At 43.0% G+C, this 115,343-nt stretch carries 110 protein-coding genes (2 of these 110 running past the window's edge); 65 read left to right on the forward strand and 45 right to left on the reverse strand.

What is annotated here, in order from left to right; all coding sequences use genetic code 11:
• A protein-coding gene (locus BGP76_RS16340; protein WP_158584309.1) for a PAS domain S-box protein crosses the window boundary here: on the reverse strand, window positions 1-1,021 show its 5' portion. Its footprint begins 770 nt before the window's first position; the window shows 1,021 of its 1,791 coding nt (coding positions 1-1,021); the start codon lies at window positions 1,019-1,021; its stop codon lies beyond the left edge, outside the window.
• Window positions 1,022-1,654: 633 nt separating this feature from the next.
• Between BGP76_RS16340 and BGP76_RS16350 the strand changes: the two genes are divergently transcribed.
• The 3 genes from BGP76_RS16350 to BGP76_RS20565 all read left to right on the forward strand — a co-directional run bounded on the left by BGP76_RS16350 (window position 1,655) and on the right by BGP76_RS20565 (window position 4,165).
• Window positions 1,655-2,029 (forward strand): BlaI/MecI/CopY family transcriptional regulator, encoded by a 375-nt coding sequence (locus BGP76_RS16350; RefSeq protein ID WP_073120882.1) that lies wholly within the window; start codon window positions 1,655-1,657, stop codon window positions 2,027-2,029.
• On the forward strand, window positions 2,022-3,728 hold the full coding sequence (locus BGP76_RS16355) for a M56 family metallopeptidase (RefSeq protein ID WP_119845460.1): 1,707 nt from the start codon (window positions 2,022-2,024) through the stop codon (window positions 3,726-3,728). The genes BGP76_RS16350 and BGP76_RS16355 overlap by 8 nt, the downstream gene beginning before the upstream one ends.
• Before the next feature lie 68 nt (window positions 3,729-3,796).
• Entirely contained in the window at window positions 3,797-4,165 is a 369-nt protein-coding gene (locus BGP76_RS20565; RefSeq protein ID WP_255416149.1) for a cupin domain-containing protein, read from the forward strand.
• A gap of 4 nt (window positions 4,166-4,169) precedes the next feature.
• On the opposite strand, the gene BGP76_RS16365 is transcribed toward BGP76_RS20565, so the two are convergent.
• The 4 genes from BGP76_RS16365 to BGP76_RS16380 all read right to left on the reverse strand — a co-directional run bounded on the left by BGP76_RS16365 (window position 4,170) and on the right by BGP76_RS16380 (window position 8,748).
• Window positions 4,170-4,676, reverse strand: coding sequence for a T9SS type A sorting domain-containing protein (locus tag BGP76_RS16365; RefSeq protein ID WP_119845461.1), 507 nt, complete (start codon window positions 4,674-4,676; stop codon window positions 4,170-4,172).
• A 129-nt stretch (window positions 4,677-4,805) separates the two neighbouring features.
• Window positions 4,806-6,389, reverse strand: coding sequence for a DUF6851 domain-containing protein (locus BGP76_RS16370; protein WP_119845462.1), 1,584 nt, complete (start codon window positions 6,387-6,389; stop codon window positions 4,806-4,808).
• A 76-nt stretch (window positions 6,390-6,465) separates the two neighbouring features.
• The gene (hslV, locus tag BGP76_RS16375) at window positions 6,466-7,017 is read right to left on the reverse strand and encodes an ATP-dependent protease subunit HslV (RefSeq protein WP_119845463.1); all 552 of its coding nucleotides are present in this window, start codon (window positions 7,015-7,017) and stop codon (window positions 6,466-6,468) included.
• A gap of 99 nt (window positions 7,018-7,116) precedes the next feature.
• On the reverse strand, window positions 7,117-8,748 hold the full coding sequence (locus tag BGP76_RS16380; RefSeq protein ID WP_119845464.1) for a pyruvate dehydrogenase complex dihydrolipoamide acetyltransferase: 1,632 nt from the start codon (window positions 8,746-8,748) through the stop codon (window positions 7,117-7,119).
• 183 nt (window positions 8,749-8,931) lie between these two features.
• Here BGP76_RS16380 and BGP76_RS16385 point away from each other — a divergent pair, with 183 nt between their 5' ends.
• The 4 genes from BGP76_RS16385 (at window position 8,932) to BGP76_RS16400 (ending at window position 13,009) form a co-directional block, all read left to right on the forward strand.
• Window positions 8,932-9,894, forward strand: a complete 963-nt coding sequence (locus BGP76_RS16385; protein WP_119845465.1) for a YheT family hydrolase — start codon at window positions 8,932-8,934, stop codon at window positions 9,892-9,894.
• Window positions 9,895-9,897: 3 nt separating this feature from the next.
• On the forward strand, window positions 9,898-10,590 hold the full coding sequence (locus tag BGP76_RS16390) for an SOS response-associated peptidase (protein ID WP_119845466.1): 693 nt from the start codon (window positions 9,898-9,900) through the stop codon (window positions 10,588-10,590).
• 74 nt (window positions 10,591-10,664) lie between these two features.
• Window positions 10,665-11,675, forward strand: a complete 1,011-nt coding sequence (locus BGP76_RS16395) for a 3-oxoacyl-ACP synthase III family protein (RefSeq protein WP_119845467.1) — start codon at window positions 10,665-10,667, stop codon at window positions 11,673-11,675.
• A gap of 65 nt (window positions 11,676-11,740) precedes the next feature.
• Entirely contained in the window at window positions 11,741-13,009 is a 1,269-nt protein-coding gene (locus BGP76_RS16400) for a toxin-antitoxin system YwqK family antitoxin (protein ID WP_119845468.1), read from the forward strand.
• A 362-nt stretch (window positions 13,010-13,371) separates the two neighbouring features.
• Here the strand turns inward: BGP76_RS16400 and BGP76_RS16405 are convergent, their stop codons facing one another.
• The 3 genes from BGP76_RS16405 to BGP76_RS16415 all read right to left on the reverse strand — a co-directional run bounded on the left by BGP76_RS16405 (window position 13,372) and on the right by BGP76_RS16415 (window position 17,945).
• On the reverse strand, window positions 13,372-14,904 hold the full coding sequence (locus BGP76_RS16405; RefSeq protein WP_119845469.1) for an alpha-N-arabinofuranosidase: 1,533 nt from the start codon (window positions 14,902-14,904) through the stop codon (window positions 13,372-13,374).
• Window positions 14,905-15,001: 97 nt separating this feature from the next.
• Window positions 15,002-16,720, reverse strand: a complete 1,719-nt coding sequence (locus BGP76_RS16410; RefSeq protein ID WP_221409895.1) for a cellulase family glycosylhydrolase — start codon at window positions 16,718-16,720, stop codon at window positions 15,002-15,004.
• Between the two features lie 127 nt (window positions 16,721-16,847).
• On the reverse strand, window positions 16,848-17,945 hold the full coding sequence (locus tag BGP76_RS16415) for an AraC family transcriptional regulator (protein ID WP_119845470.1): 1,098 nt from the start codon (window positions 17,943-17,945) through the stop codon (window positions 16,848-16,850).
• Window positions 17,946-18,059: 114 nt separating this feature from the next.
• Here BGP76_RS16415 and BGP76_RS16420 point away from each other — a divergent pair, with 114 nt between their 5' ends.
• The 3 genes from BGP76_RS16420 to BGP76_RS16430 are packed head-to-tail and all read left to right on the forward strand — an operon-like array spanning window position 18,060 to window position 21,213.
• Window positions 18,060-18,812 carry a YebC/PmpR family DNA-binding transcriptional regulator gene (locus BGP76_RS16420; protein WP_073120857.1) on the forward strand — a complete coding sequence of 251 codons (753 nt, stop codon included), beginning with the start codon at window positions 18,060-18,062 and terminating at the stop codon, window positions 18,810-18,812.
• 35 nt (window positions 18,813-18,847) lie between these two features.
• Window positions 18,848-20,029, forward strand: a complete 1,182-nt coding sequence (locus BGP76_RS16425; RefSeq protein WP_119845471.1) for a BamA/TamA family outer membrane protein — start codon at window positions 18,848-18,850, stop codon at window positions 20,027-20,029.
• Window positions 20,030-20,058: 29 nt separating this feature from the next.
• Complete coding sequence (locus BGP76_RS16430; protein ID WP_119845472.1) at window positions 20,059-21,213, forward strand: BamA/TamA family outer membrane protein; 1,155 nt, start codon at window positions 20,059-20,061, stop codon at window positions 21,211-21,213.
• A gap of 67 nt (window positions 21,214-21,280) precedes the next feature.
• On the opposite strand, the gene gap is transcribed toward BGP76_RS16430, so the two are convergent.
• Entirely contained in the window at window positions 21,281-22,267 is a 987-nt protein-coding gene (gene gap / locus BGP76_RS16435) for a type I glyceraldehyde-3-phosphate dehydrogenase (protein WP_073120852.1), read from the reverse strand.
• 353 nt (window positions 22,268-22,620) lie between these two features.
• On the opposite strand from gap, the gene BGP76_RS16440 reads away from it, so the two are divergent.
• The 13 genes from BGP76_RS16440 (at window position 22,621) to glpX (ending at window position 34,850) form a co-directional block, all read left to right on the forward strand.
• Window positions 22,621-23,055: a DUF2147 domain-containing protein gene (locus tag BGP76_RS16440; protein WP_119845473.1), complete on the forward strand. Its 435-nt coding sequence runs from the start codon at window positions 22,621-22,623 to the stop codon at window positions 23,053-23,055.
• Window positions 23,056-23,751 (forward strand): mutarotase, encoded by a 696-nt coding sequence (locus BGP76_RS16445; RefSeq protein ID WP_119845474.1) that lies wholly within the window; start codon window positions 23,056-23,058, stop codon window positions 23,749-23,751.
• 156 nt (window positions 23,752-23,907) lie between these two features.
• Window positions 23,908-24,447: an RNA polymerase sigma factor gene (locus BGP76_RS16450; RefSeq protein WP_119845475.1), complete on the forward strand. Its 540-nt coding sequence runs from the start codon at window positions 23,908-23,910 to the stop codon at window positions 24,445-24,447.
• Between the two features lies 1 nt (window position 24,448).
• Window positions 24,449-25,348 carry a hypothetical protein gene (locus BGP76_RS16455; RefSeq protein WP_119845476.1) on the forward strand — a complete coding sequence of 300 codons (900 nt, stop codon included), beginning with the start codon at window positions 24,449-24,451 and terminating at the stop codon, window positions 25,346-25,348.
• 79 nt (window positions 25,349-25,427) lie between these two features.
• Entirely contained in the window at window positions 25,428-26,321 is an 894-nt protein-coding gene (locus BGP76_RS16460) for an ABC transporter permease (RefSeq protein WP_073120844.1), read from the forward strand.
• A gap of 1 nt (window position 26,322) precedes the next feature.
• Entirely contained in the window at window positions 26,323-26,535 is a 213-nt protein-coding gene (locus BGP76_RS16465; protein WP_073120842.1) for a DUF3098 domain-containing protein, read from the forward strand.
• The gene (locus tag BGP76_RS16470) at window positions 26,532-27,329 is read left to right on the forward strand and encodes an undecaprenyl-diphosphate phosphatase (protein WP_073120840.1); all 798 of its coding nucleotides are present in this window, start codon (window positions 26,532-26,534) and stop codon (window positions 27,327-27,329) included. The genes BGP76_RS16465 and BGP76_RS16470 overlap by 4 nt, the downstream gene beginning before the upstream one ends.
• Entirely contained in the window at window positions 27,326-28,015 is a 690-nt protein-coding gene (truB, locus tag BGP76_RS16475; protein ID WP_252737288.1) for a tRNA pseudouridine(55) synthase TruB, read from the forward strand. The genes BGP76_RS16470 and truB overlap by 4 nt, the downstream gene beginning before the upstream one ends.
• Before the next feature lie 33 nt (window positions 28,016-28,048).
• Window positions 28,049-28,975: a bifunctional riboflavin kinase/FAD synthetase gene (locus tag BGP76_RS16480; RefSeq protein ID WP_119845477.1), complete on the forward strand. Its 927-nt coding sequence runs from the start codon at window positions 28,049-28,051 to the stop codon at window positions 28,973-28,975.
• A 7-nt stretch (window positions 28,976-28,982) separates the two neighbouring features.
• Complete coding sequence (gene gldC, locus BGP76_RS16485) at window positions 28,983-29,309, forward strand: gliding motility protein GldC (RefSeq protein WP_119845478.1); 327 nt, start codon at window positions 28,983-28,985, stop codon at window positions 29,307-29,309.
• A 145-nt stretch (window positions 29,310-29,454) separates the two neighbouring features.
• The gene (locus BGP76_RS16490) at window positions 29,455-32,268 is read left to right on the forward strand and encodes a TonB-dependent receptor (protein WP_073120835.1); all 2,814 of its coding nucleotides are present in this window, start codon (window positions 29,455-29,457) and stop codon (window positions 32,266-32,268) included.
• A gap of 13 nt (window positions 32,269-32,281) precedes the next feature.
• On the forward strand, window positions 32,282-33,814 hold the full coding sequence (locus BGP76_RS16495; RefSeq protein WP_119845479.1) for a hypothetical protein: 1,533 nt from the start codon (window positions 32,282-32,284) through the stop codon (window positions 33,812-33,814).
• Window positions 33,815-33,902: 88 nt separating this feature from the next.
• Window positions 33,903-34,850: a class II fructose-bisphosphatase gene (glpX, locus tag BGP76_RS16500; RefSeq protein ID WP_119845480.1), complete on the forward strand. Its 948-nt coding sequence runs from the start codon at window positions 33,903-33,905 to the stop codon at window positions 34,848-34,850.
• Window positions 34,851-34,963: 113 nt separating this feature from the next.
• On the opposite strand, the gene BGP76_RS16505 is transcribed toward glpX, so the two are convergent.
• Entirely contained in the window at window positions 34,964-36,046 is a 1,083-nt protein-coding gene (locus BGP76_RS16505) for an AI-2E family transporter (RefSeq protein ID WP_119845481.1), read from the reverse strand.
• Window positions 36,047-36,235: 189 nt separating this feature from the next.
• On the opposite strand from BGP76_RS16505, the gene nadA reads away from it, so the two are divergent.
• The 6 genes from nadA (at window position 36,236) to BGP76_RS20570 (ending at window position 40,275) form a co-directional block, all read left to right on the forward strand.
• Entirely contained in the window at window positions 36,236-37,195 is a 960-nt protein-coding gene (gene nadA, locus BGP76_RS16510) for a quinolinate synthase NadA (RefSeq protein WP_119845482.1), read from the forward strand.
• A gap of 6 nt (window positions 37,196-37,201) precedes the next feature.
• Window positions 37,202-38,758: an L-aspartate oxidase gene (gene nadB, locus BGP76_RS16515; RefSeq protein ID WP_073120827.1), complete on the forward strand. Its 1,557-nt coding sequence runs from the start codon at window positions 37,202-37,204 to the stop codon at window positions 38,756-38,758.
• 152 nt (window positions 38,759-38,910) lie between these two features.
• Window positions 38,911-39,282, forward strand: coding sequence for a hypothetical protein (locus tag BGP76_RS16520; RefSeq protein WP_119845483.1), 372 nt, complete (start codon window positions 38,911-38,913; stop codon window positions 39,280-39,282).
• Window positions 39,283-39,360: 78 nt separating this feature from the next.
• Window positions 39,361-39,711: a hypothetical protein gene (locus tag BGP76_RS16525; protein WP_119845484.1), complete on the forward strand. Its 351-nt coding sequence runs from the start codon at window positions 39,361-39,363 to the stop codon at window positions 39,709-39,711.
• Window positions 39,712-39,752: 41 nt separating this feature from the next.
• Complete coding sequence (locus BGP76_RS20395; protein WP_185146855.1) at window positions 39,753-40,130, forward strand: GNAT family N-acetyltransferase; 378 nt, start codon at window positions 39,753-39,755, stop codon at window positions 40,128-40,130.
• A gap of 13 nt (window positions 40,131-40,143) precedes the next feature.
• Window positions 40,144-40,275 (forward strand): hypothetical protein, encoded by a 132-nt coding sequence (locus tag BGP76_RS20570; protein ID WP_255416150.1) that lies wholly within the window; start codon window positions 40,144-40,146, stop codon window positions 40,273-40,275.
• 100 nt (window positions 40,276-40,375) lie between these two features.
• Here BGP76_RS20570 and BGP76_RS16535 read toward each other — a convergent pair whose 3' ends face one another.
• From BGP76_RS16535 to BGP76_RS16560, 6 genes are all read right to left on the reverse strand, one after another.
• Complete coding sequence (locus BGP76_RS16535; protein ID WP_119845485.1) at window positions 40,376-41,773, reverse strand: alkaline phosphatase PhoX; 1,398 nt, start codon at window positions 41,771-41,773, stop codon at window positions 40,376-40,378.
• 187 nt (window positions 41,774-41,960) lie between these two features.
• Complete coding sequence (locus BGP76_RS16540; protein ID WP_119845486.1) at window positions 41,961-42,866, reverse strand: metallophosphoesterase; 906 nt, start codon at window positions 42,864-42,866, stop codon at window positions 41,961-41,963.
• Window positions 42,867-42,946: 80 nt separating this feature from the next.
• Window positions 42,947-44,470 (reverse strand): RagB/SusD family nutrient uptake outer membrane protein, encoded by a 1,524-nt coding sequence (locus tag BGP76_RS16545; protein WP_119845487.1) that lies wholly within the window; start codon window positions 44,468-44,470, stop codon window positions 42,947-42,949.
• Between the two features lie 41 nt (window positions 44,471-44,511).
• Window positions 44,512-47,925 carry a TonB-dependent receptor gene (locus BGP76_RS16550; protein WP_119845488.1) on the reverse strand — a complete coding sequence of 1,138 codons (3,414 nt, stop codon included), beginning with the start codon at window positions 47,923-47,925 and terminating at the stop codon, window positions 44,512-44,514.
• Window positions 47,926-48,088: 163 nt separating this feature from the next.
• Window positions 48,089-49,048, reverse strand: a complete 960-nt coding sequence (locus tag BGP76_RS16555) for a FecR family protein (protein WP_158584310.1) — start codon at window positions 49,046-49,048, stop codon at window positions 48,089-48,091.
• A 98-nt stretch (window positions 49,049-49,146) separates the two neighbouring features.
• The gene (locus BGP76_RS16560) at window positions 49,147-49,707 is read right to left on the reverse strand and encodes an RNA polymerase sigma-70 factor (protein WP_158584311.1); all 561 of its coding nucleotides are present in this window, start codon (window positions 49,705-49,707) and stop codon (window positions 49,147-49,149) included.
• 315 nt (window positions 49,708-50,022) lie between these two features.
• On the opposite strand from BGP76_RS16560, the gene BGP76_RS16565 reads away from it, so the two are divergent.
• A complete protein-coding gene (locus BGP76_RS16565; protein ID WP_119845491.1) occupies window positions 50,023-50,871 on the forward strand; it encodes a hypothetical protein in 849 nt (282 codons plus the stop codon).
• Between the two features lie 58 nt (window positions 50,872-50,929).
• Here BGP76_RS16565 and BGP76_RS16570 read toward each other — a convergent pair whose 3' ends face one another.
• The 10 genes from BGP76_RS16570 to BGP76_RS16615 all read right to left on the reverse strand — a co-directional run bounded on the left by BGP76_RS16570 (window position 50,930) and on the right by BGP76_RS16615 (window position 60,524).
• The gene (locus BGP76_RS16570) at window positions 50,930-51,841 is read right to left on the reverse strand and encodes an AraC family transcriptional regulator (protein WP_119845492.1); all 912 of its coding nucleotides are present in this window, start codon (window positions 51,839-51,841) and stop codon (window positions 50,930-50,932) included.
• A gap of 16 nt (window positions 51,842-51,857) precedes the next feature.
• A complete protein-coding gene (locus tag BGP76_RS16575) occupies window positions 51,858-52,721 on the reverse strand; it encodes an SDR family oxidoreductase (protein WP_119845493.1) in 864 nt (287 codons plus the stop codon).
• A 381-nt stretch (window positions 52,722-53,102) separates the two neighbouring features.
• A complete protein-coding gene (gene katG / locus BGP76_RS16580) occupies window positions 53,103-55,382 on the reverse strand; it encodes a catalase/peroxidase HPI (protein ID WP_119845581.1) in 2,280 nt (759 codons plus the stop codon).
• Between the two features lie 344 nt (window positions 55,383-55,726).
• Entirely contained in the window at window positions 55,727-56,836 is a 1,110-nt protein-coding gene (locus tag BGP76_RS16585; RefSeq protein WP_119845494.1) for a porin, read from the reverse strand.
• A 167-nt stretch (window positions 56,837-57,003) separates the two neighbouring features.
• Window positions 57,004-57,444 (reverse strand): hypothetical protein, encoded by a 441-nt coding sequence (locus BGP76_RS16590; protein WP_119845495.1) that lies wholly within the window; start codon window positions 57,442-57,444, stop codon window positions 57,004-57,006.
• A 100-nt stretch (window positions 57,445-57,544) separates the two neighbouring features.
• Entirely contained in the window at window positions 57,545-58,168 is a 624-nt protein-coding gene (locus BGP76_RS16595) for a hypothetical protein (protein WP_119845496.1), read from the reverse strand.
• Between the two features lie 18 nt (window positions 58,169-58,186).
• A complete protein-coding gene (locus BGP76_RS16600) occupies window positions 58,187-58,975 on the reverse strand; it encodes a DUF3050 domain-containing protein (RefSeq protein ID WP_119845497.1) in 789 nt (262 codons plus the stop codon).
• Between the two features lie 163 nt (window positions 58,976-59,138).
• Window positions 59,139-59,615, reverse strand: coding sequence for a MarR family winged helix-turn-helix transcriptional regulator (locus BGP76_RS16605; RefSeq protein ID WP_119845498.1), 477 nt, complete (start codon window positions 59,613-59,615; stop codon window positions 59,139-59,141).
• Entirely contained in the window at window positions 59,605-60,096 is a 492-nt protein-coding gene (locus BGP76_RS16610) for a glutathione peroxidase (protein WP_073120807.1), read from the reverse strand. The genes BGP76_RS16605 and BGP76_RS16610 overlap by 11 nt, the downstream gene beginning before the upstream one ends.
• Entirely contained in the window at window positions 60,096-60,524 is a 429-nt protein-coding gene (locus BGP76_RS16615; RefSeq protein ID WP_185146856.1) for a hypothetical protein, read from the reverse strand. Before BGP76_RS16615 ends, BGP76_RS16610 begins: the two co-directional genes overlap by 1 nt.
• Before the next feature lie 212 nt (window positions 60,525-60,736).
• Here BGP76_RS16615 and BGP76_RS16620 point away from each other — a divergent pair, with 212 nt between their 5' ends.
• The 3 genes from BGP76_RS16620 to BGP76_RS16630 all read left to right on the forward strand — a co-directional run bounded on the left by BGP76_RS16620 (window position 60,737) and on the right by BGP76_RS16630 (window position 62,746).
• On the forward strand, window positions 60,737-61,600 hold the full coding sequence (locus tag BGP76_RS16620) for a helix-turn-helix domain-containing protein (protein ID WP_119845499.1): 864 nt from the start codon (window positions 60,737-60,739) through the stop codon (window positions 61,598-61,600).
• Window positions 61,601-61,691: 91 nt separating this feature from the next.
• Window positions 61,692-61,901, forward strand: a complete 210-nt coding sequence (locus tag BGP76_RS16625) for a hypothetical protein (RefSeq protein WP_073120801.1) — start codon at window positions 61,692-61,694, stop codon at window positions 61,899-61,901.
• Window positions 61,898-62,746: an NAD(P)H-binding protein gene (locus BGP76_RS16630; RefSeq protein WP_119845500.1), complete on the forward strand. Its 849-nt coding sequence runs from the start codon at window positions 61,898-61,900 to the stop codon at window positions 62,744-62,746. Before BGP76_RS16625 ends, BGP76_RS16630 begins: the two co-directional genes overlap by 4 nt.
• Window positions 62,747-63,112: 366 nt before the next feature.
• Here BGP76_RS16630 and BGP76_RS16635 read toward each other — a convergent pair whose 3' ends face one another.
• The 5 genes from BGP76_RS16635 to BGP76_RS16655 all read right to left on the reverse strand — a co-directional run bounded on the left by BGP76_RS16635 (window position 63,113) and on the right by BGP76_RS16655 (window position 70,063).
• Window positions 63,113-65,080 (reverse strand): DUF3857 domain-containing protein, encoded by a 1,968-nt coding sequence (locus tag BGP76_RS16635; RefSeq protein WP_119845501.1) that lies wholly within the window; start codon window positions 65,078-65,080, stop codon window positions 63,113-63,115.
• Window positions 65,077-66,912: a DUF3857 domain-containing protein gene (locus BGP76_RS16640; RefSeq protein WP_158584312.1), complete on the reverse strand. Its 1,836-nt coding sequence runs from the start codon at window positions 66,910-66,912 to the stop codon at window positions 65,077-65,079. Before BGP76_RS16640 ends, BGP76_RS16635 begins: the two co-directional genes overlap by 4 nt.
• Before the next feature lie 151 nt (window positions 66,913-67,063).
• Window positions 67,064-67,696, reverse strand: coding sequence for a response regulator transcription factor (locus BGP76_RS16645; RefSeq protein ID WP_119845503.1), 633 nt, complete (start codon window positions 67,694-67,696; stop codon window positions 67,064-67,066).
• Window positions 67,693-69,570, reverse strand: a complete 1,878-nt coding sequence (locus BGP76_RS16650; protein WP_147407494.1) for an ATP-binding protein — start codon at window positions 69,568-69,570, stop codon at window positions 67,693-67,695. The genes BGP76_RS16645 and BGP76_RS16650 overlap by 4 nt, the downstream gene beginning before the upstream one ends.
• Entirely contained in the window at window positions 69,563-70,063 is a 501-nt protein-coding gene (locus tag BGP76_RS16655; RefSeq protein WP_119845505.1) for a hypothetical protein, read from the reverse strand. Before BGP76_RS16655 ends, BGP76_RS16650 begins: the two co-directional genes overlap by 8 nt.
• 1,092 nt (window positions 70,064-71,155) lie before the next feature.
• On the opposite strand from BGP76_RS16655, the gene BGP76_RS16665 reads away from it, so the two are divergent.
• The 10 genes from BGP76_RS16665 to BGP76_RS16710 all read left to right on the forward strand — a co-directional run bounded on the left by BGP76_RS16665 (window position 71,156) and on the right by BGP76_RS16710 (window position 81,975).
• On the forward strand, window positions 71,156-72,004 hold the full coding sequence (locus BGP76_RS16665) for a helix-turn-helix domain-containing protein (protein WP_119845507.1): 849 nt from the start codon (window positions 71,156-71,158) through the stop codon (window positions 72,002-72,004).
• Between the two features lie 201 nt (window positions 72,005-72,205).
• Complete coding sequence (locus tag BGP76_RS16670; protein WP_119845582.1) at window positions 72,206-72,814, forward strand: protein rhiA; 609 nt, start codon at window positions 72,206-72,208, stop codon at window positions 72,812-72,814.
• A gap of 201 nt (window positions 72,815-73,015) precedes the next feature.
• Entirely contained in the window at window positions 73,016-74,002 is a 987-nt protein-coding gene (locus BGP76_RS16675) for a hypothetical protein (protein ID WP_147407495.1), read from the forward strand.
• A 70-nt stretch (window positions 74,003-74,072) separates the two neighbouring features.
• Window positions 74,073-74,918 carry an endonuclease gene (locus BGP76_RS16680; protein ID WP_119845509.1) on the forward strand — a complete coding sequence of 282 codons (846 nt, stop codon included), beginning with the start codon at window positions 74,073-74,075 and terminating at the stop codon, window positions 74,916-74,918.
• Window positions 74,919-75,199: 281 nt separating this feature from the next.
• Window positions 75,200-75,715 carry an inclusion body family protein gene (locus tag BGP76_RS16685; RefSeq protein ID WP_073121764.1) on the forward strand — a complete coding sequence of 172 codons (516 nt, stop codon included), beginning with the start codon at window positions 75,200-75,202 and terminating at the stop codon, window positions 75,713-75,715.
• A gap of 104 nt (window positions 75,716-75,819) precedes the next feature.
• Window positions 75,820-76,476, forward strand: coding sequence for a hypothetical protein (locus BGP76_RS16690; protein ID WP_073120776.1), 657 nt, complete (start codon window positions 75,820-75,822; stop codon window positions 76,474-76,476).
• A 251-nt stretch (window positions 76,477-76,727) separates the two neighbouring features.
• Window positions 76,728-78,134, forward strand: a complete 1,407-nt coding sequence (locus BGP76_RS16695; RefSeq protein WP_147407496.1) for a hypothetical protein — start codon at window positions 76,728-76,730, stop codon at window positions 78,132-78,134.
• A gap of 420 nt (window positions 78,135-78,554) precedes the next feature.
• The gene (locus tag BGP76_RS16700; protein ID WP_073120773.1) at window positions 78,555-79,040 is read left to right on the forward strand and encodes a T9SS type A sorting domain-containing protein; all 486 of its coding nucleotides are present in this window, start codon (window positions 78,555-78,557) and stop codon (window positions 79,038-79,040) included.
• A 52-nt stretch (window positions 79,041-79,092) separates the two neighbouring features.
• Window positions 79,093-81,312: a hypothetical protein gene (locus BGP76_RS16705; protein ID WP_119845511.1), complete on the forward strand. Its 2,220-nt coding sequence runs from the start codon at window positions 79,093-79,095 to the stop codon at window positions 81,310-81,312.
• 21 nt (window positions 81,313-81,333) lie between these two features.
• The gene (locus BGP76_RS16710) at window positions 81,334-81,975 is read left to right on the forward strand and encodes a phage tail protein (RefSeq protein WP_119845512.1); all 642 of its coding nucleotides are present in this window, start codon (window positions 81,334-81,336) and stop codon (window positions 81,973-81,975) included.
• Between the two features lie 400 nt (window positions 81,976-82,375).
• Here BGP76_RS16710 and BGP76_RS16715 read toward each other — a convergent pair whose 3' ends face one another.
• The 4 genes from BGP76_RS16715 to ade all read right to left on the reverse strand — a co-directional run bounded on the left by BGP76_RS16715 (window position 82,376) and on the right by ade (window position 86,884).
• Window positions 82,376-82,978, reverse strand: a complete 603-nt coding sequence (locus tag BGP76_RS16715; protein ID WP_119845513.1) for a trimeric intracellular cation channel family protein — start codon at window positions 82,976-82,978, stop codon at window positions 82,376-82,378.
• A gap of 62 nt (window positions 82,979-83,040) precedes the next feature.
• On the reverse strand, window positions 83,041-84,993 hold the full coding sequence (locus BGP76_RS16720) for a tetratricopeptide repeat protein (protein WP_119845514.1): 1,953 nt from the start codon (window positions 84,991-84,993) through the stop codon (window positions 83,041-83,043).
• A 47-nt stretch (window positions 84,994-85,040) separates the two neighbouring features.
• Entirely contained in the window at window positions 85,041-85,256 is a 216-nt protein-coding gene (locus tag BGP76_RS16725) for a hypothetical protein (RefSeq protein WP_119845515.1), read from the reverse strand.
• 2 nt (window positions 85,257-85,258) lie between these two features.
• Window positions 85,259-86,884 (reverse strand): adenine deaminase, encoded by a 1,626-nt coding sequence (gene ade / locus BGP76_RS16730; protein ID WP_073120766.1) that lies wholly within the window; start codon window positions 86,882-86,884, stop codon window positions 85,259-85,261.
• A gap of 94 nt (window positions 86,885-86,978) precedes the next feature.
• Here ade and nadC point away from each other — a divergent pair, with 94 nt between their 5' ends.
• From nadC to BGP76_RS16760, 6 genes are all read left to right on the forward strand, one after another.
• Window positions 86,979-87,845: a carboxylating nicotinate-nucleotide diphosphorylase gene (gene nadC / locus BGP76_RS16735; RefSeq protein ID WP_119845516.1), complete on the forward strand. Its 867-nt coding sequence runs from the start codon at window positions 86,979-86,981 to the stop codon at window positions 87,843-87,845.
• Entirely contained in the window at window positions 87,845-88,321 is a 477-nt protein-coding gene (locus BGP76_RS16740; protein WP_073120764.1) for a YcxB family protein, read from the forward strand. The genes nadC and BGP76_RS16740 overlap by 1 nt, the downstream gene beginning before the upstream one ends.
• Before the next feature lie 193 nt (window positions 88,322-88,514).
• Entirely contained in the window at window positions 88,515-89,705 is a 1,191-nt protein-coding gene (locus tag BGP76_RS16745; RefSeq protein ID WP_158584313.1) for a DUF418 domain-containing protein, read from the forward strand.
• A gap of 65 nt (window positions 89,706-89,770) precedes the next feature.
• Window positions 89,771-90,406 carry a peptide deformylase gene (gene def, locus BGP76_RS16750; protein WP_119845583.1) on the forward strand — a complete coding sequence of 212 codons (636 nt, stop codon included), beginning with the start codon at window positions 89,771-89,773 and terminating at the stop codon, window positions 90,404-90,406.
• Between the two features lie 42 nt (window positions 90,407-90,448).
• Complete coding sequence (locus tag BGP76_RS16755) at window positions 90,449-91,531, forward strand: serine hydrolase (RefSeq protein WP_119845518.1); 1,083 nt, start codon at window positions 90,449-90,451, stop codon at window positions 91,529-91,531.
• Between the two features lie 210 nt (window positions 91,532-91,741).
• Entirely contained in the window at window positions 91,742-92,491 is a 750-nt protein-coding gene (locus BGP76_RS16760; RefSeq protein WP_119845519.1) for a DUF5995 family protein, read from the forward strand.
• Window positions 92,492-92,493: 2 nt separating this feature from the next.
• On the opposite strand, the gene BGP76_RS16765 is transcribed toward BGP76_RS16760, so the two are convergent.
• Window positions 92,494-92,856, reverse strand: coding sequence for a hypothetical protein (locus tag BGP76_RS16765; protein ID WP_073120756.1), 363 nt, complete (start codon window positions 92,854-92,856; stop codon window positions 92,494-92,496).
• Between the two features lie 164 nt (window positions 92,857-93,020).
• Between BGP76_RS16765 and BGP76_RS16770 the strand changes: the two genes are divergently transcribed.
• The 6 genes from BGP76_RS16770 to BGP76_RS16795 all read left to right on the forward strand — a co-directional run bounded on the left by BGP76_RS16770 (window position 93,021) and on the right by BGP76_RS16795 (window position 96,921).
• Window positions 93,021-93,563, forward strand: a complete 543-nt coding sequence (locus BGP76_RS16770; protein ID WP_119845520.1) for an NADPH-dependent FMN reductase — start codon at window positions 93,021-93,023, stop codon at window positions 93,561-93,563.
• Between the two features lie 106 nt (window positions 93,564-93,669).
• Complete coding sequence (locus tag BGP76_RS16775) at window positions 93,670-94,038, forward strand: hypothetical protein (RefSeq protein ID WP_147407498.1); 369 nt, start codon at window positions 93,670-93,672, stop codon at window positions 94,036-94,038.
• Between the two features lie 72 nt (window positions 94,039-94,110).
• Window positions 94,111-94,587: a regulatory protein RecX gene (locus BGP76_RS16780; protein ID WP_073120750.1), complete on the forward strand. Its 477-nt coding sequence runs from the start codon at window positions 94,111-94,113 to the stop codon at window positions 94,585-94,587.
• Window positions 94,588-94,685: 98 nt separating this feature from the next.
• The gene (locus tag BGP76_RS16785) at window positions 94,686-95,198 is read left to right on the forward strand and encodes a hypothetical protein (RefSeq protein ID WP_073120749.1); all 513 of its coding nucleotides are present in this window, start codon (window positions 94,686-94,688) and stop codon (window positions 95,196-95,198) included.
• 2 nt (window positions 95,199-95,200) lie between these two features.
• Window positions 95,201-96,322: a hypothetical protein gene (locus BGP76_RS16790; protein WP_119845522.1), complete on the forward strand. Its 1,122-nt coding sequence runs from the start codon at window positions 95,201-95,203 to the stop codon at window positions 96,320-96,322.
• Window positions 96,319-96,921: a LysE family translocator gene (locus BGP76_RS16795; protein WP_119845523.1), complete on the forward strand. Its 603-nt coding sequence runs from the start codon at window positions 96,319-96,321 to the stop codon at window positions 96,919-96,921. The genes BGP76_RS16790 and BGP76_RS16795 overlap by 4 nt, the downstream gene beginning before the upstream one ends.
• A 5-nt stretch (window positions 96,922-96,926) precedes the next feature.
• On the opposite strand, the gene ppk2 is transcribed toward BGP76_RS16795, so the two are convergent.
• Window positions 96,927-97,634: a polyphosphate kinase 2 gene (ppk2, locus tag BGP76_RS16800; RefSeq protein ID WP_119845524.1), complete on the reverse strand. Its 708-nt coding sequence runs from the start codon at window positions 97,632-97,634 to the stop codon at window positions 96,927-96,929.
• A gap of 159 nt (window positions 97,635-97,793) precedes the next feature.
• Between ppk2 and BGP76_RS16805 the strand changes: the two genes are divergently transcribed.
• Together BGP76_RS16805 and BGP76_RS16810 are read left to right on the forward strand one after the other, a co-directional pair.
• Entirely contained in the window at window positions 97,794-99,128 is a 1,335-nt protein-coding gene (locus BGP76_RS16805) for a saccharopine dehydrogenase family protein (RefSeq protein WP_370453809.1), read from the forward strand.
• A 34-nt stretch (window positions 99,129-99,162) separates the two neighbouring features.
• Window positions 99,163-101,178 (forward strand): TonB-dependent receptor, encoded by a 2,016-nt coding sequence (locus BGP76_RS16810; protein WP_158584314.1) that lies wholly within the window; start codon window positions 99,163-99,165, stop codon window positions 101,176-101,178.
• 10 nt (window positions 101,179-101,188) lie between these two features.
• On the opposite strand, the gene BGP76_RS16815 is transcribed toward BGP76_RS16810, so the two are convergent.
• Window positions 101,189-101,665, reverse strand: coding sequence for an Lrp/AsnC family transcriptional regulator (locus BGP76_RS16815; RefSeq protein ID WP_119845526.1), 477 nt, complete (start codon window positions 101,663-101,665; stop codon window positions 101,189-101,191).
• Window positions 101,666-101,800: 135 nt separating this feature from the next.
• Between BGP76_RS16815 and BGP76_RS16820 the strand changes: the two genes are divergently transcribed.
• The 4 genes from BGP76_RS16820 (at window position 101,801) to BGP76_RS16835 (ending at window position 105,619) form a co-directional block, all read left to right on the forward strand.
• On the forward strand, window positions 101,801-102,604 hold the full coding sequence (locus BGP76_RS16820; RefSeq protein ID WP_119845527.1) for a DUF1338 domain-containing protein: 804 nt from the start codon (window positions 101,801-101,803) through the stop codon (window positions 102,602-102,604).
• A 220-nt stretch (window positions 102,605-102,824) separates the two neighbouring features.
• Complete coding sequence (locus tag BGP76_RS16825) at window positions 102,825-104,369, forward strand: glycine--tRNA ligase (RefSeq protein WP_119845528.1); 1,545 nt, start codon at window positions 102,825-102,827, stop codon at window positions 104,367-104,369.
• A gap of 120 nt (window positions 104,370-104,489) precedes the next feature.
• Window positions 104,490-105,305 carry a zinc-dependent peptidase gene (locus BGP76_RS16830; protein WP_255416151.1) on the forward strand — a complete coding sequence of 272 codons (816 nt, stop codon included), beginning with the start codon at window positions 104,490-104,492 and terminating at the stop codon, window positions 105,303-105,305.
• Window positions 105,302-105,619 carry a DUF721 domain-containing protein gene (locus tag BGP76_RS16835; RefSeq protein ID WP_119845529.1) on the forward strand — a complete coding sequence of 106 codons (318 nt, stop codon included), beginning with the start codon at window positions 105,302-105,304 and terminating at the stop codon, window positions 105,617-105,619. The genes BGP76_RS16830 and BGP76_RS16835 overlap by 4 nt, the downstream gene beginning before the upstream one ends.
• A 72-nt stretch (window positions 105,620-105,691) precedes the next feature.
• On the opposite strand, the gene BGP76_RS16840 is transcribed toward BGP76_RS16835, so the two are convergent.
• The 3 genes from BGP76_RS16840 to BGP76_RS16850 form a co-directional block, all read right to left on the reverse strand.
• Window positions 105,692-106,399, reverse strand: a complete 708-nt coding sequence (locus tag BGP76_RS16840) for a YebC/PmpR family DNA-binding transcriptional regulator (protein WP_073120731.1) — start codon at window positions 106,397-106,399, stop codon at window positions 105,692-105,694.
• A 119-nt stretch (window positions 106,400-106,518) separates the two neighbouring features.
• A complete protein-coding gene (locus BGP76_RS16845) occupies window positions 106,519-107,439 on the reverse strand; it encodes a TerB family tellurite resistance protein (protein ID WP_084190406.1) in 921 nt (306 codons plus the stop codon).
• Between the two features lie 101 nt (window positions 107,440-107,540).
• Window positions 107,541-108,032, reverse strand: coding sequence for an SRPBCC family protein (locus tag BGP76_RS16850; protein WP_119845530.1), 492 nt, complete (start codon window positions 108,030-108,032; stop codon window positions 107,541-107,543).
• A 163-nt stretch (window positions 108,033-108,195) separates the two neighbouring features.
• On the opposite strand from BGP76_RS16850, the gene BGP76_RS16855 reads away from it, so the two are divergent.
• The 4 genes from BGP76_RS16855 (at window position 108,196) to BGP76_RS16870 (ending at window position 112,698) form a co-directional block, all read left to right on the forward strand.
• A complete protein-coding gene (locus tag BGP76_RS16855; RefSeq protein WP_119845531.1) occupies window positions 108,196-109,545 on the forward strand; it encodes a glutamine synthetase family protein in 1,350 nt (449 codons plus the stop codon).
• A complete protein-coding gene (locus tag BGP76_RS16860) occupies window positions 109,546-110,589 on the forward strand; it encodes a hypothetical protein (RefSeq protein ID WP_119845532.1) in 1,044 nt (347 codons plus the stop codon). It begins immediately after the preceding gene.
• A 3-nt stretch (window positions 110,590-110,592) separates the two neighbouring features.
• Complete coding sequence (locus BGP76_RS16865; RefSeq protein ID WP_073120720.1) at window positions 110,593-111,441, forward strand: HAD-IIA family hydrolase; 849 nt, start codon at window positions 110,593-110,595, stop codon at window positions 111,439-111,441.
• A gap of 123 nt (window positions 111,442-111,564) precedes the next feature.
• Window positions 111,565-112,698 carry a sensor histidine kinase KdpD gene (locus BGP76_RS16870; protein ID WP_119845533.1) on the forward strand — a complete coding sequence of 378 codons (1,134 nt, stop codon included), beginning with the start codon at window positions 111,565-111,567 and terminating at the stop codon, window positions 112,696-112,698.
• Window positions 112,699-112,758: 60 nt separating this feature from the next.
• Here BGP76_RS16870 and BGP76_RS16875 read toward each other — a convergent pair whose 3' ends face one another.
• From BGP76_RS16875 to secDF, 4 genes are all read right to left on the reverse strand, one after another.
• Window positions 112,759-112,959 carry a CsbD family protein gene (locus tag BGP76_RS16875; protein ID WP_073120712.1) on the reverse strand — a complete coding sequence of 67 codons (201 nt, stop codon included), beginning with the start codon at window positions 112,957-112,959 and terminating at the stop codon, window positions 112,759-112,761.
• 501 nt (window positions 112,960-113,460) lie between these two features.
• Window positions 113,461-113,886 (reverse strand): DUF1987 domain-containing protein, encoded by a 426-nt coding sequence (locus tag BGP76_RS16880; protein WP_073120709.1) that lies wholly within the window; start codon window positions 113,884-113,886, stop codon window positions 113,461-113,463.
• 279 nt (window positions 113,887-114,165) lie between these two features.
• Window positions 114,166-114,933 carry a Rossmann-like and DUF2520 domain-containing protein gene (locus tag BGP76_RS16885; protein WP_119845534.1) on the reverse strand — a complete coding sequence of 256 codons (768 nt, stop codon included), beginning with the start codon at window positions 114,931-114,933 and terminating at the stop codon, window positions 114,166-114,168.
• 66 nt (window positions 114,934-114,999) lie between these two features.
• On the reverse strand, window positions 115,000-115,343 hold the end of the coding sequence (gene secDF, locus BGP76_RS16890) for a protein translocase subunit SecDF (protein WP_119845535.1). The gene runs 2,650 nt beyond the window's last position; 344 of the gene's 2,994 nt are visible here — the last part of the coding sequence; its start codon lies off the right edge, out of view; it ends in the stop codon at window positions 115,000-115,002.

Here is a 115,343-nt window from a genome sequence, read left to right on the forward strand (position 1 = left end):
TTTTCCTGTAGTTCTTTAATTCTGCTTCGATACGTTTTTTTTCTGTAATATCTCTTAGTACGGCTTGCACATATTGTATGCCGTTGATGTGAAGTGCGTTGAGACTAACAGATACGTCAAAAAGTTCACCATTAGGTCTTTGATGTTGCCAATCAAAAATTTGAGCTTCACCTTTTTCTGCTTTTTCAATTGCTTTTCTAGCTTCTTCTGTTGAAAGACGTCCATCAGGTTGAGTTTTGGGGCTAAATCTATAGGGTGCTTCCCCTATGAATTGATCTCTGTCACATTTGAAAAACTGACAGGTTATGTTATTACAGTCAATGAATTCTTGACCTTTGATGAGGATGATTGCGTCCATAGAGTTCTCATATAGAACTCGGTATTTTTCTTCATTGTCAGCAATTTTGGAAGATTGGTAAGCATTTTCTTTAAATAATTTTTGATTTTCTGCTAGCTGATTTTTTAGCGAGATTTCAAGTTCCTTTTGCTTACTCAGGTCAATGAGGGTTCCTGTCATTCTGACGGCACGGTTGCTTTGGTCTTGCGCTATGACTTTACCCCTAGACTGAAACCAGAGCCAGTTTCCATTTTTGTGTTGGATGCGGAGGGTAGCTTCGTGTAGCTCGTTGAGCCCTTTGAGATGCTGGACAAAAAGAGGGTGTGCCGCAGCGTAATCTTCTGGATGTACAAGTTTCTTCCACTTGGCTTGATTTAGGGGGCGAAGTTCAGAAGGATGGTATCCTATAATATCAAACCATGCATCGGATATGATGAGTCGACCCGTGGCGAAATTTAAATCCCACAGCCCTGCTCTAGTAGCGTCTATGGCAAGCCTTAACCTTTCTTCATTTTGTTCAATTTTAGCCGCGTTTTGTTTCTGAATAATGGAATAAAATACGAAAGCAAAAAGGACAGGAATCAATGCACCGAGGATGTCTTCGAACTCTTCTATATAAAAGAATAATAGAGCAAAATAAGCAAGCAGTAGAATTAAAAGTGAACCGAAAAGGAGACCGTCCATTTCAGTGATTTTTTTTCTTTCTCTAATGAGGATAACAAATGAAATAGTGATCAAAATTAGAGATATGGAATCTATTACATGCGTCATGATCAAGTTAGGCTTTGGATGATAATTGGGTGGATTTCCAAATCCACAAGAAGATGCAAAGTGACCCTAGCATGTAGAAGATATGTTCTAGGTAATCAAATAGGAGATGGAACAAGAAACCTTCGAGTATGGTGAACAACCAACCAAGCATGAGCAATGCGTAGCTACCCATTAAGTACCTCCAATGGGGTATTCTTGATAGGGTTTTGAAATAGATGATAGCAAATATTAGGACTATGACACTGATTAGAAGCATCAAGACTTCATTTTCGTATAGCATGGTTTCTTGGTTAGTCTAAACTATCTCTTTAAGATACTTATTGCTTTGTTTTTAAATGTGTTTTATGACAAAAATGTTTTGATGACAGGTTTTAAGCTGTCATTTTTTTTCTTTCATGACACGATATTCAGCGTAAGGTTTTTAATTATTTCTGTCCTAATCTCTGTAGTAAACTTACTTTTAAGTTGAAAAACGTAAAAGTAAGTTTGTTAACTTAAAAATAAGTTGTATCATTGTTTAGCTGATTCAAACAAACGCATAAAGCAATGACGACTTTAACTAAGGCAGAAGAGAAAATCATGAAGATTCTCTGGGGTATTGAAAAAGGTTTTATCAAGGATATCATCGATGAATACCCCAACCCAAAACCTCCTTACAACTCTGTTTCGACGATTGTTAGGGTCTTGGTACAAAAGGAAATTGTTGGATTTACAGCTTATGGCAACTCTCACCAGTATCATCCATTGATCAGTAAGGAAGACTATAGCAAAGGCCAGATGTCACGTCTGGTTTCTGATTATTACAACAACTCCCTTTCTAAAGTGCTGAGTTTCTTCTCGGAGAGTAAACAACTGGACGAAAAGGAACTGGATGAAGCGATGCGGATGCTGGAAGAACTAAAGGCCAAGAAAAATGGATAGGTTTTTAATATATCTACTGGAGTCTAGCTTGATTTTGGTCGGGTTTTATCTGCTCTACCATTTGGTGTTGAGGCCTGAGACCTTTTTTTCACTCAATAGATTTTATTTGATTACGATACTTCTGGTTAGCCTCATTTTTCCATTACTCAGTTTTGATTTTGGTACAGATGAATTGCCTGTGGTCAAAGCACCAATATTAGAAGTTAGTCAAGCCAGAAAGGCTTATTATGATGCTTTTGAGTTATGGTCTTTTGATCATCTATCAGGCAATGTCGTGTCAGAAGTGACTTCAGTAAGCATCTGGTCAGGTATCAATTGGTGGCAACTCTCTCAGCAGGTCTTTGTTGTCATCTATTTGATTGGTGTAGTGGTTTGTCTCTCTAGAACTTTCTGGACTTTTCGATGGGTCTTTGGTTTGATCAGGCAGTATCCACTCCAAAAAATGGATGACTTGACACTGGTCAAAGTCGCCTATCCTATCGCACCTTTTTCGTTTTTGAAATTTGTCTTTGTACACGAGGTTATGATCGGCTCGACGGAGTTTGACCAGATCTTGGCACATGAACGTACGCATGTCCATCAAAGACACTCCATAGATTTAATTATTGTTCAACTTTTGGCGGCCTTTCTCTGGTTCAACCCTGTGATCTGGCAGCTGATTAAATCCCTAAAAACAACACATGAATATATAGCAGATAACAAAATAATGAATGCGGGTTATTCCTTGGTTGAGTACCAGTCTTTGCTTTTGAGACAATTGATCAGCAACAACTCATACGGGTTGGTACACAATTTCAATTTAACATTTATCAAAAAAAGAATAACCATGATGAAAAATCAAAAATCAGGCTGGTCGGGCAAAGTAAAAGTAGCCCTAGCCATCGCAAGTACAATTGTTTTTAGCGTACTGATCGTCCAGTGCAATTCCACAATGGATGAAACAAGCATCATAGAGAATGAAAGTTCAGTGGCAAGCATAGAGGCAAAAGGTGTCAACTTGCCTATACTTCCAGATGTTCCTTTTTATTCCTATTTACCCAGTGAGGACGCAGTAGAAATTACGATTGTCGAGGATAAAATCACCCTTGATGATGAGGATGTTCAGGTAGTTGACATGGCTCTTTCGGTTGCCGAAAAAATAACCGAGCAGGGGGTCATCATCTTAAGCGTAGATGCACAGCAATCTATGAAACTGGTGAGAGATGTGCAGACAGAACTCAGGAGGGCTAATAGAAGAAAGGTTCTATATCTTGGGCAGACCACTACGGGAAAAATTATGGAATCCGCCATGCTGTTGCCCCCACTCCCAGGAGCACCTAATGAGCATGGGGTTAAGTTGCCAGAGATAGATGCGGCCTATATCGCTAAGCATGACCTCCATATATTGAGAGTAGAAATGGGAGAGGACAGGGGAGTGACAGTTCAGCAGGAGGTTTATGATTTCGTGACGAGTGAAGTTGCCGAGGAACGAAGTAATTATGTGGTTCAGGCAAAATTTCAGGATGAAGACAGCTACAAATCATATCTTCAGAACTTAGCCTATATACAAGAAGGGTTCAATCAAATCTATCAAGAGAGAACTCAATCCATGTTTGGCAAGAACTTTATGGATTTGAACAAAGAAGTTCCCGAAGAAAAGGAACAATACAATGCTGTTCGAAAAGGGATCCCAAGAGCCATCTCTATTTCTGAGAAATAAATTTTGGTGTCAATAGATTTGAAAAGGAGAATCCATGTAAGGTTCTCCTTTTTGATGTTTATAAAAGGGTGATACTCTACAGTCATGCTATCTTTGAATATGAAAAAAACTCAAGTGATAAATTCATCGTTGATCAAGAGCAAGATTGGGAAGTGATCGATGACAAGATCCGACGGAAAATTACGGGCTATGACGACCGATTGATGATGGTGAAGTTTCAACAAGGCGGGATAGGTGTCATTCATGATCATCCACACACCCAGGTGACTTATGTAGAGAGCGGTTCCTTTGAGCTCACCATGGGAGACGAGATCAAAATCATGCATGGAGGAGATTCTTTTTTCGTCCCACCCAATACGCCACACGGGGTGGAGTGTCTTGAAGAGGGGATTCTCATCGATGCGTTTAGTCCAATACGAGAGGATTTCTTGTCATAATGTTTTATGGAGCGATCACCAATTTAACTTTCTCGGTATAGTCAGAGGTGGCAATGGCTAGGATGTAAACGCCTTCGGTCAGACCATCTGTACGAAGGGTGAGGCTTTGGATATAGTCTTTTTTTTGCGTCATGATGGTGTTCCCATAAGTATCGTAGAGCGAAATAGTTTTTTGAAGATCGTCAGGATGTTCGAAATATACTGTCAGTACTCTGTCACTACTACGGACAGGGTTGGGGCCATACGAGATACGCGAAGAACTGGTTTGCTCTTCAGTAGGAATCTCTCCATTAAAATACCGTTCGGCGAAAGCGAAAGCTTGGTGACCAATGCGGTAACCGATCCGTCTGCCGGCTATGTCATCTACTGGAGGATGGATTCCTCCCCAGATGCGAGACAAGCTGCACTGGTCTGAGGCATCTTGATATCGTGCCCATTGGAGTGTGAGGTCTTCGCTAGGGCCAGTTTCGAATACCAAGAAATTGTCTTTTCGAGCGACAAACTCTCCCATGCCACCGGGGAAGTATTCGCTACCAGTGAGTAAAGAAAGTATCTCCGCTGCGGCTCTTGAAAACGTAGAATGTCCAGAAACATATCCTGCAAACGGAGGTGTTACAAAAGAAGGGCGCTGGTAAGGTTGTCACCTGGTCGCAGGTATCCAATCGACACGTTTGGTTTCGTCAGCTCCTTCGTAGTAGTTCCCAGGGACTTTCCAAGCCTTGATTTTAATCTCATTTTCAAAATTCCCAAATTGATTGATGGGGTCCGTCGCAGCGATGATCTCTACTTGGTTAGGTATCAGCGGTATCCCAGCGGGGTGGTAGTTAGGGAGCGATGCGTCGCTGCTCTGTCCTCGTTCGGCCATGGATCGTATGGCGGAGATAGGACGGATGTAGTCGTAGTAGCCTTTGATTCCCCAAGCGGTGACCGCTACGTCATGCATGGCTCCTCCTAGTGCAAAATAAGATTTCACATTCCACTCTAATGCATCCATGGGCTGGTCTTCTCCTTTGTATTTTCTCTCGAAATCTGGATGGTCATTGACGTGATTGAGCAGAACGAACCAGTGACCAGGTGGTGTCTCTGAGTCTGGGCCGTCTGCCCAGAACTCTGCCAATACACGCGTATAGTCTGCACGTAATACTGTCTGTGTTTCGTAGGGTAGACCTGTGACTGGATTGGTGGTGTAGCCTTGACTTATATCTCCTCCATTTTCAAAATCATAGAAATCGGGATAATCTGCTAAAGTTTTGGGGAGCTGGTCTAGAGGAATATTACCTATGGAATTTGGCGAAATATCCCAGCGGACACTGTCAGTAGGGTCGTGATGTGACGACCACTGTGCAACTAGACCAAACCCCCATTGGTAGTTTTGCAATGCGGTATCGTCCGGAGCTAAATTCAAGTAGGTTGGATTGCCAGGATCTATATAGACGAGGTATTCGTGACCATCACGTCTTTTTATATCTAGGTCTGATTCGTCCAAGGAAAAGGGGATCACCTGTCCCCACTCAGGACCGACGAACTTTGGTGTACTGGCTCCTTCGCTCAGGCCAGATTGACCGACGAACTCGTCGAAACTCAGCGGTTGCCATCGATTGGGATCTGCAATGCGGTTGGTTCCATAGCCATCCGGGAACATGGCTGGGTTAACTGTTTCGTAGAATCTGCAGGCATAGTTATGCGCTTCATTAGAGCCATCATTTAGTCCATGAGCGATGATCTGTTCGGCGATATAGTTGCCTAAGTCGTGCGGATCGGTGGTGTAGCTTTCTGTACTGTAGTCTTCTAGGTTGTTCGGGTTACTTGAGTCTATTTGGCTAAGCAATTGATCGTACCGTCGCTGTAGGGTGGTAGAGGCTGCTGGAGAGTTTTTGAAGCGGTGCGTGATGAGACGATGAGCTGCATAACTTAGAGCAATCTCTTGTGCTTCTTTTTGAGTCATCCCTGATGGAATATTAGTTCCCTCGTAAGAGATGTAAAAACCCCTGTGCTCATGGCCTAAAAAGTAGGTCGAAGCACTGGTTTCGTAAGCAGCCCATGCATCATACATCGCGGCAGAGATGTGAAACAGGTTTCGTGCATGGACAGTAGGACGTGCCTGATCATTTCTGATCGATTCGAGGAGTAGTTCATTCCACTGCCTAGCGACCGATTGGGCCAATGCAGTACCGTGCAGTAAGATTAGCAGGAGGGTTATTATCGATCTGAGCTGGAGTTTCATCCTTACCAAAATTAACGCAAAAAAGAAAGGAAGCCAATTTGACTTCCTTTCTTTTCGCTCTGATTTGAGGATCAGGTTAACCTACTTTTTCTACCACAAGGTTGTGGTTGGTATAGATGCAGATGTCTGCGGCGATGTTGAGGCTTTCTCTGACCATTTCTTCGGCGGTCATTCTGTCGCCGGCGTGTTTTTTCATGGTGAGGGCAGCAGATTGCGCATACATACTACCTGACCCGATGGTTGCAATATCGTGATCGGGTTCTAGGACATCTCCTGTTCCTGATACGATGAGTATTTCTTCCTTGTCAGCGACGATCAGCATGGCTTCTAGTTTGCGGAGGTAGCGATCGGTGCGCCAGTCTTTGGCGAGTTCGATGGCGGCACGCTTCATGTTGCCACCGTAGGAGTTGAGCTTTTCGTCCATCCGCTCTAGGAGTGTAAATGCATCAGCCGTAGAGCCAGCAAACCCTGTGACGATTTTGCCGTCTTGGAGTTTGCGAATTTTTTTGACGTTGCTTTTGGCTACTGTATTACCGAGTGTAGCTTGTCCATCCGCGCCAATGGCTACTTCGCCGTTGTGCTTGATGGCGCATACTGTGGTAGATCTTATTTTGGGATAGTTTGACATGTGTTTTGTGTTTAGATCTAAGTGAACGAAATAAAAAAGCGGCTGTTTCAAATACACGATGGTGATCGAAACAGCCGCTTACAATTTTATACTTATGGTTTACACCAAAATTCTAACGGGGTCTTCGATGAAGCCTTTGAGTGTCTGCAAGAATGCTGATCCTACTGCTCCATCTACCGTTCTGTGATCACATGTCAACGTCACTTTCATGATGTTGCCAGGTACAATCTCACCATTTTTCACGACTGGAGTCGCCTTGATCGCACCTACTGCAAGGATACACGATTCTGGTGCGTTGATGATAGAAGTGAACTCAGAGATACCGAACATACCGAGGTTAGACACGGTGAAGGTGTTGCCTTGCATTTCGTCCATTCCGAGCTTTTTCGCTTTTGCTTTTCCACCAAATTCTTTGACCTCAGCAGATATCTGAGCAAGAGATTTGTTGTCAGCGAATTTCACTACTGGTACAACCAGACCGTCTTCGATTGCCATCGCAACTCCTACACTGACGTGGTGGTTCATGCGAATGCTGTTGGTCTCGCTGATCCATGAGCTGTTGACTGCTGGGTGCTTTCTGAGGGCTGCAGCGACTGCTTTGATCACGATATCATTGAATGAGATTTTCACTGGGGCTATCTCGTTGATGCTTGCTCTGGCTTCCATCGTTTTGTCCATGTCGATTTCCATGGTGAGGTAGAAGTGAGGCGCACCGAATTGGCTTGCATTGAGACTTTTTGTAATCGCCTTTCTCATCTGCGTAGCAGGGATGTCTTCATAGCTTTCTACGCCTACAGCTGCTGCGCTAGTTGCACCAGCGATGGCTGGAGAAGCAGCAGGTTCATAAGCTTCTACGTCTCTCTTGATGATACGTCCTCCGTCACCTGATCCAGGGATTTTGGCGATATCAAATCCTTTTTCCTCGGCCATTTTCTTTGCCAAGGGAGAAGCGATCACTCTGCCATTAGTGTTTGATGGAGCAGGAGCGGGCGCCGCACTAGGAGCTGCTGCTTTTGCTGGAGCAGCGGCTTTTGGAGCTTCTTTTTCTGCTGGAGCAGCTTCAGCTGCAGGTGCTGCCGAGTTAGCTTCTTCAGCTTTCAATAAGGTCTCGTAATCAGCGCCTTTTTCTCCTATGATAGCAATCACGCCATCTACAGGTACGCCTTTGCCTGCTTCTACAGCAGTATATAGTAGGACACCATCGTCATAAGACTCTAGTTCCATAGTTGCTTTGTCAGTCTCGACTTCTGCTAGAATATCACCAGATTTGACGTCATCACCTACATTCTTGATCCATGCTGCGATCACACCTTCTTCCATGGTGTCACTCATTTTTGGCATTTTGACAACTGTAGCGTTGATGCCAGAGGTGTCTATCGCTTCAGCAGCAGGTGCTTCGGCTTTAGTTTCTTCAGTGCTTTCAGATTTTTCTTCTTGGTTCGCAGCACTTTCGCCACTACCAATAGATGCTACCAAGTCGTCTACATTTTCGCCTTTGTCACCGATGATTGCAATCACACCGTCGACAGGGACAGAAGCTTTTTCTTCAACTCCGATATACAATAAAGTACCATCATCGTAAGATTCTAGTTCCATGGTAGCTTTGTCGGTCTCCACTTCTGCTAATATATCTCCTGATTTTACTGTATCTCCTACTTTTTTGAGCCAAGACGCGATCACACCTTCTTCCATGGTGTCACTCATCTTTGGCATTTTTATTACTTCTGCCATGTTTTTGATTAGTTAAAAATCGAGCCGCTAAATTAGCTTTAAAAGCCCCTTATTTCAAATATATCATGGGCTAAAATTGGATTTCGTCTTGTGGGCAATGGTATTTCGTATAGTTTTCGAAATCATAAAGCCTATATTTTAAAAAATTTAAATTTGAGGCTTGCAACTAAGTAGTTTTTTCAAATGCCACTAATTCTATATTCTGATTATAAAAAGCCAAGATGGCTCGTCAACCGACATATGGAGACAATCGTACCGAGCACACTGCGTAGGGTTCGGACGGTAGTAGAGCCTGTTCGTTTGAGGATGGCTACTCAGGACGAAGATTTCTTGGATCTAGACTGGTATCGTAGAGATTCGGGAAAGTTACTCATCGTGTCCCATGGTCTGGAGGGAGATAGTCAGCGCCCTTATATTTTGGGGATGGTCAATAAATTCTATGCTGAGGGCTGGGATGTGATCGCATGGAACTATAGAGGATGTAGTGGCTCTCCCAATCGAAAAGAGCGTTTTTATCACAGTGGAGCTAGCGATGATCTCGATGCAGTAGTGCAGTATGCAATACGTTTGGGGTTTGACGCGATTAGCCTGTCTGGCTTTAGTCTCGGAGGAAATTTGACTTTGAAGTATCTAGGGGAGTATGACACGCCTGAAGAGATTCGGTCAGCTGCGGTGTTTTCAGTGCCATTGGATTTGGCAGGGTGTGCTCAGGAAATAGACAAGTCGCACAACACGGTTTATTCTGCTCGTTTTTTGAAATCACTGAAAGAAAAAGTACGATTGAAATCGAACTTACTCGCCGGTTTGGTAGATCTGGACAAAGTAGCTTTATCTAAGAGTGTCTATGAATTCGACGACTTCTTGACGGCTCCATTGCACGGTTTTGGGACGGCAGACAACTATTATGCAAGTTGCAGTGCGATACATTTTGTGCCAGATATCACAATCCCGACCTTAGTGGTCAATGCACAGAACGATCCTTTTCTCTCCGAGAGTTGCTACAACACAACAAATTTCGAAACATCAGACAATGTTTATTTTGAGATGCCTAAATTTGGTGGTCATGTGGGTTTTAGTACCAAAGGTACACAGGGTGTCTACTGGTCCGAACAGCGCGCATTTGACTTTATTTCTAAGCAAGTTTAATTCATGATCGATAGGTACGCCATATTTTCAGATTTTAAAGATATCAACCAGCGCTATGGTCTGGAGGGAGAGGAGTTTACCGTCCCTAACTACAATGCATCACCAGCGCAGCAGCTACCTGTCATTGCCAATAAGTCCAAGAAAGGAATTTCTTTTTTCTTTTGGGGAACAAACAAGCAGTGGTCTAACAACAAGAGCATTTCTCCAAAACTGCTGTCTGCCGAAAGAGATAAACTTACCAAATCGACGACCTTGAAAACTGCTCTGATGGACAGACGATGTGTCATTCCTGTCAATGGTTTTTATCTATGGAAGCAGTACAGCAAGAAGCGCATGACACCTCATTATTTTTATGCTACCGATGAGGAGCTGATTAGTTTACCAGGCATCTGGGAGGAATACGAAGATATGGATGGGAAGATCAACTATACCTTTAAGTTTATCGAAGTGCCTAACTATTCTGGTGTGACGGAATTCGGTGATAACATGCCTGCCGTGCTGTCCAAGGATATGGAGAAAAAATGGCTCGATGACTATAGCTCTCCTGATGAACTGATGGACATGCTGACGAATATTCCGAAGCTGACCAATCATCCCGTTTCACCACACATCACTTCTTTGACCAATAACTCTGCGGATTTGATCAAGCCTCAGGCACAGGTGGATCAACTCGGTAACTATACGCTCTTCGAATAGGACAGTTGGCTATTGCCCAAATCTGAACTAACTTAAGCATAAGACTAGATTATTAGGCCAATAGATATATCGATATGAAGCAATCAAAGATCATAGGAACGGGACATTATGTGCCTGACCATGTTGTCAAAAATGCCGATTTGGAAAAGCTTATGGATACCAATGATGCGTGGATCCAAGAGCGAACAGGAATCCAAGAGCGCCGACATGTGGTGCCAGGAGGTGAAGACACGACCTCTCGGATGGGGACCAGAGCTGCACAGATGGCGATATCGCAGGCAGGGATCGAAGTGGATGATATAGATTTTATCGTATTCGCTACACTGAGTCCTGATTATTACTTTCCTGGCCCGGGAGTGATGTTGCAGCAGCAGCTGGGGTTCAAAAAAGAAATAGGTGCTCTGGATGTTCGTAACCAGTGTTCGGGTTTTATCTACGGGGTATCGGTCGCAGATCAGTTTATTAAGACAGGCATGTACCGAACTGTACTAGTAGTAGGTAGCGAAGTGCACAGTGGTGGGCTGGACATGACGACCAGAGGTCGAGGGGTGTCGGTGATATTCGGAGATGGTGCTGGAGCGGTCGTGATGCAGTCCACAGATGAAAAACACAAAGGAGTTTTATCTACGCACCTTCATTCCGAAGGGCAGTTTGCAGAAGAGCTTGCTTTGATAGGGCCTGCGACTACTGACTGGATTCCTAATTATATCGAAAGAAATGACCCAGAAGATCTTCGTTACTATCCACACATGAATGGCAATTTCGTCTTTAAGAATGCTGTGGTACGTTTTCAGGAAGTGATTCATGAAGCTTTGACCGCCAATAATCTTGGAGCGAATGAAATAGATCTTTTGATTCCTCATCAGGCCAATCTGCGCATCAGTCAGTTCATCCAAAAGCAAATGAATCTACCCGATGAGAAAGTCTTTAACAACATCCAAAAGTATGGCAATACTACAGCGGCATCTATACCACTAGCGCTTAGTGAAGCCATGCATGCTGGCAAAGTGAAGGATGGGGACTTGATTTGTCTAGCAGCATTCGGTAGTGGGTTTACTTGGGCGTCAGCACTGATCCGGTGGTAATGAAGAACTGTTTAATCCTAGCATACAATTTGCTCGTATAGGGAGTAATAAATCAATTGGCTTATATGCATATCATTCAGCGCGCCGTATTAGTGGCACTTTTATTCGTAGCACAATCTTCATTCGCCCAGGACTTTTATAAGAAGGTGATCAATGACTCTACTTTGATCAAATCAGGAAAAGTGATCAAAGGATTCAAGCAAGGACTTTGGATATTCAAAAGTCCAAAGGGAGCCTATGTAGCCAGTGGGTACTATGTGGATGGCGTCCCTGACAGCACGTGGTATCTCTACAAAAATAATCAGGTGGACGAAGTGATCATGCTCAGAAATGGGCAAAAGAATGGTGCTTTCATCATCTACGAACAAGGTACTGGGCTGGCGCTGTTACAAGCAGGATACAAAAACGACAAACTAGAAGGACAGTACACAGAGTATCACTTTGATGGTAGTCCTTCGCTGCAAGGGTACTATGCCAATGGAAAAAAGGACAGTTTATGGGTGGAGTTTGATGAGTACCGCAGACCAACTTTTAAGCAGCGATACAAAAACGGGCTATCCGCTGGGGAATGGGTTTTTTATCATTCGAATGGACAAGTAGAGATTCGTCAGCACTATACCAATGGCTATCTCGATGGTGCCTATGAAGAAAACTATAAGAGTGGCATGCCCTATATAAGGGCAACGTATCAGTACGGCTCGCTCAACGGTCAGTACAAGGAGTATTTTCCGACTGGGGGAGTGAGTGTCAAAGGAAAATATGAATCGGGGCAAAAGACTGATGTGTGGATGACCATGACCGAAACGGGTAGCGTCTACTCTATCGGAGATTACAAAAATGATTTGAAGCATGGGCATTGGAAGTATTTCTATCCATCGGGTGCACTGGAACTAGAAGGGCAATATCTACATGATCAGAAAAATGATCAGTGGATGGAGTACTATGAGTCAGGCAAACTCAAATCCATCGGTAGCTTCAAGTTGGACTTGAAAAACGGGCTATGGGGACACTTCTACCAAAACGGCCAACTGAAGCAAGACGAACACTGGAAGAACGGCTATTTGCTAGAGGTGAGTGACTATTATACAGGGAAGGGGGCAAAACTGCCCAAAGGCACATTTAGCAATGGCAATGGAGTCAAGTACACCTACTACGCTGATGGAACACTTCAGTCCGAAGAGACCTTCGTCGGAGGAGAAGCGAACGGTCCTGCCAAATACTACAGTGACAATGGCGACCTAGAATCCCAAGGTCAATACGAGGAGAATGAAGCTTCAGGTACTTGGCAGTACTTCAATAAACGCGGCAAAGTCATTCGTGAGAAAACGTTTTAGTGGATATACCCAGAATAAAATATACATAGCAGTATGTATTGACTTGATTACTCCATGGTTATCGGTTTAGAGCACTTTTTCAGATGTATAGTCCCGTGATCCTCATACGGTGCTAATAGGAGTCTGTGAATATTATATTCTCAATCAGTTTTTAGGTTTGTTTTGGTTAGGGTAAGGCATTTTTCTGGTTGTGCTATTTCTACATAATGGTAGAACTAGCCAAGCGAGATCGGCGGATATGAGAACGAAAAATTCAAGCAGTTATCACAGAGTAGGAAAGCTAAACTGATAGAGAAATCCTCCAAAAGCAATCGGTATCAACAGACAAAAATTGAGACGATCGCTTTTGGAGGGACAATACTCTACTTTACTTCTAATACTACCACAGAGGCAGGAGGCAACGTTACTTCAAGCTGTCCACCTTTAACCCTGAATTCTTTGAAATCAAAAGGTTGAATTTTGCTAGGCTTGTCGAAGGAGTTGTGGTCTTGGATTTTAGCAGAAGCCAAAACACTACCTGAGACATCTGCTTTTTTTACTCCCGATAGTGGGATGCTCACTGTCTGAGACTGGCGAGCGTCGATATTGACTAGCGAAATATGCGTGATTCCAGCTTGATCGACGGACGCCGAAGCGGATATTGCGGGTAGTTCGTTTGCCCCATTTTTGTAAGTGGCGTTGTTTTGGATTTTGAGCGGGAGCAGTTTTGCATCATGATGTACCGTGTACATTTTCATGACATGGTAGGTCGGTGTGAGTATCATTTTTTCTTCTTTCGTCAGGATCACGGCTTGTAGCACGTTGACACTTTGAGCGAGGTTGGCCATTTTGACTCGGTCCGCGTGGTTGTTGAATATGTTGAGTGTCATGCCTGCAATCATTGCATCTCTCATGGTGTTTTGCTGATAGAGGAAGCCGGGGTTGGTACTTTCTTCCACATCGTACCATCCGCCCCATTCGTCGACGATCAGGTCGATTTTCTTTTCGGGATCGTACTTGTCCATGATCGCTACGTGTTTGGTGACGAGTTCTTCCATCTCCCAGGCACGCTGCAAAGTGATGAAATACTGCTCCTCGGTGAACTGAGAAGCGGACCCCTTGTCGTTCCAATCAATCACCGAATAGTGGTGTAGAGCGAGACCATCTACGAGATGGGCAGGGATGTTTTTCATGAGTGTTTCGGTCCAGTTGTAATCATTACTGCTGGCACCAGAGGCGATACGTTGGATGTCACTCCCGGTCATGTAAGTGGCAAATTGGCGATAGACATTCGCGTAGTATTCGGGGGTCATGTGACCGCCACAGCCCCAGGCTTCATTGCCTACTCCCCAGTACTTTACATTCCATGGGTTTTCTCTACCGTTTTCTTTGCGCAGCTCTGACATGGGACTCACGCCTCCGTTGTTGGTGTACTGCATCCAGTCGGCAAATTCCTTGACCGTGCCGCTGCCTACATTGCCAGAGAGGTAGGGTTCTGTCTCGAGCAATTCGCACATGTTGAGAAACTCATGTGTACCAAAGCTGTTGTCTTCGGTCACACCGCCCCACCATTGGTTGACGATGGTTGCGCGCTGGTCTTTTGGTCCTATGCCATCCTGCCAGTGGTAGGTGTCTGCAAAACAGCCCCCAGGCCAACGGAGGTTGGGAATTTGTAGTTCTTTGAGTGCTTCGATGATGTCGTTGCGTACGCCATCAGTATGAGGGATCCTGGTTTCGTCTTCTCCGACATAGAAGCCATCGTAGATACAGCGTCCGAGGTGCTCGGCAAAGTGACCGTAGATGTGCTTGCTGATCGTTGGCCCGTTTGTTTTGGTATCGATTTGTACCTGAATGTCTTGTGCTGAACTCAGGGTCCAGCCACATACGAAGGAAAGTAGTAATGTTAGTTGCTTCATGTTCGTGTTATTTTTTGTCTAAATCTATAAGGTATACCTCGTTTTCATCCGTGGCAAATGTCTCTTTGTAGCGCCCTGATTTGCCCACGTATAGTACTCATGGTTTGGAACCCGCTACTATGGCATCCAAAGCTCGTTGGTCGTAGACTGTGTTGGTTGCTCTGTCAAACAGTGCGGAACTCAGGTCACCTTTGTTTCCGGCATCCCAGTAGAAAGGGATCATGCCGTTGGCCTTGGCTTGTCGTGTCACGTATTCGAGGTAGTGAGCTCGAGAGGCGAGGTGCAAGTCCAAGTTGTCCCCGGTCAGGCTCAGTCGCTGTACCACGGCGTATTCGCCCATGATCATTGGAATTCCTTTGTCGAAAAACTGTGTTTTCATCAAAGCCATCAGGCGATCTACATCTGCCTCTTCTCCCCACGTCGCATTGCGATCTACATCTCTAGTAGAGTGGAAGTTAGCTCCCCAGTAGTAGAACATCTTGCCCCAACTGGCATCCTCACCCATGAGGCAATATTGGAAAGGGGTGTAGTAGTGTACCTCGACCATCATTTTGTCAGCGATCTCGTCGGTTGGGAGGATAGACATGAGGTTGTGGGTTTTTTCGACATCTGTGGAAGGTCCCTGTACGATCAGCACACGGTGACTGTTTTTTCCACCAGTGGCGCGCACAGCGTCTACAAATGTTTGGTGGTAGCTGTCTAGGATAGCCATTTGCTCAGCATCCTCTACGTTGGGTTCGTTGGTGCCGGCGAAGATCAAGTGCTCGTCAAAATCGCGGAGGTGGGTAGCGATTTGCTCCCATAGCGCTTTTTGTTTGGCATTGTTGGCTATTTGATATTCGGGCGTGATGTTGTTTTCGAGCCATCCTCCGTCCCAGTGGATGTTGAGGACGGTATACATGTCGTTATCCACGCAGTATTGTACGACCTCCTTCACTCGGTTGAGCCAATCCTCCGAAATTTTGGCAGTGGCCGGGTTTTCGATGTACTGATCCCATGCACAGGGGATTCGGATGGCGTTGAATCCATTTTGTTTGACAAGTTGGATGAGCTCTTCGGTGACTTGGGGGTTGCCCCAAGCGGTCTCGCTACCGATGGCCTCTAGGGTGTTTCCGATGTTCCATCCGATGGTCATCTTGTCGTAGAGTTGCATGGCTGTACTGCCCATGCCGCTGGCGTCTGGCGCGAGTGGGTTGGTGTTGTAGTCAGGGTATCCTTGAGTTTGAGAGACGGTGATTTGGCCCGTCGGAGCTCCCTCGGCACTGAGGAGGAGTGTCGTGCTGCGGGCCTCAGATAGCTCGCTGCTTGCGACTACTGTGACCGTAGTGGTTCCTATGCCGCCACTGCTTGGGGTGATGTTGAGCCAGTCCGCGTCCGATTGGAGTGTCCAAGCTTCGGCTTCCGAGCTAATCTCGATATTCTGTGAGTTAGCGAAATCACCCAAGTCTATGGAAGTAGTATTTGCGCTCAGCGCATGGAGATAGTCCGAGATCAACTGGGAAATAGAGACATGGACAGGGTCAGCATCACCAGCCGTGACAATCAAGTCTTCGGTTTTCGGTTCCAAAGTTTTTCCCTCGACTGTCAGCGTGATTTTGGCTTTATTGCCAATCCCTCCGTCACTAGAGAGTGTGAGCCAGTCCGCATGGTACTCAAGTTGCCATTCTCCGGCATTGGTTTCAATCTGGATATTTCTACTGCCCCCCTCCAGCGGGAATTCTACTTCGGTAGGGGTGACGGATAGGGTGTGTGATTCTTCTTGGTTGCATGCCGTCATCGTCAGCATGACTAGTAGGGATAGTAAATAGTCTTTCATCTTTCTTATATCTGCTTGTTCAAGTCGAACAATGATAGAGGGATAAGGAAGAAGTGCTTTTGCAAAAGCGGTAAAAGGCTTTGCAAAAAATGCGGGAGGGGGATGGTCTGACTCGCTTCGGGGTAACTTATGTACAGTCTCGGTATTCACTAGGACTTTGTCCTACTTCATTTTTGAAGACTCGGTTAAAGTGACTCTGGTTGTTGAACCCGACTTTGTAGGCGACTTCTCCAATGTTGAGCCTTGTGCTGGAGAGCAACCTTTGTGATTCCTTGATTCGAATGCGGTTGATATAGCTTTTGAAATTGCAGTTGAATTGCTCTTTGATGGTTTGGGTGATTTTGCGTGGCGAGATCCCGGTCTCCTTGGCGACTGACTCAATGCTCAGCTGGCTGTCTTGAAAGTGCGTATTGATGTAATCAATGAAGCTTTCAATGGGTTGTTTTTTGTCCAGCTGGAGTGCTTGATATTGGACAGTGATGGAGGTGTTTTTCGCATGGTAGGTTTTGGTCAAAAAGATGACTAGAAAGAGCAGCAGGCAAGAAATAGGATAAATCAAGGCTAGTTTGGTATATATAGGGGCATTGTCACGCGTCAACTGGATACTGTGGATCTTTAGTGTCATTGGCTGGACTATGTGAGGGGTGTAGGCTGTCCCAATATTGAGGTGGAGAGTTTGGTCCAAGGCTGGTCTTGAGTTTTCTTTCATAGGGATGCTGTGGAGTTCTTTCCACCAGTCAGGCAACAAAAAATCATCTATCGGTAGGTGGTAGCTTGTTGTCTTTTCGGATATACTGAGAAAGGTGTGGAAAGGAGCTTCCGGTTCTGACATCAGCGGAGTGAAGATGGAAAGTCCTAATTTATCTATCCCTTCCCCTTGCACACGAAACAGCAGCTCGTTGTAGTACGAAACATCGATTGGCTGCTGAGATTTGGGAGCCAATGTGATGCCGATGTAGGGGCTTTGAAACTGGTCATTGAGTTTGAAATCTACCTGGATCAGGGAGTCATTCACTTGGAAACCGAGGATTGTAGAGTTTCCCTCATTGGCATGATCCGTATAGGTGTGGTATTCAAATTCCCGATTAGGGAAAACGCTTAAGTTTGGCTGGGTCTCATAGTACAAGGTCAATACGAGGAAAGAGCATAGGAGCAGGAGAATGGGAAGCAAGAACCCCGTGCTACGGATAGTTTGGACAAACATGCTTTTTGATGGTACACTCATGGGCAAACCTCTAGGGATTGAGACTCAATGATACGTCATTTTCAAGATTTGTTTTTTCTTTTGTCCTCTTCTTTAGAAATTTGATTTTTGAATCTAAAATTTCACATCTGAAATATGTCAGGACATAGCAAGTGGTCAACGATCAAAAGAAAGAAGGGAGCATTGGATGCCAAACGAGGGAAGATTTTTGGTCGACTTAGCAAGGAGATAACCATAGCAGTCAAGGAAGGGAATAGTGGCGATGCGGAGGCTAATCCACGTTTGCGCTTAGCGATTCTCAATGCTAAAGGCTCCAATATGCCAAAAGATAACATTGAGCGGGCGATCAAGAAAGGTCTTGGCGGAGATGCTGCGTCTTATTTTGAACAGGATTTTGAAGGGTACGCTGCCCATGGGGTGGCAGTATTTGTCGAAACACTGACGGATAATCAGAACCGTACGGTGCAGGAGGTCAGAGCTGCATTTACTAAGAACAACGGGAGTTTGGGAACGAATGGTTCGTTGGAATTTATTTTTGATCGAAAAGGTGTTTTTAGCCTTCCTGTTCCATCGGAAATGGATTTGGACGAGTTCGAACTGGAGCTAATAGAAGCAGGAGCAGAGGAGGTCGAGATAGAGGATGGATTTGTCATCGTACATTCGGCAATGGAGGATTTTGGCTCGCTCAACAAGAAGTTGGATTCCTTGGGTTTGGAACTGGAGAATGCCGAGCTTCAGCGTTTGCCAAAGACCACTGTTAAGGTCGACGATGAGGCGTTTCAGGAGGTGATGAAGCTTATCGATATGCTCGAAGATCATGACGATGTGCAAAAGGTGTGGCACAACCTAGAAATGGGAGAAGGGCAGGAAGAATTACTAGAAAACTGACCTAAAATAAGCTATATTGAATTTTTGATGAAACCATGTATTTAGTACCAACGATGAATTGTAAAAACCTACCTGCCTTCCTATTGATTACCCTGCTTTCATGGCAAGCAATCTGTCAAGATAAAAGCACGCAACAGGCTGCTGACACACTATCGAGCGACAGTCCTGAGATGTCAAAATTCGATGCTTTTAATAAAAGAGCGGAAGTGCTTTTTCAGATCCTTCCATTCCCTATATATTCTTACTCGCAGGAGACCGGTCAGGTGTATGGATTGGTCAAATACAATCTAATCAATATTGTCAAAGGGGATACTGTGAGTGCCGCGTCGAGTTTTAGTGCACTGGCATCTGCTTCGGCATTGGGCCAGATCAAGTTTGTAATGGGTAGCAGAGTTTATCTCAAAGAAGATAGAATTGTATTACAAGGAGAGGCGAGCTATATCAATTTTCCACAGTTTTTTTTGGGGATAGGAAATGATGTGACGCGTGAGGGGTTGGAGGAAATCTCTACGAAGAGTTTAAACTTTGTCAATTCAGCACTCTTTGCGGTCAACGATTCTAAGACGGTATATACTGGGGTGTCGCAGGAGTTCAGAAACTATTACGAAGTAGAGAAAGACAGTAGTAGTTATTTAAATGTTAACCAAGTACCTGGTTTTGAGGGGGGAGCGATCTCTGGAGTAGGGCCAGCGTTCATATATGACACGAGAGACCATCGGTACAATAGCCGTACAGGAGCTTATATTTTTACGAGTTATAAATATTTTGGGAAGTACCTAGGGAGCGATTTTGACTATGGCACTTTTACCTTAGATGTGAGAAAATTTATCAACCCATGGATGAATCATGTGATTGGTTTTCAGGCCTACACCGAACTCAATACAGGGGCAGTTCCTTTTTACTCTCTGGCGCTGCTAGGAGGCTCGGAGAGAATGCGAGGCTACTATGAAGGAGCGATTAGAGATAAAGCCATTGCCGATGTACAGGTAGAATATAGAATGCCAATCTGGAAGATATTTGGCATGGTGGCTTTCGCTAGTGCAGGTCGTGTGGCACCAGACTATAGTGCCATGCAACTCAAAGATGCATGGATGAGCGGGGGGCTTGGCTTGCGTGTCATGGTGGATAGTAAAAACCGTGCAAACCTACGAATGGACTTTGGGTGGGGACAAGAGGGAGCTAAGGCATTTGTGATCGGGTTTACAGAGTCCTTTTAAGGGGCGGTTGGCGCTGAAACATAGAAGTGTTGAAATATAAGGTACTATTGGTGTCAGGGCTATTAGTTTGGCTATCGAGTTTAAATGTGCTAGGCCAGCGAGCCAAGGATGTTGAGGATTCAATCATGAAGGTGCCTCACTCCAAATTTGATTTTTTCAACAAAAAGGCAGAAGTGCTGTTTCAGTATGTGCCATTTCCAGTCTATTCTTATGCACAGGAGACGGGGCAAGTTTTTGGTTTGGTCAAATATAACTTGTTGAATCTTGTCAAGGATGATACTGTGAGTACAGCTTCTAGTTTTACGGCATTGGCATCTGTGTCGTCCATAGGACTGGTGAAGTTCGTGCTGCGTAGTTCGGGTTATTTGAATCAAAATAAAGTCATAATCCGAAGCAAGGCTAGTTATATCAACTTTCCTCAGCAGCTCTACGGGGTAGGTAATGAGGTGACTCCAGAGAACGAGGAACAGATCAAGACAGCTAGTCTCAATTTTGCGAATACCATGATGTTCGCAGTGAATGATTCGAAAACACTGTACGTAGGGTTCAATCAAGATTTTAAAACCTATGATTTGATCGATTTCGACTCTGTGGGTTACATGTATAGCAATCAAATAGAAGGATATCAGGGAGGTGCCGTATCTAAAATAGGACCGAGTTTTGTCTATGATACTCGAGACAATAGATATACCTCTTCGGGTGGAATGTATTTAGAGATGAGTTATTCTTGGGCGGGTGCAGCGATCGGTAGCGAGTTTGATTATAGTTCGTTTGGGATAGACTTTCGGAAATTCATCAAACCGTGGTACAATCACGTTATTGCTTTTCAATTTCACACAGCTGGGACGGTAGGTGAGGTACCTTTTTACTCTCTCAATCAACTGGGTGGGTCTGACCGGATGCGTGGCTACTTTAGTGGCGAGTTGCGTGACAAAACCATCTTAGATACCCAGGTTGAGTATAGAATGCCTGTATGGAATATAATAGGAGTCGTGGCCTTTGCGAGTACTGGGCGCGTTGCTCCGGACTACTCATCGATGACGGTGCAGGGGCTTTGGTATGGCGGAGGACTAGGGCTAAGGGTTCGGGTAGATAGTAAGAATAATGCAAACCTGAGGTTAGATTATGGTCTTGGTCAGGAAGGGGCTAGTGCATTTGTCGTTGCATTTACGGAAGCGTTTTAGGATACAAAAAAACCCTGACAGTCTGCCAGGGTTTCTACATATTGTTTGATCTCCTAGAAGAGAAAACTTATCCAATCTTAGCGATCAAATCAGCAGCTCTGTTAGAGTATCCAGCTTCGTTATCGTACCAAGACGCAACTTTCACCATTTTACCGTTAGCAGAAGTGATGCCTGCATCGAAGATAGAAGAGTGTGGGTCACCTACGATATCAGAAGACACGATAGGGTCTTCAGTGTACTTCAAGATGCCTTTCATTGGGCCTTCAGCAGCAGCTTTCATCGCAGCGTTGACTTCTTCTACAGTGACTTCTCTAGATAGCGTAGCGACTAGGTCAGTGATAGATCCTGTAGGGGTAGGTACTCTCATTGAGTTACCGTCCAATTTACCGTTCAATTCTGGTAGAACCAACCCTACAGCTTTAGCAGCTCCAGTAGAAGTAGGTACCATGTTGATCGCAGCAGCTCTTGATCTTCTCAAATCATTGTGAGGACCATCTTGCAAGTTTTGATCTGCAGTATAAGCGTGGATTGTTGTGATAAACCCTTGCTCTAGACCGAAGTTGTCATGCAATACTTTAGCAATAGGAGCAAGACAGTTAGTCGTACATGATGCATTTGACATGATGGTTTCTTCACCAGTCAAGATGTCGTCATTCACACCCAAAACTACAGTTGGGATGTTACCTTTTGCTGGAGCAGAGATAACTACTTTCTTAGCACCGGCAGTCAAGTGTTGGCTTGCACCCGCTTCGTCCACGAATCTACCAGTTGACTCCAATACTACGTCGATTCCTAGGGCTTTCCATGGTAGGTCAGCAGGAACTCTCTCAGCAGTGATGCCGATTTTCTTTCCGTTGACAATGATCCCATCTGCAGCAGCTTCAACAGTCCCGTCGAATTTACCTTGAGTAGAATCATACTTCAACAAGTGAGCAAGCGTCTTAGTATCTGTAAGGTCGTTGATAGCAACTACCTCTACATTTTCTTTTTTCAATAATGCTCTGAATGCGAGTCTTCCGATTCGCCCAAATCCGTTGATGGCAACTTTAATCATTGATTAATTATTTAGTGTTTGAAAATTTTTGACAAATCTAATATAGTGAACCGCTAAATCAAACATTTCTGTCTAAAGCCTATGTTATAGTTTTGTGATTCTAATCAATAAACAGTATGATCTATTAAATAGTTCAAAACAAAAGGGCTGATTTATTGAATTGGTTCAAAAAAATGAGGCTGATAATCATGTGAGTTGAACTTATGATGATTATTGACCCTTTGTTGGGTTTTTGTTTTGTCACTCGTAGAGAGCAAACGAAAAGAATCTTTGGTGTTAGGTTTCGTTTTGCTTCCGTGACTAAATTAGAGGAGAAAAGTAGATGATGTTAAGGAATTAGAAGAATAGATCCTATGAGAAAATTACTGTTAATGTTGATGTTTGTCGCCAGTGTTAGTTGGCCGGTATTAGCGCAAAGTACGATCGTTGGTTCATGGAAGACGATAGATGATGACACAGGAAAACCTAAATCTGTAGTAGAAATCTACGAACGAGGAGGGAAATATTATGGTAAGGTCACCAAGTTGTTTCGCTCACCCGGCGAGGAGCAAAACCCAATGTGCAAGTCTTGTGATCCAAAAGATAAACGCTACCAGCAACCTGTTATAGGAATGGAGATTATCGAAGGGTTGGAAAAAGATGGAGATGAATATGAGGATGGAACGATCCTCGATCCCGAAAATGGAAAAGTGTATGACTGCAAACTCTGGGTGGAAGACGGAAAACTTCAGGTTCGTGGATATATTTCTTTTCTGTTTAGGACACAAACTTGGCTCCCCTATAAATAGATGATAGATATTTCGTTAGGGCAGTACTATGAGGAGATGTGGCGTCAGGGCTGGCAAGGGCTACAGCACAGTGATTATTTTATAGATTCGCATTTGACCTCATTGGAGGATGATATGCGATTTGGCTTGACACTGAGGATTAGACCTGATGCGGAGGTCTTGAGTCGTCTAGCAGCTTTTCAGGACGAACTAATCGAAGTAGCTCCTGAACAATATCACTATCCGAGCAGTACCATCCATGTGACAGGCTTGTCTGTTATTTCCTGTTCTACAGAGGTTAGGTTGGGTGATTTGGAAGATCTTTCTCCATATATCACTTTGATCCAACAAGCTTTGAAAGGAGTTAAAAATACAAGTATCCTTTTTCAAGGGCTCACATTGTCACCTGTTGGTTTATTGATACAGGGATTCCCAAACGATAGTGTTTTAGAGCAGTTACGCTCACAGCTGAGAGAGGCTTTTCGTGCTAGTGTTATTAAGCACAGCATGGATGCTCGGTACACACTGAAAACTGCCCACACGACCATTATGAGGTATCAGCAGGCTTTGGCTGACCCGAAACAGTATGAAGCATTTGTTTTGGAGCATAAAGAAAGAGTTTTTGGGGCATCCCCTGTGACAGTGCTAGAGCTCGTGATCAACGACTGGTATCATGCACCAGGTCGAACGAAGGTGGTGCATGCTTTTGAACTATAGTGCGTGGAGTGTATGCGAAATGTAGCCAGTTGCACGTTAGGTAATTGTATTGCTAGAGAATTTCAATTAAATTAGAATTTCCACCATATCTCAACCTAGAGGGGTTACATTAATTAAGTTTGTAGTATCTAATCAAAAGCAGAAGCTTTTTATCCGATGAAGGATCACGAAATATTAGAACGGGTGAGTAGAGGGGACGAGGCTGCCTTGGACTATCTCTACAAGAAGTACTATAAGATGATGACGCGCATTGTCTTAAATAATAGTGGTACGGAAGATGAAGCCAAAGACGTGTTTCAAGATGCTTTATTGGTGTTTTGGCAGAAAGCGATTTCTGGCAATCTTGTTTTGACTTCCAAAATCAGCACGTTCATTTATAGTATTTGTCTGAACCTTTGGAGAAAAGAATTGGATAGAAAAAGTAGGCATTCTGGAGAGATGGTCGAGGAAGCTACCTACCAAGATATAGAGCGGCAGGAGAAAATCAAGATTGTCAATGATTGTATCAATCAACTTGGAGATGCCTGTAGGAAAATATTAACATACCACTACTTTGACGGACTATCGATGCAAGATATCGCTGAGAAGCTCAATTTTGCGAATACCGATACGGCCAAAACGAAAAAATATAAGTGCAAGAAAAAGCTTGATTTGATGATTAAAAGAAATTATACGTCAAGTGATTTTTTAGATTAGTATGTCGATTAGAAGCAACTATAACGAACAAATAGAGGCCTATTTCAATGGGGAAATGCAAGGTGCAGACCGACTCGTCTTTGAGGGACGTGTAGAGTCAGACCCTATGCTCAAAGAAGAGTTCGTTAGACAACAGGAAATAGTCGAGAGCCTTCGCGCACACCGTGTGGCAGAGCTCAAGACTCGTTTGAATAATATTTCGGTAGAGACTACATTGATAGGGACGCTGATGCAGAGTGCGGCGTTCAAGCCCGTAGTATATGCTGTGACAGGCTTGGCAGTTTCTGTAGGCGCATACCTTTATCTTGATACGGATGCAGCTATAGAATATCACCTCCAAGGTCTGGAATCAAAAAATCAATATGCATTGGAGACGGGACTCACTGTCCATACTGCACCGAGTCTCAACTACCGCTACACGCATTCGGAAAACATACTACCTGTAGCAGAAGAACGTGAAATAGCCAAAGAGGAATTGTCTAAGGGGGATGTCCCAGTGGCTACACAGGAGATTCGATTCGAAGTGCCGGAGGTGGATGCTGGATATCAACAAGATGAATTCGAGGCAGGGCCAGTGGTGGCATTGGAATCAGCTAAACGTATCGAAGAAGTGCCATCTGTGTCAAAAATCGATAGAGTCAATATACAGACGATCAATTCTAGACGTTATGATTTTCACTACCGTATGGAGGAAAATAGACTTTATCTCTATGGTAAATTCAATGAGTCTCCCTATGAAATTATAGAGATCAATACGCCGGGAGCGAAGAAGCTTTTCTTCTACTATGATGGTGATTTCTTTACACTCAATAAAGAGTCAACTGAAATAACCCCTCTTTCCAAGATTGAAAACCGCAAGCTGATCAATGAGCTTGACGTGATCAAAAGCAGTAACCTATAGTCATTTGCGTCCCCTTTTATCGAAAAGTCTAAGAATTGAAAGTAATTTCATGGTTTGAAACTATTTTTGATTTTTTACTATGGCAAAGGACAAGAAATATCGCAAAAAGAAGCTCGGAAGTTATCCGTTTGCTAGTGTCGTGTTTAGTGTCACCTTGGCATTATTTGTTATGGGCTTGTTTGGACTTCTAATCCTTACGACCAATAATTTGACACGCCTGATTCAAGAGAATGTTGAGATACAAGTTTTCCTTCACAAAGGGCTCAGTCAAAATGAAGTAGTGAAGATCACTAAGATTTTATCGAGTAAAGACTATGTCCTCAAATCTGGAGGACAAGCTCAAATTCAGCACATCACTAAAGAAGAAGCCGCCGAGACCTTTATGGAGGAAACAGGAGAGGATTTTGTCAACTTCCTAGGCGATAACCCACTGCGGGATGTGATCAAAATCAAGGTTTCGCCCGAGTATCAGGCGTCACAAAACCTAGCAGAGATCAAAAAGGAAATTGGTTTTATCTCGGGAGTTTTCGAGGTGACCTACATAGAGAACCTAGTACAAAGTATCAATAAAAATGTTCGAAAGATCAGCTATGTGCTGGTAGGATTTACTGTCATATTATTGATCGTGGTGGTGGTTCTAATCAACAATACAATCAAACTGGCGCTGTTCTCTCAGCGTTTTCTGATCCGTAGTATGCAACTGGTGGGTGCGACCTCATCTTTCATCCGAAAACCATTTTTGTCTAGAGCTTCTTGGTTTGGGTTGCTGTCAGGGATGTTGGCATGTGCACTCATCTGGGGTGTCTTGCAACTTGCAGAACGCGAGATAGAGGGGTTGATTGATTTGGTGAGAATGGATGAGCTTTTGGTGTTGACAGCAGCAATGCTATTGGTTGGGCTACTTGTGGGATTTATCAGTACATTTGCAGCCATTAAAAAATACATGAAAATGTCGCTTGACGAACTTTATTGATATGAGTAATAACAAATTAGCGTTTTCGAAAATCAACTATATAATCATGATTGCGGGGGTCTGTGTGCTGGTACTCGGATTCTTTATCATGACGCTAGATACTGAACCTTACGGGTTTGGGTTCAAAGGACTGACTCTTGGCCCTATCGTAGTAGTGTTAGGTTTTGTTATTGAGTTTGTCGCTATTTTATACAAATCCAAGGAGAATAAATGAGTGTAATCGAAGCGTTGATCCTTGGGATTATTCAAGGGCTGACAGAGTTTTTACCTGTTAGTAGCAGTGGACACTTGGAGTTAGGAAGCTACTTTTTAGGCGTCCAGTCCGAGGATAATCTGCTTTTTTCGATTTTAGTACATGGGGCTACAGCACTGAGTACCATAGTCGTATTCCGAAAAGATATTTTAGAAATTATTCAAGGTTTGTTCAAGTTCCAATGGAACGATGAGACCTCTTTTGCAGCGAAGATTCTACTGTCGATGATTCCAGTAGGGTTAGTAGGAGTATTATTCGAAGATCAAATTGAGGCATTGTTTGGAGGTAAAATATTGTTAGTTGGCGCGATGTTACTGGTGACTGCTGCATTGTTAGCTTTTACCTACTTCAGTCAAAAGCACGAAGGCTCAGTTACATTCAAGAGCGCACTTATCATAGGGTTAGCGCAAGCCATTGCTATTCTGCCAGGTGTCTCTAGATCAGGATCGACTATATCAACAGCACTACTTCTAGGAGTCAACAAGGAGAAAGCAGCGCGCTTTTCTTTCTTGATGGTGTTGCCACCCATTATAGGTGCGATGCTACTCAAAACCAAAGACCTCATCGAAGCTCCTGAGTTGGCGACAGGGCTACCTGTGACCAGCTTGGTCGTAGGGTTTATAGCTGCCTTTGTGGCGGGACTCTTGGCATGTAACTGGATGATTTCGATTGTCAAAAAAGGCAAGCTGATCTATTTCGCAGTTTACTGTGGGGTAGTAGGGTTGGGAGCTGTCATAGGAGGGTTATTGATTTGAAAGAGATAAAGCTGTCGGAATTGGATTTTCAGAAAGGCGAGGTTTTTTTACTTGACAAGCCTTATGAGTGGACCTCTTTTGATGTAGTCAAAAAGGTTCGTAATAGATTAAGAATAAAAAAGGTAGGTCATGCTGGTACTTTAGACCCACTAGCCACAGGTTTGCTGATCGTATGTGCGGGCAAAGCCACTAAGAAAATTAATGAATTTCAGGATTTAGGAAAAAGCTACACCGGAGCTTTGGTGCTCGGTAAAACAACTCCGTCCATTGATCTGGAGACTGAGTTCGATTCTGAATCGGATTACAGCCATATCACTACCTCCGAGATACAGGCTGCTGCGGATGAGCTCACTGGAGATATTATGCAGGTGCCGCCAATTTATAGTGCGATTAAGATAGACGGAGAACGAGCCTACAAAATTGCTAGAAGAAAAGAAGAGGCTAAGCTAGATCCGCGCCCTGTCAGTGTTCCGAAGTTTATAATTGATGCATCTAACCTCCCTGAGGTTAAATTCGAAATAGACTGTTCTAAAGGAACCTACATCAGGAGTTTAGTACGAGATCTAGGCGAGGCATTAGGGTGTGGCGCCTATATGTCCGAACTGCGTCGTACTGCGATCGGTGATCATCGTGTCGAGGACGCATATAATCTGGAGGAATTTATAGCAAGTCTCGAAAGAGATTAAATTTGCGTCGTAAATCTTAGAACCCCAAGCTTGATGATCGTACTGGACGGAATTGATCAGATTCATAATATACCTCATGCCATTGTTACTAGTGGTACTTTCGATGGTGTACACATAGGTCATCAGAAAATCCTCAAAAAGATAGTCAAAGCAGCACAGAAAGCAGGAGGGAAAAGTGTCGTGCTGACCTTTTGGCCTCATCCGCGATTTGTGCTTTTTCCTGATGATACTTCTCTCAAACTACTCACGACCTTTGAAGAAAAGGCTGCTATACTGGAGGAAGTCGGTATCGATTATCTTGTAAAGATTGCATTTACCCCCGCTTTTTCACAGCTGAGTTCTCAGGAGTTTATCCAAGACGTACTAGTTGACCGTATAGGTACTCGAAAGTTGATCATTGGTTATGATCACAAGTTTGGAAAGAACAGAGAAGGTAGTTTTGAGTACCTCAAAGAGCACAGCCAGCTATTTAATTTTGATGTGGAAGAGATCCCACGCCAAGATATAGATGATGTAGGGGTCAGCTCTACCAAAATCAGAAAAGCCCTTCTCGAAGGAAATGTACACCTCGCACACGAATATATGGGTAGGCCCTACGAGATCACTGGTACGGTAGTGTCTGGGAAAAAAATAGGGAGTGAAATCGGTTTTCCTACAGCGAATATTCGATTAGGTGCACATTATAAAGTAATACCCAAAGATGGCGTGTATGCCGTCAAAGTCCGACTAGACGGACAGGAAATGGACGCAATGCTTAATATTGGGTTTAGACCCACTGTAGAAGGTGTACACCGTGTGATCGAAGCACATATTTTTGATTTCCAGCAGGATATATATGATCAAGAGATCACAGTCTCCTTTATTCAGTATATGCGAGGAGAACAAAAATTCGACTCATTGACTAGGCTACAAGAGCAGTTGAAGATAGATAAAAAGGAAAGTTTAGCAGTTTTAAGATAAAAATAGGATGAGAAAATCTAAGATAAGTGTAGACGTAACACTCGACGAAAATAGCGTGCCAGAAGAAATAACTTGGTCAGCTGAGGACAATGCCAATGGTGCACTCCAAAATGCCAAAGCCGTATCTCTCTCTTTTTGGGATCATGATAAAAAGGATACCTTGAATCTGGATCTCTGGACTAAGGATATGAATGTCGATGCGATGAAGATGTTTTATGTCAATATGCTAGGAAGTGCCTCCAACACGCTACTCAATGCTACTGGTGATGAATTCATGTCGACCGAAATTGCCAATCTCTGCGAAAAATTGGTAGAGTACCTGAATCAAAAGTAGTATGCACGCCTACTTTTTTCATTTTATTCCTTTAAATTAAGCAGTAGTGAATCTGTCAAAAGAGATTTTTTCACTATTATTAGAGGCTGGTTGTGTATTTCCAATTGTATAGAGACCAGATTTAGCAACATTTAAGACACATGATATGATAAGACTAATTACTAAGCAATTTGCGCTTGCATTTGCCTGTGCCGTATTGGTTGGCTTTGCCGCAGTGGCACAAACTGACGTTTCGGGTAGCGTCAAGGATGCGGGCTCAGGAGAACCCTTACTCGGCGTGAGTATTCGCGTGAAAGATAAAGTGGTTGGGACCATTTCTGATACGGATGGTGATTTTAGACTGCAGGTCAATTCTGCCCCCCCGATTACTCTAGTATTTTCGATGGTGGGGTACTCCGCCGTGGAACAAGAAATCACAACAGCCAATGTCCAAGGTTTGGAGGTCGCACTTACTGAAACAGCCATCATGGGACAAGAAGTGGTGGTTTCAGCTTCTAGAGTTGAAGAGTCTGTGATGCAATCGCCAGTTTCGATTGAAAAAATGGATGTGCTGGCTATTAAAGAAACAGCTGCTACTAATTTCTACGATGCATTGGTCAATTTCAAAGGAGTAGATATGAGTGCACAAAGTATCACGTTTAAATCAATCAATACGAGGGGCTTTGGAGCGAATGGTAACAACCGATTTGTGCAACTTATTGACGGGATAGATAATGTCGCTCCTGGTCTTAATTTTGCCGTTGGGAACATTGTTGGTATCAACGATCTCGATTTGGAAAGTGCTGAAATGATCCCTGGTGCTGCTTCTGCGCTATACGGTCCCAACGCTCTTAATGGAGTCTTGTTGATGAATAGCAAGAGTCCATTTGAATACCAAGGTTTAAGTGCATATACCAAGCTGGGAGTCAATCACGTGGATGGTGAAGACGATGATCCTTCTCTTTATCAAGATTATGGCATTCGTTATGCTAAAGCATTTAACAATAAGTTTGCTGTCAAAGTAACGGCGTCCTACCTGAAAGCCAATGATTTTCGTGGTGTGGATTACAGAGACCAAAGTACTACAACCAATGGTCAGGGGTCTGGATATGTTGTAGAGAGTGAGGGGCGAAACAGACAGAATAACAGAAACTATGATGGTGTCAACACTTATGGCGATTTTGGGTTTAACCTTGGTTTGATCCCGAGATTGGATCCTGCATATGAAGCGGTAGCAGGTCAGTTGCCTACTGGTCCTGATGGAGCATTCTCACCTACAGGTTTCACAGAGTCTTCTTTCGTAGACAATACCACTGAGAGTTTTAAGATAGGAGGAGCCTTGCATTACAGGATTACTGACAACTTGGAGGTGTCTGGACAATTTAACTATGGGTCTGGTAGTACTGTCTATACAGCGAACGATAGGTTTGTTTTAGACGGATTCTCAATATGGACGGCTAAATTGGAGTTAAGAAATGAGAATTTTTATGTGAGAGCTTATACCACACAAGAAAACTCAGGTGATACCTATGCTGCTAATACTGTAGCTTCTCTGATCAATCAGAACAAGTATGTGCCAGATTACACTTTGGGGTTCTTGGGAGCGAGAGGACAAGGTGCTACTATCGATCAAGCGCATGCCGCAGCTAGAGGTTATGCGGATGGTTTGCAAGCGGCCTATGCTCCAGGGACTGAACAGTGGCAGGTAGGAATGGATTCGTTAAGACAGATTTCTATTTTTGATGGAGGGGCTAAGTTTAAGGATGCCTCTAGTATGAACCACTTCGAAGGAAGCTATAACTTTAGTCACTTAGTGGATGCGGTTGAGATCATAGCAGGAGCTAACTATCGTAGGTATAATTTAAATTCTGACGGTACTTTATTTGCGTTGGATGATGATGGAAATGAGCAGTCTTATGGAGAGTATGGTGCTTATGTACAGTTGTCTAAATCTTTTGTTGATGATAGATTAAAAGTTCAAGCATCAGGTCGGTATGATAAAAATGAAAACTTCGATGGACAGTTTTCTCCAAGAGTCTCTGTGGTAGGAACAATTGCTGAAAACCATAATTTACGTGGATCGTTTCAACGTGGATTTAGAATTCCGACGACTCAAGATCAATTTATTGACTTAGATGTTCAAACAAGAAGGTTGATTGGCAGTAATAGCCTGTTGGTTGATAGATATCGATTCAAAACTAATACAGTTTATACTACACAAAGTTTGGCTGATGCTCGTGCTGGACTGAGAACGGACTTAGAAAGAGCCAGCCAGGTGGACGATGATTTCACTACAGAAAAGATTAGTACTTTCGAAGTAGGTTATCGTGGATTGTTTTTACAAGATAAATTGATGGTTGATGGGTATTATTACCATAGTAGTTATCAGGATTTTATCGCTGAGATTTACTTTGTACAAGCAGTACCTAATGGTCTTCAAAATGATCCTGGTTATGATCCCAATACTCAAGCTGCTCAAGACAATATCATACAAGGAACTGTTCCTACACAAGAGTATGGTTTTGATGTGAATGCAGAAGGGTCTATCAAGACACATGGATGGGGGTTGCAAGCAGATTATTTTATGGGTAAAGGGTATAAACTATCCGGTAATGTGGCGTTTAATGAATTGCTTGATGATCAAGCTTTGAGAGATCAAGGGTTTAGATCACAATACAATACCCCTGAGTACACTTACAATATTGGGTTGAGTAATAGAGAAGTGATCGATAACGTTGGCTTCAATGTAAAGTGGAGATGGCAAGATGCCTTTCTTTGGTCTTCTTCCTTTGGTAATGCTGTAGTACCTGCTTTTGGTACCTTAGATGCACAGGTTAGTTATAAACTTTCTAGTTTGAAATCGGTGGTCAAATTAGGTGGTAGCAATGTACTGAACAAGAGATACACGACAGGGATAGGTAACCCTCGAATGGGGGCGATCTACTACGTTTCTATCACATTTGATCAATTCTTGAATTAAAATCAATAGAAAGATGAAAAGCATAAAATTATACATGTCACTTTTAGCATTCACCTTCATTGCTTTTGGTTGTGATGAGGAAGATAAGTTAATAGAAGAAAGAGTAGAAAACACTCAGGACGGTGCGGAAGTGCCTGAAACAGGAGATCCAGGACTGGTCGATTATAGTACTTATGTCTCCATTGGCGCTTCGATTACAGGGGGCACGATGGATGCTGCACTGTATACGCACTCACAAAACAATTCATTCCCTGTGTTGCTTGCGAAACAACTAGCTCATGAAGATATCGGAGGGGGAGAGTTTAATGTGCCGTCTATTGAATCTGTTAATGGGTATTCGAGTGCAACGAGCGACGGGACGATTTATGGGAAGTATATTTTAGATTTGGATCTAAACAATGACGGAGCACTGGGTGATGCAGGCTTAGTCTTGTCTGAAGGGGAAGTCCCTACGCCATTTACTGGAGATAAAGCCGTTTTAAATAATTTTGGTGTTCCAGGTATACAGACTTCACAAATCTTAACTCCATTAACCGGAGGTCCAGCATCTGGAAACCCTGCTTATAACGCACTTTATGCAAGGTTTGCTTCTGATCCTGGTAGTTCTACTATACTCGGAGACGCGATAGCAAGACAGCCAACATTTTTCACGCTTTGGGCAGGGGGTAATGATGTTTTGGGTTATGCTGCTAGTGGAGGTACGAATGAAGCCATACTGACTGACCCTACCGAAGTAGATGGGCATATCAATGCAATCGTGAGCCAGTTGATGGCAAATACTAGCGCAAAGGGAGTGATTGTCAATGTGCCAAATATACTAGCGTTACCACATTTTCAGGCAGTGCCATTCAATGCCATACCTATGTCTAGTCAAGAAAGTGTAGATCAAGCGAATGGTGCGTTTGCTGGATATAATGGAGGTGTTCAAGCAGCATTAGCCAATGGAATCATTGATTCTGACGAGGCTGCTTTAAGAACCATCTCTTACGCGTTAGGAGGAAATGGAATTGTGATTGTTGACCCAAACCTTACGGATGTTGAGACAAATTCTGGTGGAGCGATACCAATCCCTAAGTATAGACAGTTACAGGATGGTGAAATCGTCCTTTTGGCAGCTAGCAATATCTTAGGGACATTGGCTGATCCTGATAATCCCGCTTCTGTTATTGGTGTAGGGGTGCCATTGGATGATAAATATTCTCTCAGAGTGGATGAGCTGACCAAGATAGCTACGAATCTCACGGCTATTAATACATCTATTGCTACGGTGGCAGCTACCGAGGATAGAATAGTACTGTTCGATGCTTATACGCTTTTGCTGGGGATAGCAGTTGGAGGGGGCTACTCTTCTCCAGAAACGGGAGGTTTTAATCTTTCGCCTGACTTTACTCCCAATGGAATATTTTCTAATGATGGGATTCATCCGAACCCTCGCGGACATGCGATATTGGCAAATGAGTTGATTGATGTACTGGAGGAGGAATTTCAGTCAGAAATCCCAAAACTAAATGTGATGGATTATAATAGCTCGCCGTTTCAGCAGTAGGATACGGTAAACGATTTTTGAAAACCCCGATAGAGTTAATTTCTGTCGGGGTTTTTTGTTACTGAAGGGATACCTAGCTTTGGTGCACATGAAAGAGGCAAAGGAACTTACGGAGATATTGAGAGTAGTAGCTGGGCAGGCTGCTTTAGCTACTAAGGAGTTTATTGGGAGCGGAGAGAAAGAAGCAGGAGATCAGGCGGCAGTGGATGCGATGCGGCGGGCTTTTGATGGTGCTAGACTGGATGCGATTGTTCGTGTCGGGGAGGGAGAGAAGGATGAGGCACCGATGCTCTATGTCGGAGAGACCTTAGGTACAGGTAAGGGAGTAGCTGTAGATATAGCAGTTGATCCTGTCGAAGGGACTCGCTTGATGGCGGAGGGATTGCCCAATGCTATCACTGTGATCGCCGCTACTCAACGGGGACGTTTTTGGGATTCTGGTTCAGCCTATTACATGGACAAACTAGTCGTGGGAGCGGAGGCCAAAGGTGCCATCGATATCAATCGCACACCTATGGAAAATATAAAAGCTATCGCGAAAGCACTCGATAAGCCTGTCACCGAAGTAGGGGTTTACATCCTAGACAAACCACGACACCATACGCTGATAGAGGAGCTGAAAGCTGCAGGAGTCCTTGTTTATATCCATAAAGAAGGAGATGTCATCGGATCAGTATTGGCGCTGATGCCAGATACGGGAATAGATGTTTTGATGGGAATAGGTGGCGCGCCAGAGGCGGTGATTACTGCTGCGGCAGTTCGCGCGCTTGGCGGTGATATGCAGGGCAAGCTAGCACCTCAAAAAGCTGAAGAGGAACTTAGTTTAGAGCGTGAGGGAATAGACCTGAGTCGTGTTTATCAGGTGGATGATTTGGTGTTATGTGATTGGGCGATTTTTGCTGCGGCAGGTGTTACTTCGGGACCTCTGTTAGCAGGCGTTCAAACTAGCGAGGTAGGTGACTTGACTACCGAATGCATCACGATCGGGCCTGATTTAGGACAAGTCACACGTAGTACGTACAATAATCAGGTTTAGAAGCGCCCTAATTTTTCCAAAGTTTTCATTCCATTCACTTCTAGAGGTTAGGGCTTTTGAAGAATTAAAAGATAGAGCTTTGGAAAAGTTAACACTGCAAAACTGCGATTGCACTATTTTTTGACTCGCTTGGGAGCTTCTGACAGTTCTCCTTTTTCTGATAAGGCTACTGCAATAAATCGGAGGCTAGGGATTTCTTCGAAGACTATGATCATCATGACCGTGATTGGCACACTGAGTATCATTCCCATGATACCCCATATTCCACCCCATATCGTCAGTGATAGTACGACGACAAGTGAACTCATGTTGAGGGAAGTGCCCATGAGCTTGGGTTCTACGACATTACCGATGATGATCTGTACTGCTCCTACGGATAGCATGATGTACACAAAAGGGGCTAGTTCAGCCATTTGTAGTACTGCGAATATGGCAGGAAAGACAGTGGCTATCAGTGAACCTACAGTAGGGATGAAGTTGAGTACGAAGATGAGTAAGGCCCAAAATAATGCAGCTTCGACACCAAAGATCAGCAATACAATATAGCTCAGTGCTCCCGTTAGGAAACTTACAATCGTTTTGAGGCGAAGGTATCGGCCTATGTTTTGATCCATCTTGTAGAATAGATCTTGTTTTTTTTCTTGTTCTTCTTCGTTAGGGTAAAAGGCTTTGAGTTTGAGTGGGAAGATAGACTCCTCGATAAGTAAGAAAATAACGTATATGACAATGAGAAAGCCATTTCCGAATAGTGCGGTAGTCGTATTGAGCATGGATGCTGCGAACTCGTCCACATCAAAATCGTGCGTGTATTTGTTGACCTTGGAGGCTATGTCTATGTTGAAAATTTCATTGAGTTGAAGGAGTACTGCTTGAAAATTTTGCTCGTAGAGATCGATATTTTCGTACAAGATTGTGGAGTTAATATATACCAGTTCGCCTACCCCGATGATGACAAGGTTGATGATCACAAAAGCGATCAGACTCTGTAGCCAAATAGGAACATTCTTCCGTACCCAAGGGATCCATTGGAGATTTTCTCTCAGCTCGTGGATGATAAACCAGATAATTAGTGCGATGATAAAAGGGACTACATATTCCTCAGTGTACACCAAGATGACGATGACCGCTATGAGTGACAGGAGTATGTAAGTGAATTTGGTTATGCTTTGCGTAGAAGTATCTGAAATCTGACTCATCGATGTTTAGTAATAGGTATTGGCAATTAGGCGATGAAGATAATCATTGTATCTGGACTGATCCAATTTATTTTGTTATCAAAACACTAAGAATGCACACATACTTAATTGCTTTTTTTGTCCTCAATGGTCCATCGGTTACTTTTGCGCTTGCGTACAAGAGGGTGAAGAACCTTTGAAAATATAGATATGGAGCATGTGATTGATATCCCCAAGACAAGAAAGGAATACATGGAGGAAATTCTTCGATTGAAGAAAGAGAAGAATGCCGTGTTGTTGGCTCATTATTACCAAGAAGCAGACATTCAGGACTTAGCGGACTATGTGGGAGATAGCCTAGGACTATCGAGAAAAGCAGCGGAGACGGATGCTGATATTATCGTATTTGCCGGAGTACATTTCATGGCGGAGACGGCTAAAATTATCAACCCAAACAAAAAGGTGATTTTACCAGATCTCAATGCAGGTTGTTCACTTGCAGATTCTGCACAGCCTGGCCCGTTCAAGGAATTTGTGGATGCTCACCCTGATCATATTGTGGTGACGTACATCAACTGTACTGCGGAGATCAAAGCGATGAGTGACATCATCTGTACCTCGTCCAATGCTGTCGATATTATCAATTCTATCCCTAAGGATCAGAAGATTATTTGTGCTCCAGATAGAAACCTAGGAGAGTATTTGATTCATCAGACGGGTAGAGATCTACTGCTGTGGGATGGGGCGTGTATGGTGCATGAGGCTTTTGCGATGGATAAGATACTCGACTTGCACAAGGAACACCCTAAAGCTAAGTTCATTGCGCATCCAGAATCTACACAGAATATCCTTCGTATTTCAGCCTTTGTAGGCTCTACAGAAAAGCTGCTCAATTTTGTGCAGGAGGACGATTCAGAGGAGTTTATCATCGCTACAGAGGCTGGGATTCTGCACGAAATGCAAAAGCGTGTCCCACATAAAAAACTGATCGCTGCACCTGCCAAAGATGACAACACCTGTGCATGTAGCGAATGTCATTACATGAAAATGAATACCCTAGAGAAGCTTTACGCTTGTCTCAAGAATGAGTTGCCAGAAGTCGATGTGCCAGAGGATATCCGCAAAAAGGCGCTCGTGCCATTAGAGAGAATGCTTGACTTATCTAAATAGATCTTCATGCCACATTACGATTACTTGGTCATAGGATCAGGAATAGCAGGGTTAACCTATGCCTTAAAAATAGCCAAAGAGTGCCCGGATAAGCGCTTGGCTATGATTACCAAATCCTACGAGAGTGAGTCCAATACCAAATATGCCCAAGGTGGTATGGCGGTAGTGATGGACAAGGTGTTAGACTCCTACGATCAGCATATCAAAGATACCTTGATCGCGGGAGATGGCCTGTGCGATGAGGCAGTGGTGGAATTTGTCGTCAGGGAGGCACCTGTTCGGCTCAAAGAGCTTATTGCATGGGGGACGAAGTTTGATAAAGGGAAGCACGGTAAGTATGATTTAGGCAAAGAAGGGGGACACTCTGCGAATCGGATTCTTCATCACAAAGACATTACTGGATATGAAATCCAGAGAGCACTCCTTGAGCAAGTACACCGTTGTAAAAATGTAGAGATACTACCGCATCATTTTGCGATGGATCTGATCACGGAACACCATCTCGACGAAGGGGCAGCAGGTAAGTCACGTACTTGCTTTGGTGCTTATGTTCTCAACGAGAAGACCAAGAGCATTGAGAGTTTTACCTCGAAAATCACTATGCTCGCCAGTGGAGGAATAGGACATGTCTACCAAAACACAACCAATCCCAAGGTAGCAACAGGCGATGGTGTGGCGATGGCCTACCGTGCCAAGGCAAAGGTTAGTCACATGGAATTTGTCCAGTTTCATCCTACGGCACTCTATGAACCTGAGCGAAAAGGACAGACTTTTTTGATCTCAGAGGCAGTTCGTGGATTTGGAGGCATGTTGCGTGATAAGAATGGAGAGTCGTTCATGCAGCACTATGACGAGCGTCAGGAGTTAGCCTCTCGTGATATCGTGTCTCGTGCTATCGATGCAGAACTGAAGCGATCTGGAGATGAATATGTATATCTAGATTGTAGACATCTAGACATAGAAGAGTTTGAGAAGCATTTTCCTAACATTACCAATAAGTGCCGCAGCATAGGCATAGATATAGAACATGATATGATTCCAGTCGTGCCAGCGGCGCATTATCTCTGTGGAGGTATAGAGGTGGATCATTCAGGGTTGTCATGTGTGGGCAACTTGTTTGTGGTGGGAGAGTCAGCGTGTACAGGGCTTCATGGCGCCAACCGACTGGCATCTAACTCACTCCTAGAAGCGATCGTATATGCGCATCGCAGTTACCAAAAGTCTTTGGATATTTTCGATCAAATCACTTATATGCCTACCCCACGTGATTGGAGTGACAAAGGAACGACAGATCCCAAGGAGCTGATTTTGATCACGCATAACCGCAAGGAGGTGCAAGCGATCATGTCCAACTATGTCGGGATTATCCGTTCTACTCAGCGTCTAGATCGGGCCAATAAACGCCTGAAGCTGCTCTATGACGAAACGGAGGAACTTTACAAAAAGTCCAAAATATCCCCTCAGTTGTCTGAGTTGAGAAATTTGATCACGGTGTCTTATCTCATTATTCAGCAGTCGCTGAAAAGGGACGAAAACCGTGGAGGATTTTTTAGAACTAGCTGACATGTAGATTCAAGCTCATAGAGATTTGTATGACTGTACTGTGATGTACTACACCTTGTGATGTTATGTAATAGTGGTTTTTTGCATGAAAAATTTGGAGAAGCACTAAAAGTAGAGGAACTTATGTAGAATCTACCTAAACTATCATAAGCATGAGTGTCGAAATCATCTCCTACAAGGATATTAGTATCATCTATACCAATCTGTCTGGTCTCGCCAAAGAAGAAGGGTTCGAAGTGTTACAAGAAGCTGTCGATGTGATCAGTCAGTATCCTCCCAAATCAGTTTGTTCTCTAATAAATGTCGAAGGGATCAAAATCAACTCCGCTTTTATCGATGAGATAAAGAGAGTTGGGAAATCTAATGCACCCTATGTCAAAGGTACGGCAGCCGTGGGACTAACCTCTATGACTAAACTGATCGCACGAACCATGATCAAATTCACAGGGCGAAAGGCAGAACTCTTTGATACTGTAGAGGATGCCAAAGAGTGGCTTTATCTTGTGCATAAGGGAGAGAAATGAACAAATAAATACAGACGTATTCATTGTTTGTCGATAGGATATATAGTAACATTACTACAGTTAATATGTCCAAATACCATGTATGATATTAAAGCTGATGAGAAAAAGAACTTACTAGTATTGATATTAGAGGGCTTTTTGACAGACCAAGAGCTAATAGAAGGAGCTGATTTGTGCATTTCTGAAGCGAAAAAGTTGAGGCCTGGTTTTGTGGTAATCAATGATATCTCTCGCATGAAACCTGCTTCACCCCAAGGGGCACAAGAAATCAAGCGTGCCCAAGCATTTGTGTTAGGAATAGGTGTCACCAAAGTTATTCGAGTGACTGACAACCCTGTGGTCAAAATGCAGTTTAGCCGCACGGGCTCAGCTGCAGGTTATGAGGCGCTTGAGGTTTCTACTATGGAAGAGGCGCTGGCACTGTTGTAGATGGAAGTCGTCTTGTTTGATTCTATTTCGTATTTACATCTATGATTGAAGAAGTTGTTTTTAGAGACTTGAGAGCGGAGGATTGGACTCAGGTGGCAGGTATCTACCAGCAAGGGCTTGATACAGGAAATGCTACGTTTGAAACCGAAGTACCTAGTTGGGCAGAGTGGGATATCAATCATTTAGACACGTGTAGAATTGTTGCATTGCAGGGTGAAGAACTCATAGGTTGGGCAGCTCTGTCACCTGTTTCATCTCGCTGTGTATATGGAGGGGTGGCGGAGGTTAGTGTGTATGTATTGCTCCGTTTTTCGGGGCAAAATTTGCCGCAATCGGGTTGGCTGTCGACAGTGACGCTGATTCCTTTTACTTCTCCCGTGATTATGAAGATAAGTATACCCTTTGATGTCCCTGTGTAGATTGGCCTAATCTATGATCTCTATGATCGGTGGGTTTATCTTTACGACATGGCTAGCCAGTAGAATCTACCGGGTCAGTATTTTCATGCACGGCACCAAAGTCAATTACAAGCCCCTCGCCAAATGGTTTATGATGAAGAGCTGAGGCCAAGGTGTCAAACTAAGGGAAATCAGAAATACCCCTTTTAAAGACATGAATAAGAGAGAGTATATCCCTCTCTTATTCATGTTATCACTACATACTACTATGATAAATAAGATTGTAAATGTTCCCATGGCCCAGTAATCGCCAAAGTGTCTCCATTTTCTTGTACATTGACGAATAAGGTTTTACCAGAAGGTGAAAATACAGCTCCAGTCAGCTCTGAAGTAGAACTTCGATTACATGCAATAGGATATATTCGTCCTTGCACATCAATACCCCAAATATGGTTAAGATCACCATTGTCTTCGCATAAAACAACATCTCCCCAAGGAGCTAAAGTCAAGTTATCACACATGTTCAAAACAGTTTTACTTTCAGACTCTGCAAAAAGTTCCAATTTGCCTGGTTCTTTCTTTTCTTCACTCGTCCCCTCGTTAGGAGAAAGCCTGTATCTAAAAACCTGACCAAACTTACCTGGTCCTCCATTGGTGCATGCAAAGTATAATTCGTTTTGTCCAAACCACATTCCTTCTCCTCTTGCGAATCTAGCCGCTCCTTGTTTGAAACCTCTCAACCTCAGATCATCATCTGGAGACAGCACATCGTCAATATCCAGCCACTCTACATCCATAGGGTTTCTAAGTTTTATAGTCTTTTCATTCCAGTTACGAGTATCCAAACTTTTGTGATCCTTAATGGCCAATACTTGCAGCCTGCCTCCAGCGTGTAAATCACTCTTATTGGTAGGAATGAAACGATAAATCAAACCGTCTGATGTATCTTCCGTCTGATAAACTATATGTGTAACAGGGTCTACAGCCACTGCTTCATGATTAAATCTCCCCATCGCTGTGATAGGTTTAGGGTTGACTAACCCTGCACCTCTTACAGGTACTTCAAATACAAAACCATGATCCTTTTCAATATCTCCTCCAGCTCTTGTCACATCTTCTTCGCAAGTCAGCCAGCTTCCCCATGGTGTCATGCCCCCCGAGCAGTTTCGGTAGGTTCCAGCTAGACTCAAATATTGTTGTTCGACTTTTCCTGTTAGTTCATCATATACAAGTGTTGTTGTTCCTCCTAGGCCAGGTGTCTTTCCATTACCTGCATCATACATTTTAGTTGAATCAAACTGATCCAAATTCTCATTATTTTTGCCAAAAGGGCTATTCTCTAAAGGCTTGGGACTATTTTCATGGTTTCTTACGATCCCGATTTTCCCTTCTCCTAAATCAAATGCCCCCATCCCATCGGCTCTACCTGGCACCAATAAGCCATCATCCATCCTCTCTCCCGATCGAGAAATCACCCTGTATGAAAACCCTTTTGGTAAATCAAGGTATTTTTTTGGATCGGGTAGAAGTCCCTTATCTTTTCCCACCAATCCCCTAGCTGTTTCTTTTCCTGACTGGCTCAAACTACACCTAGACAATGCCACAAAACCTAATGTGACTATCGCGGATTGTCTGATAAAACTCCTTCTGCTTTTTTCTACCATAATTATCGTATTTCTCAAACCTGTTTGAAAAGAGACTTGCCTTCATAGACTAGATACAAGTTGAGCAAGCCTCCCTAAACAATGAAACTAATTTTTTATCTTATATTTATTTTTCACGTTACAACTACCAATAGATCCTTTCAAACAAAGATCATTTTAGCTCTATTGTTTTTGAAAAGCATCAAAACTATGATTTAAGACTATAGTTCTGACTTGATACCCTCTTAAAGCCAATAATTTCCATCTGACGCTTGCTGATTTCTACGATGGAAAAACTATTATTCTCCAATCCTGAATAATCAACCATACCAAGCTGCGTGAAATAATGAATGCCATTAATCTGCTGATGTCCCTCTCTATGGACATGACCATGGAACACCGCCATCACTTTTCCTGATGTCTCCATTAGTTGTTGCACTTCTTGGTAATTGTTGACATGATACTTGTGATCACCACTGTAGTACTCATATAGGGGGTGATGACAAAAAACAATGATGGGCAGTGTACCTCTGTTTAAGTCTGTTTCGAGCCACCTCAACTGACTTTGAGGAATATTGGTGTCCTGCCAATTGGCTCCTTCTGCATAAAAATGATCCCTCCCATCTGCATGGTAGTTGGCATCCAGTACCACAAAATGCACTCCTCCTAAATCAAATGAGTAATAACTAGACTTTGGATTGATTCCAGTGTTTTCTATCTGGGACAAAAATTGACTTTTAGTAATACTATCTACATCATGATTGCCCACGCAGTGGTATCGTGGGCCTTGGAATTGCGCATACTCTGACTCAATCCGTTTTAGATAATGCAATGTATCTTCCGAATGTTTCTTAGGGTCTTCATCTTTAAAATCTCCCAAATGCACGACAAAATCTACCGCTTCATGATTCATCGTACTGACAAACTCCTTCATTTTTCTCATAGATTCTCTATAGTATCGAGTCCCTGAGACCTCCCTATCTGCGTAATGTGAGTCCGTAACCATACCAAACCTCAGAGCACCCCCTTTCTTATAAAAGGACGAACCGCCCAAAAGTAATCCTCCAGCGAGAGCGGATGCATTCCATACAAATCGTCTTCTTGAAATCTTCATGATCAATCATTAAATAAGCCAGCTACCGAACTTTTTTTCTAGTAGCTGGCTGACAACTATTCAAACTATATATTATTCTATCACCACCCTTCGTTTGGAATCAACACACCATTACTGGCTGCCACCTCATGAGGAGGAATCGGCCATACGTCATGGATTTCTGGATCAAACTGCGGCCTAGCTGGCCATGCTTCAGAGCCATCATGAGCATGTAGTGGCAAAGCATACACCGCATCAGCATCTCCCCATCTGACCAAATCAAAATGCCTATCACTCCACTCTCCAGCTAACTCACATCGCCTTTCTGTTTTGAGTTCATCCATAGTTGCATTGCTCAATGCTGGAAGCCCTGCACGATCTCTCACTATGTTAAGTGGAATATCCCCATTCTTACCATCAGCAATCAGTGCTTCTGCTTTGATCAAAAGCACCTCTGCATATCGCATGAGTGGCACATTCAAGTCAGTCGATGGTTTATCCCCATTCGGGTTCAATCTCGACGGGTCACTGAACGGTTCTGTGTATTTACCAAACATGTAGCCAGTTTCGTTATTAGATGTCTGAGTCCAAGTGAATGCTTCTCCCATATACGTAAACACAGTTCCTTCTTTGAAGATCGTGACGTCACGTCTAGCATCTCCCGTTGCATATGCATCAAAAAGCTCCTTAGTTGGTTGATAATACCCCCAACCGTTGTACTTGCCCCAACCTTTATTTTCGAACATTACTCCTGGTAATATGCTACCTGTTTGTGTATTGGACACCACAGACCAGATGTACTCGTTACTCCAATTATTGACCGAAGAAAATACCGCCTTGTAATCTACTGCTGGATCATCCGTATCAATCAATTCGTGCTTATTCGAATTGATCACCTGATCCGCAGCCTCTACTGCTTTGGCATATTTGGAGGCATCATATTGCGCCCAATAGAGATATGTCTTAGCCATGTATGCGTAGGCCGCGGTCTTGTGTGCTCTCCCTCTATCTTCACTAGTATAGCTGTCAAAATAGGGTAAGAGTTTGGCAGCTCTTTCAAACTCTGCTACGATGTATGCATAATTTTCTATAACACTCTCTTCTCTAGGAATGTTGAACTGTGTCAAGTCTGCACGGTCAACAATCGGAATCCCAATATCTTCATTACCATAGTGATATGCCAAGTCCAGATACATCAGCCCAGATAGAAAATATGCTTCTCCCATAATCCTATCTTTCAAAGTCTGATCAATTTCCATGTCAGCCACATTATTAATCACATCATTGGCTTGTTTGATGACCTTATATTTTTTACTCCAGATATTGCGTGTATACCCCTCGTCACCAGTACAGATGAAATTTTTCATGTTATCAGGATCAGATTTAACCCTTCCTGTGACCATATCGTCACTAGCATTGACATACCAAAAGAACCCTCTCCCTACTAAATCATCATCAGTAAAAGCAGCATACAACCCGTTAGAAGCAGCCACTGCATCTCCCTCTGTCTTCCAAAAAGTAGCATCTGTAGGTGCTCCAATGGGCTCTTGGTCTAGAAAATCCTCCGAACATGAGCTTGACCAAAGTGCACAAAGTATCAGGAAACTATATTTCAATATTTTCATCGTTACGCTTTTTAATATTTTAAATAGATTGATGTATGGGATCAAAACTTAAGGTTGATTCCGAGAATAAAACTTCTAGATAAGGGGTAATACCCTTGATCAATACCATGATCTGCTATTACTTCTGGGTCCATACCTGAGTACTTGGTAAGTGTCAGCAGGTTAGACGCTGTGAAATACACTCTTAACTGGTCAATATTGACTCGATCGATAAGCGTACTTGACAGACTATACCCAATAGTTAAGTTTTTGATTCTCATGTATGATGCATCCTCTAGGTACCAATCAGACACTGTCCCAAAATTGTTGTTTTCATCTTTGACAGAGAGCCTTGGAATATCAGAGTTCATATTGGTGGGAGACCAAGCATCTTGGATATCATCCAGCATATTGTATCCTTGAGTAGGCTTAAGCGTACTAAATTTCAACCCGTTGAACACAGTCACACCTTGAACTCCTTGTATTTGTAGATTGAAGTCAAAATTCTTGTAATTAGCTCCTAAATTGAATCCATAGCTAAAGTCAGGGAAATTATCTCCCTTGAAGATCTTATCCTCCTCGTCCAATTTACCATCACCATTTTGATCAACAAATTTCAAATCGCCAGCTTGTGCCTGTGGTTGAACGACTAAACCATTGTTGACATAATTTTCCGCCTCTTGGTCTGTTTGAAAAATTCCATCTGTTTCATATACATAATACGAGTAGATCGCTTGTCCCACTTCAGTTCTCAAAGGCTGTAAAATACCTCGTACGCTATTGGAATGTGATATATTGGTATAGTTGTCTCCGAGGCTTGTCACCTCATTTCGAATTGCAGTCAGATTGGCAGATGCGTCAAAATGCAATTGGCCAACCTGATTAGTGTACCCGAGCATAAACTCCCAACCTTTATTCTCCACAGATCCGGCATTTTCCCAAGGAGCATTGCTGACACCAGCTGTACCAGATAGTGGTACCTGAAGCAACATGTCATCTGTGTTTTTGACAAAATAATCTGCACTAAAGTAAACATGGTTGTCTAGCATAGAAGCATCAATACCGAAATCCGTCTGAGTGGTCGTTTCCCACTTAATGTCTGGATTGGCAATACCATTGATACTATATCCAAAGTAATTGGTATACGACGCTGGATCACCCAAAAGGGCATTGGTACGAGAAAGCGTAATAGCAGTAGGGTAATTGCCCAAAGCACCTACGTTACCTAATTTACCCCAGCTCCCTCGTAGTTTCAAATCATTTAGCCAGTCAATCCCCTTCATAAATGACTCATTGGATATCCTCCAAGCCAAGGCTGCAGACGGAAAAGTCCCCCATTTGTTTCCTTCCCCCAGCTTGGAAGAACCATCTCGTCTAACTGTCACAGTCAAGGAGTATTTATCCATATAATCATAATTGAGTCTACCAAGTGTAGAAATCAAACTATTCACTCCTTTTCCTCCATCAGGGGCGTTGAAAGGGCCATTGGCATTAGGGAAATACTGCTGATCATCCTCTTCGCTTTGAAACCCCCTTGCACTCATTGAGAAATACTCGTAGCTATTTTCTTGAGCCATATACCCCATCAAAGCTTGAACAGAGTGTTTCCCAGCAAAGACCTTTTTGTACTCTAAGGTGTTTTCTATCACAAATTCGTTGACAATCCTGTTTTCTTGATACAACTCATTGTAGTCAAATATCTTCCCAGGTTCTGTGATTTTGGAAGTGAAATCCTTAATTGTAATGTTGTTTCTATTGATACCCATATTGAGTTTATAGGTCAATCCATCCATGATTGTGAGTTCAGCGAAAGCATTCCCAGACATGGTAGTCGACGGTCTTCTGTTACTGAGGCGATCGAGATAGGCAACTGGATTGATCAAATCACCATATGAACCAATGTACTGACTTCCGCGTGGTGCAACGCCCCCATATAGGCCTGACTCTTTGTCTTCCCAGATTTTCGCACTCGCTGGATAGTACAGTGCGGTAATGATCGCTCCAGTATAGGCATTGGCGGTACTCACTCCATAGTTTCCGTTGTTAAATTGGACAGAAAAATTCTCCCCAATTTTCAGTCTTTTCCCCACATAAAAATCACTATTAAGCCGAGCAGAGAATCGCTCCGCATACGTATTGAGTAAAGTCCCTTCTGTATTGCGGTAACCAAACGAAGCAAAAAAATGACTATCCTCATTCCCTCCTTTCACAGAGAGATCATAGTTCTGAATGACACCTGTTCGGAATATCTCATCCATCCAGTCTGTTCTCGTTACAAAACCATCAGGGTTTTTCTCCATGGTGATGTAATCACGCCCAGCATAATCAGCAGCAAATCCAGCATTATCAAAAGCCTGGTTCATCGTCTCAGCATATTCCTTTGCATCAAGAGAAGTCAATGTCTTCCATGCCTCTTGTACTCCGCTATATACATTCAAATCAACAGTGGGCTTTCCTGTCTCTCCTTTTTTGGTCGTGATGATCACTACTCCCGCCGCTGCTCTAGCACCATATATTGCAGAAGCCGAAGCATCTTTTAGTACGTTGATCGAAGCTATATCTGCTGGGTTAGGCATAATAGCACCCGGAAGCCCATCTACTACATAGAGTGGCTCTTCGTTAGAAAGTGTACCTATTCCACGTACACGTACCACTGGCTGGGCAGTCGGATCTCCTCCGTTGTTGAGTACTGTCACTCCTGCAACGGTTCCTTGCATAATCTCTTGTGCGTTGAATATTGGACGGTCGTTCATCTGTTGTACCGCTTTAACCTCTGATACTGCACCGTTTACATCCTTCTTTTTGGTACTACCGTACCCAACCACTACTAGCTCTTCCAGTGAAGTGACGTCTTGCTTGAGACTGATACTGTAAGAACTGTTTTCTCCAAGAATAATTTCCTTAGATTCATACCCAATGTAGGTGACGATTAGTATTTCTGCATCCTCTGGGATAGAAATAGAAAATCGCCCATCTACATCGGTAATCGCTCCAACCTGCGTACCCTTTAGCACTACACTCGCGCCAATAAGAGGGTCTCCTAACTCGGCCCCTGTGATTCGTCCCGTAACTGTTCGGTCTGCTACAACTTCAATTCTAGAAACTGCACTTGCCTCTTTCTCTACCTTAAATACTAAGATTTGATCGTTTACTCTTTTAAATCTTAAATTCTCCTTTTCAGCGATATGCAACAGTACTTCTTCTAGGCTCAAATTATTTGCGCGAAAAGAATATTTAGACTTTGACCGCAGTACGTGACGATCATACCCAAATTCAAACTGTGTTTGCGATTCCAGTTCAGTGAATACTTGCTCTAATGAAGCAGCCTCTAATACAAAGCTCAATTGTACTTCATTCAATTTTTGGCTTTTTACTTCACTAGCCAATATAAACTGCATGGCAATCAATTGAATGAGAAAAACATGTAGTGCTTTCTTTGATAACAACATCAGTAGGTTTAATAATGATGATTTCATAATTTTGTTTAGTTATTAATGAGTTTTCCGGATGGCCATCCGGATTTGAATTAATTGTTCTGAACCCGATTCTGTTGGCGCAGTTTCGGGTTTACTTTTCTTACCTCGTAAGTCCAGTCATAAGCATTCTAGTTGTTTTGTTACATAGGCTTCTTATTTTGATTTAGTGACAGGCTCTACCCATCACTTTTACCTCTCGCTCTTTCATTTCATACTCTATTCCTGTCACTAGCTTGATCTGATCCAATACTTGCGTCAAGCTCAGTTGTTTAAACTTTATCTTCAAATCACACGCATTACTTTGTGGTTGATCAAAGGACACATCTACATCATACCACATGCTAATCTCTTCCATGGCTTTCTCTATGGTAGTGCCCTCAAAATTCAATACGCCATCTTTCCATGCTAAATAATTCTCTAGGTCGACTTGTCTATGGGTCCATTGATTACTCTCCCCATGGTATGCTACCTGTTCCCCTGGTACCAGGTCGACAGATTCTTGATCACGCGATACATTGACACGACCAGTTGCGACCGTCACTTCCACTTGCTTATCTGATGGGAAAGCATGAATATTAAAAGATGTTCCTAATACCTTGGTGTGGATATCTCCTGTGTGGACCACAAAAGGCTTATCTGGATTTTTCTTGACTGAGAAGAAAGCTTCGCCACTTAGAGAGATCTCTCTAGTATTCTCAAAGACCTCTGGATAGATGATACGACTCCCTGAGTTGAGCTGGACGACCGATCCGTCTGGTAGAGTCACAGTGAGTTTTTGTCCTCTCTCTGTTGTCTTGATTACCTGTGCTACCTGAGGTGGAGGTGTCTTCGAGATAAAATACCCACTCAACCCTAAACCGACCACCAACAAAATAGATGCGGCGATTTGCAAAAACATCCTCTGCGGCACGTGGCGATCTCTAATCTCAGAATTAATTCGTTGATTGAGAGCAGTAAATATCTCTGCTCTTACTTGAATTTCACTCGTACTATATGACATCTCTTCATCCCTCTGAAAAGAATCAAACAGTAAGTGCAATACTTCACGTTCTGCTTGAGTGCATACTCCTTGTTCGTATTTTCTCAAAAGCTCTTGTAGCTTCTTTTTGTCCTTGAGTCCCATATGCATCTATGTACCACTGGGAGGGAGTAACTACTGGTCGATTTTTATTAATTAATGATTCGTTGACTTTGGTAACAATCAGGTAATTTTTGATTAGATCAAAACCAAAAAAACAGTACCATGCCGGTAAGTGAAGTTTTGAGGTGCTTCAGAATCGTATGAAGGTACCATTCTACGGTACGCTGTGACAACTGTAGTTTAGTTGCAATTTCTTTGTTGGACAGATTCTGCACCCTACTCATCTCAAATACGGTACGGTACTTCTGAGGCAGCTCCCCCAGCTGTTGTTCTAATCTATCCCCAAGCTGTTTCAAATATATAGCCTCTTCGGTTGTATTCTCTTGAAGAATATCCTGAAACCGCAACTCATAAATATCAAGTGATGGTAATTTTCGCAGTTGCTTCAGGGATTGATACCTCACCGCCTGATACAAAAAGCCCGACAAACTCATGATATCATGTTGCTCACGGCGTGACCAAAAATCAAAAAATACTTCTTGAACCACATCTTTCGCGCTACTTTCATCTTTGAGGAGTTTATAGGCCGCGTGACACAAATCCTCCCAGTACCTCTCAAATACGATATTGAAAGCAGCTCGGTCTCCTTCTTTTATATAGGTGACCAACGTGTCATCGGATTTTTTATCTAATCTATCCAAAACTAGAGAAATGATTTTAAATCAAATTAATGCAATTATTGTCTTTTCTGTCCTAGTACGTCTATTAAAGAAAGGTTAAGAAATCTACCTACCCCCCCCCCTCCTAATTCTATGGCCGTTTGTAGATTATTTCTTTACTTTCACCGTGTCAACGTAATACTACAATGTCTCAAGGGCATCATAAATTTCGTTGAGAATAGAATCACATTACCTAAACAATTCTCTAGATCACTTACACTAGGGTTTTAGTATAAAGTAAAACTCAAAAGTGCATGTATTCACCTAACCTTGTGTGAACTCTGAATGTCCTAAATTATGATAGAAGTAGCGATAGCCCTGGTCAACATCCTGCTAAGCCCCTTTGGTTTGATTCTTTTTTTTATTTGCTTTTCGGGACCTTCCTATTTCACGCCCGACAGTACCAATACCAGCAAACTAAAGATCCAACCCTATGTGATCTACTCTATGGTGTATACAACCGCGGTATTGGGGATCAGCTATGGCATAGGCTATCTGCTCCTTGCTGATTTTGATGTATGCCAGGCTTACCAGCCTAAGTATTGGTGGTTATCTGTCATCGGCTGGGCTGTGACGTTATTCACCTTGCGTACTTACTTTCGTGGCATGGAAGGCAATATCATGGGCTTTATATTCTTTCCCATGATAGCGGTGACTTCCCTTGCACTGATAGCAGTCAACGTCTCCAGTCTCTTTTCTCTTTCGGTCGATGTATCTGCGCCGACAGTTGATACCCGATACTTTTGGCTAGGCTTTGTCGGTCATGCCTTTATGCCTATCCAGCTCTTGCTATTCTCACAAGAAACTCAAAAGAATGGAAAAGCCATATCACAAACGGTGTTAGAGCAGCGCATTGTTCCTCTATTGGGAGTATTGATTTTTCAGATGCTACTTTTTGGTCTGCACTGGACTGCAGTGAAGCTCTTTGGAGAGAGACTTACTTTCGCTCAGTTTTTTGGTGAAGGAGAAAGTCTACTGTACTTTGTGCCCATGCTAGGCGGAGGTCTCTATTTCCTCATGAGTACGCTTGTCGCAAAAGAAAATCGCAACGATTCCAAGCTGTGGTCTATCGTGATCCTCCTCACTTTATCTTTTGGAGTTTTGCAATTATTCAATTACATCCGTATGCTGAAGGAGTGGTTTTAGGTGTTAGTGCACAGGGTAACAAGCGGATTGATAAGGTCATGGCGGTGGTGTCATACTTTCAGTGAAACGATTGCCTGAATTCAGAAGGTGTAAGGTCTGTTTTACGCTTGAATAGTTTACTGAACGATTGTATGTGCTCAAAGCCTAATGTATAGGCGATTTCACTGACGGACAATTCGGTGGTCGACAGCCTTTCTTTTGCCAGATCAATCACCTTATCTTGTATGAAATGTTTGGTGCTTTTGCCTGTTAGATTTTTTAGCAAGCGACTTAAATAATTGGCAGATAGATTCAGTTCATTGGCAAAATACTGAACGGTTGGAATTCCCTTTTCTATCAAATCTTCTTTATGATAATAAGCACATAGCAATTCCTCAAACTGGGTTAAGAGTGTGTGATTGGTGATTTTTCGTGTGATAAATTGGCGCTGGTAAAATCGTTCGGAGTAGGTGAGTAATAACGCCAATTGCGCTATGATGACCTCTTGGCTAAAAGAGTCAATATTGGCTCGGTATTCTTGAGCAATACTATCTATAACACCGGCAATCATTTTTTCTTCTTTGTCAGACAAATGCAGTGCCTCGTTTATTTTGTAGTCAAAGAATTCATAGGCTTTTATTTTTTTCGCTAGGGGAGCATTCCAAAGAAAATCGGGATGTACTAGCAATAACCATCCCTTATGGTTCAACTCTTCATCCGTTCTGAATTCAAAAGAAAGTACTTGCTTAGGGGACATGAAATGCAGGATTCCTTCATCAAAATCATAGGACTGTTGACCATACTTTAATTTGGCATTAAAGTCCTTTTTTAAAGCGATGGAATAGAAATCATTCGTAATATTTACAGGATTAGTCTCATGGTGCTTTATTTCCTCAAATTTTATCACACTGATCAGTGGGTGCTCAGGCTTAGGCAAACCCATCACTTTATGGTATTCGGTGATGGATTTTATATGATAGGGTTTTGACATCAAGCAAAGTTGCGGTTTATAATCCAAAGAGTGTTTTTAATCCTTCTTTTAGTGTGGTTGGTTTGCGCCCTAGTTTGTTTTCTAAGTCATTGGTTGTTTCGTCTTCTTGTCCGTTTTTTATATCGGTGTTGAATTCTATTACTTTTTGGAGCATGGCTGCTGGTATTCCTGTTGGTCTCATTCTTTCTTGAAAAGCAGAAATGTCTACTGGTTGGTAATTCACCTCTTTCCCCGAAAGGGTGGTCAAAGCTTTGGCAATATCATAAAACGAATAGGATTCATTGTTTGTGAATTTGTATGTTTTGTTTTCACAAGCTTCATTTGAGAGTACATTAGCCATTGCTTCGCCCATTTCTTTTCTTAAGGCAAAAGCTACTTTTCCATCTCCTGCAGGTTGATAAATGCCCGTTTCAAACACTTTTTTACCCACAAAGAGCGGGAGTACATCCATATACAAGGTGTTTCTAAAAATGGTATAGTTTAGCCCGCTTGCTTTGATGTAATCTTCCGTAAGAAAATGTTCTTCCATCAACTGATGTGCCAATGTGCTTCTATTTTTCATGGCTCTACTCGTGTAGGCAATGTTTTTAACACCTGATTTTTTAGCGGTATCAATGATATTTCTGTGTTGTTGCAGTCGGTTGCCTTGATCGCCTGCTGAAATTAAAAGCACGGTATCTACATTTGCCATTGCAGTTTCAAGAGTGGACACATTATCATAATCGCCTCGAAAAACATTTATTCCTTTTGCTTTTAGCTCTAATATTTTTTCTTCTTCGCGAACAAAGGCAGAGATGTTTTGAGCTGGAATATTCTTTAATAAAGTTTCAATGACCGAACGACCAAGATTACCGGTAGTTCCTGTTACTAATATTTGCATAATGATCTGTTTTTGATTTATGCAAAGCTCTAGCGTGTATGGCAGATATTTTTAGTCAAATCTTGCTTTGTTGTAATCGTTTTAGGCTTTCAAAGAGGCGCCTTTGATTAATTGCTAAACGAACACAGCTTTACATCTCGTGAGTGGATGAATAGGTTTTTTTGATGCTATGACAACTAAAATTTTGAGATGAGTGTGTTTGGATTCCCTGTAAGCTTACTGTCAGCATATGGTTGCACTACGACAGCCTCCATCTTGCGCAAGGAGTCTCCCCATGTTGCACATGATGAGAAACATACTGAGGGAGTCCGTCTAAAAAACAAACGCACCGTAAGCCATCGGCCTACGGTGCGTCTTTATCTTGGATAGGACTCTGCTATCTTAGTGCTGTGGGTAGGTCAGGTCGAACCTGTCCAAGTTCATCACTTTGTCCCATGCTGCCACAAAATCAGTCACGAATTTCTCTTTCGAATCTGCTTGTGCATAGACTTCTGCCAAAGCTCTCAGTTCGGAATTGGATCCGAAAATCAAATCTGCACGGGTTGCGGTGTACCTCGCTTCCCCTGTCTTTCTGTCCAAGCCTTCAAACTCCTCTTGGGTATCCGAGGTAGTTTTCCATGCGGTACTCATATCGAGTAGATTGACGAAGAAGTCATTGCTCAGTGCATCCGTATTGTCTGTAAAGACTCCGTCTGACGACCCGTCATAATTAGCACCCATAGAGCGCATACCCCCTACCAAAACAGTCATCTCGGGTGCACTTAGTGTCAGCAATTGCGCCTTGTCAATCAATAGTTCTTCCGTTGGGATCTTGTATCTTGTTTTCAGGTAGTTTCTGAACGCATCTGCCATCGGCTCTAGCAATCCAAAAGACTCCACGTCCGTTTGCTCCTGGGTCGCATCCATACGTCCTGCTACGAAGGGGACTTTCACGGCATAGCCAGCATTGGCAGCAGCCTGCTCGACCCCAACCGTACCACCGAGGACAATCAAATCCGCAATAGACACTTTCTTTGCACCCGACTTGGCGTTGAAATCCCTTTGGATCTGCTCATATACTGTGAGTACTTTGGCCAACTGTGCCGGATTGTTCACTTCCCAATCCTTCTGCGGTGCAAGACGGATTCTAGCGCCATTGGCTCCTCCACGTCTGTCTGACTCACGATAGGTAGAGGCAGATGCCCATGCCGTGGTGACCAATTCTTGGATAGACAAATCAGATTTGAGAATTGTCGATTTCAAACTAGAGATATCCGTGCTAGAGATCAATGCGTGATCTACCGCTGGAATTGGGTCTTGCCAAATCAAATCTTCCTCCGGTGCTTCAGGTCCCAAGTACGTTGTCTTTGGTCCCATGTCTCTGTGCGTCAATTTGAACCACGCACGTGCAAAAGCCTCGTTGAATGTTTCTGGGTTTTCGTAAAACCCTCTCGCGATCTTTTCGAATGTCGGATCAAACCTCAAAGACAAATCTGTCGTGAACATCGTAGGCTTGTGCTTCTTCTCCGAATCAAATGCGTCTGGCACCAGCATCTTAGGGTCTTTAGCTACCCACTGGTGAGCACCTGCAGGGCTTTTGGTCAATTCCCATTCGTTTTCGAATAGATTGAAGAAGAACAAATGACTCCATCTCGTAGGAGTAGAGGTCCATGTCACTTCCAGTCCGGAAGTAATCGCATCTGCTCCTTTTCCTGATTTGTAATCGCTTTTCCATCCGAACCCTTGCTCTTCGATAGCTGCGGATTCTGGGTCATCACCTACATGCGTAGCAGGTCCTGCTCCGTGCGCTTTGCCGAGGGTGTGTCCTCCTGCGATCAGCGCAACAGTCTCTTCGTTGTTCATCCCCATGCGGCCAAATGTCGCACGGATATCCTCTGCCGCCAATAGCGGATCAGGGTTGCCGTTCGGGCCTTCTGGGTTCACATAGATCAACCCCATTTGCACAGCTGCTAATGGATCTTCTAGTTCACGGTCTCCAGTATATCTTTTGTCATCAGACAACCATGTCTTCTCTGCTCCCCAGTACACATCTAGCTCTGGCTCCCATGTATCTTCTCTACCTCCAGCATAACCGAAAGTCTCAAATCCCATGTCCTCTAGTGCGACGTTGCCCGTCAAGACCATCAAATCTGCCCATGAGATTTTATTGCCATACTTCTGTTTGATCGGCCAGATGAGCCGTCTCGCTTTGTCCAAGTTGGCATTGTCCGGCCAGCTATTGAGCGGAGCGAATCGTTGCTGACCAGAGCGTGAGCCTCCGCGCCCATCAGCTGAGCGATAGGTCCCAGCACTATGCCACGCCATACGGATAAACAAGCCGCCATAGTGCCCAAAATCGGCAGGCCACCAATCTTGAGAGTCTGTCAATACTACTCTAATGTCTTCTTTCAGTGCTTCGTAATCCAGGCTATTGAACTCCTCGATGTAGTCAAACTCTTCGCCCATTGGGTTGGACAAAGTAGAATGCTGGCGAAGGATACTTAGGTTGAGTTGGTTGGGCCACCACTCACTGTTGCTAGTCGCATTCATATTCGACTTGCTCTTTCGGGTAGCGCCCGAATTGCCGTCGGCATCCGCAGTTTCATGTCCTGCTTTCTCTTGGCAGGCTGGCAATAAAGCCACCAAGGCAAGAAGCGAGCAGAAGGCTATCATCTTTTTCATATACATAAAATTTAGTTTTTGGAATTTTATGTAAATGTCAACCTTCAGCACTGGCCATACCTCCGATTCAAAATGCTTTTTTCGATCATGATATCGATGTTGTCTATAAGAACAAAAGAATACACTCGATATTTTATCAAAAAACAAGCAAACAAATCAACATCATCTATTGATCGAAGCAACAGCTAAAGTGCTTTAAACGGTAAGAACCATAAATAAAATGCCTCCGCATGGCCTCTCCCAGACACTCGATGGCCAAACACTTCGCTCTACATAAAGTAGCGCATCCACGTCATATTTAGTCCAAAATCCTGTGTCTCAATACTCCCATCACATAGGAATGCCTAGAAATCCTTGTTGAGTTTGACGGCTAGCGAAGCGGTGATAAAAAAGTTGCTGTCAGAGAGTACCTCGCCGTTGTTGAAGATGTCATTTGGGCTACTGAAGTATCGGCCTTCTACACGACACATGACTTTCGGGTCAGGCTGGTAGTCGAGATTCCAGGAGACGCTGGTGGTCTTGAACCCCAGACCGCTGTCTGTCGACACAGCAATCTGCTGTGCATCGTTGAAGTACTCTCCACGCACAGCCGTGCCCCACTGGTCATCGATCTGGTAGTGCAAAATCGCTACCGGAGCGATCCAACTGTCGTAAGTAGAACTCTCTTTGGCGGTCTGCTGCCATCCCACATCTACGCCCGCGATGAGGTCTAGTTTGTCGGATAGTTTGAATGTCCCGAAGATGTCGTTGAAGTAGCGCATGCGTCGGGTCGCGTCTGGATCGTCCGACCCGATGAAGGTGCTCCAATTGAGGAGAATGTTGTCATTGGGCATATACTGTATCTGTGAGCCAAATGCCGGCAGACTGTTGCCATCGACACGCTGGATGTGCTGCCACCCGTTGGAGACGAGCGCCATGAAAAGCCACTGATCCGAGGGAGTGTAGGTCAACTTTGCCCCAGAGAGGAAGTAAGGAGATTCCTCCGCAACCAAAGAGCGAGTTAATGTGTAATTGTCCATCGATACGGCACTTTCGAACCCCAAGTTGGAAGCAAACACCCCTGCATCAAGCCAGAGACTACCCGATGCGTTGAGAGCTACGCCTGCGTATGCCTCGTGTAGATGCTGGAGCAGCTCTTGCTCTGGACTGTAATTGTCCTGCGCATAGGTGCCTGCCTGCAATGTCACCACGGCATGGTAACGATCATTCTCTACCGCCATTCGGATCAGGGCGAGATTGATGTTGAATTCGTTGTGACGGTTGTGGTTGTAGAAAAACGACTGACGATAACCTTGTGTCGGTCGATCAAAATCATAAGCATAATATGCATCCACAAAAGCACTGATGGATAGACCCAAATCGCTGTTTTCTTCCTTGTCCTGTGCCTGAAGGGCATGGAGTATCGTGAGACTCAAGAGTAGACTGAGTGCTCCTATTTTTCTGATGTTGTTCATGTCGGTTTTATAAAATGTCGAGTTTGAAATTAACCAAAAGGCAAGTTTGCAACAAGAAAAAACGAAAAGGATGTCAGGTTATTTTATGTTTTGAATCATAGAATAATATGCGTCTATCAAAAAGAGCTCGATGAATGTATAGGCGCGACGCAGCAATCCCCACAATTCTACTTGACCAACAAATAGATCATCAGCAGGATCCAAATCACCGTCAACATCGGCGGGATCACTCTGCTGAATAGTTGATTGACAGAAAACTTGGAGAGGTAGCTTTCGTAGAGTTTTCTACGCTCGCGGTAGCTCTCGTCGTTTTCTCTGAGGAAATTCTTGACCTTGTCCAGCATGTGGTGCTCTTTGGATTGGATGAGCCACCAGATGACGGTGATTACTCCTCCAAACACACAGAGAGCCATCAAGATCATGTGGTCATTGCCGTCACCGATCCCGTTGACAGTGGCAGCCAAGAGGATGGACTGAAACAACAGGAAGAAATTGAGTCTGTTGTTGAAGTTGAGTTCGAGGATTTGTCGGTGCGTCCATGCGCGACTGAGGTCTTCTGGTTTCATGATGATACTTGGCACAACTGCTATACCCTCAGTTGCGCTCACTCAAGATACCCATTGGGCTTTGGATAGAAAAAAAAGTAGATGCTTAAATCATCTTCACCTGCATCGAAAGCCGCTACATCTAGTAGATTTTAGAGGTTTGCTACTCCTTTATTTCGACATAAGGATCCTTGTCCTCTTCCCCACCCAATATATCAGGCTCAGGTTCCCAGTTGCCTTCTATGGAGCTTTGTGGAATTTCCATGCCTGTGACTTTATCTATCTCGTATATCCCAAAAGACACCTCATTGCTCAACGAAACCACATACTTGTTCTCCATCTCCGTCACCTCGCTATCAAACCACTGACGAGGCAAGCCAAAAGCATTTTGGACAAAAGAAATCTTTTCTCTGTCCTCGCTTGTAGGTAGGTAAAAGTCATCTACCCCAAAAAAATCAAAAGGACTGATCCCATGGGGCATCACATGGACTGTAAAGTCGTATGTATAATTCCTCGTTTCTTGACCTAGTGGCACGAACCGAATGCGTCTTTTGTACTGTACCAGAACCTCTTGGGTATTGGACCAAACAGAGATGTCAAAATCACCAAGAATGATGTCCAAGTCCGGATATTTCTGCCGAACAATGCCATGAGCGATCTCAGTGATCGAATCCTTTCCTAAGGTTGTTATGCGTTCGATTTCCATACGGTTGTGTCCTTGACCCAAAACATCCACGCTGCTCACGATCGATAGTGTGATGAAGAATATAGATGCGTGAAGGTTCATGTTTTTAAATTCGTAGAGTCAAGACAACGCTAAACTTACTCTTTCTTTTGCTATCAAATCACGGACCCCGTCCCAAAGGCTGATCCGCTTGGTCAATGCATCTTTGGCTATAGTCAATGTCTCCTGCCATTTGGTTTCATCTTCGCCACAGAGTTCTGCTACCATTTGTAGAGAAAGTGGTCCATGCTCGTCTCCATCTAGTTCGATATGGCGTTCGAGATAGTAGCTCAGCTTGTTGTAGCGCGTGTTCTCTGCGTCGGCATTTTTCAGAATCTCGATGAACATGTCTGGAATGACATCCTCTCTCCCAAAAGTAAATGCTGCAGCCACCAAGTGAGGCTTGTCCGTGGCTATCGTCGAGAAAGAAAACTCCACAAAATCAATCACACGTTGATCAATATTGCTGGCTTGTAAAGAATCAGTGACAGACTTTCCTTGTTCGATCAATCGAATGAACTGATCGATTTCATTCGTCTTTGCACCGACTTGGAGCATCGCCTCTAGGTACATTTCAAAGTGACTTTTAGGTTCTCCTAACTCGTTGATATCGCTTTCCTCACCATGTACGATCTCATTGATGAATCGTGCTAGTGTCGGGTTAGTTCTAGGAGTCCAAGGGGTATGTACGTTCGTCAATTTCAGCTGTAGAGCCTTCAACAAAGACATAAAATCCCATACGGCAAAAACATGGTTTTCCATGAAAATTTTGATGTCATTGATGTCCTTTAGGTTTTCGTAGAGCGAGTGTTTTTGCAATTGGGTACGCAATCCAGCGATCTCACTTTCTATCTCTTGTATTCTATCCATCGGGTTCACTTCTATGTGACTTGCACCATGGCAAGGTGTTGTGATTTGTTGTTTGATTGTGCCTCAAAACCTTACGGGTGGAGGCATATATTTATGGGCTGCAATAGTGCTTTATTTTTCTATGATTCACAACCCTTTGGGTACAATATGGCTATGAAGAGTACTACACATTCTGCCTAAGAGGTACCATCTCTTTCTTACCTAAGATATCAGTCAACTTCGTCAGTGTCTGCTTTAGTTGATGGATTTCTTGCGCATTGATCTCATCTGATGCGAATTGGTCTATGATCTGCTGAGGGATGCACATTGCTTCTTTTCGCAGGGCTTTCCCTTTTTCCGTCAAGGAGATGATTACACTTCTTTCGTCCTTCTCAGAACGTTGGCGTTCGATCAGTCCTTTGCCCTGCATCCGCTTGAGTACAGGGGTGAGGGTATTTGATTCTAGATGGACCAGATGACTGATCTCCGACACGGTCATCTGGTCTGTCTGCCAGAGGGTCAGTAGCACCAAATACTGTGGGTAGGTGATGTCCAACTGACTGAGAAACGGGGTGTATAGCTTGGTCACCATGCGAGAGGCCGCATAGATCGGAAAGCATATTTGGTTCTCTAGCCACAGTGTCTCAGGATTATTCTTCATGAGCTAAGGTTTGGTGTATGTACTTGTCAATCTTCTCGGGCTTGGTTGTCGGAGCAAAACGCTTGACGGGTTGACCTTGTGGATCGATGAGAAACTTGGTGAAGTTCCATTTGATTCGACTGCCAAAGAGTCCTCCCAGTTCATTTTTGAGATAGCGAAAAACAGGGTGTGTGCCCTCGCCATTCACTTCTATCTTCTCCATCATCGGGAATGTCACGCCGTAGTTGATCATGCATCCTTCTTCGATGGATTCTTTTCCTCCAGGTTCTTGATTGCCAAACTGGTTGCAAGGAAAGCCTATGATCACCAAGCCGTCGTCTTTGTATTTTTGATACAGCTTTTCTAGCCCTTCGAACTGTGGTGTCAGTCCGCATTGACTGGCGGTATTGACCACCAAGACCGCTTTGCCAGCAAAATCTTTCATCTGTGCAGTTTTTCCTTGGAGGGTAGTTGCTTCTAATTCGTAAAATGGAGTGTTCATTATTTGTTCGTTTTTTGGATTAAAAATTTGAGTGCGCCTGTGGACCAAAGAGCCCATAGGATCAGTACAGGCTGAAAGAAAAGCCTAATCAAACGAGCGCGATCTGTGTCCAGACCGAAAGCATCCGTTCCGTTTAGGTATTGGGCGATGTTGCCAGGGAAGATCAGAATGTAAAACATCGCCAAGGCCAATCCCACATAGATTCGGTAATTCTTCCAGAATATCATGCCTAGTCCTAAACTGATCTCTACCACACCCGAAAGGATCACGACCAGATCTTTACTCAGCGGGATCCAGAGCGGAACCTGCGCCTGAAACTCTGCTCGCTGAAAGGTAAAGTGACCGATAGCTGCCATCACCATGAAAAGCCCAAGTATAATTCTCAGTACTTTTTGATAGTTGTTCGTCTCTATTTTTGGGGATATCATATTTGATTCGTTTACAATTAAATCGTTCACGATGTAATTTACGAAAATCTTTTATATATGTTGTATTAGAATCATGATACAGAATTAATAGGGACGGTGTGTTGGGAATAGTAGTTAAATAAACAAGGAGGGAATGTCGCTAGATAGAAGACTATTGTTTATGTTAAATCTGTTTAGTTGAAAACTAAGGACATTAATCTGAACGGACTTCTATGAACAATATCCCAAACATATCATTCGATAGTAGCGAAAAGGCCACAGATATTGAATTTTTGAGGATATCTGAATTATTCGAGCGCGTAGAAGAAAATCCTAACCATGATCCACTGAAACCTCACCGAATTACCTTCTTTGCCTTGTTGATTGTTACGGAAGGAGAGGGAATGCATCAAGTCGATCTAGAGAACTACTTACTAAAGAAAGGGTCTGTATTGAAAATCGCTAAAGGGCAAGTGCATGCTTTTCAAGAAAATCTAAGTTACGACGGTTACCTTGTCGTTTTTACAGAAGACTTTGTTTTGAAGTTTTTCTCTAAGTCTACCATTGACTTTATTTCGCACCTCTACAACTATCATATTTCAGATCCACTGGTGGAGGGTAGTAATTTCAATGAATCATTTTTGGCACTGATCGCACGGGAACTGAATAATGAAAATACCTATGCACAAAGGAATATAATAGCCAAAATGCTGGAGCTGTATCTGTTGAAATTGGAGAGAGTGTCGCACTTAGCTATTTCTACGAAACGTAACACAGAGCAGTATCCACTGTTCTTTCAATTCAAGAACTTGGTAGAAGAGAGGTACATGGACACGAGAAATGTGAAGGACTATGCGGAATACATGTCCGTCTCTGCCAAGCAATTGAATGCGGTCGTCCAAAATTTTACCTTGAATACTGCCAAGTATTTCATAGACGAGTATGTGGTTTTGGAAATAAAAAGAGCAATCCTCAGTACCAACAATAGTTTGAAGGAGATCGCTTACGAGTTGGGGTTTGATGAAGTGACCAACTTTACCAAATTTTTTAAAAAGCATACAGGTATTACTCCAAAGGAGTACAAGTCATCTCTTTGATTGATCCAGTTCCATATTTACCATTTTTAGGAGAGTATTTACCTTTTACAGCAGTGGTTGAAAGTGGAATTTTGCTTTAAAACAATAAACAATGAGTCAAGTAGCAACATGCCCAACATGTGGCAGCAAGTCAAAAGTCAAAGAAACAAATGGAAAGGTCGTGTATCAAGTAGTGCAAGATGATGAAGCATTCAGTAAAATAGGCCAACTAAAAAAGGCTATGGAGAAGTTCAAGGCTAAAGCAGAGCAACTAGAAAAGGAGCTAGAAACAATCCAGTTGAATCAAAACATGCAATCATGAAAATAGCAGTAACCTCAGCAAGTGGACAATTAGGAGCATCGATTGTCAAACAATTGATCAAAGAAATCGGAAAAGAAAACGTAATAGGAATCGCACGAACGCCAGAGAAAGCTAGCCACTTGGGAGTTGAGATCCGAAAGGGAGACTACAACGATCGGCAGCAATTTGAACAAGCACTAAAAGGGGTGGGTGCTGTACTGCTAGTCTCTGGTATGGACGAACCACAGAAAAGAATCGAGCAGCACAGAAATGTCATAGCAGCAGCTCAAACAAATGGTGTTCGAAAGATCGTGTATACGAGTATCGTGGGAGATGAAACAAAAAGTGCTTTTGCACCGATCGTAAAAACCAATCGCCAAACCGAAGAGGATGTAAGAGAATCGGGACTTCAATGGGCGATTGGTAGGAATGGTATCTACATCGAGCCCGATTTGGAATACCTCGATCAGTATATCAAAGCAGGAGAAATCCGAAACTGTGCAGGCGAGGGCAAGTGTAGTTATACCAGTAGAGGGGAATTGGGATATGCCTATGCGCAAATGCTCTTGAGCGACCGTCACAATGGCCAGACATATAACCTAGTAGGTCAGCCTATCACCCAAGGAGAGTTAGCAGCGTTGATCAATCAAGTGTATAAAACTGATCTTGTATATCATTCCGTTTCTGTAGAGGATTATGAGACAGAAAGGAAAGATGAGTTAGGGGAATTTATGGGTACCATAATAGCAGGTATCTACGAAGGAATCGCCATTGGCTCCAACGATGTGCCTTCTGACTATGAGAAAGCTGCTGGCAGAGTGCATAAGGCTCCACTAGAGATGGTTCAAGAAATCAAAAATGCTTGATGGAGGTTACAAATTATAGTAGCAGGATCGTTTGGATTCACTGGGTTTCAGCAGGGCTGATTTTTGCTTTGATTTATACAGGAATTAATATGGAGCATGGAGCGCATGATCTACAAAAGTTCAACTTGTATAGAATATCTCCACGCTTTAATGCTGCCTCAGCCCAAATTCGTCCAAATCCAAGAGAAGAGCCTGTGATGAACCAAACTTTGTTCTCTTTTTCATGATATTGATTTTATGATTAGAATATTACAAAAATCAATAACCATACTTGCCTTCTAGTAGACTATTTGAGGATATGTGTAGTCAAAATGAGGAAGTTGAAAGTCCGTGATGTTACTACCAAAAGGTAGCCAGGCTAGTGAATCACTTTTTGGTTGTGACGACTATTTGCTCATTTAGTTTTTTGTAGAGGATGTCAAAGTCCTTTTTCAATTGATCATACTCTTCGGGTTGGTAGATGTTCTTTTTGAATTCGAAGGTTGCATCTATTTTGACGAAGGTGTCGAACGCTTGTACGTTGTAGCTGAATGTCATCAGCTCATCATCAAACGAGGTGCTTTCTGGAAGGTGTTTGAACTTTGAGTTCTCATCACAGCCTATGGTACTGGTGTAGACTCTCTTTTTAGTGTAGACTAGGTCGACTGGGTATTTTCTTTTGAGCTTCACCAGTGGGTTTTGAGCGTACTCTATTTTGTTGAAGGGGACGAGGTATCTGTCTCCTTCGAAGCTATCGATAGGTCGTATTTTTTTATAGTTGACTAAGAATGGAGCCTCTAGCACATCGTCGTTGTTGACGGAGATGTCTCCGTTCAGCTCTTCATGCTCGAAGATTAGTGATGCGTTGAAGGCATCTGGGTCGTCTAGGTACTCTTGTCTTGCTTGCCAGGCATCATAGCCAGTTAGTTGTTCGCGGACAGACATGGTCGTTTCATTCCCACTGATTTTGAAGGTAGAGGCTTCTAATTTTTGCGAAGTAGCGAGCGGGCTAAGTCCAATCCATTCATGGCTGTCATCCTTGATGATGAAACCGTAATCGTTGAAGCATCGGGTGGGGAGGAGGTAGTAGGGGAGCAAAGGCTCTGTAGCGTCGAGAAGGAGGACACCGTTATCTACTGCTACCTCTGCGATGACGTAGTTGAACTTTTGGGTGATGGGGTATTGCGTATATATTTTGCCATGTCTTCTGGTACTGATGAGGATTGGGTTGGATTCTAGTCTTGCTGCGCGAAGCATGCCGATCAAGAAGAGGTTGAGGTCACTGTCATTTCCTGTTTTGCTGCTGATGAGCTCGCGAGGACGTTGTGTGGTGTATTTGCCATAGTAGTGATTCCATCGGAACTGATCTTTGATGTACTTCGTGATGATTTCAATCTTTTTAGTTCGGACTAGCCCGTTTAGGTTAAGTTCTGGAAGGATATTTTTGGCCGCATACCGCTCCGCACTATTAATGTATTTGCCAAAGGTGTCTTCTTTGTTGAAGTCATCTACCATGTCCTGCCATGTGGTCACGTATTCGGTAGATGCGCCTGTGAGCTGAGTTACTTTGGCGAGTTGAAACTCGATTTTTTGGATATAGTCTTCTCGTGATGTGATAAAATCATCGTCAGAAAAAGCTGCAACATCGCTGGATGAATATGTGTATACCATATCCCGATACTTTACTCCGCCAAAGCTGTTTTCTAGCCCTTTCTCTACGTAAGATTCCTTTTTCAATCCCTCGTTTTGTCCCTGAAAAAGCATGATGTATTCGTAGAATGGAGTCATTTTGACAGTGTACTCACTGTATAGTGCAGGTATGGTGGATTGAAACTCCCAGCTTTTAAGGTTCCATTTGAACGGAGAATTGATCTGATAGGTATATTCGATGATAGATCCTTTTTTGACTCCTGGGATGGCAAATTTCTTTTGATGCCATCGTTCGCTGAGTTGTTCATCAAAGATTTCCTCTTTTTCTAATTCACTGGTGGTTAGCTGTGCGTTTTCGTAGTTGTAGCTGACAGCCTTTATTTCGGAGACTTTTTCTGTTTTGTTGTAGCCATCTACATAGTAGGGGATGGAGACATTGGACCAGTCATCTATGGCAGATTCGTCGAGAATCTTGATGCGAGTGGTTCTGGTGAAGTATAAATCCAGTCCTCCATCACTGCTGATCTTAAAACAGGACTCTCCGAGATCAAATAAAATAACGGCCGCTGCGGTAGAGTCCTGTTCATAATATTCGAGATCGAATTCTGCTTGACTCAGTTTGCCATATCTCCTTTCGGGTGTTTGGCCAAATAGCGCTGATTGAAGGAGGATCAATAGGGACAATAGGAGTGAAAATCTAATCATGGTTTGAGCGTAATGGTGGTTTTTCTTTCTGCGTTTTTAATGGATTGCTGAAAGTCGTAAAAAGCCTCGTAGGGTTCGCCAACAGCGTAGGTAGCTCGTGGCATGGTTAGCTGACGCACACAAAGTATTTTTTGGTCTTCCAGATAAAAATCCAGAGAATATCGACCTGCTTGCGTGTCTATGAGAATGTTCTCTGGTTTATGGATTTGTGAAAATTGATTAGGATCAATGTTGAAAATGATCGAGTCGGTCACGTTTTTTGGTACTCGGATTCTTAGTTCACTCTGACGTTCGTCGGGATCGTCGAGTTTGATCAGTTGTGATTTAGGCAGGAATAGTACTTTGTTTGATCCATAGTTTTTGGTGAGGCCATAGATGGTTGCTTCTGCTGTCATTTCTATGATTGCTTCGTTTCGATCTTCGGCAGTGATGATATTCCACTGGTTAACTTCTGCTTTAGATATGGGAAAATCTTGTTTTATCCTTTTGTCGATTTGGGAGGAGCTGAGGTTTTTTTTAATCCCGTGGTAATACTCATAGTTTTCTCCACGATAGATTCCTCTAAATTTTGTAAGGTACTTGTCTCCGTTTAACGTGATGTCAATGCGACGGGTAGTGGCGATTTCATCTATCTCTAGTTTGGGAAGGTTGACGAGTTGGCTTTCTCCTTTTTTGACGAAAAGTCCTTTTCTATTCTGAGTAAAGCTTCCCAAATACCCGAAAGGTGCACTGTTGCTGGTGTTTTCTAACCAGACCGTATCTGATGCTAGAGGAACGCATAGGATGACGTGGTTGGATTGATGACTAGGAAAGCTGTCGATCATGGGGACAGGGTTATCTCCAGCGTAGACGAAGACGGGGTAAGAATCGATATCTATCGCCGCTAGAGTGCTCTGCATGTAGGTAGTGAGTGCTTTGCAGTCTCCATATTTGTTGGTAGAGACGTAGCTGGCAGGGTAGCTTTTTAGTCCTCCATACTCGATCCCTACATAGATGTAGCGGACCTGATCTTGAATGTGGTTGTAGAGCGTTTTGATTTTTTCATGGTCATCTTCTATTCCTTCGACCAACTTTCGAATAGCGATTTGGTCAGCAGTAGCCAGGTCACTACATCCCTGATTAAGCGCTAGGCTCCAGTCTCCATAGGTAGCCCAGCTTTCATAAGATCCAGGCTGGTCGTAGACGAACTGATCAGGCGTGATGATGATCTTGGGAGACAGTTCGTAGCGACTAGGGCCATGTGTTTCACTAGATAGTGCGGGGCAGTTTGGGGCAGTCCATTCATAGTAGGTTGGTCCATTGCTATGACGGATCAAGGTCGTGTCTGTCCTGAGAATGTTGATATTGAAGTTAGCGGGTTTGGTTAGGCTCAGTTGTGCAGCACGCGTGGGGACTTGGTAGCGGTAGTAGGGTGTCCATCGTGCGATCGATGTGTACTCGTCAAAATCTTGCGTATAGGACACGTGGATTTGGTAGGGGTATTGGTTGTGAATCAGTTGAAATTCTTTGACATAGTCATCTTCGTACCATGCGATTTGTGAAATACTATGTCGTTCAGTGATATCCTTCTTTTTTAGTTTTTTGATGATTTGTCCCTTACTGTCCAGTAGCTCAGCTTCTAGGGCTTCAATTTTATTGCCCTTGCTATAGGGGATTTCTATTTCAGAGATCCAATCCCCCTGCCTGTTGTTGACCTGAATGATAACTTCTTCGCGGTAGCTGATTTTGCCTGATTCCGCGATGGTGATCTGACTGTCGTAGCGTATGATTTCAGCGTCTGGTTGACGTGGAGTTCCTAACCAAATGCATAGCGTAAGGAGCGTGTATAACAAAGTGTAACTAGTTGGTATGTAAAATGAGTAGAATCAAAGTCCCACAGATTATCTCGCAATATATAAGTCATTAGGGATTATGTCAATTGAGACGTAACTATAGCTAGGGTTATTTTTTTAGATAGCATGAATTGTGCGTGTATTTCAGGAGTCATATAATCCCTTTTTCGAGGCAGGTGTTGATTAGTTCTGCGGAGGTTTTTACGTTCATTTTATGCATAATATTACGGCGGTGAGTTTTTACGGTATGCTCACTGATGTGGAGTGTATTGGCAATAGCCTTGCTGTTTTGCCCTTTGGCTAGACATTGGATGATTTCCTTTTCTCTCTCGGAGAGTTCAGGCATATCTGATTTGACGGAGCGCTTGCCTCGGAAATAGTCAAATATTTGATTGTTGATTTTGGGATGGAAATAATTTTTTCTTTGACTTGTTAGTGTGATTGCTTCTATGAGTTCGCTCTTGTGTGCATCTTTTAGGATATACCCTTGGGCACCTTTTTCCAATGCTCGTTTGATTTGTTTCATTGACTGATGCATGGTGAGCATCAGTATAGGTAGATCGTATCCCTTGGATAGGATTAGTTCCATGGTTGCTATGCCATCGATGACAGGCATGTCTATGTCCATCAAGATTAAATCGACCTCTGTAGCGTCAAGAATGGAGGGAATCTCGTGACCGTTTATTGTCTGACTAACCACTTCTATACCGTCACCAGATTTGAACATTGATTTCATGCCTTCGGCAAAGAGAGGGTGATCGTCGACTATCAGTACCTTTATCATAACTCTTCGATGTTTTCGTAGGATAGTGGTAAGTCTATGATGACAGTAGTGCCACTTATTGTATTGCTGTCAAATTTGATGTCACCTTGTTTGTCTGCCACCATTTTGTTAAGGGTTTCGACTCCAATACCACCACTTTTTGGTTTGTTTTTGGTATCAAACCCTCTGCCATTGTCTTGTACCATGATATTCATGATTTGTTCCTCCTCAAAGCAGGTCAGGAGTATACTGAGCTTGGTAGCGTGGGAGTGCTTGAGTACGTTACTGACTAACTCTTGAACGATTCGGTAGATCGTGATCTCTTCGTCTGCAGCGAGTGCATGTCCACACATGGATGCTGAAAATTCGACTTCCAAGTCTCCAGACTGGCGGAGGTGCTCCGAGAGTTCTTTTAGTGCGGAGACTAAGCCGAAGTTTTCGGAGATGCCCATATTGAGCGAATGCGACATATTACGGATATCGTTACAGGCTTGATCTACGAGTGTAGTCAAGGTGTAGTGATTAGGGATGCTTTCTTCCTCTATTCCGTTGATGTTGACTTTGATGGTAGCGAGTAGGCTACCGAAATGGTTGTGCAGTTCTTGAGCGAGGCGTTTACGCTCTTGGTCTTTGCCTTCTACCATGGACTGTAGTGCTTTGGTCTCTTGGGTGTTGAGGAGTTTTTTTATTTTTTCGTCATGCTGTTTGCGTTCATTGGCTGACATGAGGCGCGTGTTGTGCAATCGCTGACGAAAGTAGAGGATTAGAAGTATAGCTAGCGCGAGTAAAAACACGGCTATGATAATGTAGGTTCGGTTCATGAGTTGGCTTTTTTCTAAGATGGCAATTTCTTTTTCTTTCTGGTTTACCTCGAATTCTGTTCGTAGGTCTGCCATTTTCTTTGTGGTTTCAGTGTTTTCTATGCTGTCCTTGTAGGTTATGTATTGGGTTTGGTAGGTAAAGGCTTGAGTATAGTCTTGCTGCTCTTCGTAGAGTTGAGACAAGAGTAATGAGGCATCTCGGATTTGCTCCTTGAGGTCAAGTGCTTTGGCTATTTGGAGTGCTGCGTTGGTATGATTAATAGATGAAGTTATATCATTTCTCTCGGCATACAACCTACCGAGTTGATTGTGATAATCTGACATCCCAAATTGATCTCCGAGTGGCTCTAGCATGTCGATGGCTTTTAACAAGTCTCGTTCGGCAGTTTGGTCATCACCTTGTTGCCAATAGACTAAGGCACGGTTGCCTATTACGTAAGCCTTACCGATGGTTAGACCTGTAGTGTCAAACAGTGGCTCAGCCTCGTTATAGAGAGCTAGGGAAGAATCAAGGTAGTTCAGAGTATAGTAGCTGTATCCTGTATTGAGAAGGTTGATGGCTAATTTTTTGATATCACCATCTTTGCGCAAAATTTCGATCGCTTTTTTTTCATACAATAGAGAGTTCTTGAACTGACTGTTTGCAGTGTAGGTATTGGCGATTTCTAAATATGCCTCTGCTTGTAACTGCAGGTAGTGATTTTCTTTGGCTAATTCTGCACTTTTGATAAGTTGTTTTAGTGATTCTTTTAGGTTGCCTTTCATTCTATAGGCTACTCCCTGATACTGATATGCTTTAACAACGTAATTGGTCTGTTTATGGTCATGAGCAGATCGAAGTAGGCGTTTGGAATAGGTCAATACATCTTCTGGGGAGCTGCAAAGCTGGGAAAGATTACTAAGGATGATTAGTTTATTGGTTGAAGAAAGGGTATCGTCTTCTGTTAACAATATTTTTAGGCTATCGGCGGCTTCTAGGTTTTGGGCATAAATATTTGGTTTGATACTGAAAATAGCAATGGCGTAGACCATTGCTATTTTCAGTATGGTTTTACTTTTGAAGTAATCAATCACCTTGGCCAACTTTTAGTTTGGGGTCAATGCAAATCTCAAGAGAAGCTGGGTCTCCGTTGAGCTTATGATAATCAAGGATGATGTTTAAGCAAAATTCTACATTCTCTTTAAGAGGAAATTCATTTGTGATCTCCATTCCCAGACTTAACGGGTTATTGTCAACGATCTTAAAATAGGTGGGCAGAATAGGATGTGCTGCATTTTGGGGAGCTGAAATGGGGTTTGAAGACGCGAAATACAGGGAGTGAGTAGAGTAGAGTTGAAGAGGTAATATTGTGAAATATATGATTGATCCTGCTTTTACTTCTTGATTGTTTCCTATCGTGAAATTAGTAACCGAATTTCCCAATGACATAGAGCCAGGGCTAAAAATCATGGTGTGTTGTAAAGCTAGAGCGTTTAGGCTACTACTAGGGCTTTGTAAAGAAGGAGATCCAAGAAGGACGCTATTTGTGTCAACTTGAATGAAAATGTTTTTTGAAGATGTTCCCATTTCTTATATAATTTATCTCTTTTAATTGTATTGTACAATAATACAGGTTTTAACCATTGAGATGATACCCCAAAAGCGGTATTTCTTTCTGTTAATGAAGGAGTGCTTTGTATTAGGTATCACCACTTATGTGTCATCTCTTAATAGTGATTCTAATGATCAAAGGGAGAAAGGTGTTATTCTCGTATTCATGAGTTTGACGGGCTGATTCAGTTCAAACAGTTATGAGATCAATTTGGATTATGAAATGTCATTTCCTTTAAACTATTAAATATACTTATAGTGAAGCATTCTTATGAGCAGACACTTCTGCTAGCGGATACATTTTTAGGGAAGGAAACTCCTGCTTTTGTCCAGTATTTATTCACGTTTAGATAGGTACATTCCGTTGTTTGCTATAGCTAAGGTCTCTCATGATGAAATGGAGAAATATGGTGATGAGACAATATCAGATATGAATGCCGATTTCTTACAATTTATCCCTGCTGATATTTTCCAACTTGGCTTTAAATCGTCTTGTAAAGGATCCCATATGTGCCATTATACCCCAAAAAAGGTAGAGGAAAAGGACAATAAAATGGTGATACTGCATGCTACGATCTGTGAGATATGTCACAGACTGGCGGACACCGAAAAGCCTTAATAGAGTAGGTGGAAAATAAACCAAAAAACTATCTCAGTGTATAGTCGCAGGGGCAAATAAGTGCCTGATGTATGATCACTTGAGCTAGGGACCCCTCACATAAATATCTGATTAGGTGCTTTGATTTTGTCATATGCAGCGTGTCATGAAAACCAGCTACAGTAGTGTAGTACTGGTCGAATAACATATGAATGGCTAAAATATTTTTGATTCATCTGTGGGGTGTCGAATGAGGGGCGCTGAACAACATTGCCTGTTTAATCCATTTTTAACCAAGACCCAGCGATCACCTTTACTTCCGAATTTTAGCACTCCGACCTGCTATGTTTGGTATTGCACCATGAATTAATTTAAAGAAATACAATGACGTATTAGCAAGATAACTATGCCTTCGATATTTGTGATATAGGATAGGCTGCCGCTGGTGTCGCTCAAAATTTTGAGTAGACATGCAAACACTTGATTGCCCCGAACTAACGATCTACGAAGTACCTAATTCGGAGATCGACTCTGACCGTATGTTTATCCAGGAAGTAGCCCGGATCATAAAAAAGCACGCCAGAGAGACCAGATTTGATGTCAAAGTGCTGGCTGAGATAGTAGGCTATAGCCGTGCACAGCTGAGTCGAAAACTAACAGCTCTCATTGGGGTATCGCCAGGTAGGCAAATTCTAATGGTTCGCTTACATATGGCATCTGTATTGTTGCGTGAGGGAGATGCCTCTGTCAAGCAAGTAGCCTGGAACTGTGGGTTTGTTAGCTACCAGAGCTTTTGGAAAGCCTTCGGTACGCGCTATGGATGCTCCCCCTCAGCTTACCGAATGTGTAGGAATCCTTCCAAACAGGTATGCCCCTCGTGTGTCTCATGGGTTACGCCCCCATCTCCAGAACTGAGAAATTCTATGCTAGCCATAGCTAGAGGAAAGCCATGGCTATGTACGTTTTTAAAGTTACTACTAGATCACTTGGGAGACGAATCAGTCGTATTAGATGAGCTAGCCGCATCGCTAAATCTGAGCTCTTCCCAATTGATAAGGAATTTAAAATCTTGCTTAGGTATTACCCCCATTCGATTTTTACAACAGCTTCGAATTTTGTATGCGGCAGAGTTACTCGCCGATGAGACTGTATCGATAGCTACAGTTGCCTATAGAGCTAGTTTTTTTGATCAAGCTCATTTTTCTCATGCTTTCAAAGGGACATACCGTTGCTCGCCTTCGGTCTATAAGAAGCAGAAGCGCCAAGAAAATTTTTGCACTTGGCTAAAAAAAGAACTTATGCTACATGATGAGATGTGATTGCGGATTTGATACAAGTAAGGGCTTGAGTTATTGATCAACTTTGATTTGTCTTTAAAACGAAGAGAACTATAAAATCTAAAACCTAGACATATGATCAGAGCAGGCCCTACTTAATTGAGCATTGATTTTAAATCATTGAAGCAAATACTCGAGAGAAATCAGTACAATAATAAATTATATCACCTAAAACTAAATGAGATGAAGTATTCATTAAATTTTAAAAACAATTCTTCCCAAAAGGGAAATGTATGTATCTATCAGACAGACCCAGATTTGGGCGTACATGATGTCATGTCATTGGCTTGGTTTGCAAAGTCAGCCTATCCTACGACAAATATTTTATTCCAGTGGCAAATTGATTACTGCTACACTTGGTCTAGACAGGGAATTCTAAAACCTGGGATAGTATATGAAGCGGCACAAACGTGGGTGGCAGACCTTACCAATAAGAATGCCATAGATTTCATAAAGGACACTTCATTGGATGCCTATTCGTTTGAAAATCAAACAGCAGGTTCTGAAGATGGCAGTTTGTACATCAATGAAAAAAGGAATGTAGGTGCCAACGAATGTTCGGTAGGAATCGGGATGTCTGGTAATGGGACTTTCGTAGTAAACTCACAACCGAATATGCAACTACAGTTTACTCCTCATCCAAAGTATTGGATCACATTCGGAACTTTTACTCAAGGAGAGGTTTTGGATCTTGAGAAGATCACTGCTACAGCTCAGGAGATTGCATTTCCTGTCAACCAGTACAACCTAGAGGTCACACTCAACGAGGATAATACTTGGACTGTAGGATAATCATCTGATGTTCTTTTGAAATAATTTGGCAGTGCTCATTGTAACTATTGAGTACTGTCATCTACCTACCTCTCCTTTCTCAATCCATGTTTTGATCTACTGGTGCAACTATGTAGCGGTTAGCTTCTTGTCATTTTTTAGACACTGTGATAGATCATTTAATTATGGATGTAGGGGGATCAATCTAAACGATTAATTAAGATGGAAAATTACACTACGTATGTTCAAGAAACGTTACGCGCTATGCAGCAGTTGAACTTGGTCTACAATTATAATTTTTTGTATTTCAGCAACTATGTTTCGCCCGCAGAATATGGGCATCCAGATGGATGGGTGTTTGTAGGTGAAGGCTCGGTGGGTCTTTATACCAGTAATAATTGTTGCAGGCTTGCTACTGAAGCTAGTGGGCAGGCTGTGTTGAGTCAGGCACTACACGAATTTCCTAGATGGCAGGAGTTATTGCGTAGCGAGACCGTTACGGCCAAAGCACATGTGCACCTAGAAACAGAAGCTGCTGTCAGTCTTTCTCTATCAGATGGTATCGTTACCAAAGAAAGCAGTACGAATGCTGCGGGAGACTATGAGTTGGAAGTGCAGTTAGCTGTTGGTGCCGCCGCAACTGGGCTAATACTGAAAATAGAATGCAGTACGCCAAATGTAGTTGTTGATATCAGCAAAGTGTACGCGAATATCGGTTCTATTGCTTTGAGTAATCTCGCTTGTATGGTAAATGGGGTGATCGGAGAACGAAAGCAATATATTGCCACAGAGAACCCTCCTGCACAGGAGCTATCGCTTTGTCAATCTGCCGAAGAATTAGGTATAGGCTATTCACGTTTGGACTCAGTGCTCAACCATAGATACGGTAAGGGGGAAAATAGGTCATTGTTGCCAGACATGAGGGGTTACTTTAGCCGTGCATGGAATCATGGCGCTAGTATCGATCCAGACGCTAACCAAAGACAGAAATGGGGAGCGTCTAATGTCAGCGGAGACCATGTAGGGACATTGGAATTAGAGGAATTTAAGGAGCATAATCACTCCATAGCTTTCTCGGAGATTGCTACCCCTGTGGGACAGGCATCTGTCAACTTGGTAGGGAAGGGTAAAACGTCTACAACCATGACCGGGGGCAATGAAACTAGACCTTCTAATATCTCCGAACTCTATACTATTAAATGGGCATGACGCCTCTCTGATCATGAGAGGTTGATTCATCCCGATACTTAATCTATTAACAAACTTAAAATTTAAAATCATGAAAAGTATATTTTCAACAGTAGTAGTATGTCTACTGCTCACGGGCACCTATGCTCAACCACCTGAGTCATATTATGACAATACTGTAGGTGAGTCAGGCTATCAATTGAAAACGACCCTTTACAATATCATTAAGGGGCACAAGAAGAAGACCTATGATGAACTATGGGGATTTTTTGATTTGACCGATATGAAAGGGGATACGCTCTGGGATATGTATTCATTCCCTCCTCTAGTTGGTAAGCCCAATCCTTATTACTATGGATACCAGGTCACACAATGTGGGACATATAAAATGGAAGGAGACTGTTACAACAGGGAACATTCGTTTCCAGCAAGTTGGTTTGGCGCAACAAAAAATAAGAAACCTAAACCGATGTACACAGATTTGTTTCATATCTATCCAACTGACGGTTATGTCAATAGCAAACGGAGCAATTACCCGTTTGGTAATGCAGACAAAACCGAGTTATACGCTTCACAAAATGGTAGTAAACTAGGCTATTCATCGACGAATAAAGAGCTAGGGAAGGATATCATCGTATTCGAACCTATAGATGAATACAAGGGAGATTTTGCGAGAACGTACTTTTATATGGCTACTCGCTATCAGGATAAAATAGCAAGTTGGAATACCAATAGTTTATATGCAGGACAAGTTTTGGATGGAACGGACACTACGGTTTATCAGCAGTGGTATTTAGATCTTTTGCTCGGCTGGCATAAAAAAGATCCTGTCAGCCAAAAGGAGGTAGATCGAAACAATGCCGTCTATTTGATACAAAACAATAGAAACCCATTTATAGACTCTGCCAATTTTGTGCAGCGAATTTGGGGTAATTAAGCACAATTTTTTTGATCAGCTATATTGGTAGAGAGAAGCGGTATGTATACAGATACCCTTCTCTCTTTTCGATACTTCTCATAGTCACCCATACCACATTAGTGTGAGTCAGTACCCCAGATGCGGTGTATGTGATTATCCCTATCACGGGGGATAAAATAGCGTGTGCTAATGATCAACTTTGATATGTCTTTAAAACGATGCGCATCAAAAAAGAGGCAAAGGCGAAACCCGAAAAGCCTATTGGCAAACAGAGTAGGGGACTAAAAAATAATATTGCTATGAATAATATAATTAATGTTCAGATCACGATCGATACTGACGCAATCATCAGAGATTTTTCAACACCAAGTCAAGATCCTAATGCTCCTACTGGTATTGGTCACCAATACGAGTTTATGGTGGTCACGGATGGAGCCTCTATCTCTGGTCAAGGAGGAGCGGATTTGAATTTTAGAGCTCAGGTCGGTGACAATGTTCGTTTTCATGGAACATCTGCCTCTGATAATTTTGAGAATGCAATTTTAGTGTACGGGATCAAGAGGTTTGGAGGAGATCAAGTCTTTAGCCCTTTCATGAGTTTTACCTATACCAAGAATGGGGTCAGCCCTTCGGGTTTTGACGTATTGCCCGCACATATAGGGTCAGAACAGTTTTGGTTCTATGAAGGACGTGTGATTACTGCAGGTGTTGAGAATTTTCAGGTTGTTTTTGCTCTCTACACTAGAGGAGCTTCTGGAGAGCCAGAAGTCTACGGTTATTTTCAGTGGGATCCTACAGTGACAGTAGAAGGATAATTTCTAGTGTTTTGATCAATAGAGAAAACCACCAAAAAGAAGTTTTGGTGGTTTTCTCGCTTTTAACAGAAAGTCAATTCAATTTTTAAACATAAAACAATACAATGAGTACGATCGATAATAATACAAAACTATCAGTAACAAACAATACTGACGAAGCAGTGGAAGTATATGTGACTTTTGCAGCCGAAAATAGCGAAAACAAATGCTGTCCGAGTCCAGTTGCCGTAGGGCAGTTTGGGTTTCTTACTAAAGTAAATGATTTGAGAGGGAAGTTTACTTTAGGAGCAAATCAAACACAATTGTTTGATGCAGAGGGCCGGTGTTTTAGTGGAAACATTGGCTTCTATATTCCTCCACAGTGTCCAGTGGCTGGTGCTGATTTTCATCATGGCAAAACAGGGACGAGTATCGCCGAGTTTACGCTCAATCCTAGTTCACCATGTGCCGAAGCATTTGATATCAGTTGTGTCAATGGTGTCAATTGTTTTATAGAGGTGAAAGTAGAAAAAGGGTTAGGTTGGAGCTATGGTCCAGAGAGTACACCTATCACTAGAATATACAACAGGGGGTTGCAGGAGAATGAAGGCAACCCAGGGGTCTACCCTGTTAACTGTACTGATTGTGTTCGATTGGTAGGGGATGCTCCCTGTCCGACATTGCCAATCGGGCCTGCACAGTCAGAGAGAATCTGTAATGTGCAGCGCTCCGAAAGAGGAGGAGTCGTACAAGTCATCTTGAATACTCCTGTACCAGCGTAACTGTTCGCATCATGCAAGTCGTCCTTTTCAAATCAGAAATGCCCCAGCGAGTATTTCTGATTTGAAAAGGACGACTTTTTTATACTGACTTGAAAAAATACCTCGATTGGGGTATGCAGTTGTTTACCTATTATACCTGATGTATACGATGACTAGACTTGTCACTTTTGAAAAATAATCTATCACTAGATAGAGCGAAATGCTTTTTGTCAAAAGGGTATAAGAGAGTTTAAAGGAAAATAAATAAAGTGATGAAAATTAAAAATCTTAAACGACTAGGTCTGGTGTCCATAGTTTTGATGGTGGTCTCTCAGGGCTGTATGATCAATGATAAGACAGGTGAAATTGTAACGGGTGTCACTCCTCAAGCTTTGCCAGAAACTGTTTCAGGGTTTAATTTCCCTGAAGACTCCCTGACTATCTATCAGTGGCTGAGCAATAGAGATACAGAAAGTATTACCAAACATGCATGGGGTATTTGGGCAGGCCTAACGGCTAATTCCGATCAGGTGTACAACCTATCAGACACGTTGCTCATATATGAGACATGGCTAGGGGTGTCAGATATTGCCTCTCAATGTGCTAATGGAGATACATTGGGTGGATGTGTTAATGCTAAGTTCACTAGAGAGAAATTAGATTTCCCGAACCAGTTGACGCATAATTTTGGTTCGAGCGTGACTTCTACCATTCAGGATAATCCAGGCTTTTATGTGTCAGTTTCTTATGACCCGAATGCGGCATGTTTTGCTACTAAAAATTTGATACTGAACCAGTCGAGCGTTACTAAAAAGCTAGTGAAGGATAGTATTGGTAAAATCCCTCCCTTCCCTAACAATAGTGTGACTATCAAACCGACGTATTTCATTGGACAGGTGAGTGACGATTTTATTCGAATTCCTGCTTGGCACGGTGAACCAGAAAATAGGGGACAAGTGTATGGCCCGTCTGCATGGAATGCTTATATTTTCGTAGATGTCAATAACCTACAGACACCTGGAAAAGTAGCTGTTCCAGTAGACAGTACTGTGACGTCCCCTCCAGCTAGTGCGATCGTTAATTTGAACGAATTTATTCATTACAGTCTAGATACGGATGCGGCGACTTATATGAACAAGCAACAACTGGGACAAACGGGAGATAAGATTAAATCAGGAGATTTGGCAATACTGATATGTATGCATGTGGGGACGAAAGAAGTTAGCAACTGGACGTGGCAGACATTTTTTTGGGCCACAGACCCGAGTATTCCAGATTTTCCGAGTTCTGCTTGGGAGGCCGGTTTACGGCCAGAGGGACTTAATGGAGCTGCTGCTCACTATGCTGTGTCTACTGCCTATGCCATGGTGTGGCCAAATCAGCCTATTACCAACGGGACAAATGAAGGTGTAGAACCGATTATTGGATATAATCCTTATTTGGAGGCTGGTCTTTCAGCTCCTTTTGGTGATGTGAATAAGCTGGATTCTTCTTATCAATACGGGATGCAGACCAACTGTATGAGCTGTCATGCAATGGCAACCGCCAATGCAAGTAACGGTAAATCGTTGAAATATACAGCAGATCAATATGTGGACATGAGCGACAGTATCTTTTATGATTGGGTGCAATTAGATTTTGCATGGTCTATTCAAAGCAATATCAATGAAACAAAATAGAGGTTGAGTGATTGTATTTGATCTTTTAATAAAGAGACAGGGATAGGTTGACTAAGTGAAGGCCCATTATGGGCTTTTGCTTAGTTTTTTTGTGTTAAAACACTGTTCAGAAATGTAAAGCATTTGTTCTAATAGAATGAATGCTTTTTTCATGTCAGTACCCCAAAAGAGGTATTGGACTGTATACTCCTTTCTCCTGACGGATTGAATCCGAAAAACCGACATTTTTGAGTGATTATTATGCAATGCTGTGGCAGGTCTAGAACTGTCGCTAAGGGACTACTCAAAATAGAACATGAAGAGTTAGGGCTGTTGAATTTTGATCACAACAACATGGTTAATTAGTTTTTTGTAAAGGCTCGTTGTGAGTTTTTGCAAAAAACTAAGTTGTCAACTTATTCATTCAATAAAGTATAAAAAATGAAACAGTTTAAATTTTACATAGCAGTCATGTGCTTGGTCGCATTGGGGAGTGTGACTTTGAAAGCGCAAGAGGCCGTGTCCTCCAGTGGGGGGGATGGTCTATCGCCAGACGGGGCAGTTAGCTTTACTATTGGTCAGATGGCATACACTAATTATTCTGGTCAAGACGGAGCGGTGAGTGCTGGAGTTCAGCAAACTTATGAGATCACGGTAGTGACAGGGATAGAACGTGAGGAGATTCAGCTGGATTTGGTAGCGTATCCTAATCCTACTACAGATTTTTTGCATCTGAAAATAGATGGGGGAAATAGCGGGGAGTTGTCTTATCAGCTGTACAATCTGCAAGGGCAAATAGTGTCTAAGAATCAGTTAAACAATGACCGAGCAGTTATCGATATGAAAGACCTACCAAGGTCCGCATACTTCTTGAAAGTGCTAGGAGATAGGCAGGTGTTAAAGACGTTTAAAATCATCAAGAACTAAATGTCAAAAGCTTGAATTAAAGAAAATGAATTTAGTATTAGAAATTAATCAAATGAAAAAAACATACACAATAATAGCATTGGCTATACTGACGGTTACTGGTTTTTTGACAGAAAAAACATCTGCGCAAGCACCAGAGAAAATGAGCTACCAAGCGGTAGTACGAGATGCTAACAATGCCCTCGTATCAAATCAAGAAATAGGAATGCAAATTAGTATTCTAGAGGGCAGTATTGAAGGTAGTACTGTTTATATGGAGACACAGGTGCCTACCAGTAATGCTGGAGGCCTGATCACTTTGGAGATTGGTTCGGGATCCGTCATTAGTGGGGATTTTACATCGATCGATTGGTCTACAGGTAGTTTTTTTATCAAGACAGAGATTGATCTAAATGGCGGTACAGATTATACCATCACTGGGACAAGTCAACTCATGAGTGTGCCCTATGCCCTGTATGCTAAAACGGCTGGAAATGCATTTAGCGGTGATTTTGATGACCTTACGAATAAACCACAAGGTTTAGGAGAAAAGTTGACCGAAGTAGAGGTAGATGATTTTGTGGCGAATAATGGCTACTTGACCGCAGAAGTGGATGGATCTACAACCAATGAGATTCAGGATTTACAATTAGAAGGGAATAATTTGACGATTACTAGCAATGGTAGTGCCACGACGATAGACTTGAGTCCCTATTTAGATAATACTGATACTCAGCTGACTGAAGCAGAGGTGGATGCCTACGCGGGTAACAATGGTTACTTGACCTCTTTCACTGAAGTGGATGGATCTGTAACGAATGAAATTGAATTGCCAGCGCAAGCTGATCAGGCGGGTAAAGTCCTTAGTACAGACGGTACTTCTCCTGTATGGGTGTCTAATGTCAGTACACAGTTGACCGAGGCTGAGGTGGATGCTTATGCGGGTAACAACGGCTACTTGACCGCAGAAGTAGATGGTTCAGTGACGAATGAGATTCAGGATTTACAATTGTCAGGCAATAATCTAACGATTACCAACAATGGTAGTGCGACGACTATTGATTTGAGTCCTTATATGGATGATACAGATACGCAACTATCAGAAACAGAAGTAGATAATTTTGTAGCCAATAACGGCTATTTAACCTCATTTGCAGAAGTAGATGGCTCAGTGACGAATGAGATTCAGGATTTACAATTGTCAGGCAATAATCTAACGATTACCAACAATGGTAGTGCGACGACAATTGATTTGAGTCCTTATATGGATGATACAGATACGCAACTGTCAGAAACAGAAGTAGATAATTATGTAGCCAATAATGGCTACATAACCGCAGAAGTAGATGGTTCAGTGACGAATGAGATTCAGGATTTACAATTGTCAGGCAATAATCTAACGATTACCAACAATGGTAGTGCGACGACTATTGATTTGAGTCCTTATATGGATGATACAGATACGCAACTATCAGAAACAGAAGTAGATAATTTTGTAGCCAATAACGGCTATTTAACCTCATTTGCAGAAGTAGATGGCTCAGTGACGAATGAGATTCAAGATTTACAATTGTCGGGCAATAATTTAACGATTACCAACAATGGTACTGCTACTACTATTGATTTGAGTCCTTATCTCGATGATACAGACACCAAGCTTACAGAAACAGAAGTAGATGCCTTTGTGGCCAATAATGGCTACATAACCGCAGAAATAGATGGCTCAGTGACGAATGAGATCCAAGATTTACAATTGTCGGGCAATAATTTAACGATTACCAACAATGGTACTGCTACTACTATTGATTTGAGTCCTTATCTGGATGATACCGACACCAAGCTTACAGAAACAGAAGTAGATAATTTTGTAGCCAATAATGGCTACCTGACCTCATTTGTAGAAGTAGACGGTTCTGTTACCAATGAAATTGAATTGCCTTCACAGGCTGGTCAAGCGGGGAAATACCTTACCTCAAATGGATCGGGTGCAGTATGGAGCGATCTTTCAATAAGCCCATCTGTTAGAACAGTTAGTGCGAATGTTACACTAACCTCTACGGATGAGAGGGTTATCGTCACTGAAAGCATTACAGTCACGCTACCCGCTACTCCAATAGATGGACAGTTATTGACTTTAGCTGCTACCAATGTCACTGCAACGATCAACGGGAATGGTAGGACTATCTATATAGCGTCTAATTCAGCACCCAGCTTTACCTTTTCAGATACAAGTACCAATATGTACATAATGATCTATAGCTCTACGCAAAACGCTTGGATAGCCACCTATTAATTAGATTAAAACAAAATAACGATGAGTGATTTTATAGGACAGATAAAAATGTATGCTGGCAGAGTAATTCCACGTGAATGGCTAGCCTGTGAAGGACAGATTTTGCCAGTGACGCAGTATGAGGCTTTATTTAGTTTGATAGGCAATGATTTTGGAGGTAATTATAGTGAAGGTACTTTTGCGTTGCCTGATTTGAGAGGTAGAGTGCCGATAGGGGCAGGGACTGGCCCGGGGCTTAGCCAGAGAGTTCAGGGTAGTCGTAGTGGGGTGGAAGATGTTGCTTTAAACCAAACCCAGATCCCATCTCATAGTCACGTAATAAGTAGTACTTCTACGACACAGAATAATTTGACAGTGGTAGGGGCTGTTACTATCAAATGTTCAAACAAAGCTGGAGACACGGGAGATCCCAGCAATGCGTTTCCTGCTAAGACTAAGGATCTCAATGGGGATGATATATATACCTCGGATGTGTCTGACGCTACATCTACTATGAATAGTGCGGTCTTGGATATAGAGGCAGACGTGCATGGAGATATAGCGGTGAGTACTGATAGTACGTGTGGTATGACTGGAGGACAAAGAACCCACACAAATATGCAACCTTGGTTATGTGTCAGGTTTATCATCAAATACGACGGTGTTTTTCCCCAAGAAGGTTGATATTTGAGCTCACGAGTTACCTCTACAGAGGTAACTCGTGTTTTTGCCAGCCTATAGTTGGAGTCCGCATACGGTGTTTAAATAGTGATGAGAGGGGGGCAAATGAGGGATTTAAAACCAAGTAGGTTAGCCAAGCTACCGTTTTAAAAAGCTAGCCTTACAATAGTGTCCATGTTGCCTTAGCATTAGCTTGATGTAAGGTAATGTTTGGGTGTTTGTTCCTAAAGATGGGGTAAATGCAAACTTGCCATTTATATCAATGTCATTTTCTAGCTACCAATGAAAAGTCCCTAGCTGTTGGGAGGCAATAATACCAAATATCTGATGTCTTCCTCTAAATCTTAGAGCATTTGCCAAATACTAACAAATGTTGCCCAGATTAGAGTTTTTAAAGGAACGACTATTTAATCCCCGGTAGACTCCACTCATACTTCACCGCGAGGAGACGAATCACCATAATCATGAGGATAGGGATGATGAGAGTAAGGTATGAAGGAATGTTAAATTGTAACAAAACTACATATAAGACAACTCCAGCTAGACAGGCAGTCGCGTAGATTTCTTTACGAAAAATCAAAGGCACACGACCGATCAATACATCCCTGAGTACTCCACCGAAGACAGCAGAGACGACGCCCATCATAATGGCAATGATCATGTGCATATCTAGTCCTAATGTTTTTTCAGTTCCCAGTACTGCAAATAGTCCAATTCCTATCGTATCAAATAGAAACATCGTACGACGTAGCGAGGCGATCCATCTTTTGAAAAGGTAGCTGAGTGTGACCGCCACCAATACGGCGTAGAGGTAGTTAGGGTCTGCTACCCAGCCGATAGGGTGATAATCAAGCAGAAGATCACGTATCGTACCTCCTCCCAGTGCTGTGATGAAAGCGATGACTACTGAGCCAAATGCATCCATTTTGTAATCTGAGGCGGTGAGTGCTCCTGATATGGCGAATACAACGATTCCGGCTAGGTTGAGTATGTAGATGAATTCCATGGACGTTAAAAATTGGGCGCGAATATGGTGTTTTTGTTTTAATCTACGACTAGAGTTGTGGATTATTTTATAGCAGACTTTAACTTCTCTGACTCAACGATATAGGGAGCATTGATGATCAGTGTTGTCCCCTGTACACCGAGCTGCGTATCTAGTGTTATTTCGCCATGGATGAGATTGCTACGGGAGGTGATGTTTTTCCATCCATTGCCCGACCCTTGTCTTAGCTTGGTTTGGTCAAACCCTGCTCCATTGTCTTCGATGAGCAGGGTGATCTCTTCTTCGTCTCGTGTCAAACTCAATGTTGCTTTTTGCGCATCTGAGTATTTGAGTAGGTTGTTGATCCACTCTTGTATGATACGGTAGAGTGATATCTCTTGGAGGTCTGTCAGACGACCCTCCATACCGAAGGTGTCCAGTTCGATGTGGATTTTTTGAGTCTGGTTGACGCGCAGGACGAATTCTTGCGTGGCTGCAGCAACACCTTGTTGAATCAAGGTCTCGGGCATCAGATTAAAACAGATGGATTTTAACTCCTGATACATGTCATCAAGGACTGCACTGGAGGCTTGGTACACTTCTTCGCGGTTGGCTTGGTTCTTCTCTAAGCTAGCGAGGTTCAGGTTGAGCAAAGAGATCATCTGTCCAAAGCCATCGTGGAGGTCTCGTGCAAAACGTTTGCGCTCGGACTCTTGAGAGGATAGCGCTGCAGCGAGTTGAGATTCTTTGGCGAGCGTTTTTTGTCTCTCTAGCTCGTTACTTTGCTTGAGCAGAATTTTTTTGCGTTGTAGTAGGCCGATGACAACAATCAGAATCAGTATCCCGATCATCCCAGCAAAGATCAACTGATTGATTTTTAGTTCTGCAGCTTGGGTATCAAGTAGTGCTTGCTGTAGTGCGATTTGCTGTTCTTTCTTTTCGGTTTCGTATTTGGTCTGCACATCTACCAAGGACTGCTGTTTTTGTTGGTTGAAAACCGAGTCGTTGGAGGCTTGGTACATGACCTGGTATTTGTAGGCTTTTGGGTAGTCCCCGAGTTTTGCGGCAGTACTAGCGATATCTCTTTGGATCAGTAGTGCTAGGTCTTGATGTCCTGCATCTAAGCTGTAGGGTAATGCTTGTTCGAAGAGGTTTTGTGCCTTTCTCAGTTGGTTGCGTTGCGCTTCCATAGTGCCTTGGTTGTAGTAGATTTCTCCCAGACCTTTGGTGTATTGGGTTTCTTCGGTGATAGCGATGGCTTTGTTGTAATAGTAATTGGCCGAATCGTAGTTGTTCCTTTTCTTGAAGACATTGGCGATGGTGACATAGGTCGCCCCGAGCCCAGGTTTGTTTTTTATCTCCATAAAGAGGGGGATGGTTTTATGACCATAGTAGAGGCTGCTGTCGTATTTTTCCAAATAGGTGTAGACAGTAGTCAAAAAATTGTATGCATTGGCCAAGCTCTCTACATCCTGCGACTGCAGCGCGAGTTCGAGTGTTCGCATAAAGTATGGTAGTGCTTTTTCGTGATCCCCGTTGAGGGAGTGTACTTTGGCGACCTCCCCTATGGCACGTCCCACCATGTTGCTGTCCCGTTGATGTTCGAAGGTACGAAGAGCACCTAGACTGTAGCTGAGTGCAGAGTCGAACCGCCCCGTGTTTGTGAAAATCATGGCAGCATTGAGTTGGCTTTTGGCAGCACTGAGGGAGTCTCTTATTATGAGATAGGCTGCCATGGACTGGGTATAGTAATAAAGTGCCGAATCTTTGTTGGTGGCAAAGTGATAGTATACTCCTTTCATTTTTAGGCCATAGGCACTAGCCTTTGGGTAGCCATGCTGCTGCCCCATGCTAATGAGCGAGTCAGAGTAGATTAGATTGCTATCTGGATGTGTATAGTAGTATTGTTTGGCCTTAGCAGCATATCGCTCGTAGAGCAGGGAGTCATCGGTGCTTTGGCTGTGAATATTGAAAGAAAAAAGGGTGGTCAAAACCCCAAAGAGTAAGTAGGGCTTCATAAGCTTAGGAGTATTCATGAGGTTAAATTAACGCATAGGCTGGGAATAAATCAATCTTCAGGAATTCATTGTTTGATTAGCCCAACGATCACTATTGCAAAACCAGCGAGGATATGAATAGCAATAAGTCCCACAATAAAATTGAGCCCTTCATCTTTGTGTTTTGCATGATAGGTAGAGAACATGTCTATTTGAGCATTGACATCTTTGGGAAAGACCAGTACTGACTTCCAACGAATGTATAGTCCTAGATAGTCGAGTGGGTATATATCACGTTCCATTCCTAGTTGGTAAACACTTCCAAAAATTCAAATTTCTCTCCATCAAAGAATCCCATGTCGCTCATCTTGGCTTTAGGGATTACGAGTAGCGCCATGAATGACAGGGTCATGAAGGGTGAGTTGAGCGGTGAACCGAGCGACTTAGCAAAGGCATCTATCGTAGAGTACATTTTGGACACACGATAGCCCTCACGATCCGACATGATTCCAGCCACTGGTAGTTCTAGTAGCATTTCTTTTTTGCCTTTGACTGCAGATACGCCCCCTTGTGCAGCGATGATCAGGTTGACGGCACGACAGAGGGACTCGTCATCTACGCCTACTGCGATGATGTTGTGAGAGTCGTGACCTACCGAGGAGGCAATGGCCCCTGACTGTAGCCCGATATTTTTGATATAACCAATGGATGGAGCTGTGTTTTGATAACGGTTGATGACGGCAACCTTAAGTATGTCTTCGTCGGTATTGGTTTGTCGAGGATTGTCGATCAGCTGGCTGTCGAACTGTAGGAGATTGGTGATGAGCTGTCCATCTAGTGCTTCCATGACTTGCACCTTGCTACCAGTGATGGTGACTTTGAAATCTTCTGGTGTTTTCGGTTCACAATCAAAATTATTGATCACTTCGATGGGGATAGATTTGATTTTGGTTTTGCCTTGTTTGGCCATTAATTGTCCATCGATCCAGGTCTCTTGGATGTTGAAATCTTCGGGATTATCAATGATAATGAAATCTGCAGGGTCTCCTTTTTGTAGAAGGCCTACTTTCATGCCATAGTGTTGGACGGGATTGATGCATGCTGCTTGTAGGATTTTGAATAGGTCGATTCCTTTGGCTAGCGCACGTTTGACGAGCAGGTTGATGTGACCTTCCTCGAGGTTGTCTGGATGTTTGTCATCCGAACAAAACATCATGCTGGCGTAGTGTTCGTCTAGCAATGGTATCAATGCTTCGAAGTTTTTCGCTGCGCTACCTTCTCGGATCATGATTTTCATGCCGCTGTTTAGTTTGTCGAGCGCCTCTTCGGCAGTGAAGCATTCGTGATCGGTGGAGATACCTGCGCCAGCATACTGCTGGGCTTGTTCGCCTTTCAGTCCGGGAGCATGTCCATCTACAGGTTTACCTAGTTTTTTGGCAATGGCGAGTTTTTCATAAACGGTTTTGTCATGATAGAGTACGCCTGGCCAGTTCATCATCTCAGCGAGGTAGACGATTTCTTTTTTGCGCAGGAGGTATTCTACATCCGCGGTGTTGATCTCTGCACCCGCTGTCTCGAATGGCGTAGCAGGCACGCAGGAGGGAGCGCCAAAATAAAACTTGAAATTGACCGTATTGCCATTGGCGATCATGTACTCGACTCCTTTCACACCCAGCACATTGCCAATCTCATGGGGGTCAGAGATCGTACCGACTGTGCCATGTACCACCGCCATGCGCGCAAACTCCGAGGGGACGAGCATCGAGCTCTCCACATGAACATGCGCATCGACGAATCCTGGTAAGATGTACTGGTCGGTAGCCAGATCTGTTTTTTCTATTTTTTTGATGATGCCGTTATTGATTTCTATGCGAGCGGGATAAATTTCTTTTCGGGCTATGTCTATGAGTTGTCCTGATATGATAGTCATGATGATCGTGTTGTCAGAGTAGGCAAAGTACTAAGAGTGGCAAAATATTCATACAGCTGGTAGGTAAAATAAACGGCTTGTATATTTTTGCGGCGTGAAAATCAATTATCTGACAAAATCTGCCATCGATCAATTTATTGATTCGTCTCTCAAAGAGGACATAGGCGACGGTGATCATAGTACCTTGTCGGCGATTCCCGCCGAGCTAGAGCAAGAGGCGCAGTTGCTGATCAAGGGGGATGGCGTTATTGCAGGTTTAGCACTGGCCGAACAGATTTTTCATCGGTTCGATGATAGGCTAGATGTTCAACTGCTCAAGCAGGATGGCGATCAGGTAGTAGAGGGGGATGTAGGACTCATCGTCCGTGGTAGTGCACGATCGATATTGTCCACGGAGCGTCTTGTACTCAACTGTATGCAGCGCATGAGTGGTATCGCTACTTACACACGCAAGCTGACGGATATGATCAAGCATACGGATACCAAACTACTCGATACACGCAAGACGGCACCTAATTTTCGCCTCTGCGAGAAATGGGCGGTCAAGATCGGTGGAGCGGAGAATCATAGGTTTGGACTCTACGATATGGTGATGCTCAAGGACAATCACAACGATTATGCCGGTGGGATCACCAAAGCAGTGACAGCTACTAAAGCGTATCTGAGAGCTAATAATAAGGACTTGCGCATAGAAGTAGAAACGCGCAACATTAATGAGGTGCGTGAGGCATTAGAAGTAGGCGGTGTAGATGTTATCATGTTAGATAATATGTTGCCGTCTATGATGGTTGAGGCAGTGGAGATTATCGCGGGACAGTGTCAGATCGAGGCGTCTGGTGGGATTACCGAAAAAAACATTAAAGAAATAGCTGAAACGGGCGTAGACTACATTTCTGTAGGCGCATTGACGCATTCGTATGACAGTTTGGATATAAGTTTGAAGGCAGTAAAAAAGAAATAATGATAGTAAAGACAAAAAAATACCAATTGGCTAATGGCACTTTTATCAAGTTAGCCTTTGGTAATTTGATCAAAGAGCAGTGGTGGGTTGCGCTCATTTATCTAGCCATCTGTGGCGGGTATCTATGGATCCCTAATATGTGGTGGATCATTGGTGCATCGATAGCATTGGTGCTTTATGGGCTGTTTTGGTTGATTCAGTTCGCAGGGATTTCTCAGTTAGAGCAGGGTAAGTTCATGTTCGAAAAACTCAGTTACGAAATTACCAGTCAGCAGATTTTGATTAAACTCAATAGCAAACAAGGTATGCCTCTCAAATGGGAGAGTATCAAAAAAGCAGTAGTGACGAAGGATCATTTCCTTCTTGTGATGAGCAAAGCACAGATGATACACTTGCCTTATCGCATTTTTAATTCTCAGAATGAAATCAAATTCATAGAGACGATCATGAAGCGCAAGAGCTTGATTAAGGAGTAGTATCTAAGTATACCATCAAGTAAAACGGCTGTTTCAATAGTATTTGAAACAGCCGTTTTACTTTTTAGAGGAAGTGGCAGATTGATAGGTGTATCAAACTGCCACGGGATATATCCCTATTGATAGTAGGGATGTCTCTTCTCAGATGGTTTTGGCTAGTTTTATTTTTAGTAAAAGTAGAATTAGTGAGCCAATGGCCAAAAAAAACCGAATATTGATCATCGATGCTCTCAGAGGCTTTGCTTTGCTCGGAATCATTTTGATCCACTGCGTTGAGCATTTTGAGATATTTCAGCCTACGGACCCATGTAGCCCTTTTGTGCTAGGGGCAGATGACGATGTTTTCGATACTGTTATTTTCCTAGTGGGAGGCAAGGCTTACTCTATCTTCGCGCTGTTATTTGGGTACAGTTTTTTTATCCAGATTCATAGTCAGGAGATCAAAGGGGTAGATTTTCGAAGGACGTTTTTATGGCGACTGGCCGTTTTGTTCGGGATAGGTCTATTGCATTCATTGGTCTATAGGGGAGATATTTTGCATATCTATGCCCTGATGGGAACCCCGCTAATAGCCTTGTACACTGTCAAGTCTCGTACTTTATTGATTTTGGCAGGTGTATGTGTATTGCAAGTGCCATTGTTGGTGTTACTGGTTGAGTCATTTTATGATCCGAGCTACGTGTACACACCTTATTATGGCGATGGATATTTCGAGCGAGGAGAGTCTCTTTATACTACAGGTAGCTTTTGGGATGTAATACGCTTCAATCTTTACGAAGCACGGGTAGTGGTCTGGACATGGACTTATCATACAGGACGCTTTTTTCAACTCATGGCATTGTTCTTAGTCGGTTTGGTGATCGCCCGTGAGCGTTATCTTGAGAATCTGAAAGCCAAGAGGCATCAGATTGCTTTCATAGGGTATTTCTGTCTGATAATGATGCTACTGTCCAAACTATATCAGGAGGCCATCACGAGTTTTCAATGGACGGAGGCACAGGCTATTTTGGTAACAACTGTCGTACAGTCGTATCTCAATCTGCTCTATACTGTAGCGATTTGTTGCGGGTTTATTTTGAGCTACGTCTATTTGAGCAAGTACATAAAAGTGTTTACCTATATGGCATCTTATGGGCGGATGAGTTTGACTAACTATATGTTGCAGGCTGTCGTTGGCGTACTGATATTTTATGGTTTTGGACTAGGCTGGTGGGACGATTTGGGAGCGACGTGGAGTTTGGGTGTTGGGGCAGGATTGTTTCTGGTTCAACTCTGGTTTAGCCAGCAGTGGCTCAGGTATTACCGCTATGGCCCTATGGAGTGGTTTTGGCGTGCACTGACTTATAGAGATTTTAGTATTCCTATCCGGAAAAATGATCGTTAGCAAATCTATGGATGCATGGTTTTGCGGCTGAATCTTCCTAAGATTGCCCAAGAAATCTCTTGGTCATGAAAAAATCCATTTACCTCTCTTTCGTAATTCTTTTGCTGCTTGGTAGTTGTGCTGGCGTGAAACAAGCGACGACTTATCATAGTTCTCAGTTTAGCGATCAACAAGAGGCGTTGATACTGTCTGGTGATGGGCGGCAACCGATGCGAATATTTAAGATTACAGATAGAAGTGACTCTTTGCTGCTCAGAAGTCAGAGTGAGCCTGTCACCGTTGACGCATCAGATACGGTACTGGTGCGGTTGGTAGATCGGATGTTTGCGACCATGCGTGATAGCCTGTCTATGGGGGTAGGGATTGCTGCACCGCAGGTTGGGATTCTCAAAAACATTATCTGGGTACAGCGGTTGGACAAGGAGGATTTTCCCTTTGAGGCATACTTGAACCCTGAAATCATCTATTATTCTGGTCTCAAGCAGGACTGTAGAGAAGGCTGTTTGTCCATTCCAGATAGAATGGATACGACCAAAACGCGCTCCTATGCGATAGAGGTGACTTATGACAAGTTGGATCAAAAGCACTATCGAGAAAAAGTCGAGGGATTTACTGCAGTGATATTTCAGCATGAAATCGACCATCTACAGGGAATCTTATACCTAGATCATTTGACAGAGGAAGTGGAGCAAGCAAAATAGCACCTCATGCAACTTGTTTAGCATCGATGACATTATGGCTTTATGAAACCATGCCTCTTAATACTTGCCTTTGCCATTTCGAGCAGCTCAACTGTATGCGCTCAATATGGCTACCAGAGACCAATTGCTGATGCCTTTTGGGAAACCGAAGATTTACGCACAAATGGTGCAGATACTGTGGTGTTGAATCAGCTCATGGAGCAGATGCATCGTATCGATCATGATATTCACAGTTTGGTCGTGGTACAGCATGGCAAACTGGTGCTTGAAGATTACTTCGGTGGATATGACGCGGAGACTATTCATGATTTACGTTCGACGACCAAGAGTGTCCTGTCATTACTGATGGGGATCGCGGTGGACAAGGGATATGTTCGTAGCATCGATGAACCCTTTATGAACTACCTGCCCGGCCATCAGATCAATAAAAATGACAGTCCCCAGAAACGGAAAATAACCATAAAAGACCTACTAACGATGAGTAGCGGGCTAGACTGTAACGACTGGGATAGTAAATCCAAAGGTCAGGAAGATAAAGTCTATAAACGAAAAAATTGGATGCAGCAGACGCTTGATTTGCCTCAGATTTATGCTTCAGGAGATACGGCGATGTATTGCACCATGGGGACGGTGCTCGTCGCGCGAGTTATAGAAGAGTCGTCGGGATTGTCTATAGCAGATTTTGCTTCCCATTTCTTGTTCGAACCGTTGGGGATCACGGATGTGTCATGGAAGCATACGACTGATAGAGAAGACATACCCAGTGCAGCTAAGCGCCTATATATGCTGCCTCGAGATATGGCAAAGCTGGGTCAGCTGGTTTTGGATCATGGGGTTTGGCAGGGAGATAGTCTGGTGTCGGCAGATTGGATCACGGCATCTACTAGCAAACAAACGACACTGAGCGGTATAGATTATGGCTATCTATGGTGGCAGATTCCTTTGGAGAAAGATGGGATTCTGTACCCGATGACGACTGCTACTGGTAATGGCGGACAGTACATCATGGTGTTGCCGTCGCTGGATATGGTAGCGGTTTTTACAGGAGGAGCTTATAACTCAGAGAAGGATAAGCTCCCATTTGTACTGATGCGCAATGCCATCATTCCGATGCTGGAACCGTGAACTGTCATCAACGACCCTGTGTTGTGAGCGTTGGAATTAGAGGTTTTACATATCCCCATTTTTAGGGATTTGTAGACTGTGTATTTGTTGTCATATTTGATTTGTGGATAAAAAGGGTTTCACGGTGTTGCGCCTATACTACATATTACCTAACATTAGGCTAGCAATCGATTCGTAATCAATTCATTATACTCACACAAAAGGAATTAGATGCAAACAATTGAAAATGTGGTCGAAAGATTAGATCGGATCACAGAAGATTCCATGTTGGATTTTGATCCAATGGGTTATTTTTCAGCCGCTTATTATGCCGCCTCAACTAAGATTATGGTAGGAGTCAGGCACAATGTCTTTGAGCAATCTCACGTCGTAGAAGATATTTATCTAACTATGTCGGATCGCTTTTTTGATGAGCGCAGCACATTCATGAAGGACACCAAAACTACTGGCGCATGGCAGAGTTCATTTGGTTATTTGGATAGTATGTTTTCTATGGTGCTCCAGCAGGTTATGACGGGCATCCATGTGCATGTGAGTTTGGATTTAGCTGTAGCAGTGGCTCAAGTAGGAGGTGAACGGATCGATAGGCTCAAAGGTGATTTTGACAAGGTCTTTGATATGTTCAAAATCACTGCTGAACGTGTGGAGGAGGATATGACCGATAGGTGGCCAACTACCAAGTTCGTTTTGAAAATATTGGGGGTTCTTGATAATTATTTTGTTCATTATAATTTTGAAAAGGCACGGGGAGAGACTTGGGTATTCGCCAAAGAGTTGGCGCAAGCTACCCTCGCAGACAAGGAGTCTTTGATCAAGCAACGAAATGAAGTAGTCGCCCAAAAAACAAAATTGGTCAAGTATCCAGGGGTCATTATGACGGTGGTATTTGCAGTGATGCGTATGTTCGAATTGGGCAATGTTGCTAAGAAAACGCAACGACTAATGAGTCTTTGGAAATAACTTTAGTGTTCCACAAGCCAGTCTTTGGCTTTTTCGAGGCTGTTGGTGAAATAAGTGTCTCTGTCGATGGCTGATACAATCAGACGTTGGATGCCAGTGATACCAATCACGGCTCCTTTGTATTCTATTCCTTTTTCTTTGAGTATGTCGAAAATCTCACTTGCTTTTTCTTTACTCTCCAGGTTCAATCGGGTTTTTGCTACGTTAGAGATGTATCGAATTTTTTTCGGATTAGTTTTCAAGGCTTGGTTAAAGCCAATTTCCATCAGCCAAGGATGTTCGTCAGCGCGCAATTCTGAGAAGTCAAAGTAGTAAATTTCTTTGCCTTTATGTAGAATGATTTTGATGCGATCACTGTAGTCCATAGTTGTATTTCAAAAATCGATTGAAATTATAGGCTGGATGGTCTACCTAATGTTAGTTATAATTTCTTGAAAATCAAAGCAGTGAATGAGGGAGTAGATTAACTTGGTAAAGAAGGAAAACCGAGAGTGTCTTTGTATATTGTGATTGTATCAATGATTGATTTATGAAGAAAATATTAGCCTTCGCAGGAAGCAATAGCAGCCAGTCTATCAACCGTCGATTGGTTCGGTGGGCATCCGATCAAGTAGCTGAATCAGAGGTGACTCTTTTGGATTTGAATGATTTTGAAATGCCGATATTTAGCGAGGATCGCGAACGTGAAAAGGGAATCCCCTCGGAAGCCAAAGCATTTAAAAATACTCTTAGAGAATCAGACGCAGTGATGATATCATTTGCGGAGCATAATGGAAATTTTAGTGCGGCATTCAAGAATATATTTGACTGGGCATCTAGAATAGAAGCTAAAATATGGCTGGACAAACCTATGTTCTTGATGGCGACTTCCAACGGTAAGCGTGGAGGGAGTAGTGTTCTAGAGATAGCAGTGAAAGGGTTTCCATTTAGAGGAGGCGAAGTAGTCGCTCATTTTTCACTTCCATCCTTTAGCGAGAACTTTAGCGATGAGAATGGGATTTTGGATGAGGAGTTGAGAAAAGAGTTTGTGAAACAGCTGGAATTGTTTGATAGCGCGTTGGCAGGTGATTGATAGTCCGTGATGTAGGTTTCGGGATTTAGTTGGTTTGATTTCAATACGTTTTTTTGTAAATTTCATAGTTCCCCTAACGAGCGCGTATCTAAACCCAACCTGAATCATGCAATTTCAATCCAACTCCCTCGATATTTTTTCAAGTCCCGAACATGGGATACATGTGTTGTATTTTCGGTTCAAAGGTAAGTTTACCAAACAAGAGAGTACTGCGGGATCTAGAGCTTGGAGTGAGGAGCTGGAAAGTTCTAACAATAGGTATCGATTTATTTGGGACTGTAGTGAGATGACAGGATTTGAACCGTCGGCCCGTACCGAGTGGTACAAAAGTATGAAGTTGTATAAAGGTAGGATTTCTGATGTCACAGTGATATCCAGTAGTATATTGATCCGAGGAGCGGCGCGTGTCATGTTGGAGATGTTTGGACTGAAATCGTACATTGTGAAATCAACAGCAGATATTTTGGTCAGATGAAACCTGTTGTCATTTCTTGGGAAGTATAAAGCGTATTAGCTTTGTTTTCACGATCATATGTTCTTCGATTAATTGGAAAAGAAAAAACTATCACTCACGAAAAAAGAGGCCAAATTAAAGGCTGCTAATTACTGTGCCTACCAAGAACGGTCGCAGAAGGAAGTACGCAATAAGCTCTTTGAGTATGGACTGTACAAGAACGAGGTAGAGGATGTATTGGCAGATTTGATCATGGACGGTTTTATCAACGAAGAGCGATTTGCTAAGGCCTTTGCTGGGGGGAAGTTTAGAGTCAAAAAATGGGGACGAAACCGGATCAAATTGGGACTGCAGCAGCATGATATATCGTCATACTGCCTGAAACGGGCGATGGCAGAAATACCGCCTGCAGACTATACGGCGACTTTGGTAGCACTGATCGAGAAAAAATCTACTACCGAATCTGAAACTAACTTGTTCAAAAAGAGAGAGAAGATTTCTAGGCAAATGATCTACAAGGGCTATGAACCAGAGTTGGTTTGGGAGTTTGTCAAAGACGTAGTAGTTTAGGTGGATTGAACTATTCGTAGGGAACGGCTGTTCGCAGTAGAACAATCGAATTGACCCCTTTCTTAAGCAACCTTGAAGAAAAGACTAAAACAAAATCTATGAGTATAAGACCGTCTATCGATAATATTTTCGAACAATTGACAGAGCTTCTTAGTGTTTTGGATCGGCAGGAGTATAGTCAGCCTGTACCATTACTGAATGGCGCTACGATTGGCCAGCATATACGACATACTTTGGAGTTTTTCGTTTGCTTGATGGACGGGGTGGAGCAGGGATGTGTCAATTACGATCAGAGACAGAGGGATTTAGTTTTAGAGAATAGTCCAGTAGAAGCGATTTCATGCGTCCATGCATTGAGAGATCGTATGACAGAGGGACAAGAGAATATACCCTTGAGGCTGAAGCAGTCATTGGGTCAGGAAGGTGAGTTAGTAGAAATTCAGACCAATCTTGACCGAGAGCTGATTTATAATATCGAACATGCGGTGCATCACATGGCACTGATCAGGGTGGGACTAAAGGATGTCAAGCCAAACCTAGAGTTATCTGAGGCATTTGGGATAGCGAGTTCTACCATCAGGTATAGACAGACTCAACTGCGAAAAGTCTAGATATGGACGCTATATTGGAGACAGGGGAGGATGTGGGGAAATCTCATTCTGTTCCTAAAAAAGGATCATGGTACGGTAGACTAAGTTCGTCTGTAGTCTGGGTAAAGGTGTTTAGGTGGGAGTTTTGGCCATTTTCGGTGTTTTACTTTCCCGTATTTTTTTATTGGATGTACCTGTCCATTCGATCTCGGTCATTTTTCTTTTTCACCTCTTCCAATCCGACGATAGAGTTTGGAGGGATGTTGGGGGAATCCAAAATGAAAATATTTGACCTTATACCAGATGTTTATATTCCCAAAACCTATCGCCTGAATGCTGAGTCCCGACTAGAGGAGGTGAAAGAGCTGCTGAAGGATGCTGGATTGGACTATCCTGTGATTCTCAAACCCGATATAGGGGAGCGTGGATGGATGGTCGAACTAGTCAAAAGTGAAGCGCAGTTGGTAGAGTATCTGCAGGAGATACATGTGGATTTTTTAGTGCAGGAGTATGTTTCTTATTCCGTTGAGCTAGGGGTGTTCTACTATAGGTATCCAGACCGATCGAATGGTACAGTTAGTTCTGTCGTCATGAAAGAAATGCTTTCAGTAGTCGGGGACGGTACACGTACAGTGGCGCAACTGATGGAAGAGGATCCGCGGGCACAGATGCATATCTCTCGTTTGCAAATCAAAGAGCCGCGTCGCATGAAAGAAATTCCTGAGAGAGGTGTGCGGGTAGAGCTAGTCTCGATAGGCAACCACTGCTTAGGAACGACCTTTATTAATGCCAATTATCTAATCAATGATAAGTTGATTCGAGTGTTTGATCAGGTAAGTCAGCAGATCGATGGGTTTTATTTTGGGCGCTACGACCTGAGGTGTCGCTCTATCGAGGATTTGTACCAAGGGGAGCACTTCAAGATTTTGGAACTGAATGGAGCAGGAGCTGAGCCAGCACACATCTATCATCCGGGTTTTTCACTGATCCAAGCCTACAAGGATATTATTCATCATCTAGGGGCATTGGCGGATATATCTCGTATCAACCGTAGACGAGGTTACCCCCATATGTCATTTAGAAAAGGGTTGGCAGAAATCGCTAAGATAAGAAAATACAACAGAGAGAAAGAAAAGAAGACATGACTGGGATCGGTGTTTTTTTGATTGCGATGGTATGCAGTTTTGGAGGGTCTATACCTCCTGGGTCTATCAATCTCTCGGTGATGCAATTGGCCATGCAGAACAAGAAGGCAGGGGCATTGACTTTTGCTATAGCTGCTGCGCTGGTTGAGTTTGTCTATGCAGGTGTGGCAGTGCGTTTTCAGATTTATTTGACGGAACATGTCGAAGTGGCTTCTTGGTTTAAATGGATTTCTGGAGGAGTCCTCATCCTTTTGGGAGTCCTGAATTTAGTAAAGAAAGTGAAGCAGGTAGAGCGTAAGGAGATAGGGGAGAAACGTGCTGGTTTTTTGAAAGGAATGTTGGTAGCACTGGCGAATCCTTTAGCAATACCGTTTTGGTTAGCAGTGACAGCCTACTTACAGTCGATGAACTGGGTACGCTTGTCAGCGGACAATTATTTGCTCTATGTAGGAGGAGTCTCTACTGGGACTTTTTTGCTCCTGGTCTCTGTGATTTATTTGGGCTCTCGTTTCAGTTCGATTCAGGACAATGTATTCGTACTCTATCGTCTACCAGGAATTATTTTTGTTTTCATGGGGCTATGGACTTTCATTCAATAGGTCGTTTAGTCTATTTCTAGCGTTTTGCCTTCATAGTCAAACATCTCTAGAACCTCTTCTATCATCTGTAGACGAGCCATTTTTTTATGGTTGGCATCTATTTTTAGCCAAGGGCTTTGTTTGGTGCTAGTTTGTTGTAGCATGAGATCGATATACTCGGAGAAGACATCCCACATGCTCTGCGCTTTTTTGTCTACGGGACTTAGTTTCCACGTCTTCAGCGGGTCATTGATTCTACCCTCGAAACGGCTCTGCTGTTCTTCTCGAGTGATGTCTAACCAGAATTTGATTAGTTTAACCCCAGAATCTGAAATCATCTTTTCGAACCCATTGACCTGATCCATAAACAGATGGTACTGCTCAGGTGTACAGAAATCCATGGCAGGTTCTACCACGGCTCGGTTATACCAGCTGCGGTCAAAAAATATGATTTCTCCAGTTGAAGGTAGGTTTTTGATGTAGCGCTGAAAGTACCACTGTCCTTTTTCTTTAGCTGTAGGCTTGGGTAGTGCGATTACTTTAAATTCCCGTGGGTTCATGTGCTCTATGAATCGCTTGATCGCGCCCCCTTTACCTGCGGCATCACGACCTTCGAAGATCACGACGACTTTGAGACCTTCTTTGACGATATACTTTTGCAGCTTGAGCAATTCGACCTGATAGTGTTCTAGTAGGGCATTATATTTCTTTTTACTCAATTTGGTTAGCTCCATATATCGTGGTTTTGGGGTTGGAAAATTAAGATATATAAAATTATCATTAGTCAATAGGCTCGCAAACAAAATGTAAATCTGACTTGATCGTCTGATTGGTAAATGTATAAATTGCCAGACATTAACCCCTTATTAAACAACGATTACCCTTTACAACCTATGATGAATAAGAAAATACTCGTACTTGGCGCAGGACGTTCGTCCTCTGTGCTTATTGATTTTTTGCTAGATCACGCTGAATCCAACAGTTGGCATGTCACTGTCGGAGATTTAGATCAGACCATGGCGGAGGAGAGAGTTTCTGCTCACCCATGTGGGCGTGCTTTGGTTTTTGATATCCATGATGCTGCGCACAAGCAGATTATTCGTGATTTTGATTTGGTGATCTCAATGCTGCCTGCTGCTTTTCATTTTTCTGTGGCGGAGGTATGTGCTGAGGCAGGTATCAATATGCTCACGGCATCCTATGTTAGCGATGAGATCAAAGCACTAGCAGAAACTTTTGAGAATAATGGTGTAGGGTTAATCATGGAGCTGGGGTTGGATCCCGGAATAGATCACATGTCCGCTATGAAAGTCCTCGATAGAATTCGCACAGCTGGATCGACACTCAAGGCTTTTGAAACCTTTACGGGAGGATTATTGGCACCTAGTCAGGATGGCAACCCATGGCAATATAAGTTCACTTGGAATCCTCGAAACGTCGTACTCGCAGGTCAGGGGTATGTAAAGTTCTTACAAGAAGGTCGCTACAAGTACATTCCCTACCAAAGATTGTTTCGTCGGACGGAGGTGATTTACATTCCCGAACACGGCTACTTTGAGGGCTATGCCAACCGAGATTCGCTGAAATATCTCGATGCGTATAAGCTGCATGGAATCAAAACGCTATACCGTGGCACGCTACGTCGAGTGGGGTTTTGCAAGGCATGGGATGTTTTTGTTCAGCTGGGTGCTACGGATGATACTTTCCAGATGCAAAATGTGTCTGAAATGACGCATAGGCAGTTTATCAATTCTTTTCTATCCTATAACCCGACAGACTCTGTAGAACTGAAATTGGCGCATTATCTCAACATAGACCGAGATTCTGAGGAGATGTTTAAACTCAACTGGCTTGGGATGTTCGATGATGAGTTGGTAGGCCTAGATCAGGGAACTCCAGCTCAAGTACTGGAACACATCCTCAAGAAAAAATGGACCATAGCGCCAGACGAAAAGGATATGATTGTGATGTGGCATAGGTTTGAATATGAAGAAGATGGTGTTCACAAGCAGCTCCAGTCTTATATGGCTGTAGAGGGAGAGGATGCGGTACACACGGCCATGTCTAAAACAGTTGGATTACCTCTGGCAGTAGCTGCCAAGTTGATATTGACGGGTGATTTAGCTGTCAGAGGAGTACAAATCCCTACTGAAAAATATATCTACGAGCCGATCTTGGACGAACTAGAAAATCATGGTGTGAACTTCAAAGAAGTCGAGATAAACTGATATTATGTTCTATAGGAGTGCATTATTAACGTTCATGTCCCTCGGTTTCTTTGCTATGTCTAGCTGGGCGCAGGGGGGCGATTCTACAGAGTTCGTGTTGGAGGAAGTGACGATTGTGTCGGGGTTGTTTGAGGAGAAGATAGTTGATTTTGGCGGGGCAGTTTCAGCACTCGACTTTCAGCAAATCAACGCTGGAGATGAGCTGACACTGCAGCCTGTGCTAAATGCCATCCCTGGGGTGTACATGCAGTCTGGAACGTTGAGTACCAACCGGATTACCATTCGCGGGATCGGAGCTCGTTCGCCTTTTGGGACAGACAAAATAAAGGCTTACCTCGATGAAATACCTCTCTCGACGGGCGAAGGAGAAACGACTATCGAGGATGTCGATTTTGCTACGTTGGAGCAGATAGAGGTCTTTCGAGGGCCTACTTCGACAATCTATGGTGCGGGGCTGGGAGGAGCGATACGTTTTCAAACGCTGAAACCTGAGGGATTCCCTAAGGCTTCTGTGGAGGCGATGTTTGGCTCTTTTGGGCTCAGGCAGTACCGTGTGAGCGGTCAAGTAGCAGATGACAAAAGGAGTTTGAATTTGCTCTATCAAGATGTTCATAGTGATGGTTATAGAGACAACAATACTTATGATCGTCAGTCGATTACTTTGTTGGGGCAGTCTGTATGGCAAGAGCATTCGGAGTTTACGCTCTACGCTAACTATACTTTTTTGGAGTCTTTTATTCCTAGTTCGCTAGGCGTGGATGATTATGAAGATAATCCTGAGCAAGCCGCCAGTAGTTGGGGAGATGCTGAAGGCAAAGAGGATAGTGAACGTTTTCGTGCGGGACTAACTCTCAAAACGAATTACTCGTCGCGGACGGAAAGTCATGTGACCTTATTCGTCAACGGGAGCAAAGCTAGTGAGGTACGCCCTTCCTTCTTGGGTAATCTCACTTCGGATCAGCTCAACACCGGTATACGTGCCAAGGTCAGAAGAAGCTTTCTAGCAGATGAACAATTACAGGTGGTATTGGGTGTTGAAGGGTTCTTAGAATCCTATCGTTATCGGGAATTTGTTAACGATGCAGGACAAAATGGAGATAAAACCTTAGACCTAGACCAACAAAGAAATTATGGTAATGTGTTCGTCGCGACGGAATATTACCCCTCTGATCAGTGGATATTGACATTGGGGGCTAATATGAATTGGTCGCAGTATGATCTTCATGACCAGTTCAACACAGGTACAGCAGATCAAAGCGGAGGCTATGGTTTTGAACCTGTATTCTCTCCTAAGGTGAGTATCGTGAACAAGCTTTCTGATGATTTTTCGGCGTATGCCTTGGTGTCTCATGGTTTTTCTTTGCCCTCATTCGAACAGACTCTTTACCCAGGGGGACAGGTTAATAAAGACTTGAAACCAGAGTCTGGATGGAACTATGAATTTGGACTCAAAGGAGATGTGATCAAGAGGAAACTCTATGCTGAAATCGTAGGGTATGCCATGTACACGGAAGATTTGATAGTGAACCGTGAGGAGAATCAGGTGACGATAGGAGTCAATGCAGGGAGCGCCCGACACTATGGTTTAGAGATTCTTATAGACCATGAGATATGGCAGTCTCCTATGGTTCGGGTCGATCAACGTCTGTCTTATGCACTGATGGGTTATCATTTTGCGGATTTCGTGGACGGAGAGGAGGATTACTCGGGTAACCGAATGACTGGTGTGCCTAACTATACACTCGACTATACGCTTCGTGCGCAAATGACGAAGGGCTTTTTTGGTCATGTCAACCTACAAGCAGTAGGCAGCAGGACGATTCTTGATGATGCTTCCTTGCAAACGGATGCTTATTATCTACTGAATGCTAAGGTTGGTTATCAACGTGCCTTTGGGCAGTTGGATCTCAGTGTGTACCTAGGAGGTAACAATTTGAGCGATACACGCTATGCCTCCATGCTCTTGATTAATGCTAGCTCCCAGCGTTATTACTATCCTGGATTGCCGATCAATTACTACAGCGGAGTAAAAGCGGCTTACCGGTTCTGATTCGAGACGTTTATTGTGCTGTGCTCGGCATGAGTTCGATGTTTTTTTGAAAAGCGGTCTCGAACGATATATTAGTGTCAGTTCCAATTACCCCTTCTAGGTCATGAATCTTCCCATAGAGTACGTCTCGTAGATGATTGTTGTCCACGGCGATGACTTTGATCATCAGCGCATACTTACCTGATATGTTTGAGCACTCGATGATCTCTGGGATTTTTTCTAACTCAGCTACGATTTTTGGAATGTATTTGGCATTAGCCACATCGATACGGGTGATAGCTTCTGTCGAGTAGCCGAGAGCCTTGGCGTTGAACCGGAAGGTGGCATTTTCGAGCACGCCGAGTTGTCTCAGTTTGTTGACGCGCTGGTGTACCATGGTGTTGGATATACCGAGCTCCTTGGCCAATGTCGAAAAGGGTACGCGGGCATTGATTCCTAGCCGTTTCATGATGGCTCTGTCCATATCGTTAATTTGACTTTTATCCATATGTATCAATGCTTTAATTTATGTTTTGACTCAAAAATATTATTTAAAAAGTCAATATTTTTATTTTTAGGCTTATTTAAAATGATACGACCTGTTTTGTTTTTAATATAAATGAATATGATTCTTTTTGAGTCAATGAAAAGTAAGAGCCAAAACACCTACCAAGAAGTTATAGCAAGATGCTGGTCTGACTATGTGTCGAAAACGCCATCCGCTGAGGCTATCCACGATCTGCTTGCAGACCGTGGTGAGCACATAGTCAACGACCACATCGCTTTTAGAACTTTCAACCATCCTAAAACTGGGATTTCTGTACTGGAAAAACCTTTTTTAGAAGCAGGGTACAAAGCTCGTGGTACTTATCATTTTGAGGCCAAAAAGTTGGTTGCTCAGCACTATGAGCACCCTGATGCAGATGCGCCTAAGATATTTATCAGCGAGTTGTTACTAGAAGAGTTTTCTCCTGAACTGAACCATGTGGTCAGTGAGATCGTGGAACCACTGGAGGAAGAAGAAGTGGTAGCTTTCCCGTCACGGCCGTGGCAAAATGTTTCATTTGAGACGTATCAGTCACTGCTCGCAGAGTCAGAGTACGCTGCTTGGATGTATGTGTTTGGCTTCTGTGCCAATCATTTTACCATTCTGGTCAATGAATTGAAGGGTATTAAAAGCCTAGAGGAGATGGATGAGTTTCTAAAGTCTCAGGGGTTTGAATTCAATATATCGGGAGGAGAGATCAAAGGAACTCCCGCAGAACTCCTAGAGCAGTCTAGCATCTTAGCAGACAAGATGGAGGTAGATTTTGTGGAAGGGAAACGTGAAATCCCATCTTGCTACTATGAGTTTGCTAGACGATATGCAGATGCTGACGGCAAGCTCTTTCAGGGCTTCATTGCTAAATCTGCAGACAAAATATTTGAAAGTACTGATGTGAGGTAATGCATCAATAAATGCCCGGCTGAAAAAAGCAACTAACAACAACCCAAAAATGATGACAGGTTTAGACCTGAATTGACTTTTTCATTACAAGCCTTGCCAGTACCCCAAATACTGGCAAGGGCATTTTATTTCATTGATGAGCCTATTCTAATTCTAGCTACAGCTCGAAAAATCAAACAAATCATATCGCTCATTTGTCTATTCATATATCTTTGCGGCTATGGCAAAGAATGACGATAACGATCTAAAGAAAATAGTATCCCATGCCAAAGAGTATGGATATGTTTTCCCTTCGAGTGAAATATACGATGGTCTCAGCGCGACCTATGATTATGGGCAGTATGGCGTAGAGCTCAAGCAAAACATCCGACAGTACTGGTGGAAAGCCATGGTTCAGATGAATGAGAATATCGTCGGAATCGACGCGTCGATTTTCATGCACCCGACCACCTGGAAAGCTTCGGGTCACGTCGATGCATTCAACGATCCGATGATTGATAACAAAGACTCCAACAAGCGATACCGTGCGGATGTGTTGATCGAAGATTTTATCGCCAAGATAGAAGCCAAAATCCAGAAAGAAGTAGACAAGGCTGCCAAGAAATTTGGCGACTCGTTTGACGAGGCACAGTTCAAAGAAACCAACCCACGCGTACTGCAGAACCAAGAGAAGATCGATACGATCAATGCTCGGTTCAAGAAAGATATAGAAGAAGAGGATTTCGCTGATCTCAAATTATTGATCGAGGAGCTGGGAATCGCTGACCCTGTGAGTGGATCAAAGAACTGGACCGAAGTACGTCAGTTCAACCTCATGTTCTCGACCGAGCTGGGTTCTCTAGCTGATGGAGCGAGCAAGATCTACCTCAGACCTGAGACAGCTCAGGGTATATTCGTCAACTATCTCAACGTACAGAAGACTGGTCGCATGAAGCTGCCATTTGGTATAGCTCAGACAGGGAAGGCGTTTAGAAACGAGATCATCGCACGTCAGTTCATCTTTCGTATGCGTGAGTTTGAGCAGATGGAGATGCAGTTTTTCGTGAAGCCTGGCACAGAGATGGAATGGTACGAAAACTGGAAAGAAAAGCGCATGAACTGGCACAAGTCACTCGGGTTGGGCGATCAAAACTACAAGTTTCATGATCACCTAAACCTTGCGCACTACGCCAATGCGGCATGTGATATTGAGTTTAATTTCCCGATGGGGTTCAAAGAACTAGAAGGGATTCACTCTAGAACAGATTTCGATCTCAAAGCTCACGAAGAGTTTAGTGGCAAAAAGCTACAGTTCTTCGATAGCGAAACGGAGAAGTCTTACGTGCCTTATGTCGTAGAGACGTCTATCGGTTTGGACAGAATGTTCTTGGCGATACTAGCGACTGCCTATACAGAAGAAACCCTCGAAGATGGCAGTAGCAGAACGGTACTCAGATTGCCGAAGGCTCTCGCTCCTGTCAAAGCGGCAGTTTTACCACTCGTCAACAAGGATGGCCTGCCAGAGAAAGCAAGAGAAATTCTCGATGAACTGAAATTCTCAGTCAATGCGCAGTATGATGGTAAAGACGCCATCGGTAGACGATACCGTAGACAAGATGCTATCGGTACACCATACTGTATCACTGTGGATCACCAGACGATAGAAGATGGCACAGTGACGATCAGAGAGCGTGATAGCATGGAGCAAAAGCGCGTGTCAGTAGCAGAGGTGGTCTCTGAGATAGAAACAGCTGTAGACTTGAAACCATTGCTCAAATCGCTATAAGAAGCACTGATTTAGGAATAGCAAAAGCAAAATTATTGGCGCTTCACTTCTTCATCTCCTTGATGAGAAGTGAAGCGTTTTTTTGTATGCGCGGGTGAGAGAAAGACGTATCTTTAGGCTATGATTTTTCTCCAGCAAACTGTAGAGTCTACCTCGTCAGTAGATGCCTTTCGAATGTTTTTGGTCACCATGGCTTTTATTTTCTTATTGGTACTGACGGGCAAAATAAATTTAGGGATCTATCTACCATTCGTGCCAGTGCCACTCCGAAGAGCCCGCAAGCGTATCCTGAAAAATCACTCCCGATACTATGTAAACCTTCCTGAAAAAGAAAAGAAGAGGTTCGAACAAAAAGTGCAGGCTTTTATCCATCAAAAGGAATTCATCCCCAGAGAGCTCAAAGAAGTGACCGAGGAGATGAAAGTATTGATAGCCGCATGCGCAGTGCAGCTGACGTTTGGATTTCGAAGGGTGTCGCTCTCCTTTTTCAAACGGATACTCGTCTACCCGACGAATTACTATTCGACCATCAATCAGAAGTATCACCGTGGAGAGGTGAACCCTAGAGTCAAGGCGATTGTGCTTTCTTGGGAGCATTTTGTGGAGGGTTTTATCGATGAAGCAGATGGACGTAATTTGGGATTGCATGAAATGGCGCATGCCCTGCGTATCGAAAACCGCATCACCAACCAAGAATATGGTTTTTTAGATGAAAAGGTGCTATCAGAGTGGGAGATTTTAGCAGATTTTGAAATCGACAGAATACAGTCCAACGAGCCTAGTATCTTTAGAGAATATGCAGCAACCAACCGGGAGGAGTTCTTTGCAGTGGCGGTAGAGAACTTTTTTGAGCGACCTGAGATATTTAAAAAAGAGAAGCCAACGCTGTATCAAAACTTAGCTCTACTTTTGAGGCAAGATCCATCACGCCCATGAAGAAAAAACCGCACCCAGCAGGAGAAAGAAGAAGAGAGACCGTCACGATGAAGGATCTCATGGATGCCATGCTGAAATCCTATAATATCGATAGGCGGTTTGATCAGGCCAGTTTGATTACTAAATGGAACAAAATCATGGGGACAGCAATCGCCAATCGTACCACGAACCTCGAGATACGAAAAGATGTTTTGATCATCACCCTATCTTCTGCCCCTCTCAAGCACGAACTCAACAATTCCAAACAAAAAGTTATGGATATGGTCAATGCCGAGTTTGGTAAACGAGTGGTCAATCAGGTTTTATTTGTGTAAGCACTGCTAAGTAAATCAAAAGGCTGCTGGATAATTATCCAGCAGCCTTTTGTTTTCTATGGATTTCATCACTTAAGCCATGGTGTGGTAGACGTTTTGGACGTCATCGTCTTCTTCGATTTTTTCTAGGAGTTTGTTGACTTCCTCTTGTTGCTCTTCGCTGAGCTCCTTAGTCGTTTGTGGTATACGTTCGAACCCTGACGATAGGATTTCGAGGTTATGCTCCTCAAAGTACTTCTGCAAAGCACCAAAGTCAGAGAATCCACCATAGACCATCATGCCGTCTTCGTCTTCGAACACTTCTTCTGCACCAAAGTCGATCAGTTCTAGCTCTAGCTCTTCTGCATCTAGTCCGTCACTTTTTAGTCGGAAGTTGCACGTGTGGTCAAACATGAACTCTACAGATCCTTGTGTGCCTAGGTTGCCGTTGTTTTTGCTAAAGTAGCTACGGATGTTGGCGACCGTTCGGTTGTTGTTGTCAGTAGCGGTTTCTACCAGTATAGCGATACCGTGAGGGCCGTAGCCTTCGAATAGTGTTTCTTTGTAGTCCCCTTGATCCTTGTCGGTCGCACGTTTGATAGCACGTTCGATATTTTCTTTGGGCATGTTGACCGCCTTGGCATTTTGCATGATTGCACGCAGTCTTGAATTGGTATCTGGGTCTGGACCATTTTCTTTTACAGCAATGACGATGTCCTTACCGATACGTGTAAAGGTCTTTGCCATCTGACCCCATCTCTTTAGTTTTCTAGCTTTTCTAAATTCAAATGCTCTTCCCATTGTTGTTATATTGATTAGAAATACAAATATATAGGATGGCTATATTTCTGTATATATGAAGTGCACCCAATACAGGTATATTTTTATTGAAAGGGGCGACAGTTGATCCTGACTGAAAATCAATCTACGTCAGGACGTATATATTTTCTCTTCGAGTCCAGAGACATCTTAGAGAAGACGGGTATGCTGGCATGCTCGAAGTAGTCGTCGAACAATTGATCCAAATAGGCCTTTGAAAAGATATCAGTCTCTAGAAATTCGTCACTGATGCTTTGGACTTTTTCTTTGATTTGTTCGTCACTCACGGTTAGCATAGTGCGGAAGATGCGGAAGAACTTCACTTCGTTGTAGTCCACTTTTGCATCAGCATTCAACGTGTCCATGGCCACTTTGATGAGCACCAACTCTTGGTCTTGTGTTAAGGTAGCATTCTTTAGGACTTTGAAATAATCTTTGAGGAAACCCATTCCCATGCTATTGATCACTTCGATGAGGAACTCTAGTTCTTCGTCTACATTGATGTTCCCAAACAATTCGCTCTCTCTAGCTATTTTTCGAATTAGTGCGATCTCATTGGCGTCAATGTGTCCGTCACAAGTCATGAAAGAAAATGCTGTTTTGAAAGCAATGGATGGGAAATTATAAATCCTGCTTTGGCTGGTACGCATGGCTTGGTTGCTTACCCAGTCTTTGACGCCTTCTATATTGTCCGCTATTCTAGATTTGATTTGTGTATCTAGCGCAAACTCGTCCGCGCTTCTTAGAATCTCTAATGCATTTTCGCCTGTAAAACCACTGTTGTTTTGCACTGCTTTGAAATAATCAATCCCACACTGCAGTACCTCTTTGGCTAGGTCATTGGCAAGCACGCGAAACTCAGGCTCCTGCTCACCAAAAGTTTCTTTCAAGGAGTCATACTTTGGTTTTGACTTAAAGATGAGCTCCATCCCCGTCTCGTAGGCCGCTAGTGCATCTTGCTTTCTTTTTTTCTTCGAAGCGGCGATCTCATCGATCATGTCCTTGATGTAGGTCTGCGTCATTTTAGTGTGATTGAGTTATTGCAAGCACAAATTAATTAAAAAAAGCCGAATAGAATCTGTACACTGAGGTAGAAAGTCTTATAATACCCCAATCATGGTATTTAGAGCTTGGGAGGGGTGCCAAAGAAATTTTCTAAGGAATCATATCTGTGACGAAATATTTTAAGCAACTGCCGCTTGATGAACAGGCTGTGCATGAGCCTGCCTATGATGCCCAATGGAGGCTTGTAGGACACACGGTCTGTCATGATTACTGCTCCATTTTTTTCCTCGAAGATATGCTCATGATGCCACATGGCATAGGGACCAAATCGCTGTTCGTCTACAAAATATTTTTGATCAGTGACATGAGTGATTTCTGTGACCCATGGTGATTTAATCCCTGGCATTATCCCCACCATGTAGGTGATGATTTGTCCTTCATAGGTTTGGGTTAGGTTGTCTGATGTGATTTCAAACCCCATGTGCTTGGGTGTAATCTTGGTGAGATTGCTGGGAGTAGAGAAAAAATTCCAAGTCACATCAAGTGTGGTGTGAATTTGTTGTCGTACTTCTAAAGTATAGATCCCGGAGTGACTTTTAATACTGATCATAGTTGTGTGATTAATAGGAGTTTAGAGTGGTTTTTAACGAGATTGTTTAATTTTTGTTTGAATTTGGTAAACAATTTGACACGTCTTTTATTCGATCGTTGTGCTATGGCTGAAGTGTCATTTTTCATTAACTTCGATCCTTTAGTTTACGACACTAAATAATATGGTCAAAGAGGAAATTATCGCAGCTGTAAAGAATCATCCTAGCAACAAAATCAAGTTTGCAATTGTGGATATAGATGGAGTTTTGAGGGGGAAGTATGTTCATAAGGATAAGTTTTTTGACGGGTTAGATAGTCATTTTGGCTTTTGTGATGTGGTCTATGGTTGGGATAGTGCAGATAAGCTCTATGATCAGTCTAGTGTGACAGGTTGGGAGACGGGGTTTCCAGATGGTCAGGCACGCGTGGATTTGTCAACTTTTAGGAAAGTGCCTTGGGATAGAGATGTACCGTTCTTTTTGGCTGATTATGCCGCAGGCGAACCATCGCGTGGAGTATGTCCACGCTCCCTGCTGCAAGAGATTAGTCAAAAGGCTGAATCGATGGGGTATCATGCACAGTTTGCGATGGAGTACGAGTGGTTCAATTTTAAGAAAACCACCGAATCATCGGATGATAGAAACCATCAAAACCCTATACCGATATTTGATGAGATGTTCGGGTATTCGCTGATACGTCTGGCTCAAGGGAGTAATTATTTCAATGATATTTTTGATCAGTGCGAAGCGTACGATGTGACCCTCGAAGGTCTCCACACAGAGACTGGTCCAGGAGTATTCGAAGCAGCGATCCAAAAGGATAGCATCTTAAGAGCTGCCGATAAAGGAGTGCTATTCAAAACAGCTATTAAGGAGATCGCTCATCCCTACGATATTGTGCCGAGTTTTATGGCCAAGTGGAACCAGGACTTACCGGGTTGTTCGGGGCACATGCATCAGAGCCTACTAGATGACAAGGGGAAGAACTTGTTTTACAATCCAAAAGGCGAGCATCACATGAGTGAGTTGATGGAATATTATCTGGCAGGGCAGTTACACTGTATGCCGCAGTTGATGCCTTTCTTTGCTCCGACCGTGAACAGCTACAAAAGGCTGGTAGCGGGAGCTTGGGCACCTACCACTGTAACTTGGGGTATTGATAATCGCACGACTGCTTTGCGCGTGATCAATGGAAAGGAGTCAGCTATGCGGATCGAGCATCGTGTACCAGGAGCGGATGTCAACCCATACCTATGCATGGCGGCAGGATTAGCGTCTGGGCTCTATGGAATAGAAAACAAGTTGAAACTACCAGCGGTCACAAAGGGCAATGCCTATGAGAATAAACGGGTCAAAAAGCTCCCGTCTAACCTCTATGATGCAACACAAAACATGAAGCGATCGAAGCTCGCTAAAGAGCTGATGGGTGCGGAATTTGTGAAGCATTTTGCAATGACCCGAGAGCACGAATGGAATGAATATATCAAAACGGTCTCTGACTGGGAATTAAAACGATATTTTGAAATAATATAAATGAACAAACAACTCAACTTTAATGAAATAGTCTTAGAGGCTTGGAAGCAGTACGATAGTTCACGAGAAGTCATATCGATCAACGATATCAGTGCTCGCGTGTCAACCAATCACGTTTTTAAGCTGAAGCTAGAGACAGGCGGTGTGATCATCGCAAAGTTGTCCTATTTCGGCACGTACAAGAATTTTTTGGAGGATCACTCCTTGGTTAATTCAATGTCTATCAACCTGACTGACCCATACAATGAGTTCATCTCTAGGTCGCTGACCAAAGGGCATGAGTTGTTTACCTATCAGCACAAAGATGCTATTTTAGATGCGTGGGTTGTGTTTTACAATCCGATCAAAATTCGCAAAATGCTTCCTAAGGTTTTGAGCAAGTCACAGATCAAAAACTTAGGAACGGAGTTGGCCAAATTTCACAAGGCGTCCTATCAGATTAGGAATATATTGCCGAGCTGGTCGAAGACCCTGAGGTCGGACTTGGATCATCTATTGAGTATTACAGAGACGGAAGACGGGCAGTACGAACATCGTGGCAATATCGATACGATCAAGTCGCAGATCGCTTTGTTTTACAAGAATCTAGATGATCTGGGAGCGGACGAATGGCCATCTATCCCCGTATTCGTCGATTGGAATATCGGAAATTTCTCATTGGATAGGAACAACAGATTCTATTCTCGATGGGACTATGATTGGTTTAGGATGAGTTCTCGGATCATGGATTTTTATTTCTTTAGCCGTGTATGCTCCACGATTGGAGACCGTGAGGAATTCAGCTATTTGATAGACCCTCTTAATGAAAATCGTTTTATATTGTTCCTTAAAGAATACCATAAAGTGTATCCGCTCACGCGAAATGAGGTGTTATTCATGAAGGAGGCTTATCGTTTTTTTATCTTGAATTATGTAATCAAGGATGGTCGATATTTCTTTCACGAAGTATATGCGACCAAACTGCAGCGTGAAGCGTACGAGATTTATCTACCGCAGATCGATCAGTTTGATGCAGAAAAAATATTGAGTGCCCTAGAATTATAATAGATGGAGATTACAGAGTTTAAAAAAGTAGTGGATAACTACGACGTAGTATTTTTTGATGCCTTTGGGGTTCTCAAAAATTCTAGTGGGATGATCCCACATATTGAGAAGACCTTTGAGTACCTCATTCGAAAGAAAATTGACTTTTATATCCTGACAAATGACGCCTCCAAAGGGCCTAAGTCACTTGCTCAAAGCTATATAGATGCGGGCTTTACGATGATCAATGAGGAGAAGATCATCTCGTCGGGGATGCTCGCGCGTGAGTACTTGCGTATGAAAGTGAAGGACGGTAAAGTGGCCTATCTAGGGACTAAGCAGTCTGCTCACTACCTAGAGGAAACAGGACTCAAGGCACTGTCTATTGCAGACTTGGATCTGAATAAAATTGATGATGTCAATGCACTGGTATTCTTAGATGACGAAGGGTTTGACTGGCGAGAGGACCTCAATAAACTAGTCAACTTGCTTCGCCTGAGGAATATTCCTGTGATGGTAGCTAATACTGACAAATCCTATCCCGTATCGGATAGAATGGTCGCGATAGCTGTAGGGAGTATTGCGGACATGGTAGAAAATATCACGGGTCGTAAGTTTATCAAATTTGGTAAGCCAGATTCTAGTATGTTTATCTTCGCCTATGAGCACACGCTGAGTACACGTGAGATTGACAAAGAACGTGTCTTGATGGTAGGAGACACTTTGTTTACAGATATTATTGGAGGTAATAAATTTGGGATTGATACAGCACTAGTTTTGACGGGTAATACACTCAAAGAACACTACGAAGAACGTATTAAAGCGATGGGGATTATTCCTGATTTTGTCTGTCCGTCGGCAGTAGTTTATTAACACGTAGATTCACGATTAGTTAATCGAAAACTAGCCTTACATCCATCTAAATTATTTTATCTTCGGGTAGTTAATCCACATAACATCTGTATACACCCCGTGGCACAGCATTTTGAGGAAGTTATGTATTTAGTTATCATCTTGAGGTATTGGATAGGAATGGTGACCATAGGGACACTAGGTCTGTGGGATCGCATTAGTTTTAGTGGAAGAGAATTGCTACAGGCCGTAGGGAACTTGCCAGAGGCGCCAGAAGTTGGGGACGAATATGCGCGTACTGCGAGCGGAAATTTTGACCTCCTATTTACATTGTTGGCGATTTTTTCTTTGGCAGGAGCTTACTTGATTGTTAAGCAGTTCTTTAGAAGGATCAAAATCCAAAGAAGAGTTCTCCAAAAGAAAGTAGAGGAAAGGACTTTTGAAATCTCTAAACAAAAAGAAGAACTCCAGAAAAAATCCGAGGAGCTCCAAATGGCTTATGAGGAGATTAAATTTAAGAATCTTGCGATTGAAGAGGCTTTCGAGCATTTGAGTAATTCTTACGAAAAAATGTCGGACCTCAACCGAGAAAAGGACGGGATGATGAACGTCGTGGCACACGATCTTCGCACACCTCTCAACAATATAGAAGGTCTGATCCAGCTCATCTCCATGGATGGGAACTTGAATGCGGATCAGGTAGAGTATATTTCAAAGATTCGAACGGTTGTGCAGCGAGGCAATGAAATGATTCGTGATTTGTTGGATATCAACATGGCGAAGAAGATGAAGCCAGAACTCAAATTGATAGCGTTTTCTATCCCAGAGTTTCTCTCTAGCTGGAAGATGAATTTCGAAAAAGCCTTGGTCGCCAAAAATCAGTCACTCCGAATATCAGGTGCTTATAAAGAGATTCAATTGAATACGGATATGGGCCTTCTTTCTCGTATAATGGACAATCTCATGTCTAATGCAATGAAATTTTCAGAACCTGAAAAAAGCATGTTTTTAGATATTAATCTAGTGGAAGAGGGTAAAGTCAAGATTGTCTTGCGGGATGAAGGGCCTGGGATTAGTGAAAAGGATCAGGCGAAGATGTTTAAACCCTTTACTAGACTCAGTGCGCGACCGACTGCTGGAGAGCATTCTAACGGTCTAGGCCTTTCTATTATTAAGAGTTTGACGGAACAGTTGGGTGGTAAAATAGCCGTGAAGAGTAAGTTAGGCGTAGGTACAGCATTTGAGATTGTTATCCCATGTAGTCCTAAAAAGGTCTAAAATAAAAACAGGAAGCCAAGTAGTTAACAGACTTCCCATTTTCGTTTGGGTACGGGGGATTTAGAGGGTTTTGCTGCTGATCCAGTCATTGAGCTCTTTTTCAAGTTCATCTTTGGACTTTCCGAGTTTTTGCTGAAGCTTACCCATGATTTGATCTTCTTCTCCATCTAAAATCATTAGATCGTCATCGGTCAATTCTCCATATTTCTCTTTAAGCTTACCTTTAATGATATTCTTATTTCCTTTCAATTGTAAATCCATAGTTATAGGGGTTTAATTGTGTTTGATGTAGACACTGAAAAAAGTGTACCAAGTCGGTTTTGAGTGATTAAGCGTGGGTTTGGGTGTCTCTTAGGTGTACTCGTTTCTACAGGGTGTAGAAGGTGTGCCACAGCTTGGAAGTTATTCTTTTTATTAGCGGATGAGATTTGGAACCATGCAGAGTAATAAAAAAGGCTCTGAAGAGATCAGAGCCTTTTACCACCTTAATAATTCAATTACTTTGTAGAATCCTGTTAATTACATTGCGTTTCTTATTCCCATAGCTCGCCTGTATTCTTTAGTAGCATAACACTACTCTTCACTGTTTCCTCTTCACTAGGATCTACTTGGTCGTAATTATACCATAACACTCAGCATAGCGCATACGAACACAAATCCGTAAGTCACTAATGTACCGATAAACACCTGTACTACTGTTCTTTTCGCTGTTTTCAATTTTGGTCTCATGACTATAATTTTTAACGTAAAAATCTTTCTAATTTATGCGGCTTTCTCGTCTTTCTCGACTATCCCCCCGAGGGTGTTGATGACTGGAACCTCTTTGAAGTTGAACTCATATTCGAAGAACGAACTGAAGTCCTCACCTGCTTCTTTCATATCCTCATCATCCTGCTCATAGTACCAGTTGACAATTACTTTCTTGCCTAACTGCTCTACACTTTCTAATTTTCTTAAGATCATAAACAGACATTTGCTCGAGCTCGTATTAAAGTATTCGAATGCCATGTTGACGGTCAATTTCGCTACATCTAACTGTACATAGCTATCAATATTCTGTAGGAGAACGTTGTAAAATGCCAACGCATTTTCAGGACTAGACTTTCCTCTGACATCCAAAAGTTGGTTTTTTGGATTGAAGTAAACCGATGGGGTGATCCTCGATGGTCTGATGAAATATCCTTTCATGTCGCAGTGTGTTTAAATGGTCTATGTCCCTGATTATTAGTTCTTCAAAGATGATGAAGAAGTATCATTAATAAAATACGGGATTTTCGTATTTGTATCTTTAGGTGATTTGTTTTTATAGGCTAATAATTATCGTGAGTGAAAGTGTAAAGTGGTTCAGTTCGTCTCAAATGGGTTTTTTGTTGGAGTATTTACCAATAAGTGTATAGGGAAAATACCTATAAAGAGGCGTGCTTTTGAGGTGCGAAGACTTGGAAAAGTCGTCCTAAATACAAGGTTCTAGCTGTTTTTTGTGTCTAAAATGTAAGCTGTGACTAACTCATAGATTTGCAGGAGTTTAGGGTTTTGTGATAGTAGGTCACGATGATGGGCTAGTGTTGTGTGATCTTCTCGTTGTGCAGGACCTGTCAGGCTGTTTTGAGTCCCTTGCTCAAAAGCGTTTTGGATGGATGAATGCACGAGCGGTTCTAGGATTTTTAAATCTAGGTCAGAGGCGTGAAGTACGGTCCGTGCTGCGTAAAGCATGCGATTGGTAAAATTACTGGCAAAAACTGCTGCGACATGTAGCCGTTTGCGTCCATTGGCATCCACCACTTTTGCCTGACTACTGATTTTGGTCCCGAGCGACAATAGTGCCTGTGTTGTCTCTGCAGTACTCCCTTCTATGAGAATTGGTAGGGAAGGCCAGTCGATGGTGGAAGACTCGGTGAAGGTCTGCAGTGGGTAGAATATGCCTGTGAAATTATGGTTAGCCAATGCATCGAGATCTGTAGTGCCCGAACAGTGTGCGACTGTAGCATTTGGTGGGAGTTTCAGCTGCTGTGCTACGGGGGCAATCGCCGAGTCGGAGACGGCTATGAGATAGATGGTTGCCGAACTTTGGGAAAAGTCTAAGTTATCGGTGGCAGTCACACCTCGGTGGCTAGTAGCTATTGCCTGGGCTTTGGCTAGTGCCCTGCCGTAGATGCTGTGTAGCAACCCTAACTGATGTAGGCGACTGGAGAGGTGCTGGGCGACTCGGCCTGTACCGATGAGGACTATTTTCATATCCAAAGGTATAAAAAAAGCCTCTGATCAAATGACCAGAGGCTCTCTATGTCTTAGTTGTTTAACTTAGTTTTTCTTCTTGTTGAAATCAATTACTACAGGTGTAGCAATGAAAATTGATGAGTATGTACCAATTAAGATACCTACGATCAAAGCAAATGAGAACCCTTTTAGCACTGCTCCACCGAAGATGAAGAGGATCAATACCACGATCAATGTCGTGATTGAAGTAATCATCGTTCGACTGATAGTACTGTTGAGCGCTTCGTTGAATACTGGTTTCAAATCTGAACCTTGTTTTAATCCTAAGTTTTCTCTGACACGGTCAAATACTACCACGGTATCGTTGATCGAGTAACCAATGATGGTCAGCATCGCAGCGATGAATACTTGGTCTACTTCGAATGAAA

Source organism: Reichenbachiella sp. MSK19-1 (assembly GCF_003590315.1).
GTDB lineage: Bacteria > Bacteroidota > Bacteroidia > Cytophagales > Cyclobacteriaceae > Reichenbachiella > Reichenbachiella agariperforans.

What these genes read in the sequence shown, in the direction of transcription:
- BGP76_RS16625 (WP_073120801.1), top strand. Translation starts at nt 61,692, where the DNA reads ATGAGTCAAGTAGCAACATGCCCAACATGTGGCAGCAAGTCAAAAGTC.
- BGP76_RS16490 (WP_073120835.1), top strand. Translation starts at nt 29,455, where the DNA reads ATGATAAGACTAATTACTAAGCAATTTGCGCTTGCATTTGCCTGTGCC.
- BGP76_RS16615 (WP_185146856.1), bottom strand. Translation starts at nt 60,524, where the DNA reads ATGATATCCCCAAAAATAGAGACGAACAACTATCAAAAAGTACTGAGA.
- BGP76_RS16675 (WP_147407495.1), top strand. Translation starts at nt 73,016, where the DNA reads ATGGAAAATTACACTACGTATGTTCAAGAAACGTTACGCGCTATGCAG.
- BGP76_RS16635 (WP_119845501.1), bottom strand. Translation starts at nt 65,080, where the DNA reads ATGATTAGATTTTCACTCCTATTGTCCCTATTGATCCTCCTTCAATCA.
- BGP76_RS16760 (WP_119845519.1), top strand. Translation starts at nt 91,742, where the DNA reads ATGCAAACAATTGAAAATGTGGTCGAAAGATTAGATCGGATCACAGAA.
- BGP76_RS16525 (WP_119845484.1), top strand. Translation starts at nt 39,361, where the DNA reads ATGTATGATATTAAAGCTGATGAGAAAAAGAACTTACTAGTATTGATA.
- BGP76_RS16670 (WP_119845582.1), top strand. Translation starts at nt 72,206, where the DNA reads ATGAAGTATTCATTAAATTTTAAAAACAATTCTTCCCAAAAGGGAAAT.
- BGP76_RS16835 (WP_119845529.1), top strand. Translation starts at nt 105,302, where the DNA reads ATGAAGAAAAAACCGCACCCAGCAGGAGAAAGAAGAAGAGAGACCGTC.
- BGP76_RS16600 (WP_119845497.1), bottom strand. Translation starts at nt 58,975, where the DNA reads ATGGATAGAATACAAGAGATAGAAAGTGAGATCGCTGGATTGCGTACC.
- BGP76_RS16785 (WP_073120749.1), top strand. Translation starts at nt 94,686, where the DNA reads ATGAGTATAAGACCGTCTATCGATAATATTTTCGAACAATTGACAGAG.
- BGP76_RS16570 (WP_119845492.1), bottom strand. Translation starts at nt 51,841, where the DNA reads ATGTCAAAACCCTATCATATAAAATCCATCACCGAATACCATAAAGTG.
- BGP76_RS16790 (WP_119845522.1), top strand. Translation starts at nt 95,201, where the DNA reads ATGGACGCTATATTGGAGACAGGGGAGGATGTGGGGAAATCTCATTCT.
- BGP76_RS16565 (WP_119845491.1), top strand. Translation starts at nt 50,023, where the DNA reads ATGATAGAAGTAGCGATAGCCCTGGTCAACATCCTGCTAAGCCCCTTT.
- BGP76_RS16380 (WP_119845464.1), bottom strand. Translation starts at nt 8,748, where the DNA reads ATGGCAGAAGTAATAAAAATGCCAAAGATGAGTGACACCATGGAAGAA.
- BGP76_RS16370 (WP_119845462.1), bottom strand. Translation starts at nt 6,389, where the DNA reads ATGAAACTCCAGCTCAGATCGATAATAACCCTCCTGCTAATCTTACTG.
- BGP76_RS16845 (WP_084190406.1), bottom strand. Translation starts at nt 107,439, where the DNA reads ATGACGCAGACCTACATCAAGGACATGATCGATGAGATCGCCGCTTCG.
- hslV (WP_119845463.1), bottom strand. Translation starts at nt 7,017, where the DNA reads ATGTCAAACTATCCCAAAATAAGATCTACCACAGTATGCGCCATCAAG.
- BGP76_RS16770 (WP_119845520.1), top strand. Translation starts at nt 93,021, where the DNA reads ATGAAGAAAATATTAGCCTTCGCAGGAAGCAATAGCAGCCAGTCTATC.
- BGP76_RS16655 (WP_119845505.1), bottom strand. Translation starts at nt 70,063, where the DNA reads ATGGGAACATCTTCAAAAAACATTTTCATTCAAGTTGACACAAATAGC.
- BGP76_RS16520 (WP_119845483.1), top strand. Translation starts at nt 38,911, where the DNA reads ATGAGTGTCGAAATCATCTCCTACAAGGATATTAGTATCATCTATACC.
- BGP76_RS16825 (WP_119845528.1), top strand. Translation starts at nt 102,825, where the DNA reads ATGGCAAAGAATGACGATAACGATCTAAAGAAAATAGTATCCCATGCC.
- BGP76_RS16420 (WP_073120857.1), top strand. Translation starts at nt 18,060, where the DNA reads ATGTCAGGACATAGCAAGTGGTCAACGATCAAAAGAAAGAAGGGAGCA.
- BGP76_RS16630 (WP_119845500.1), top strand. Translation starts at nt 61,898, where the DNA reads ATGAAAATAGCAGTAACCTCAGCAAGTGGACAATTAGGAGCATCGATT.
- BGP76_RS16720 (WP_119845514.1), bottom strand. Translation starts at nt 84,993, where the DNA reads ATGAATACTCCTAAGCTTATGAAGCCCTACTTACTCTTTGGGGTTTTG.
- BGP76_RS16505 (WP_119845481.1), bottom strand. Translation starts at nt 36,046, where the DNA reads ATGAGTCAGATTTCAGATACTTCTACGCAAAGCATAACCAAATTCACT.
- BGP76_RS16795 (WP_119845523.1), top strand. Translation starts at nt 96,319, where the DNA reads ATGACTGGGATCGGTGTTTTTTTGATTGCGATGGTATGCAGTTTTGGA.
- BGP76_RS16700 (WP_073120773.1), top strand. Translation starts at nt 78,555, where the DNA reads ATGAAACAGTTTAAATTTTACATAGCAGTCATGTGCTTGGTCGCATTG.
- BGP76_RS16840 (WP_073120731.1), bottom strand. Translation starts at nt 106,399, where the DNA reads ATGGGAAGAGCATTTGAATTTAGAAAAGCTAGAAAACTAAAGAGATGG.
- BGP76_RS16685 (WP_073121764.1), top strand. Translation starts at nt 75,200, where the DNA reads ATGAATAATATAATTAATGTTCAGATCACGATCGATACTGACGCAATC.
- BGP76_RS16885 (WP_119845534.1), bottom strand. Translation starts at nt 114,933, where the DNA reads ATGAAAATAGTCCTCATCGGTACAGGCCGAGTCGCCCAGCACCTCTCC.
- BGP76_RS16555 (WP_158584310.1), bottom strand. Translation starts at nt 49,048, where the DNA reads ATGGGACTCAAGGACAAAAAGAAGCTACAAGAGCTTTTGAGAAAATAC.
- BGP76_RS16810 (WP_158584314.1), top strand. Translation starts at nt 99,163, where the DNA reads ATGTCCCTCGGTTTCTTTGCTATGTCTAGCTGGGCGCAGGGGGGCGAT.
- BGP76_RS16440 (WP_119845473.1), top strand. Translation starts at nt 22,621, where the DNA reads ATGAGAAAATTACTGTTAATGTTGATGTTTGTCGCCAGTGTTAGTTGG.
- BGP76_RS16400 (WP_119845468.1), top strand. Translation starts at nt 11,741, where the DNA reads ATGCATATCATTCAGCGCGCCGTATTAGTGGCACTTTTATTCGTAGCA.
- BGP76_RS16860 (WP_119845532.1), top strand. Translation starts at nt 109,546, where the DNA reads ATGAACAAACAACTCAACTTTAATGAAATAGTCTTAGAGGCTTGGAAG.
- glpX (WP_119845480.1), top strand. Translation starts at nt 33,903, where the DNA reads ATGAAAGAGGCAAAGGAACTTACGGAGATATTGAGAGTAGTAGCTGGG.
- BGP76_RS16665 (WP_119845507.1), top strand. Translation starts at nt 71,156, where the DNA reads ATGCAAACACTTGATTGCCCCGAACTAACGATCTACGAAGTACCTAAT.
- BGP76_RS16855 (WP_119845531.1), top strand. Translation starts at nt 108,196, where the DNA reads ATGGTCAAAGAGGAAATTATCGCAGCTGTAAAGAATCATCCTAGCAAC.
- BGP76_RS16620 (WP_119845499.1), top strand. Translation starts at nt 60,737, where the DNA reads ATGAACAATATCCCAAACATATCATTCGATAGTAGCGAAAAGGCCACA.
- BGP76_RS16745 (WP_158584313.1), top strand. Translation starts at nt 88,515, where the DNA reads ATGGCCAAAAAAAACCGAATATTGATCATCGATGCTCTCAGAGGCTTT.
- BGP76_RS16775 (WP_147407498.1), top strand. Translation starts at nt 93,670, where the DNA reads ATGCAATTTCAATCCAACTCCCTCGATATTTTTTCAAGTCCCGAACAT.
- BGP76_RS16755 (WP_119845518.1), top strand. Translation starts at nt 90,449, where the DNA reads ATGAAACCATGCCTCTTAATACTTGCCTTTGCCATTTCGAGCAGCTCA.
- BGP76_RS16870 (WP_119845533.1), top strand. Translation starts at nt 111,565, where the DNA reads ATGTATTTAGTTATCATCTTGAGGTATTGGATAGGAATGGTGACCATA.
- BGP76_RS16540 (WP_119845486.1), bottom strand. Translation starts at nt 42,866, where the DNA reads ATGAAGATTTCAAGAAGACGATTTGTATGGAATGCATCCGCTCTCGCT.
- BGP76_RS16495 (WP_119845479.1), top strand. Translation starts at nt 32,282, where the DNA reads ATGAAAAGCATAAAATTATACATGTCACTTTTAGCATTCACCTTCATT.
- gap (WP_073120852.1), bottom strand. Translation starts at nt 22,267, where the DNA reads ATGATTAAAGTTGCCATCAACGGATTTGGGCGAATCGGAAGACTCGCA.
- BGP76_RS16805 (WP_370453809.1), top strand. Translation starts at nt 97,794, where the DNA reads ATGATGAATAAGAAAATACTCGTACTTGGCGCAGGACGTTCGTCCTCT.
- BGP76_RS16550 (WP_119845488.1), bottom strand. Translation starts at nt 47,925, where the DNA reads ATGAAATCATCATTATTAAACCTACTGATGTTGTTATCAAAGAAAGCA.
- katG (WP_119845581.1), bottom strand. Translation starts at nt 55,382, where the DNA reads ATGAAAAAGATGATAGCCTTCTGCTCGCTTCTTGCCTTGGTGGCTTTA.
- BGP76_RS16830 (WP_255416151.1), top strand. Translation starts at nt 104,490, where the DNA reads ATGATTTTTCTCCAGCAAACTGTAGAGTCTACCTCGTCAGTAGATGCC.
- BGP76_RS16820 (WP_119845527.1), top strand. Translation starts at nt 101,801, where the DNA reads ATGAAAAGTAAGAGCCAAAACACCTACCAAGAAGTTATAGCAAGATGC.
- BGP76_RS16605 (WP_119845498.1), bottom strand. Translation starts at nt 59,615, where the DNA reads ATGAAGAATAATCCTGAGACACTGTGGCTAGAGAACCAAATATGCTTT.
- BGP76_RS20570 (WP_255416150.1), top strand. Translation starts at nt 40,144, where the DNA reads ATGATCTCTATGATCGGTGGGTTTATCTTTACGACATGGCTAGCCAGT.
- BGP76_RS16385 (WP_119845465.1), top strand. Translation starts at nt 8,932, where the DNA reads ATGCCACTAATTCTATATTCTGATTATAAAAAGCCAAGATGGCTCGTC.
- BGP76_RS16480 (WP_119845477.1), top strand. Translation starts at nt 28,049, where the DNA reads ATGATCGTACTGGACGGAATTGATCAGATTCATAATATACCTCATGCC.
- nadB (WP_073120827.1), top strand. Translation starts at nt 37,202, where the DNA reads ATGCCACATTACGATTACTTGGTCATAGGATCAGGAATAGCAGGGTTA.
- BGP76_RS16595 (WP_119845496.1), bottom strand. Translation starts at nt 58,168, where the DNA reads ATGAACCTTCACGCATCTATATTCTTCATCACACTATCGATCGTGAGC.
- BGP76_RS16705 (WP_119845511.1), top strand. Translation starts at nt 79,093, where the DNA reads ATGAAAAAAACATACACAATAATAGCATTGGCTATACTGACGGTTACT.
- BGP76_RS16390 (WP_119845466.1), top strand. Translation starts at nt 9,898, where the DNA reads ATGATCGATAGGTACGCCATATTTTCAGATTTTAAAGATATCAACCAG.
- BGP76_RS16455 (WP_119845476.1), top strand. Translation starts at nt 24,449, where the DNA reads ATGTCGATTAGAAGCAACTATAACGAACAAATAGAGGCCTATTTCAAT.
- BGP76_RS16465 (WP_073120842.1), top strand. Translation starts at nt 26,323, where the DNA reads ATGAGTAATAACAAATTAGCGTTTTCGAAAATCAACTATATAATCATG.
- BGP76_RS16645 (WP_119845503.1), bottom strand. Translation starts at nt 67,696, where the DNA reads ATGATAAAGGTACTGATAGTCGACGATCACCCTCTCTTTGCCGAAGGC.
- ppk2 (WP_119845524.1), bottom strand. Translation starts at nt 97,634, where the DNA reads ATGGAGCTAACCAAATTGAGTAAAAAGAAATATAATGCCCTACTAGAA.
- BGP76_RS16410 (WP_221409895.1), bottom strand. Translation starts at nt 16,720, where the DNA reads ATGAAAGACTATTTACTATCCCTACTAGTCATGCTGACGATGACGGCA.
- BGP76_RS16865 (WP_073120720.1), top strand. Translation starts at nt 110,593, where the DNA reads ATGGAGATTACAGAGTTTAAAAAAGTAGTGGATAACTACGACGTAGTA.
- BGP76_RS16695 (WP_147407496.1), top strand. Translation starts at nt 76,728, where the DNA reads ATGAAAATTAAAAATCTTAAACGACTAGGTCTGGTGTCCATAGTTTTG.
- BGP76_RS16690 (WP_073120776.1), top strand. Translation starts at nt 75,820, where the DNA reads ATGAGTACGATCGATAATAATACAAAACTATCAGTAACAAACAATACT.
- BGP76_RS16460 (WP_073120844.1), top strand. Translation starts at nt 25,428, where the DNA reads ATGGCAAAGGACAAGAAATATCGCAAAAAGAAGCTCGGAAGTTATCCG.
- BGP76_RS20395 (WP_185146855.1), top strand. Translation starts at nt 39,753, where the DNA reads ATGATTGAAGAAGTTGTTTTTAGAGACTTGAGAGCGGAGGATTGGACT.
- BGP76_RS16715 (WP_119845513.1), bottom strand. Translation starts at nt 82,978, where the DNA reads ATGGAATTCATCTACATACTCAACCTAGCCGGAATCGTTGTATTCGCC.
- BGP76_RS16740 (WP_073120764.1), top strand. Translation starts at nt 87,845, where the DNA reads ATGATAGTAAAGACAAAAAAATACCAATTGGCTAATGGCACTTTTATC.
- def (WP_119845583.1), top strand. Translation starts at nt 89,771, where the DNA reads ATGAAAAAATCCATTTACCTCTCTTTCGTAATTCTTTTGCTGCTTGGT.
- BGP76_RS16355 (WP_119845460.1), top strand. Translation starts at nt 2,022, where the DNA reads ATGGATAGGTTTTTAATATATCTACTGGAGTCTAGCTTGATTTTGGTC.
- gldC (WP_119845478.1), top strand. Translation starts at nt 28,983, where the DNA reads ATGAGAAAATCTAAGATAAGTGTAGACGTAACACTCGACGAAAATAGC.
- BGP76_RS16470 (WP_073120840.1), top strand. Translation starts at nt 26,532, where the DNA reads ATGAGTGTAATCGAAGCGTTGATCCTTGGGATTATTCAAGGGCTGACA.
- BGP76_RS16415 (WP_119845470.1), bottom strand. Translation starts at nt 17,945, where the DNA reads ATGAGTGTACCATCAAAAAGCATGTTTGTCCAAACTATCCGTAGCACG.
- BGP76_RS16445 (WP_119845474.1), top strand. Translation starts at nt 23,056, where the DNA reads ATGATAGATATTTCGTTAGGGCAGTACTATGAGGAGATGTGGCGTCAG.
- BGP76_RS16680 (WP_119845509.1), top strand. Translation starts at nt 74,073, where the DNA reads ATGAAAAGTATATTTTCAACAGTAGTAGTATGTCTACTGCTCACGGGC.
- BGP76_RS16350 (WP_073120882.1), top strand. Translation starts at nt 1,655, where the DNA reads ATGACGACTTTAACTAAGGCAGAAGAGAAAATCATGAAGATTCTCTGG.
- BGP76_RS16575 (WP_119845493.1), bottom strand. Translation starts at nt 52,721, where the DNA reads ATGCAAATATTAGTAACAGGAACTACCGGTAATCTTGGTCGTTCGGTC.
- BGP76_RS16545 (WP_119845487.1), bottom strand. Translation starts at nt 44,470, where the DNA reads ATGAAAATATTGAAATATAGTTTCCTGATACTTTGTGCACTTTGGTCA.
- BGP76_RS16610 (WP_073120807.1), bottom strand. Translation starts at nt 60,096, where the DNA reads ATGAACACTCCATTTTACGAATTAGAAGCAACTACCCTCCAAGGAAAA.
- BGP76_RS16405 (WP_119845469.1), bottom strand. Translation starts at nt 14,904, where the DNA reads ATGAAGCAACTAACATTACTACTTTCCTTCGTATGTGGCTGGACCCTG.
- nadA (WP_119845482.1), top strand. Translation starts at nt 36,236, where the DNA reads ATGGAGCATGTGATTGATATCCCCAAGACAAGAAAGGAATACATGGAG.
- BGP76_RS16395 (WP_119845467.1), top strand. Translation starts at nt 10,665, where the DNA reads ATGAAGCAATCAAAGATCATAGGAACGGGACATTATGTGCCTGACCAT.
- BGP76_RS16850 (WP_119845530.1), bottom strand. Translation starts at nt 108,032, where the DNA reads ATGATCAGTATTAAAAGTCACTCCGGGATCTATACTTTAGAAGTACGA.
- BGP76_RS16535 (WP_119845485.1), bottom strand. Translation starts at nt 41,773, where the DNA reads ATGGTAGAAAAAAGCAGAAGGAGTTTTATCAGACAATCCGCGATAGTC.
- BGP76_RS16815 (WP_119845526.1), bottom strand. Translation starts at nt 101,665, where the DNA reads ATGGATAAAAGTCAAATTAACGATATGGACAGAGCCATCATGAAACGG.
- BGP76_RS16425 (WP_119845471.1), top strand. Translation starts at nt 18,848, where the DNA reads ATGTATTTAGTACCAACGATGAATTGTAAAAACCTACCTGCCTTCCTA.
- ade (WP_073120766.1), bottom strand. Translation starts at nt 86,884, where the DNA reads ATGACTATCATATCAGGACAACTCATAGACATAGCCCGAAAAGAAATT.
- BGP76_RS16710 (WP_119845512.1), top strand. Translation starts at nt 81,334, where the DNA reads ATGAGTGATTTTATAGGACAGATAAAAATGTATGCTGGCAGAGTAATT.
- BGP76_RS16365 (WP_119845461.1), bottom strand. Translation starts at nt 4,676, where the DNA reads ATGGGAGAGTTTGTCGCTCGAAAAGACAATTTCTTGGTATTCGAAACT.
- BGP76_RS16765 (WP_073120756.1), bottom strand. Translation starts at nt 92,856, where the DNA reads ATGGACTACAGTGATCGCATCAAAATCATTCTACATAAAGGCAAAGAA.
- BGP76_RS16875 (WP_073120712.1), bottom strand. Translation starts at nt 112,959, where the DNA reads ATGGATTTACAATTGAAAGGAAATAAGAATATCATTAAAGGTAAGCTT.
- BGP76_RS16880 (WP_073120709.1), bottom strand. Translation starts at nt 113,886, where the DNA reads ATGAAAGGATATTTCATCAGACCATCGAGGATCACCCCATCGGTTTAC.
- BGP76_RS16725 (WP_119845515.1), bottom strand. Translation starts at nt 85,256, where the DNA reads ATGGAACGTGATATATACCCACTCGACTATCTAGGACTATACATTCGT.
- BGP76_RS16450 (WP_119845475.1), top strand. Translation starts at nt 23,908, where the DNA reads ATGAAGGATCACGAAATATTAGAACGGGTGAGTAGAGGGGACGAGGCT.
- BGP76_RS16585 (WP_119845494.1), bottom strand. Translation starts at nt 56,836, where the DNA reads ATGAACAACATCAGAAAAATAGGAGCACTCAGTCTACTCTTGAGTCTC.